This window comes from Gracilimonas sp. (assembly GCF_017641085.1).
Taxonomy (GTDB): Bacteria; Bacteroidota; Rhodothermia; order Balneolales; family Balneolaceae; genus Gracilimonas.
This window is the reverse complement of the sequence record NZ_JAEPPI010000003.1, coordinates 1-115,343: the sequence shown is the minus strand read 5'-3', so window position 1 is coordinate 115,343 and position 115,343 is coordinate 1. Positions and strand designations below refer to the sequence as shown.

Here is a 115,343-nt window from a genome sequence, read left to right as displayed (position 1 = left end):
TAAACTCCTCATCCAAAACACGAGCATCCTGAAGAGCCCTCTGGTTAATGGAGGTGATGGCATTTAACCCGAACGGCTGATCGTATTTTTGTATGCGTTCCAGATATATTTGAACCAGCCTTTCGGCAGTAAGGGTATTTTCTCTGAAAGCCTGATGAACATTCTTAATGGTTGCTTCATCAACGTTGAATTCTTTGGAGACTGATGATGAGCTTTTACCTTCCTGATTTTTATATAGAATGGGCTGACAGGAAGTTAAAACTGCAGTAACGAAAATTATAACCCAATGAATTGATGCTGTCTTCAAATTTATCCACGGCTTGAGTTGTGAAATAGAAATTACTCAAGAATTGAATTTCTACATTCACTTAATTGCTTCCGCTATATAATTTTACAATTCAAGAACCTGCTAAACCATACATATATCACCAAACTTTTACTCCATTTTTATAAGAGTCAACCAACTCACTTTTTAACCTTAAGTGAGAAATAACTCCTCTGCAGGAGCATAATTATTTGAAGAAAGTTCTCACTTACATGTAACGACTTCTGATTTTTACCGTGTAACATCCGTAATCAAGAAATCGGGTCTGGCCATGTTCAAAAATTATTTAAAAACTGCTTTTCGGAGTTTCAAACGTCATAAAAGTTCTTTTCTCATAAATGTCATCGGGTTATCCATTGGGATGGCCTGCAGTATCCTGATTCTGCTTTGGGTACTTAATGAGTTGAATTACGATCGCTTTCACATCGATGCAGATCGTATGTACCAAGTGATGGAGCATCAGTCGTATTCCGGCGATATCATGACAACCCATTCTACCCCGGGAATTTTAGCTCCTGCTTTAAAAGAGGAAGTGCCCGAGTTTGAATACGTCGCCACTTATACCTGGAATATAGAATACCTGTTTACCAAAGATGATAAGTCGCTCAAGGAAAATGGGTTATATGCCCGGCCTGACTTCTTCTATATTCTGGATGTCAACATATTGCATGGAAACCGGGACGAGCTCATCAACAGCCCCAAAAGTGTGGCTATTTCCAAAGAGCTGGCAGAGAAATATTTCAATACACAAAATCCGATAGGTGAATCTATTACCATTAACGGGACAGAGGTTCATACTATCACCGGCGTATTTGAAAAACTTCCCGAAAACTCCTCTTTCCAATTTGATTACGTGCTTCCCTTTGAGGATTGGCTGCAAAATAATGAATGGGCAACCCGGTGGGGAAACAACGGCCCAAGAACCATTGCCAAGCTATACCCGGGTGTTGATATTGCCGCTTTGAATTCAAAAATAAAGGACTTCATAAAACAAAAAGATGATGACGACTCGAATGTGGATCTCTTTGTTTTCCCCTTTGCCGATCTTTACCTGTACGGGCAATTTGAAGACGGTGTACAAACAGGTGGAAGAATCGATTACGTGAGGTTATTTACCATCGTTGCCATTTTCATATTGCTGATTGCCTGCATCAACTTCATGAACCTGAGTACAGCCAAAGCCACTAAAAGAGCCAAAGAAGTAGGAATTCGAAAATCAATCGGGGCCAGTCAGAGTTCTCTCATCGGGCAGTTTATTGGTGAATCCATGATCATCACTTTTTTCTCCCTGCTGGTTTCTGTCTTTCTTGTTGAATTGAGCTTACCGGTATTTAACGACCTGACGGACAAGGCCATCGATGTTTCCTATTCAGATCCGATGTTGCTGCTCATATTTCTTGGAACCGCATTGGTAACTGGGTTTGTGGCGGGTAGCTATCCGGCCTTTTATCTCTCCTCTTTCGAAGCTGTTAAAACCCTGAAAGGAAACCTGAAAATTTCAGGCAGCGAAGCTTTTGCCCGGAAAGGCCTGGTGGTATTCCAGTTCTCATTATCTGTAATCCTGATTATTTCTACCATTGTGGTGTACCAGCAAATTCAGTTTACCCAGACCAAAAACCTCGGGTATAAGAAGGAGAACCTCATCACCTTCCCTGTTGAGGGTGACGTCTATGATAATTGGGACACCTTTAAAGCCCAGGTAAAGGATATTCCGGGCGTCGTTAATGCATCCCGGTCCAGCTCTTCGTTTATGGGTAGAAATTCCAATACATCCGGTTTGGAATGGCCCGGTAAATTACCCGATACTCATATTTTATTCGAGAATGTAAGTGCAGATTACGGACTCATTGAAACCATGGGTTTTGAGCTTCTTGCCGGACGTTCTCATTCTGAAGAATTTGGTGCCGATACGGCCCGAATTGTGATTAATGAAACAGCAGCCAAGGTAATGGACATGGAAAATCCTGTCGGACAGGTAATTCAGCTCTGGGAAGAAGACACCGAGATCATCGGACTTGTTAAGGACTTTCATTTCCAGAACCTGCGGTATGAAGTCGAACCTCTTTTCTTCCGGCTTACCGACTTTGGCTGGGCAGCTTACGTAAGAGTTGAATCGGATAACATTCGCGAGACACTGGCGCAGATCGAAGACAAATACAAAGAATTCAACCCCACTTATCCTTTTGCTTATGAATTTATGGATGAGCAATATGCGGCCTTATACCGTGGAGAACAACGAATTGGCGACCTGGCCAAATATTTCTCCATCTTTGCCATTATCATCTCCTGCCTGGGACTTTTCGGCCTTTCAGCATTCACAGCCGAACAGCGTGCCAAAGAAATTGGGGTGCGAAAAGTGCTGGGAGCTTCAGTTCAAAACCTGGTGCTCCATCTCACCAAAGACTTCACCAAGCTGGTGCTGATTGCCATTGCCATTGCTATACCGGTTTCGTGGTGGATGATGGACAAATGGCTCTCCGATTTCGCCTACAACCCGGGCTTGAACTGGTGGATATTTGCCGCCTCCGGTTTCCTGGCAGTGATAATTGCCTGGCTGACGGTAAGCTGGCAATCCATAAAAGCAGCCCTGGTAAATCCGGTACAGAGCTTGAAGAGTGAGTAAGCTCTCAGCAGACAGCTATCAGCTTTCAGTTTAAATCCATAGAGAATAAACTGAAAGCTGAAGTCTGATAGCTGCCGGCTAACCTCACTGTCCATAATCGCACACCCGGTGTTTGAAAGTGAACAGGTATTACCCTCAAAAATGCCCTTAACGCTGTTTTAAAGATCTTTTCCCGGTTTGGTATGATAGTTGATTACCCAGTGTATAATTAGTTGTAGACGTGTTTAAGTGTTTAGGTGCGAACGTGCATAAACACTTAAATACGTTCACACATAGAAACTTTATACCATGCTGAAGAATTACTTTAAAATAGCCTTTCGGAATTTCTACAGAAATAAAGAAAATTCGATCATCAACATTTTCGGGCTGAGTGTGGCTCTTCTTTGCTGCATAGTAATTTTTTTGTTTGTCCGTGCTGAGCTGAGTGTAGATAATTTCCATACCAATGCGGATCAGATTTATCGGCTTACATTCCAGGAAATAAACCGTCCCGGTGCCCGGCATTTTGCTACTACTTCGCCTCCTATGGGTCCTGCTTTAGTTGAGAGTTTTCCGGAGATTGAACAAGCCGTGCGGTTGCGATTCCCTGACTCCAACATTCTCAGCTACAAAAACCGTCAGTTTTATGAATACAATGTAGCCTATGCCGACTCTACCTTGTTAAGCATATTCGATTTTTCTCTTTCTCAAGGCAATCCAGCCAAGGCACTAAAAGACATTAATTCCGTAGTGATTACCGCTCCAATGGCCCAAAAGTATTTTGGAGATGAAGACCCGATGGGCAAGACTTTGCTTTTGGACAATCAAATCTCGCTAACAGTTACAGGAGTATTTGAAGAAATTCCCTCTAATACCCACCTCAATTTCGATTTCATCATCTCCTTCGACACTTTTGAAGTCCCCCGTGGTTACCCTGTTACTCTTGACAGCTGGGGATGGGTTTCGTTCTACACCTACGTGAAATTATCGCAACAGGCTGACCCTGAGCAAGTAGCTGCCCATTTTGACGATTTTTTGGTCACCAACATGGGAGAAGATATCGGTGAGAACCGGATTTTACACCTGCAGCCCCTGGATGAAATCTACCTTGCCTCAAACCTCAGAAATGCTTCTGAAGATATGCGGGTTGGTAACCGGGCCTATATTTTCGGGCTGTCGGCCATCGCCCTCTTTCTACTGATAATCGCCTGTTTTAATTATATGAACCTTTCAACCGCTCAGGCTATCCGAAGAGGTAAAGAAGTGGGCGTACGCAAAACTTTAGGTGCTAAGCGCACGTCCCTGATGGGGCAATTTATTTTTGAATCGGTTCTGTTGACGCTATTAAGTATCTGCATAGCCCTTCTTTTTCTTGAACCGGTGTTACAAGCCGCCTCTTCGTTATTAGATATGGAATTGAGTCTGGAAGCTGGAAGCTACCTTTACCTGGTTCCGACCCTTTTAGCGCTTTCGGTAATTGTCGGAGTACTGGCAGGATTCTATCCCTCTTTCATGATTTCAAACTTCCGCCCCTCAAAAGCTTTAAAGGGCTCGATAGAAACCGGAAGTTCGGTGTTCTCCATCCGAAAGATATTGGTTGTAGGTCAGTTTGTAATCGCCATTGTACTAATTGCGGGAAGTTTAATCATCCGAAACCAAATTCAATTCATTCAATCAAAAGACCTGGGGTTTAATGAAGAGCAGGTTGTTGTTTTACATATGAATGGCGAGGAGCTGACCCGCAGATTTCCAACCATTAAAAATGAATTACAGCAAAACCGCCATGTTATAAATGCCAGTTTAGGAGCCGGCTTACTGGATGGAAGAAACGGAACTGTTCCTGTTTTCTCTCCAGGGGATGACCCTGAAGGTTATCCCATGAATATCTACGGTGTGCATTTCGATTATTTCGAAACGATGGATATCAAAATGGCCGAGGGACGTTCGTTCGACCCTTCTTTTGCCACCGACTCTGCTGACGGTATCGTCATCAACCAATCGGCTGCTAAAGCACTGGGTTGGGGAAATCCCATTGGCAAAGAACTCAGAGTTAGCGACATTATGGACGGATACGTGATTGGTGTTGCTGAAGATTTCCACTTTGCTTCCTTACACCGTCAAATACAGCCGCTGGTCATGTACATTCCACCAACCAACATGGAAAAAGTATTTGTCCGGTTACAACCCGGCAACCTTTCTCAAGCTGTTGCCTCCTTACAGGAAAGCTGGAAAAGCGTGGTCCCGGATTTCCCCTTTAGCTTCGTTTTCCTTGATGAGCATCTCAATCAATTATACCAGGCCGATCAGCGCTTTCTAAAGCTGCTAACTGTCTTTACCATTTTAACCATTATAGTCGCCTGCATGGGCTTATATGGGCTAATCACCTATATGATTCAGCGCCGTAGTAAAGAAATCGGAGTGCGAAAAATACTTGGAGCGAAGGCCTCACAAATTACTTGGTTGCTTTCTTCGGAATTCTCACTCCTGGTCGGGATCGCTTTCCTGATAAGCATTCCCATATGTTATTTCGCAATTCAAAACTGGCTGCAGGAATTTGCCTACCGTGTCCCTATCCCGTGGTGGGTGTTCCTGCTGGCCGGTTTCGTTTCTCTTGTAATCGCCATAAGCACTATTTCATATCAAACAATAAAAGCAGCACTTGCAAACCCTGTAAAAAGTTTAAGAAGTGAATGAAAATAGCTGTCAGCTATCAGACATCAGCTTACAGTTTATCAATCTCGATAAAACTTAAAGCTGATAGCTGACGGCTGACGGCTGAAAGCTCAAAATTAAATACCATGCTAAAAAACTACTTCAAAATCGCATTCCGGAACTTGTTCAAAAATAAAGTCTATTCCTCGGTCAATATCATTGGATTGGCTGTGGGCTTGGCGACCTGTATTGTGATCTTGCTGTACGTAACGCATGAGCTTTCTTACGATAAACATCATTCAAACTCAGATCGTATTTACCGGGTAACCTCCCACATCGATTTCGGTGGCAACTTTATCGAACTCGCCTCTACCTCTGCACCAATGGGACCTACCCTTAAGGAGCTTTATCCTGAAGTTGAGGCTATGACCCGTTTCCGTCCGCGTGGTTCTTACCTGATCAAAAAAGAAGGAAAAAACTATCGTGAAAGTGGCTTTGTGTTTGCCGATTCCTCCGTTTTTGATGTATTCACCATCCCCTTTCTCTATGGGAAACCGGATCATGCTTTGACACAGCCACAAACGGTTGCCATTAGTGAAGAAATGGCCCGGAAGTATTTTGGCCGCGCCGATGTGGTGGGCGAGACCCTTACCATACAGGATGATTTTGATATGGAAATTACCGGCGTGTACGAAACCATGCCGAATACCTCTCACTTTCATTTCAACTTTTTGATTTCGATGGCAACAATCGATGAAGCCAACAACAATGTGTGGCTGAGTAATAACTTCAGAACCTACCTGCTGCTTAGCGAAAATACCGCCCCAGAAGCTTTTGAACAGAACTTCGAGTACATCAAGAAAACATACATAGAGCCCCAGCTTCTTCAGTTTATGGGAATTACAATGAAAGAATTTGAAGAAGCCGGAAATCGTGCCGATTACAGATTACAGGCTTTGGAGGACATTCACCTTCATTCCAGCCTCACCGGAGAGTTTAAGGCAAACGGAAGCATTACTTATGTATATATTTTTTCCGGATTGGCCGTTTTTATCCTGCTGCTGGCCTGCATCAACTTCATGAACCTTTCTACTGCGCGATCAGCAAAACGAGCAAAAGAAGTCGGTGTTCGAAAAAGCCTGGGATCTGACCGTTCCACATTGGCCGGCCAATTTTTGATGGAATCCCTTCTGCTCAGTTTTCTGGCTTTAATTGTCGCCCTGTTTTTTGTTGAACTTACCCTGCCCTATTTCAGCGATATAGCCGGGAGAACCATAAGTTCGCAGTATTTCACCAACCTTCCCTTAAGCCTGGGCATGCTGGGTATTGTCATCATCACCGGCTTGCTTGCAGGGGCATATCCTGCGGCGATGCTGTCTTCATTTCAACCCGTAAAAGTACTTAAAGACACCCATCTGGAGCGCAAAGGCCATGGTTTGTTCAGAAAGGGATTGGTGGTATTTCAGTTTTCCATTTCCATCGTAATTATTGCCGGACTTCTTGTCATCAACGACCAGCTGCAATTTATTCAGAATAGAAACATTGGATTTGAGAAAGACCGGGTAGTAATCGTTGAAGACGCCTATGCTATCGGAAGCAGCAACGGAGTCGATTCTTTTAGAGACGATGTGTTGAAAAACTCATTCATTAAATCCGCCACCATCTCCAGTTTCTTTCCCGTTGATGGATATTCCTTGAATGACCTGGCTTATTGGCCGGAGGGAAAATCACCCACACAGAATAACACCGTGAGCATGCAAACATGGGAGGTGGATGAAAACTACATCCCAACGCTGAAAATGGAGATCGTGGAGGGAAGAAACTTTTCTGAGAATCGGGCAATGGACAAGCAAGCCGTAATCCTCAATGAAACAGCTGTTCAGCGATTAGACCTCCAAGACCCGGTTGGCAAGAGTATTTCAACCTTTGCAATGAACCACGAAGATGGATCAATCGATCAATCCAAAACGCTGTCTTATGAAATTGTGGGCGTAGTCAGGGACTTCAATTTTGAGTCGTTGCGCGAAAACGTGTCCCCATTGGGTTTGTTTAACCAGCGTTCATCGGGCAATGTGGCCTTCCGTTTTGCTGATGCAAATATCAGTGAAGTGCTGGCCGTTCTGGAAGCAGAATGGACCGCCCGAGCTCCTGAACAACCGTTCAATTATGCATTCCTGGATCAGCAGTTCGACCGGATGTACCGTGCTGAAAACAGGGTGCAAAACCTGATGAGTACCTTCTCAGTGCTGGCCATTTTAATAGCCTGCCTGGGGCTGTTCGGACTTTCTGCATTCAGTGCCGAGAAAAGAGCCAAAGAAATTGGAATCCGGAAAGTATTGGGGGCGGATATTGCATCTATCCTTCGCCTTATGTCCAAAGAATTTATGGCACTGATTTTAGTCAGTTTCATGATTTCCATACCTATTGCATACCTGGTTATGCAACAATGGCTGCAGCAGTTTACCTACCGAACTGATTTAGGAATGTCTGTTTTCCTTTTATCGGGATTAATCACGCTCGGCATTGCCATTGCAACCGTAAGCTGGCAATCTGTAAAAGCAGCCTTAACCAATCCCGTCAACAGTTTAAGAAATGAATAAATAATAGCTGTCAGCTATCAGGCTTCAGCTTACAGTTTACCGATCTCGTTAAAACTGTAGGCTGATAGCTGACGGCTGAAAGCTCAAAATTATATACTATGCTGAAAAATTACTTTAAAATCGCATTTCGGAACTTGTTCAAGAACAAGGTGTATTCATCCATCAATATATTTGGACTGGCTGTGGGTGTGGCGTGCTGCATTCTTATTGCCCTGTATGTTCAAAATGAGTGGAGCTATGATGAATTTCATTCTAAAGCAGACCGTACTTACCGGGCTTGGGTAAACGAGACCACACCTGAAGGCAGGGAATTACTGAATACAGCCACGCCTGTAATCCTGGGCCCAACCCTCAGAGATAACATTCCGGAAGTTGAGCACCTGACCTACATGTTCAGCTTCAGCAATCTGGTAAAAACCCCCGATGCTCAGGCTCCCTTTGATGAAAACATCTTGGTAGTGAATGAAGATTTCTTTCAAATTTTTGACTTTGAAATCCTGCAGGGCGATCCTGACAATTTATTTATGAATCCGTCTTCCATTGTGATTTCTGAGGCAACTGCCAACCGTTTTTTCGGCAACCAAGACCCACTTCAAAAAACCCTGTCCATAAGGCTGACCGATGAGTACAAACAGTTCACCATAACCGGTGTGGTTGAAAATCCCCCGGCCAATTCCAGTCTGGATTACCGAATCCTGATGCCTGACCAAAACCTGGAGACCCTGATTAGCGAACGTGGCCGAAACAGCTGGTTCAACATTTTTGGCAGCACCTATCTGACATTGCAGGAAGGCACAAACCCGGACGAACTGAATGAAAAGTTTGATTCCATGATGAAAGGCGTATTTGGGGAGGATTTCTTCACCAATCAGGATTATAAAGTAGGCCTCCAGCTTTTGATCGACATTCACCTTAACACCGAATTTCCTTCAGCCCAAGCCAGCGTCAGCGATCCGGTATATTCCTACATCCTTGCAGCCATCGCCTTTCTGATTCTGCTGATAGCCTGCGTTAATTTCATGACCCTTTCGATCAGTAAATCTACCTCAAGAGCTAAGGAAGTTGGAATCCGGAAAACCATCGGAGCCATCCGGCAACATCTGATGTATCAGTTTTGGGGTGAAGCCTTGATGATGACGCTGATTGCCTTTTTGATTGGGATCACCTTTGCTGAACTTCTTCTTCCCTTTTTCAATGATCTTTCCGGAACCGAGCTTACTATTTCTTATGGAGCAGGAACACTGGGAGTGTTACTGCTTACTGCTTTAGCTGTGAGTCTGGTAGCAGGCATTTACCCTGCTCTTGTCCTTTCCGGTTTTCGCCCGATTGAAGTGCTGAAAGGTCGTCTAAATCTGTCTGCTGAAAAGGGGGGATTCCAAAAAGTGATGGTCGTCTTTCAATTCTCACTTTCTATTGCCCTGATTATAGGAACCATTACTATCCATCAGCAGCTGAATTATGTTCAGAATAAAAACCTCGGTTACCAGAAAGACCAGGTTTTGGTGCTGGAATCCGGCATCAGCAATACCCCTCAAAGCTCACCGGCTGATATTTTTGAACAAAGCATTCGGAGAAAGCAAATACTTATCAATGAATTGAAAGCTTCCTCTGAAATTACTTCAATAACGACTTCTTCCTTCACTCCTGTGCAAACCGGGGGCTGGTTTCAGATGGGGTTCAGAGATAATCAGGATCAACCCAAAAACTTTCATGGCAATTTTGTGGATGCTGATTTCATCCCCACTCTCGGAATTAAAGTAACGGAAGGGCGTAATTTCTCTGAAGAAAATCCCTCTGATGCCCGTCAGGCTATGATCGTGAATGAAGCCCTCGTTGAATATTTCGGTTGGGAAAATCCCATCGGCCAACGCCTTCCCGGACCTGAATTCGATCAGCATGAGGTGATCGGCGTTGTGGAAAATTTCCATTATGAGTCGTTGCATACCCCGGTAGAGCCGCTTGCTATAGTAATGAACCCGGATATTCTGTTTAGCGGAATTTCCGACCTCGGTATTTCAAACTCTTTTGACCCGCGATACTCATTCAACTTATCCACGGGAAATTTATCTCAAACAGTAAGTCAGCTGAGAGAAGTATGGGCACAGGTAGCACCGGGCGTTCCGTTCGATTATACCTTCGTCGATCAATCACTGGATGATCAGTACCGGGAAGAACGACGGCTCAGTCGTATTGTAACCACCGGATCAGTACTGGCTATCATCATTGCCTGTCTTGGCCTGTTCGGGCTTGCTTCGCTGATGGTCATCCGGCGAACCAAAGAAATTGGAGTCCGAAAAGTGTTAGGAGCCTCTTCCGGTAATATCGTTTTCTTAGTGAACAAGGAATTTACCAAATTGGTAGCCATAGCTTTTGTGATTGCGACCCCGATTGCCTGGTATGCCATGAGTACCTGGCTGCAGGATTTCGCCTACCGAATCGAGTTAGGATTTGGCATTTTCCTGTTATCAGGATTACTTACCCTTGCCGTTGCGTGGTTTACGGTAAGTTATCAATCCGTTAAAGCAACCTTAATTAACCCAACCGACAGTTTAAGAAGTGAATAATAATAGCTGCCAGCTAACAGACTTCAGCTTTCAGTTTTACCGGTATCGAATAAAAACTGAAAGCTGATAGCTGACGGCTGATTGCTTAGTACTAAAAGATTATGATTAGAAATTACATCAAGATTGCATTTCGCCATTTGGCGAAGAATAAATCATACACCTTCATCAACACCGTGGGTTTGGGAGTAGGGCTTGCAGCCTGCATCATCATTGGCCTGTGGGTAAACTATGAGCTCAGCTATGACGATTACCACGCTGATTCCGAACGAATCTACCGCGTATTGAATGGGGATGTTGCCGCAACTCCACCTACTTTAGCCCCTGCTCTCAAAAATGACTACCCGGAAATTGCCCCAAATGTTGTGCGATTCTGGCCGATCAAGTCCCCTTCCGATATCACTTCTGAGGACAAACAGTTTGCGGAAAGAAATATCACCTTTACCGACCCTGACATCTTCGATGTATTTACACATCCGCTGATTCTGGGAAATAAGGAAACTGCCCTTTCTTCTCCAAATCGCATGGTAATCAGTAAGTCTATGGCTGAGAAGTATTTTGGCCCCGAGAATCCCCTTGGAAAGACCCTCACCATGTGGGGACGAGACTTAGAAGTAACAGGCGTATTTGAAAACGTGCCTTTAAACTCTCACCACCGCTACGAGTTTTTGGTTCCGATCGAACTGCTTGAAACTTTTATGGGCAGCATGATGGAAAACTGGACCTGGGCCGGATTCTATACCTACATCCTGCTTCCCGAAAACGTATCGCCTTCTCTGGTTGAAACTGCGATAGCATCTACATTCGACAAGTACACGGAAGATAACTTTCTCACTCCTCAACTTCAGCCTCTGAATGATATCTATTTTGAAAAGGCTGAAAAAGACATCGCTGCTACCGGAAATTTCAATTATGTGGTAATCCTGGTAACCATTGCTATCATTGTTTTGGTGCTTGCATGCATTAACTTTATGAATTTATCTACCGCCTATTCCACCATGCGGAAAAAGGAAGTGGGCATGCGAAAAACCCTGGGGGCACAACGTGGTCAGCTGATTGGCCAGTTCTTAGGAGAAGCGATTGTGCTCAGTTTAATGGGCTTGTCGCTGGCTCTAATTCTGGTTGAGATCAGCCTGCCATTTTTCAGCAACTTTACAGGAAGCCCACTGTCAATGCCATACCAGCAAAACTGGATCGCTATTACAGGCTTTGTAGGGCTGGCTCTTTTAGTTGGCACATTATCAGGCAGCTATCCTGCATTTTTTCTTTCAAATTTCCAACCCGTTAATGTATTAAAAAATACGGGCAGGACTTCTTCTTCAGGCGGAAACCTTCGCAAAGGTTTGGTGGTCTTTCAATTCGCAATTTCCATCTTTTTGATTGTAGCAGCTTTAACTGTCTATTCTCAAATGAATTTCATGCAGAAAAAGGACCTGGGTTTCAGCGATGAAAAAATCATCATTACCGGAGCCGAGAATTATCAAGCTATGAAAGCAGAACTGGAAAAGATGCCCGAAATAGAACAAGTTTCAGCAGCATATAACGTACCGGGACAGCGCCTGCCACTTTATCCTATCCGAACAACGGGAATGGCTTCCGACTCATTACCCACTATACGTACTCTTCGCGTTAACCCCGGCCTTATGGAAACTCTTGGAATGGAAATGGCCTTGGGCAGAAGTTTTGATGAAGAAGTTTCAACGGATGCTTCACGGGCTTTTGTAATCAATCAAGCTGCAGTAAATTATTTTGGCTGGGAAGACCCCATTGGCAAAGAATTATCCTGGTATGACTTTAGTAAAGATGGCTCCTCATTTGAAGTTGCTAAACAGGGAAGCGTAATTGGCGTGGTCAACGATTTTAATTACGCTTCCCTTCACAACCCTATTGAGCCGCTTGTCATACATGTCAGCAATCACATAAATATGGCTGTCATTAAACTGAGCGCAGGCAGTTCAGAACGAACACTATCTCAAATCAGAGAAACTTGGAATAGCGTAACACCTGGAAGTCATTTCTGGTACTATTTCCTGAGTGACGATTTAGATCGCCAGTACGGTGCCGAACAAAAGTTAGGGCAAGTATTTGGAGGGTTAACCCTGCTTGCGTTGTTTATTGCCTGTCTTGGATTATTTGGACTTACCACCTATTCTACCCGGCAAAGAACTAAAGAAATTGGCATTCGCAAAGTGATGGGAGCCGATATTAAACAAATCATTTTAATGTTGAATATGGAAGTTCTGAAAATGGTTGCACTTTCACTTGTTATAGCAATCCCTATTGCCTGGTTTGTTATGAGTCGATGGCTAGCTGACTTTGCCTATCGCATTGAAATTGGACCGCGGATTTTCTTTTTGGCCGGAATGTCTGCATTGGTGATTGCACTGTTAACGGTCAGTTGGCAGTCCATCAAAGCTTCGGTTACACCACCGGTAGAAAGTTTAAGAAGTGAATAAATAATTGCTGTCAGCTAACAGACTTCAGCTTTCAGTTTTATCGGTATCGAATAAAAACTGAAAGCTGATAGCTGACGGCTGATTGCTTAATACAAAAAAACATGATCCAACTAACAGATATAGACAAATACATCGACAAGCGGTTTCAACGGACGTTCATCCTGAAGGGGATTAACCTCAATATTGAGGAAGGGGAGTTTGTGACCATCATGGGGCCGAGTGGTGCCGGTAAATCAACCCTGCTGAATATTCTTGGGTTCCTGGATGATGCTTCAGAAGGCGAGTACACTTTTTTGGGTGAACCGGTTCATAACCTAAGCGACAAGAAAAAATCGGAGTATCATAAATCCCACATCGGCTTTGTGTTCCAGGCCTATCATCTGATTGATGAACTTACCGTTTATGAAAACATCGAGATGCCGCTGCTGTACCGTAAAGTGAAAAGCAAGCAGCGCAAAGCCATGGTTGCCGATATACTGGATCGCTTCAATATTGTAGCGAAGAAGGATTTGTTCCCGCCCCAGCTTTCGGGTGGTCAGCAGCAGGTGGTTGGGGTTGCCCGTGCTATTATCGGAAGCCCAAAACTGCTATTGGCCGATGAGCCTACCGGAAACCTTCACTCCGAACAGAGCGAACAAATCATGGACATGTTCAAAAAGCTGAACGATGATGGGGTTACCATCATACAGGTTACCCATTCCGAGAAAATGGCCGCTTACGGCAACCGTATCATTAATCTGAAGGACGGTGCCCTGGTCAAAGAAGACCCCTATAATCAGCCTGTAGAAAGTTAGTCGCTGATAATTCTTAACTCTGCAATCCGGGCATTTTCTTTGATATTACACCCGGCTTCTGAAACGGTGACGTTCAGGGAAAGGGCGTCGGAGCTGTCATCAGAAATCACATAAGAATCGGAGATCAGTCCGGCTTGCCGGGCATGGGGATGAGCTGAAATCAACGCGGCAGAACCGTCCTCAAAATCCACGCTCTCGTTAAAGATTATTCTATACGGACCCTGCTGCAGTTTCCACCATCCGTAGTCATCGTCCACCTTTTGCTTTTCAGGGTTCAACTTCTGGGTGGTGGCAGGCTTAAATTCACTACCTCCGAAATCCAGCGAGCCGGCCCCGTTAATGCGATGGACCTCAGCCACCGTCAGGTCCATGTGATGATCATGGCGCTGCGTATCTTCATGAATCAGGTTAGCCACTTTCTTCTTCAATTCATCAAAAGCTAAAAAAGACATAAACTGTACTCCCTTTTATTTCTGTTTAACTTAAGTTTATAACACATCATAACCCCGCCTTCATTCAATGCGAAATTTTCTAAGAAACCTGTTTCAGCGTGAAAAAGAACCGGATATTCCTGCTCCGGAGCCCAACTACACGGAGATTATCAACAAAATTAAGCAGACAGAAGAATCTCAGGACATTCAACCCGGAAGAAAAATTCACGCATTCGATTACGACCTGTTTGAACTTCGCCTTGACCGGGATATCACGAATCAATATCGGATCACCGTTTTCAGGGGAAGTGAACGGGTTTACAGCTTTACCGTATTTGTCACCAAGCAGGAACTGCAAAAACTGGATAAAGCCTATCGTGATGTCATCTCATTTTTAAAAGAAAACCCAAGTGTCGCACATTTACCTGACAACGACTTGCTGAAAGGATTCTACTTCGGGAACTCATAGCTGGCTACCGTCCATAATCGCACAGTAGTTGTCTGTTTCCGAACGGTTTTTAATCCAAAACACCTCTCTAAGCGAAGGAACGAACGGTTTTAAGGAAATGGCATCTTTTTTGTACCTCATATAGTATAATCGCCCATTATTCACTTTAACGAAGAAATCATGCATAATGTCCGTGTTCAATTTACCGTACCCAATGTAGAAAGCGTTGTTAATCTCGATGTTCATGTGAATGGAGAAAAACGGAACCTGAAGTTCCGTGTCGAAACATTTGACTGGCATTCTGAGAATGGAAGCTCCGAAGATTTGATTACCATTCTGAGGGACCGGATTATGCATTATGATTCCGAATGGGAACTCTACCACATCGGCTCCCCGTTTGATGATAAAATTCCCGTTACCTTCAAATTTAAAAGCGCTGAATGAGTTTATTTTCCGAACGAGTTTTATTCTTATCTATTCTCTGCTTCATCACAGGGTTCCAAAGCCTGCAGGCTCAGTCTTCAGCTCCAACCTCCATTGAAGCTGTTTTTGAGGAAGCAGAATCCATCCATTCACTCAGAAGCGTTCTCATTCAACAAGAGGGCGAACTGTTAGGTGCTGAATATTTCCGAAATGCCTCACCCGATTATCCCTACAACATCAAATCCGCTTCCAAAAGTATAATTTCCCTTTTAACCGGAATTGCTGTTGATAACGGTTTTATCTCTCTAAATGAAACGTTGGGAGATTATTTCCCGGACTATTTTGAAGCAAATCCCAACCAAAAGAAAGAGAATATCACGATCCGTAACCTGCTTTCCATGCAATCCGGATTAGAAACCACCAGTTTTTATAATTATGGGGCATGGGTAGTCAGTAATGACTGGGTGGAATTTCAACTTGATCAGGATTTTGTGAAAGAGCCCGGCGGACAGATGGTGTACAGTACAGGAACCTCACATCTGCTGTCGGTCATACTCACCAAAGCTACCGGTAAGAGCACCAAAGCATTTGCTGAAGAATACTTATTTGATCCGCTGAGTATTGATGTGGGAGGCTGGGATCGTGATCCTAAGGGTTATTACATGGGCGGTAACAACCTGGCGATGACTCCGGATGATTTACTTAAAATAGGACAGCTTATGCTGAATGGCGGCACTTATAACGGAGAGCGTATTGTTTCCAAAAAATGGGTGCACGACTCTTTTAAAACCTACACCCGCAGCAACTACAACCCTTATAATTATGGGTATATGTGGTGGAACCGCCCGGTTGGCGGCCATAAAGTATTTTTTGCCTGGGGATATGGCGGGCAATACATCTTTATGATTCCTGAGCTAAGCAGCGTTGTAGTTATCACAAACTCCCTGGATGGGGCTACCCAGCGCAGAACCTACAAAGAACCGATTTTCAATTTCCTGGAGAACAGTGTTATTCCCTACCTGGAGAAAAAGGCATCCTGAATCTCAGCTACTTTTCTAATTCAGCCACGAGCTGTTTATACTCATCCGAAGAGACCCACTCTCGGTATAGGTCTTCATCCTTCTCCTTTAAAGAAGCTGATGCCGTTTCCAGTATTGCCGTTTTAGGCATCTTCAATAACTTATAGCATACATATCCTCTTGTGCCCGACTCACAAACGCTTCCTACTTCTTCCACCCCTTCCAGTTTGACGTCAAATTGCGTTTGAGACCATTTCGTTGTGGAATTCTCTCCCTCTTCATTTACCTGAGAAAACTCTCCTATACTCCATTTAATCTTGTTTTGAATACCGGCCGCTTTCTGAGCAATTTCCATGGTAGCTTTTGAAGACGCCACTCTTTTCAGCATTTCATCCTGACCTTCCGGCCCGTTCATTTCACCAAAGCCATATAAATTAGCCCCATCCTTGTACTTTTCCCCACAGGCTGGATTCTGAGAGTTGTTATAATAATAAGCAGCATATTCAGAGACTGAACAGCTCAATTTTTTTCCTGAACTACAAGCAGTGAAGATTAAACTCAGGATGGTTAGTAAAAGAACTGATTGAACTCGCATATTGTACCCGTTATTTGTGAATAATTATTTGTAAGAAGTTATTTTTATATAACTAATGAATCAACTGCAAATTCAGGTTCATTCTCTTCCCCTATTAATACTATTTGAAGTTATTGTTAATTTATTTCTTCTTTTTTGTAACAATGCATTGCTAAATCACTCTAATTATGTGATACGTTGAGTCGGATATAAGCTTACTCCATTTCCGACTTTAATAATTACGGTACAATAGTTGGATGTTTTAGTCTGTTGGCAAAGTGAAAGGAATCGCTGATGTTTAAGAATTATCTCAAGATTTCTGTACGGAATCTTTTAAATAAGAAAGGTTATTCACTCATTAATATTTTGGGTTTGGCTATCGGCTTAGCCACCAGTTTATTAATCGTGCTTTATGTTTTGAATGAATGGAGCTATGATAAATTCCATTCAAACTCCGACCGGATTTACCGGGTGGTGCAAACCATGACTTCGGAAGACCGGGTTGAGGAACAAGCCACCACCCCATTTCGGTTAGGCCCTGTTTTGGATGCTGAATTTCCTGACCATATTGAGAAAACCGTTCGCTTTTTTGACATGCAGGAAGAAAACCACACCTTCCTGAACCGGGAAGATCAGGTCTCTTTCCGCGAAAGCAATTTCTATTTTGTGGATTCCACTTTTTTCGATGTTTTCTCGGCTGAACTTATTCAGGGAAATCCTTCCGAAGCACTTAAGAATCCCCTTTCTCTTGTTATAAGTGAAGACCTTGCCTCAAAATATTTTGGAGATGAAAACCCCATCGGTCAATCCCTTAGTTACAAAGGCATTCGGGATATGACCGTCACTGGTGTGATGAAATCATGGCCGGAACAATCTCATATGAAAATTGACTTGGTAGCTTCTTTTACCAGCTTAAATGAAATCTATGCCAGCAGCCCGGGCTACGACCGAAGCTGGCTGTGGAACCCTATTTGGACCTATATATTAGCAAAAGATGGCGCTGATACCGGTTTCCTTAACTCCCAGTTAGCCACGCTGAAAGACAAATACTACCGGGCTTACTCCGGGTGGCCAAAGGATGAATCTGTCGATATTGAACTTCAACCCATAACCGACATTCACCTTACCTCTAATCGTGACCAGGAAATGGAGGTGAACAGTTCAATTACCTATATCTACATTTTGCTCGTCGTAGCAGGTTTCATTCTGCTTTTTGCCTGCATCAATTTCATGAATTTATCTACTGCCCGGTCGATGGAACGCAGCCGCGAAGTCGGAATGAGAAAAGTATTGGGTGGACACAAACAGCAATTATTCTATCAGTTTATAGGAGAGTCGTTCCTGGTTACGCTCATCGCTATTATCCTTGGCATTATTATTATGATAATTGCCCTGCCATTCTTCAACGAGCTAACTGCTAAATCAATCACCTTCAATCCTTTTGATAATTTCTACACCATTCCCGGCCTGATACTTTTAACAGCTTTTGTTGGGTTGATAGCGGGGCTTTATCCTGCTCTGTACCTCTCCTCTTTTGAACCCGTGGATGTGCTCAAGGGAAATTCAACCCGTGGAAAGAAGACCACCATATTTCGAAAGACACTGGTCACATTTCAGTTTACTTTATCGGTAATCCTGATTATCGGTACTTCTATCGTTTACCTGCAGCTCGATTTTATTCAGGAAAAAGACCTTGGCTTCGATAAGAACTTTGTGGTTATGCTGCCCACCAAGCAAAACCTGATCGCCTGGGAATTTGAGAACTTTAAAGAACAGAGCCTGAATCATGCTCAAATTCAATCGGTTACCGGGCTGGGCAAAATTCCGGGATCTGAACACACCGAATATTACCGTTACGTACCCGCCGGTAACGGAGATAGCCAGGATGGACTGAACCTGGTGCTTCATGTTACGCATGATGTAACCGAGACTTTTGACCTGGAAATAATAGCCGGCCGTTCGTTCTCTCGTGACTTTTCCACCGATGCGGAAAAATCGGTTCTCATCAACCGGAAAATGCTTACCCAACTTGATGCCGAAACCCCCGAGCAAGCCCTTGGTGAAACCATTTACCATTATCCGCCAAGCGGAGACCGAGAGGCTTTTACCATTATCGGGGTGCTGGAGGATTTCAACTACACTTCCCTCAAAAAAGAAATTGAACCTTTGATACTGAGACTTGTGGAAGGTACCCGTCCCATTTTGGGATACATTGAACACACCGCGGTTGAAATTGCACCCGGTGATGTAACCGGAGCACTGGAACACCTCGAAAAAAGCTGGAAAGAAGTAAACCCTATCGATCCGTTTGAGTATCGTTTTCTTGATGAGCGGCTGGCTGAGATCTATGAAACTGAAACAACCATGAGCTCCCTTTCCACTTCATTTTCCATACTATGTATTTTGATTGCCTGTCTTGGTCTGCTTGGGCTCGCTTCGTATTCTGCTCAGCTTCGTAAACAGGAAATTGGAATTCGTAAAAGCCTGGGGGCCTCGGTTGCCGATATTGTGGGTTTACTTTCCAAAGACTTCCTTATTCTTGTAGGCATCGCGAATATCATTGCCTGGCCCGTCAGTTATTATTTAGGCTCAAAATGGCTGGAGAATTTCACCTACCGGTTCGACTTTTTAGCTTCGCTGCCCCTGCTGTTTTTAGGGTCCGGACTGCTCATTGTTATTATCGCATTAGGAACGGTCGGTTATCATTCCGTTAAAGCTGCCCTGATCAATCCGGTAAACGCCATTCGCAGCGAATAGGCTTTGTTTATTTCCATCGATTGCTTACAATAAATGGAACCTTAAGAATACGGTTAGCATTAGGTTTACATGGGCATAATCAAAAAAATATCACTGTTTCTTCTGGGGCTTGTTCTATCCTCTGCGAACGCTCCGTCTGTCTTAGCCCAAGCCGATTCCACGGCTCAGACATCCGTTACCGTAATCACTGTAAAAGGAGCGATCGGCCCTACAACTACCAACTACATCCGAAGAGGATTGGAGACTGCTCGCGAACGGGGTGATGAAGTACTGATTATCGAACTCGACACTCCCGGCGGACTCCTGAATTCCACACAGGATATCGTACAGGAAATGCTGGCTTCTGAAATGCCCATTGCCGTGTATGTAACTCCATCGGGTGGCAACGCAGGCAGTGCCGGCACCTTTATCACACTGGCAGCGCATGTTGCAGTTATGGCTCCTACAACCACTATTGGTGCCGCCTCGCCGGTTTCCATGGGAGGTCAACAGCAAGACACCGTGATGCAGAAAAAGATTTTTAACTACTCTGAAAGCTTCATCGAAAACATCGCTAAAGAGCGTGACCGGAATACGGAGTGGGCGAAGTCGGCCGTTCGGGACGGAGCTGCCATCACCGAAACCGAAGCGCTTGAGCTAAACGTAATTGACTTTATTTCTCAGGACTTGAACGAGCTTCTTGTGCAAATGGACGGCCTTGTGTTTGAAGGAGATACCCTGCAAACTGCAAAAGCCAGTATTAATAAGGAAGGCGAAACCTTTGCCGAACAATTTTTCAGCTTCATCATGCGGCCTGAAATTATGCTGATTTTAACGATGGTTGCCATTTATGGGATTGTGGGCGAGGTAACCAACCCGGGAGCCATTGTTCCGGGTGTTGCCGGAGTGATTGCCCTGATTTTACTACTTTACGGATCGGCAACCATGCCAATCAACGTGGCCGGCTTTGTGCTAATCGGGCTGGCGATTGTTTTATTTTTGATTGAAGCCTTTACCCCCACTTTCGGAATATTGATAACGGGCGGAGCGGTATCTTTTTTCCTCGGCGCCCTGATGCTTTTCCAGGAATTTCCCAAAAACATGCAGCTCGACTGGTACTGGCTGGTACCGGCAACCATTATGACCGCCATCTTTTTTGGCTGGATTGCCACTTCCGGCATAAAAGCCCAATTTACCGGAAACCGAACCGGGCTGGAGTCCCTCATCGGTAAAAAGGCAAAAGTTGTTGATGACGTCAATGAAGAAGGCGGCCGGATATTGATTTCCGGTGAATACTGGAACGCCGTAACCGAGGGAGAAGAAATTGAATCTAACGAATGGTGCGAGATCGTCCGTTTCGAAGGACTCACCGTAACCGTAAAACCATACACCCCAAATAAGGAGTTTGACCATGGAGTCAACTGAGATTTTTTCTGGCTATATCACATGGCTGATAACCATCGTCGTTTTTATTGTGTTATTGGCCCCGCAAATTTTCAAAATCCTGCGCGAATATGAACGGGCGGTCGTTTTCCGGCTCGGTAAATTCCAAAGTGTAAAGGGCCCTGGACTGATCGTACTCATCCCCTTCATCGATAAAGTTGAGCGGGTTGACCTACGTGTTTTAACCATTAACGTGGACCGGCAGGAAGTGATCACCAAGGACAACGTGACTGTAAATGTAGATGCCATCACTTTTTTCCGGGTGGTTGATGCCGAAGCAGCCGTTATACAGGTTGAGCGCTATATACATGCTACTTCCATGCTGGCTCAAACCACACTGCGAAGTATTATCGGGCAGGTTGAACTGGATGAATTGTTGGCGAACCGTGAGAAAATCAACAAACAAATTCAGCAGAATATTGACACCCAAACCGATCCATGGGGAATAAAAGTAGTTTCTGTTGAGGTTCGCGATGTGGTTCTCCCTGAAAACATGAAGCGGGCGATGGCACGACAGGCTGAAACCGAGCGTGACCGACGAGCGAAAGTCATTAATGCGGAAGGTGAATTCCAGGCTGCTGAACGACTGGTAGATGCCGCTAAGATGATCGAGACAGCACCCGCTGCCCTACAGCTCCGTTTCCTTCAAACCATGAATGAAATCAGTGAGGAGAATGCTACTTTTGCCTTCCTCCCGCTACCGATGGATTTCCTCGAGGCCTTCAAGTCTATGGCCGACCGGGGTAAGTCAGGGAACAACAAAAATGATGAATCATAACTGATTAATCGAACCTGATTCACTGACTATTACGCCAAACCACAAACTGGCTCTGATTTCTATTAACACCCTGGCTCTGATGCTCTGCGTCGGAGCCTTTTTATTTCTGCTTATCTCTTTTCACTACAAGCTTCACATTTCTTAGATTTGGGCACTTATCATAAATCAATAAAGTACGTTATGTTCGCCCAATTGAGATTCGGTTTCCTGCTGTTTGCAGCAATGCTATTTATTATTCCTGACCTTTCTGCCTTTCAGAATCAGCCACAGCCCAGAGACGAAGACCTGCTGGCTAACCCAAGGAGAGCTGTTCACACCTTCCTGCACTGGCAGCAAAGCGGTCATAAAAATCCGGATTTTGTTATAAAAACCATGAAGCTTTCAGATGCCGGGGAAGCACAAAAACTGCAACTGGCCAGCGAACTTTTAAAGGTACTGGATGCCCGTGGCCTGCTTATAGACTATGATCAAATTCCCGCAAACCCCAACTACACCGACAGCCTCTCAGGGCTTCAGCAGTATATTTTGTTCTCCTCATTACCCGAAGTGTACCTGATAAAATCAGACCAAAACCAGTGGGTGTTTTCAGAAGCCACCATCAATCGCATACCTGAATTATACGATGATACTTTTTCGGGATATGTAACCCTGATTACCGATAACCTTCCCAACTGGGCACACAACGAGTGGCTGGGCATCGAAATCTGGCAGTATATCGCGGTGTTTATCTGGCTGCTTACCGGTCTTATTCTGATGAAAGTCTTCGGCTTCATCCTCGACAATTACGTTAAACGACTGGCCCAAAAAACAAAGTTCACCTGGGATGACGACCTCATCAACAGTATTGAGAAGCCGGCTGCTTTTATTTTTCTGATGATCTTTTTCCTGCTCACCTATTCCAATCTGCAGTTTTCGGTGAACATCAGTTATTACCTCTCCGCTATCCTCGAAATCGTCGTATCGGTCGGCGTGGTTTGGCTGCTTTATAACCTGGCCGACGTATTTTCGCAATACCTGAGCGTACTCACCTCAAAAACCGAAACCCAGCTCGATGATCAACTGGTTCCGCTCATCCGAAAAACCCTGCGCTTTTTTGTGGTACTGATGGGCGTCATCGCCATCCTTCAAAATAATGGATATAACGTGGCCTCGCTCATTGCCGGCCTGGGAATTGGTGGTTTGGCCGTAGCGTTAGCCGCCCGGGAAACGCTGGCCAATTTCTTTGGGTCGGTCACCATCCTGCTCGACCGTCCCTTTAAAATGGGTGACTGGATTAAAGTTGGGGATGTTGAAGGAACCGTGGAGGAAGTCGGCTTTCGTTCAACCCGTGTTCGCACCTTTTACAACTCGCTGGTGAGCGTACCGAATTCAAATCTCGCCAATACCGACATCGACAATCTTGGCCTGCGCCAATACCGCCGGCTGAAAACCGCCCTGAACCTGACTTACTCCACCACACCCGAACAAATGGAGGCTTTTGTGGAAGGCATCAAAGCCATTGTTAAGGCCAACAAGCATTTCCGGCAGGACATGTACGAAGTTCATTTCAACTCCTTTGGGGCGCATTCACTGGACGTATTGGTGTATGTGTTTTTTGATGTCCCCGACTGGAGTACCGAACTGCAGCAGCGTCATAATTTCTTCCTCGAAGTTCTGAAGCTCGCTAAGGAATTAGGTGTGGAATTCGCCTTCCCAACACAAACACTGCACATGGACAGCTTCTATAAAGACGAGCCCAGAAAAGCAGGTGAAGACCGTTCCGAAGAAGAGCTGGCTTCAGCGGTGTATCAATTCGGTCCGGACGGAGAAAAGAAAAGTGCGGAAGGAACCCGGATTTTTAAAGATGGTGAGGAAATCGATTTTGGGGCCAACAAGTAATCTCTAAACCTTGGGTTTACCCGACAAGAGATAGTTCACTGCTTTCTTGAGTTTATCTTCGGAGATAGGCTTTCGCAGAAACTTGGAATTAGTAATATTTTCGGCTCTTTTTAAATGAGCTGGATCTGTATTCGCTGTAATAAAAACAATGGGTGCCGATGAAAATTTACGGATCTCAGCAGCAGCTTCAACTCCATCAATTTTTCCATCCAGCATGATATCCATAATCACTACATCCGGCGTATATTTTTTGACAAGCTCCACGGCTTTTTCACCGCTGGTGATTTCCCCCACGGTTTTAAAAACCATTTCTTTGAGATAATTCTCATACAGAAGCGAAAGAATGAGATTATCTTCTACAATAATAGCTTTCTTGGAAATTTCGCCGTTCATAGCCATCCGATTTGTTTCCAAAATGTACTATATCCTTCTCAAAAAGACTACTACCGGCAAAAACCGTTGTTTTTATACCTTCTTACCCGCAAGATTTACCGAATCGTATTTTCGTCACATAAAAAAAGCCGGCATTTTGAGCCGGCTTTCAAAAACTTAGTTTGTGAAAAAGATTGGTTACTCTTTCTCAGCTTTTTCTCTGTTTTCCTTCGAAAATGCTTCGAAAACCATCTTCAGGTCGGCCGCTACTTCATCTTTTGTACGGCCTTCAATTCGGTGACGGGGAATCATAGCTTTGATTTCTCCATCTACGAAATAGGCAAATGCCGGAGAAGATGGTGGGTACTCGGAAAAGTAATCGCGGGCATGAGCCGTGGCTTCTTTATCCTGACCGGCAAATACCGTTACCATATGATCCGGTTTTACTTCCGATTGCTCCAGGGCAATTCCAAGTCCAGGACGGGCATTACCTGCCGCACATCCACAAACAGAATTGATGGCTAATAGCATCGTGCCTTTATATTCATTCATTGCACGATCTACATCTTCAGTCGTCTTTAATTCCTCTACCCCAAATTGGGTGAGTTCTTCTCGCATCCAGGAAGTATCGGGGCCTACGCCAAATCCAAATTGCATAACATTACCTCTTTCTTTTTTTAATTAACTTAAATATACAAACTCTCTGTATTAATTTTGCAAGCCGGCGTATCGCAAATTCTGATGAATCGCATCAACATCAGCTATCTAAAAAAGAAACGACGGTGAGCTGAAGTCGCCCACCGTCGCTCATCAATAGTCGATTGCCGTATTTACTTAGCGGCTTTGTAATTTTCAGCAACCTGATCCCAGTTAATCACATTCCAGAAAGCGGAAACGTAATCGGGACGTCGGTTCTGATAATTCAAATAATATGCGTGCTCCCAAACATCCAGTCCGAGAATAGGAGTAAATCCTTTCATTAGCGGGCTGTCTTGGTTTGCTGTAGAATGCACGTGAAGATTGCCATTGCCGTCAACTGACAACCACGCCCATCCGGATCCGAAACGAGAACCGGCTGCATTTGAAAACTCTTCTTTAAATTTCTCAAAACTGCCATAAGTATCATTGATAGCATCCGCTAAATCACCTTCCGGTTCTCCGCCACCGTTTGGAGAAAGAATAGTCCAGAACAGTTTGTGGTTAGCATATCCGCCACCGTTATTGATTACAGCTTGTTTCTTATCGGCAGGTACTTCATCGATTCTGCGTAATACTTCTTCGATATCAAGATCCGCAAAGTCGTGACCTTCAAGGGCTGCATTTACTTTGTTCGTGTAACCCTGATGGTGTTTGGTGTGATGGATCTCCATAGTACGTGCATCCACATTGGGTTCAAGTGCATCGTAATCGTATGGGAGATCGGGTAGAGAATAAGCCATTTTTACCTCCAAATTAAATTCTGATTTAATGGACGCTTACAACTTGTGCGCCTTTAATTTATCGTTCCCAAACATAAGCAATACCCCGCTAAAATTCGTTCCTGCCTCCATCTAAACAATCTATCTTTTAGATATGTTAACACTATGAGTAAATGTAGCTCTGAAATCCTCTTAAAATTGAAGTATCTTTGGGGTTCACACACTCACTCAGTTTATTTATGAAGTACGATTACGACGTTATTGTTATTGGTAGCGGACCCGCCGGTTTTTCCTGCGCTATGCAGAGCTCTAAGTTCGACAAAAAAGTGTTGGTAATTGAAGCCAACGAAGATTCTTTTGGGGGAACCTGGATCAACTCCGGCACTATCCCGAGCAAAGCCCTCCGCGAAACAGCGCGCATCATCCAGCGCTTTCAAAATCAGTTTAAAGACCTGGCCAAAGAAAAAGCCTACCAGCACCACCAGATGGCCGACCTGCTGATGTACAAAAACCAGATTCTGGAAAGCAAGAATACGAAGGTTAAAACCGATTTTGATAAAAATGAAATTGATACTGTTCGTGGACACGGCAAGCTGAATAGCGAGCATGAAGTGGAAGTTGAAACCACCGATGGAACCAAAAAAACATATTCGGCCGAGTATATATTGGTTGCAACCGGCAGCAAACCTGTAAAACCAACAGGCTTTGACCTGGATCATGACAAGGTGTTTGACTATACCTCCATCCTTACGCTTTCTCATATTCCCCGCCGGCTGGTTGTTGTGGGGTCTGGAGTTCGGGCGCTCGAATATGCCACTACATTTTCTAACCTGGGAAGCCGGGTTTCGATCCTAAACGAAAAGGACAGTTTTCTCCCCTTTTTAGATAATGAGATCTCTGAACAGCTCCAGCAAATTTTAGAAACGCAGAAAATTGAAGTTTTCTCAAATGCTGAGAATATTGAAATCAACCCCAACGCCCTTCGAAACACTACCGAGGTTAAATACAACCTGCGAAATGATAATGAAGGCGGCCGTGACAGAGTAATCGAAACTGAACACGTGCTTTATCTTGGAGGTAAAGTTCCCAATACCGACAACCTCGGTCTTGGAGAAGTAGGCGTAGAACTTGATGAGGAAGGGTATGTAATTGTTAACAACGATAATCAATCTTCGGTGCCTAATATCTATGCCGGCGGCGATGTTAAAGGATTTCCCGCAATGGCCTCTTCTGCCTTTTCAGAAGGCCGGATTGCCTCTTGCCGTATGTTTGGCATTGAAGCGCTGGATGTGCCCCCCGAGATTCCACAAGCAATTTATTCGATTCCCGAAATTGCCAGCATTGGCCTCACCGAAAAAGAAGCAAAAGCAGAAGGACTGGATGTAACGGTTGGAAGAGCTTATTACAAAAATATTACCCAGGGAGATATCAGTAACCAGCAGGATGGATTGTTAAAACTGGTTTTTGAAACCGAGACCTTAAAACTGGTGGGAATTCACATTTTAGGGGAGCGTGCCAGCGACCTGATTCACCTCGGGCAAGCGGTTATGTCGTTAGGCGGAGATATCCGATACTTTATAAATCACGTTTTGAACTACCCGACTTACAGTGAAGCTTATCGAATTGCTGCTTTCAACGGAATCAACCGCGTGTACAAAGCGGGGGTGAAGTACAAGAAAATCCTCAAAAGCAAAGATTAGAACATCCAACATGGAACATCGAATGATGAACATTCAACTGAGTGTTTGATTTTCAGAACGCCGAACTTAAAAGTTTAAAGTTAGGTGTTCCTTATTGGATGTTCTACACGTAGTGTACCGCTTTGCGCATGCCTTCGGAATCGTGTTCAAATTCCTCGGGCAGTGTTTTGATGCCTTCTTCCTCCGAAATCTTGGCGCAGTAGGCGAGCACCATAGCATCCACAATATCGTCTTCTTCCACTTCATTGCGCCGGAAATCTTCCTTGATATCACGGAAAAAGTCCTCAGCTATAGGCTCCCGGTCTTCGATAAGCTTTAACCGATGCTTAATCCCCTTCTTCAGGTTCTTCTTCTGATAAATCATCCCGCCGTTTAACTTCTGAAACAGCAGCTCCGGGTGAGCTTCCAACACCTTATCCACCAACTCTTTATCTGCCCTAAGCAGCTCATCCACCATTTGAATTTTCGGAGTGATGTTCCAGGCCTGCAGGGTCAGCTTTTTATCGGTGTATTCATGGCTGATCATATTGGCTTCCACATACGAAGGAGCAGTTAATGCCGGACGTATAGGCGGACTGAATACACTGGATGCATATTCGCCCCCTAGTTTTTTCCGAAGCAGGGCATCGGCTTCCCGGGTATAATCTTCATCTTCAAGGCCAATCGGCATATCGATGAAAACCCGATCATAGGTTTCAAAAGCTTCTTTCAGTGCTTCCCGGTCACGAAGTACCTCGTATTTTTCTTCCCCTTCATCAAAAGTGATGAGGATCCAGCCTGCTTTACAGCCATCAATTCCAGCGGTTTTCACAATAGTTGGTCCTTAATATTTTTCTTAATGGAAATATGCAGTTCATCAAGCTGATCTTCGTCCACCACATCCGGTGAATTATCCATCATACTTTGCGCTTTCTGGTTTTTCGGGAAAGCGATTACATCACGGAGGCTCTTCGCGCCGGTCAGCAACATCACAATACGATCTACGCCAAAAGCAATTCCGCCGTGTGGTGGTGCACCGTATTTAAAGGCATCCAGCAGGAAACCGAATTTCTCCCGGGCTTCTTTGTCGCCAATTCCCAGCAGCTCAAACATTCTGCTCTGCATTTTTTGGTCATGAATCCTAATCGATCCGCCGCCAATTTCATTCCCATTCAATACCAGATCGTAGGCTCGGGCTCGTACTTTAGCCGGATCAGAATCCATCAGCTCCACATCTTCCGCTTTTGGAGAAGTGAACGGATGATGCATGGCGTGGTAGCGGCGAGTCTCTTCATCCCACTCCAGCAGTGGAAATTCCGTTACCCACAGGAAGTTGTACTTTGATTCATCAATCAGGTTAAACTCTTTGCCCATCATCAGGCGAAGCTGGCCCAGTTGTTTGAGCACATCCGGCTTCGGTCCGGCAAGAATTAACACAAGATCCCCTTGCCCGGCTCCTGCTTCTTCCACCATCTGCTCTACAATTTCATCCGTCAGGAATTTCGCTACGCTGCAAAGTGGACCGTCTTCCTGCATCTTGATGTAGATCAGCCCTCCGGCACCGGTTTCCTCTTTCACACGATCGGTGAGTCGGTCAATGGCTCCTCGGCCCATATCTCCTTGTCCGGGCACGGTAATACCAACCACGCCACCGCCGTTTTTTACGGTTCCGGAAAACACTTTGAACTCAGCATCTTTCACAATCTCAGAAAAATCGGCGAACTCCAGTCCAAACCGGGTGTCCGGCTTATCGCTGCCATAGGTGTTCATAGCCTCGTTATAGGTCATTCGCGGAAAAGGCGTCTCTATCTCTGCCCCAATAGTTTCTTTGAATACCTTTTTCATTAATTGCTCATGGTGGCTGTAGATATCCTCCTCATCCACAAAGCTCATCTCCACATCAATCTGGGTAAACTCAGGCTGACGATCGGCACGCAAGTCCTCATCCCGGAAACACTTCACAATCTGAAAATACCGGTCATAACCGGAAACCATCAGCAGCTGCTTATAGGTCTGCGGACTCTGAGGCAGGGCAAAAAACTTACCGGGATTTACTCGGCTGGGCACCAAATAGTCGCGGGCGCCTTCCGGGGTACTGCGCATCAAAACAGGGGTTTCCACTTCAGCAAAATCACACTCGTGATAAAAAGAACGCACCGACTGATAGAATTTAGAGCGCAGCATCAGCTTTTGCTGTACTTCCGGGCGGCGTAAATCCAGGTACCGGTACTTAAGGCGTGTATCTTCGTTGGTCTTGATGTCATCTTTGATCTCGAACGGGGTGGTCTCGGCCTCCGAATAGATCACCAGCTCAGAAGCTTCAATCTCAATTTCACCGGTTGGCAGTTTCGGGTTGATGTTCCCCTCACCCCGCGTAATAACTTTCCCTTTAATCCCAATCACATATTCGGATCGAAGCTGCTCCGCTTTTTCATGCAGCTGATCGTCATCTTCAGTAAAAACAACCTGGGTTACGCCATAGCGGTCTCTCAAATCAATAAAAATTACACCGCCTAAATCGCGGCGCGGGCCAACCCATCCGTTTAAAATTACTTCGTCGCCAATATTTTTTGCGGTAAGTTCTCCGCAGGTATGTGTTCTTTTAAGGGTCATTCGTTTCGATGAATCGTAAGTGAAAAACTTTTGGTTTATGAGGCGCTGAAAATACACATAATGTAAACGAATCGCTTACTCCAATGTCATATGAACTGATTTTTTTGATTAACACCTTTTCCTCCTTCTTTATGGCGGGACTCATCTGGACGGTTCAATTGGTTCACTACCCATCTTTTCATTTTGTGGGAACCGATAATTTCCCGGCCTTTCAACATCATCATGTACACAGCATCGACAAGATTGTGATCCCGGTTATGGTAGCTGAAATCACCTCCTCCTTTGGCCTTGCCTGGATCGATGGCTGGTTGTCACTGAACGCGGTCGGCTTCTATATCGTAGTCCTGATCTGGGCAGCTACCGGACTATTTTCCGTTCCGGCTCATTCAGAACTCGAAAAAAGCAAAGATGATAGCGCCATCAAAAAGCTGGTTTCCACCAATTGGATTCGAACGGTACTGTGGACAGTGAAATCCGGTATCAACAGCTGGATATTATGGAACTTGATTAAATGAAGGATAAATAGGCCAACAAAACCCGCCTAAAAATTTTAATTGGCGAACTTCCCTCATTTTTACCTACATTATCTGTCCTTTCTCCGCGTGGGTCGGAGAAAAAACCATTCTGCCTGGGGAGGTAAAATGTCTAAAATTGATACAATTGTTGCGGACGGCAACGAAATTTTCAGGTATGGACTGAGCTCCATTTTGCGAGATCACGGTGCATTTAATATTTGCAGCGAGATTGACAATGGCGCTCTTGTGCTTACTGCTTTCGAGAGCGTGAAGCCCCAATTATGTATCCTTTCTTTTTCCATGCCTGAGATGGAAGGCATTATCATCGCCCGGAAGATTATCTCAAAAAACCCGGATGCCAACATCCTGCTGCTTGCCGACGACACCGATCAAAAGACCCTCAACGAATTTTTGGATTCCGGTGCCTTTGGCCTGATTCATAAATCGGCCCATCACCTTGAACTGATAGATGCAGCAGAGAAAGTCTCGGAAGGCGAACGTTTTCTTGGTAAACAATTCTCCCGAATGATGACCGAGGAGTACATCCGCTTGGCCAAGAAAAAGAAACGTCCAGGCGATCCTATTAAATCCATTACCAATCGCGAACGGGAGATATTGGGACTTCTCACGGAAGGACTCACCAGCACCGAAATTGCATCCAAGCTTTACATCAGTCCCCGCACCGTTGAAAAGCACCGGACAAATTTACTGAAGAAATTAAAGCTGAAAAATACAGCCGCTTTGGTCCGCTTTGCGATGGAGAATGAACAAGCACTTTTATAGTACATTGAATAGTCAATAGTGAACACTCAACATTGAAATCAGAATTGATCACCTAACTTCAAGATTCAATGTTCTTTAATCAATGTTCAATGTTCGGCACGTACGTGTTTCTACGTAGAAAAATTACGTAAATCCCTCCATTGACGGGTTTCCTGCTTAAATGTATGTTTATAGTGCAAATGGGGTAATAGCCGTCTGTAGATGATATTAGCTGACGACCATTGATTTGGCGTCAGCTTTTTTTGTGTCTGAATTTTCCTGAAATGCTGTTATTCTCCTGCCAGTTGCTTCAATTTGGCAGATCGCAGTTCATTATACATATTCTGCTCCTCCACCATTTTTGATAGAGCAAACAGATCATAAAGTGCGCCAAAGCCCATCAACCCTCCGGTAAGCAGCCACCCGATACCGGTTCCGGTTCGCCCCAGGTAAAAACGGTGGAAGCCAAGGATGCCGAAAAACCCAACCAGCCAAAACAGGTACGCTTTCCGCTTTGATTTTTTGGGATAGGCAAGCACTTCGGTGTTTTCCAGCTTTTTGAGCTTTCTTTTCCCACCTACCTTAATGATAAAATCTTCGTAGCTGGAAAGCAGCCGTTTGGCAAGGCGTTTTATCCTGGGAGAAGCTTCTTTTTCGATTTCCATCTCCCCGTCGATGATATCGTACTCAAACACGAATTCATCAATCAGCTTATCGATTGAGATCTGATCTTTCAGGTAGGCTTCCACTTTACGGGATAGATTTCGAATGGAATCATGAACAGAAACAGCAAGGTTACTTGCCTTATATTCCTCTTCCTGCTTAAGCTCATACATCAGCTCGGCATACTTTGCCTCGGCTTTCCCCAACGCCTTTTCAGCCAGCAGCGCCATTTCGTATTGTTCAGATTTTTTCATCCCGGGAGTTATATAGTTAATAAGAAAGTCTAATATGAAGATTCACAATCTTATTAGAAAATAAAAAAGCCTGACTCGCTTACGAATCAGGCTTGATTTATTTTTTGTACCGTGGGACGGAATTGAACCGTCGACCTCACGATTATGAGTCGTGCGCTCTAACCATCTGAGCTACCACGGCATAAGTTTAAATCACTTTATTTCAGTGACTTACAGCAGATTTCAATTTTCGCAATTAGAACGTAAATCGTACTAATTCACCCCTTTTTGACCAAGTTTTGGTAACTACCTGGTAACTCCGAGGTAACGAATTGCACTGCTCATTATGTTAAAGAACGGTTTCGTTCTGCTGTTTTTAAAAACAGACTTAAATATAAGGTTTTACTTACTACTTCGTCAAAGTTCTTTTCCACTTTTCTTAGGTTTTGCCTATCATCCCCGACTTTTTTTCAACCCCAGTAAATTCAGGGTTTTTGGTAACTATCTGGTAACTATTCCCCCTTTTTTACCCAATAATTTCAATGAATGAGCAAAAAACAGTCTAAAAAACCTGAGCAGGCCGGACTACATGAGAAAAGACTCGCTGATCTTCTCAAATTTCTGAGCAATAACGAGACCACTATTAAATCGGAGGGCATCACCTACACTTCCAAACGAGGCGACGGCTATAACCACATAAAGGACGCTATACAACAAGTCACTGGTATGAGTGAGAAAGCTTACTATGCATACTTTGAGGGTATGGAGTTGGGGAACAAATTTTCAGAGATGCGAAAGGTGTATGATACCGTGGGCAAGGTTATACATACTATTCGACCTTATATGACTTACGACGGTTCAGTTGACTCCCAAAAAAACTGTCTATTACAATCAAGATACGACATGTACAATCCTGATAAGGATAATGATACACTACACTACCTAAACGAATTCTATGACCCTTTTTATAATTCTGTTCTGAAAAGCATATCAATGTTTGAAAACAACCCAATTAAGTTTCTTAGTTCTATACAGGAGAGTGAAACACCATTCTATTCATATATTCAACTTTTGATTGATGAGCTTAAGGATAATGTCTCTGATGAAACTTTGAAAAGTTACAATACTATCATTAAGAAATTTATTTTAAAGTACAATGCTTGTTTATCCTCTGAAATAAAGAATGGGTTTTTTAGTGATTATAAATGGTTGTCAATACCGACCAATCCGGAAATTGCCAAGGAATTTTTCTATTTAAAAGTTTCTTCAGAAGATCATCAAGCCACTGATTTATTTATCAATCCTTCAAGATATATAGATGTCCTGGCTAATAGATATGAATACATGTGGATGTTATACTTGCAAAAAATTGACTTCAAATTATGGCCGGAAATAGCTAAAGGACTTCTTCCGGTTATAGCCATTGAACAAGGTCTTATGTCTTTATATATCGAAATAATGATATTTCAATGTATTGAAAATACACGATTTCAGATAACATCAGCTAGCGATGACACAAGACCTAAACATGTACATACTGAATTTACACTTAATCAACTTTGTAAGTTATTAGCCGAATATCAATTCTTCGATATCGAACAAGATTTTATCTCAAATGAGTTTAATTTACTTCGCAGACCATTAAACATTCACCCAGTATATGATGTTGCCAAGTTAGGGGAAAGCGAACATATACTAAGTACTGCTCTTCTAAAATATATGTGGGAAATCTACTACAGGAAAATCACCTACGACCTATACATCAAAGAGAACCCTGCATATAATACACCTGTACCTAGAGTTCGTACAGAAAGCCTCATCAATCTTAATTCTAAGTAAAGTTCCAACTCCGCTAATGAAATAATCTCTCCAGCGGAAAATTCATTTCGATTTATCCAGAAGTTTGGTACAGCGATCAACGTGATTCTATTCACTTGGTCGCTCCAAACTTTAATTAAATATGAAATCAAATGAGACTAAACGATTACCTAACATCAGGCGAAGCAGCCGAATACCTTTCCCAACAACTCAAACAGGAAGTTAACTACTACGACCTGGATAACCTCCTTCGGGCAAAATCCATCCCCGTTCCGGAAAAGATCGGAGGACGAAGACTTTGGTCTCATCAAGATTTACAAAACGCGGCTAAAGCATTACGTATTCGTCGAGCTAAAAGACCTCAATTAACCCAGGAACGTTCACTCATCAACTTGGGAGAGTATTAAGATGAAAAATAATACCATGAGTGATGACGAGATTTGCAAAAAGATACTAAGCTCATATGTTTTTGTATGGCCTCTCCACGCCTCTATAGTTGATCAAAGGTATGTTTCTCTTGATGCAACTCTATTGGTAAAAAGAATCGAAGATGTTAAGAGTCTAAAGAACGAATCAGATGCTGAACTGCTCGTTCGACATATAGAAAGGTTCATAACCGATAGTCCACCTGAGTTAGCTCCTATTACTCGTCTTCGGGTAGCAAGCCAAATAAACACAGACATTACCATTTTAATTGGCGAAGAAGAAGCAAAAAGAATCTTTGATATAAGCGACTCAAATCTGGCTTTACTTAGGAAATTGCATGGCATTGCATACATCAAAACAAAGCGTGGATTTCAATATAGTTGGAGAGACCTTCAGGAAATCAGCCAGAAAATAAAAGCCTCGTCTGAACTCTAATCTCAAGGGAGTCTTCAACTATGGCTCCCATTTTTTTAAACATTTTCAAAAAACTATGGAAAAAGAATATCCAGTAACCACTGAATCCCATCACTCTACCGACTTAAAAGATGCCATTTACTACCTCCCGGCTCAATTTGATCAAACCATTCTTTGCAAAGCACTCAAGGCTGTATATGACGAAGAAGGAAAAGATCTGGCCAGGGAGTGGCTCTTTAAGACCAAAAATAATCTTCCAAAGAACTTCGATGAATTTTGGGAGGAATCAAATCTAACCCCCTACCAACTACAGTTTCCCGATAAATATTTAAACGATTCGATCTACAGCACTGCCAAAGAAACCGGGTGGATTCCGAAAGCGCTCCGAAAAGGCAAGCAAAGCAAGAAACCACCTTCAAAACGCAAGCTACAAGCCGTTGGTGAGAATTTACAGGCTTCGGAAAAACTGCATGAACAACTTACTCAGATCAAAGAGGACCAGTTAGTAGAGAAGGAAAAGTCATACATCTCTCCCTGTATCAGGAACATGGATGGAGCCTGCTATGTGCATCCATTCATGTATAAGAAAGATATTCCCGATGACCGTGAGGAGTATCTGAAATTACTAATCAAGATTGTGGACTGTGAAGTGATTGTACAGGAAGCTATCGAACATATGATCGATCAACCCGGACAAACTGAGGACGATAAAGAAGTGCGTTACCGACTCCGGCTTACCAATCGACTTGATAAAGACGTCATCACTATTGCCACCTTTGAGGAGCTTACAACCAAAACACGGTTCTCCAGTTTTCTCGTGTCCAAGGGTTTCGTGAAGTTTATTGGAAACAATGATGTGTTTGATCGTTTCCATGAGTTTCTGATCAATGATCAGGAGTACCCAACGGTGAAGATGATCACCAGCTGGGGCGAGTATAAACCCGGAGAATTTCTTTTCGAAAACGGACTCTTTGATGTTAACAAGCAACGGTTTTATCCAGCCAATGAAGAAAACAGAATTCAGAAAGGCAGGCAGTTATTGGTTTGTCCGACCGGAAGCGAATTGGTACAACCTCCTATCATTTCAATGCCAACGGATGACGTTGCCTCCGCTCGTTTTCTGGCTGAAAAATTCATGATGTGGGAATCTTTTAACGGAAAACTTAACGTGAGAGCTACATTGGGTTATGCTATTGCTTGTTTATTTAGTCGTGATATCAAAGAACAGGACGGAGCCTTTCCACTGATGTTCAAATTTGGGGAACGTGGTACCGGGAAAAGCTCCAGTATGGACTGGTTCATGTCATTGTTTGGCTACCGCAATGGAAACCGTCAGTCCGTGTCCAAGCAAAATACCATCAAGGGACTGATCCGAAACATGACGCTCCCTACCTCCTTTCCCTTCTTTCTGGATGATTACCGTAATCATGAGACCAACAGTCAGGTTCCGGATTTAACCAGTCCGATCTTGAACTGGTATCACCGCATTGGAACCTCGATGGCTAAGAAGAGCACGGATAATCAAACCATTGACACCCGGATGAAAGCTTGTGTAGTCATGACCGGAAACGATAAACCCACCGATCCGGCGGTGTTATCCCGACTCATTGTGCTCAATTATTCCAAATTTTTGAAACGAAATGAGTTGGATATGATACCTAATGTCGTGCGCTCAACCCCCAGATTCTCTGAATTCACCGCTTTGGTGCTCAAAGATTACGAAAATGTGCGCGGTTTCTTCATGGACTTCCTCAATGGCAACAAAAAAGCCCTCGCCGATCAGGGGTTCCAGGGACGAACTGTGAACAACTGGAGCTATGTGATGGCCGGTATTCAATGTGTACCCTACATTCTCCCCGACCTACAACATTGGTCGAATGAATTCGGAGCCCTTAAAACTGAAATTTATGAAGCCATTCATAAGGAAGAGGCACTACAAAAAGAATCCAATCCCCTGCATGAGTTTTTTGATACACTGGAGCATTACGCTACCCAAAAAGTAGATCCTAACTCTGAGTTCAACCGGCGATTCTTTGTACTTGATCACCGGCACTTTCGCTACAAACCTTTTGAGGCTTTCACTGATTCCAATGGGAAAGTGTATCAGGGAGAAGTTCTGTATCTGCATCCAAAACGAATTTGGTATTCGCTTCAGGATGCGAAGTCAGATGTTACCCGCCAAACAAATCTCAACACCTTAGAAGCCAAACTGCAAAACAGCAGCTACTTTTTGAATAACAGCGTGCAGGTCTTCCTAACCAAATCCATTGATGAGCCGAAAGAAAGTAATCTGCGCTGTTATGTGCTTCGTGTGGACCAGCTCAACGAGAAAGGAATGCTTCAGGAGCTCATCGCCAAGGCCAAGGAATACGAACAACAACGAGCCGGAAGATTAAGCGCTTAAAAGTTTAAACAAATTCATGCCTTTTTCTGCTAAACTGCTAAGATTGACCCAAAATCCATTCATACACTCATTAAATCCTCATTTCTTTACAAATAACTAACTGCTAAGGTCTGCTAACAGGTGCTAAGAGACGCTAAAATTTCTAGCACACTTTAGCAGTTCTTAGCATTTTCTTTAAATCTTTGCTAAAGCTTATATCCCTTCTTTTATATAAACGAGCCTATCTTTTAAAAAACTTAGCAGTGTTTAGCAGCTTAGCATAGGTTTTTCTTTCTTTTTTTTGAAGGAAATATCGCCTAGATGATGACCACCCAATCATTATTTACTGATTCCCTAAAATAAATCACCCTAATTAGGCCACATTTAGGCTAATAATTTTCGTTAATTACTGATTTTTTGGAGCGTTTCTACCTTAAATGACCACCAATGAGGATATAAGGTATAGCCAATTTCGTTAATTAACGATTACTGCTTTTACTTCGAAAGAATTGAGGAATAGTTGAAATAATTCGTGATTCGCGAATTGCAAATCGCTGTTTGTTGCAATTACAAAGCCCTTTTGGAGAATAGTTTAAAAGAATTGGGCTATTTTGTTTGTGAGTAGACTTATTTTGGAATAAATGAGCTGTCAGGAATGCTGTTTTATTCCGGTTTACTCATATAACTCCACAGAATTATTTGGGGGTATTACTTTGAACCCTTATTTCTCATTTAGCCCTTCTTCTTGGACATTAGTTCTATATCCTGAAGTTTTCTTCCAAAAATATCATCACTTGCCAGTTGAAGAATATCTTTATCCAGGCTAAGTGCTATCAAGACCTGATAATAATTTCCCATAGCAACACCGGGATCACCTTTCTCAATACGCCATAAAGTTGATTTAGCGATATTGGCCCGTTCCGATACTTGCTCCATAGCTGAGTTTACGACGGAGACGAGCCAGCTTAAACTGTTCACCAACCTGCTTTAGCGCACGCTCATATTTTGGTAGCAGAATAGGTCGTTTATTTTTCATAGTTATTCATATTTGAAACGATTATATGCAATTTAGTTTCAAATATTGAACATTACTAGTCACGAATAGTTTAAAGGAATTGAGCTATTTCGTAAATAGGTAGATTATTTTAGAATAAATGAGATATCAGGAATGCTGTTTTATTCCAGTTTACTCATATAACTCCTTAGAATTCCAGATCAGTAACCTACTCAACTTCAAAAGTAGTTGAAACCGTGTCGCTGTCTTCAGTTAACAGAAAAGCTTCTAAGGTATAAATCCCGGACTCAAGGTATTCATAGTCCCCACCATTGCTCAAATCAATTTTGAACGTTTTGCTCTCTCCTGGGGCTAATTCAAAGCTAGTTACTACAGTCAAACATGCATATGCATACTGACTGTTGAAAAGCACTTCATCACCTTTCTTCACTTTAAATCCATGTTGGCAGCTTGATGGGAATCCATACTCTACTTTTTTATTGGTCACATTCGTGAAGATGAAATCTGCTTCGATATGCTGCATAACTTCTATGTTGTCAGCAGTCACTTTAAGCTTCATGGCATCATTAGTTCCGCTTCCTGCACTAAGAAATGGCAACTCATCACAGGATGAAAAGAAAAACAAAATCGAAAATAGTAGCACTAATGATCGCATGACGTATTCCTCTAAGACTTTTGCCTGATATTATTTAAGAAAACTACATAAAAATTAAATAACAACCGCCCTTATTAAACCTTTCTGCGTTTTTCTTAAATAAATGGGAGTTAGTAACGAAAAAAGTAAGCTATTATTTAATTTTCGGGGTTTAGTGAGCCCTTTAATTTAATTATCGGGTTTTAAGAGGGCCATAGTTTACAAACTCAGAGATTCTAACATCTGCTTTTCATATAATCGACCATATATACGTTTTTCATAAAAATGGCTTTTTATATACGATTTTCAGAAATCATATGTGTTTTTCATTGGAATTCACTTCTTGATAATTAAAAACCTAATGATCCAAATATTTTAGATTTTGGAATAAAGCATGGCCCCTCTCGAAAATAGAAAAACCGTCTTTCAGCTAGATTAAAGCTTTTTCTTTAGCAAGGCCCCTAGCTTGGCCCCAACATGGCCCTTTGCACTACTACTCAGGTTCCCCAGTAGCTTCCCCACTTACTTCCACACCAGCTTGCCCGGTAGGTTGCTCGGTAACTTGTTCGTTTTCTCAGTTATTCTCCATTCAGGTACTGAAAAAAGCCACCATTTGTAGAAAACTATGCTCTCCCTAACCGTTATTAAAAAATTCACTCAGATATAAACGTTTTTGACAAAAAAGCCCCAATTCTAAACGTTTTTTATGATTTCTAACTGTTTTGAAGAAAATAAAGGTGGGTGTAATACAATATGTTCACTAATTACTAATGTTCACGATTCGTGAACAAGATAAAAAAGTGAACAACCTATAGGTTTGTCGAATGGATTAAACTATTCTTCCTCAATTTCCTCTTTTATAAGAGTAAACCAACCTTCAACTTTTTCTAAGGTCAAATCATCATTTACCATAGCTTCCGCCATATTTTTTTGGACCCGATCCTCAAGAGATAAAATGTTTAATACCCGATCTTTCAGTGTTTTATTTTCACTCAATATTTCACTGATTTCACGACCTATTACCCTAACTCCAATTTCAATCAGATCTGAATCTTCATCAAATAGATCATGATGCTCTTCCCAGATCATCTCCTTTTCAACTTCAAAATAATTTATAATGATTTGAGCAATGTCTTGGGGATCTTGGGTCCGCTTTTCAGGACGATCATCATATGCAATCAATTTTAATAATAGGATGGCTGGAAGCGTTGCCACCTTAAACTCCAGATTATCACCTTCGTCTTTAACTTGGATCGTTGCTTTCTTGAATATCTCTTCAAAGCCGTTCACAAAAATTGGTCTATCCCAGCTCTCATCAGGTATAACGGCCTCATCTATACTGATTTCACCAAATGGAATGATATCGATAGTAAAAGTAAATGGTGTCTGGAGACGAAAAGGAACATCTTTTATTTCATTGAACCCATGATTGTTAATGAGCTCTTCTAAAACCTCGTCATATTTCTCCTTTTCTGATATATAAACAGCAAAATCAACATCACGTGTAGCCCGAGACTCAATTTGTTCTTTAGCATACCAGGTATCCCTTGCGATAGCTCCAAGCAGATAGAAATCTACTTCACTTTGTATGAACACTTTTTCTACTACTTGTAGCAGCTCTTTTAGCTGATCTTGCCGCAGATCTTCAAGCTTTATCTGTAGGGGCTTCCGCATAAATTTCTTCAGCTATTTTGATATTTCTTGGGTCACCGGTAACCATTAAATCAGTATAAACAACAATGCGAGGAGCTATATTTGGAAGCCCATTCTCTACCGTCCAGTAAGGTTCCCTGATTTCAACTTTACCATTTTCATCGGGAACTAGCTTAAACTTTTTCATGAGCTCAGCCCGATTCTTTTGGGTATAGAGTGTGTACTCCATAGGTTTGAGGTCATTCGTTAAGAGATCAGCTGCCGGTTCACCTCCCCACATATCATGATCATCTAGTGGTAATTCCTTCCAGTTCTGCTCAACATCTTTATTCATGAATGTATATCGACCTTTTTGAATACGAGGTTTGAGTTCATCCGCAAAGGCTGTAATCCATTGATCTAAAAGCTTATCTCTGTTTTTTAGCTTAATTACGTCTTTATTTTTGGCATATATAAATTCATGGTCTTTCAGCCCATCCAAGACATGCTTAATGTTTCCCAGTGCGACATCCGCTGCCTCAGCTATTTCCCGATACGTTTTATTTAGCCAAGTTTCATCATGAAGAAAGAGGAAAACCACTTTTAATCCGGTTTTGGTAAAAGCCCGGTTTTTCTTTTGCTGAATGGGAGTTGTGGTATGACGATCAATCCATATAAGCGTTTCCGCTTCTTCTAAATGAATGTTTCCGGCCACATCTATCCAATCAATCCCCGCCTCATTCAAGAGCATCTTTATGTTAGGATATAGTCTTTCAGCCACCAACATTATGGGACCTATTTTATCCTGTAGCTCTTTCAATTGGGGAATATGGTGTTTACGAATCTCCTTTTTGATCTCCGCATTTCGGACAATGGCTTTCTTTCTATGTGGGTTGAATGTTACTTTGGCATCAACTCTGAAATTATTATCAGGGACGTAGGTCTCCCATTCCGTCTCATGACCGATCTCTGCTGGAAGATTCGCAAGTGCTTTTTCGAGGATAGCTTGATTCATTTGTTCACTTTTTTATCTTGTTCACGAATCGTGAACACTCATAATTAATGAACAAATTCAATGAATAGCAACTTAGAAGAACTCTAATATTCACCTAATTACTTATCCTAAATAAACGTTTTGCAAATACACTTATAAGTAATAGGTAACCGAATAATCCAAATATCAGTTAGAAATTGGAATAAAGCATGGCCCCTCTCGAAATTATAAAAACCGGCCTTCCAGCAACATTAAGGCTTATTTCTGTAGCATGGCCCCCAGCTTGGCCCCTGTTTCATTTCTGGATGAACCGGTAATACCGCAATTTCATACCCTACGTTTCAATATCAACACTTATGAGATTTTGAACAGGAGTATACAAATCAACACCAATATCTTGATTTGGTGCATCAATACTCACAATCAAGCTGTAACGAACTGATTCACCATATCTTTCCAGTTTTTTCCGTGTTTTCCACCATCCTCCGACAGGGAACACCGCAATTTTGTTCTTTGTGGCAAGTTCCGGCCCTGTAGTCATTAACCAATCCCTATGAATCGAACCTTTATCTCTTACATCAGGACCAAGTTTCCAATCTTCTGAACCATCAGATTCGTAATCATCATCTCTCGCTAATTTATTTACTCTTGCTGCAAACTCTTCATCAGTTTCGTTTGGCCTGCACATTTTGAATCGTAGCCCAACTGATTGATAAGAATAACTCTGGCTATATTCTTTTTTTCCTGGATTTGGCTCAATGAAGTAAGAAAGGGTGACATTAACACGAATCTCTTCATCGAATAAGCTATTCAAAGCTTCTACTGGCCAAGGTAATTCATATAAATGATATTGATTAATTTTTGGGTCATTTGATCCCTCTCTAATATAAGGCTGAATAGTCCTTTCCGATATTAATGTCAGGCGATCACTTGCACTATATCGTGCTCTTGCTAAATCTGGTACACCATAGCCATATGTTCGAATCAACTTTCTTTTTTCTGCAACGTTATTAAGACCATTCCCTCTTTTCATGACATCATTCCATTCAGCCGAATGGATAATTAAACCACGAATGGTTTCTGGCCAATAATCACGGTATTCAGAATATAGCTCCGCAGCAAACTTTGAAGCTAGAGCAGTTGCAGCACTTGTTGCATGATTGTCAGAAAATGGATGCCGCTGAAAATCAGCTCCAACCGAGAGCAATTTCAATGAATCTGGTTCTATCAATCCTTGTGGACCTATCCCTAGATTACCTCCTTCAAAGACCACATCTGGTTTGTTTGCCCATTTTTTATCTAATTGAACGCCGGTTGTACTAAATGGAGAAAGGCTACCTCTGGTTGCAAGCGGAAAACTGTCCGGGTATTTTTCAGGATTTATTTGACCCTTTTCTGTATAAGCTGCAATAGTTAAAGCATTAAATGCCTGGGAAGGGTCATTGACAAGAGTTTGCTCATTCTTAGCAGGATAGTCTCGATAGTTATCAAGCCATGCATTTCCTGCAGAAACTAAAAAAAGCGACTTCTCATTTGGTTCTTCCACATCGCCATAAACTATTTGATCAACTGCAGATGACCAAGATGAAGGCTCTCCCTCATGATCATGATCACTGGAAGAAACGGCCATACAATAAACTCGATTATTATCTGGATTTAGTACGACCGGTTGATTTGCCGCTTCAATAGTTATCGCTCCATATAACTTCTCATCGTTAGGATCATCCGGATTAATGATTTTAACAGATTCCAGTTTGTGGAAAAGCTGTATCTGCTCATCACCAGTTAAATGTTCCGTAAGGTCACCATATAGTACATTCCCAGCCATTTGAGTCCCATGTCCTCTTCGATAAGAGTCCGCATCATCCCAATCAGGTTTTATTTTATGCATATCGCGATCTGAAAGAAAAGGAGAGAGAAGTGGATGCCCGCGATTTACCCCGCTATCTAATACACATACAAAAACACTTTCTTCAATTGTATGATCTTCTATTCGATTCTGTAAATTCTCAAGCCAATCATCTGAGTCTTCCAGTTCTTCTCTTAAAAAAAACTCAGATGTTTCCTTTGGCTTTCTTAGCTCAGATAATTTATCACTATAAAGCAAAGAGCGAGAAAGTTGATCGGGGGTACCTTTCGCTAAGATTATGATATGCTCTGGAAAAAGAATTCTTCTATTACCTACATCAGCACCAACTTCTTGCAAAAGCTCCCTGACATGCTCGTCCTCTTTTTCATCCGAATTAATCTCATCCCTTCTTAGCCAAATTTCCCACCATTCATTTTCCCCTTCCTCTGAAAAAGCATCGGTCGGTTCGGTCCAAAAACATTCAAGTGTAGCAGCCCTGATAGATGCTATGTTTGCAAGAAGAGGTTGGTTCCTTGGGTTACCTTTTTTAGTATCTTTTTCGGGATCAAGAAATTGTTCAATTTTATCTAAAAATTTTGAAACGCCTTTTTTATTGATGTAGATACCAATCTTTTGGACTTCTTTGACTTCCCCCTCTATTAACCTTTTTTCAACCCTGCTGTAGCTCAGCTTGTAATAACCATGTCCATTGTCAAAACTGTCTGTTTTAAAGTGATAGCCGGGTTCTGATTCAAACTCAAGATAAATTATATCTTCATTGAATAGATCTTCATTTTCTTCTTTAGCTCGGTTCTCAAATTCATTTACAGCACTTGAAAACTGTCTTTTTACAGAAGCTCCATGTGATCTTCTTATTCTTTGAACAACCTCAAACTTGGAGCCACCACCCCTTGGGTTTTCAAAATTCCCCGATTTAAAAAAACGATCAAATTTTAGATGTGGATACTGTTCATCAGCCATGCATTAAGATTGGTTCAAGGTTTGCCGTCTCTCGATAAATTGTTCTATTAAATCGGTAGAAATTTTATCATTCCCAGAAATAATCATCTCTTTCAAAGCTTCATCACAAGCTCTCGTAATATCTGCAAAATTTAGCCCCACCGCTTTTTCAGCAAGTGCATGAAATTCTTTTTTGCTAACACCTTTATGTTGCTTCAAATTTCTTTGCAACAGGGTCGCAATCTCTTCCTTATCGGGCAACGGGTATTCTATAATATCATCAAACCTTCTAAATAATGCTTTATCCAATGATTCCTGCATGTTTGTAGCGGCAATAATCAAACTATTGGAACGATCCTTCTCAATAAACAGCAAAAAACTGTTGAGTACCCGTTTAATTTCTCCAACATCATTCCCATAAGAGCGATTAGAACCAATGCTGTCAAATTCATCAAAAAGATAAACCCCTCGCTTTGTGTTCATTACATTGAAGATCTGTTTTAGCTTCGCAATCGTCTCCCCCATGTAACGACTTATCAGGCCATCAAGACGTATAGAGAATAGGGGAATCGCTAACTCAGACGCAAGTGCTTCAGCTGTCATCGTTTTGCCACAACCTGGCGGACCAGTTAACAATAATTTCCGGCGGGGCATTAAATTGAATTGACGGAGCTCATTAAATTTCTGCTGCTCTTTAATGATTCTTTCAAGTGTCTCCCGAACGGGAGTAGAAAGCACCATATCACTTAATTTATAGGTATGAGGAACAAGTTCAACCAGGTACTGGATCTCTCTTAGCTCTTTGGAAACAGGATGCTGTAAAACATTGGTAACAGCAGAAGAGCTCCGTTCAGATTTTGCCTCTTCAACCAATTTTTTTAATTCATTGGCAACATTGGTATGTCCTTTTCTAGCTTCAGATGCTGCTATTTGCATAGCAATAGAGTAGAACTGAGCCTCATCATTCTCAGCAAAGCTCCTGATTAGGTGTTTTATTTTTTCTGCTGCGGCCATGTGTGTTTGATTGTTTCCAACAATATATTAAAAAGAGGTGACAGTTTACGGCATCCTCTTAGCAAATAGATGTGAACTAAGATCGTCATTACCTGAAGAGTATTTCAATCCACGTTTTTTATTTGCATTCCTGACTTTGCAAATTTATCCCACTTTAACTCAGATACTTCTTTTGCAGATCTAGCAACATCGTAAAAATTAGTTGGAGGCAGAGCCTCTATTTTGTATCCCAGAGCAGAGCACCGGAACGAAGGTAAAATTAACCAACCGAGATAAACCTCTCTCTTATGTTATAAGCCTTAGAACTCCCATTCTCTATTAGTAAGTCCAGAATAAATAAGAAAGATACTCTTAGATCTTGATCATTTTTGATCTGTGTTTGATACATTTTATTTGCTGCTTCAATAAGCTTTTCTAAATAGTAGAACCTATCTGATTCTTCGGTAAATGATTTCAAATCAGCTTTAGACTCAAAAATTTGCTTTATCCAATTAATACCATCAGGTAAAAGTTTAGCCGTTCCTATTCCGGAAAGTAATTTTAAGACAGAGTCAAAAGCATATACTCCAAATTCATTTGTAAGCTGCTTATAATAAAGTTTTTTACCTGCTAATGGCTCCCAATCTTGTTGATTAGAAGGCCACCATCTTGAAGAAAGAAATAGATGCTTTAAGATCCTCTCTTCCTTTTTCGTTCTTAGTTTTTTTTCAAGCTTTTCCCAAAACTTCCAAAATTGGCTACTATTTATTTCAGTTTGTGCATGTATAATGTCTTCAAGAGTGTTATCTAAGAATTCTTCTAACTTGCGTTCCCATTTCTGTCTTTCTTCGAATAAATAATCTAGAATTCTATCAAAAATTTGATGCCCATACTTTTCATCAGTTAGCAAAATTAAATTAGAAAGAGCTCTACGATAGTGGTTTTTTTCAGTGTAAATATTTCCGTGAGAAATTCCCTCCTCTTTTATTAAACATTCTGTTACTATCGCCTCAAAAACATAGATATAACAATCAATGTGTTTTTGCTTGTCTGTGGAATAAGGAATTAGTTGCGTGGCATGGATTAAATAATATAATGAATGCACTGTAATCTCATATTGCTGTAAATTAGCATCAATATTTTCTTCAACCACATCTTCGACTAAACCAGAGTACTCTTTTTTTAACTTTTCAATAGAGTAATTGCTCTGATTGCCAGTTCTTCGCCTAATAATTATCTCTCTATACTTTTGGGAGTATTCTAATAATCCATTTACACAGCTTTGAGCGAATGCAGAATCTATATCCCATAATTCATTTCTAAACGCTTCGATTACCTGTTCTCGTTCATGGTTTTGGAAATGAATCAATGCAAGAAAGATCAATTCTTTAGTTTCTTTTTTTTGTCCCTCCGTTAGATCAAGTTTTAAGATTTGCGGTACGAAAACATTTAAATGATTACTCAAGGCTCCAATTGGAGACATATAATCTCCATTTAAGTGTCTAAGTATTTTAAACTTTAAAACCTCAATAATCACTTCTAAAGACCACAAGAATTCGTCTTTTGAAATTTTATCTCTAAACAATTTCAATGCACAAATAGCGATGTTGAGCGGATCGCCGAACGGCCAAACTGACTGAGAATTTGAGGTCATAATTTCATTGTATGTCTCAAATTTCTCCTTCCACTCTTCGTAAGTAGGATCATTAATTTTACCTTCAAGAGCCATAAGTGCCCAATTAGTAATGGACATCATTTGGTTGCCAATTAATAACTCCTTCGTTTCTTCTTGGTTATCTATTGTTTCTTTTAGCTTTGGATCAATTTGCGCTGTTAATGCCACTTTATTTTCTTCAGGAAGTTCTATTGACTCATCCACCCGAAAATTCCGAAAATCCATGCGGCTTATTACCAATTGCCAATTAGGATCTCCTTCTGAACCTTCCATAAAATTATCGAGAATTTTATTTACTTCCTCTGAATACCCATATACCTGCAACATAGATACTAATTGTTCGAGATGTCTCTTTCGGTGTGGAAGCTCGTTGAATTGATGAACGTGTTTTTGAGCGAATGGCAATTCCCGATCCCAAGGAGCTAGCGGGGATTTATCTCCAATAAGCCTACGCCGATCCCAATCATAAAATTCTTTAACTCTAATAATAGGTAAAGCACTACGCCCTATTTTCTCAGGATTAGATATTGAGACAGACGCAAGTACTGCTGTCAATGCCACACTCTCAGAGTTTGTTAATAAATACTCGAATATTTTAGTTAATTCTTTATTAGGTATTTTACTTTGGGGGTCACACAAGCCTAGAAGCCACTCTTCTAAGGCCATCAATACGCTTGTAATTAAATAGGGTACTGATTCAACAAAACCCCGATACATGCCCCAAATCACTTCATTACCTAACTGTTTCGACTCAACTCCTTGAAGACTAGTAATAGTTACTTCTTTTATATTGCTCCTTTTTCCTCTCTCACTTTCGGCGTACGAATTTGTAGCATGATTTATGAGTTCCACAATAAAATTTAGAGCTTTCCAGGGGTGAAACCATAGTAAAAACCGTACTGGGGTTTTGTACATATTTGCGGGGAAATAGGAGAATTCATGAGCACTTGTAATTCCGAAATCCGTTTCAATATCAAAAGTACTACCCCATATTTCTTCCTCTGATTCTGTTATTAACCAATTTTTTTTAGCCATTCTAATAACCAAATCAGGTAATTCTTGGCAAACACTTCTACAATTTATACCTGATAGACATACCTTGGTTATTTCATCGTACAAACTTCTTAATTGGCGCTCTTCAAACCTTTTGGGTTGATATGAAAGCGATTCATTAATCAATTCTGCCAATGGTTGTTTTGAAACCTTTGTTATACGTACTAATAACTTGACCATGCCCTCGAGATGTTTATCAGACAAGCGAAAGTCAGTTTCTTCACTAACTGACTTTTTCAAACAGTTTATATAGTGCACTAAAATATCTCGTACCGCTTCTGCCTCTCTTGGGAGCGGCTCACTCCAACTTAATTTATTCGACCAGTCCTTAATAATTAGGTCAAGTATAACTTTTACATGGCCTGAAAGACTATCAATGTTATCTCTTATATATTCTATTATTACTGTCCACCCAAATCCATCAGGTTTAAGAAAAGCCGATGCTTCCCCATCAACTATATCTGCCTCTGCTACCATTCTTGAAAGCTCTTCATTTGGTACTTGACAAGCAGTTCTTAAAAGCTGCATTAGTTCTAATAAAAGTTGAAATGAATTCTCAGAAACAGTTTTATTGTAATCTCTTAAGAACCTCTCGCTATAGTTTGATCTTAGAATTGAGACTAACACCTCATCTTTCCAGAATGACCCTAATTCTTCATTATTAATCACTTCTTCTATCAATACAGAAAGCCTTTCTGGATTGATTTCCAAGCATTCAATTAACCAAAGCCGAAAAGCTCTTCTTATAGCTGGCTGCTTTCCTCCAAGCGTTTCAAAAAATTCAATCTTAGATCTTTTCCTTTGGAATACTCGTTCTATATGCCGTACTAAAGCTATATCCTCATAGATATCATGTGTAGCCCTATAAGATTCTTGTAACTGCTCTTCAGCTTCAATAATCTCATCCTTTTTCAAATCCTCCAGGATACTTTGGTCAACATCTTCAACATTTATAAACTGCTTCATACTAATAGCACGGTCAACAGCAATTTTCTCAAATATTGCGGCTCGCTCTTGGGATCTCTTAGATATTATTTCATCCCATATAATTCTTTTAAACTCAGGTTCTGTGAGGTTTCCTCCTTCCAGAAATTGCTCTGCATGAGATGCAGCCAAATTTAGATAAAAAGCACGGCTCAAAATCTTACTCAGCCTTGATTCATTAATCAAAGGCTCAATCTTGGGAAAAACAGTCGCCACATTTTTTAATTCCTCTTTACTGAAACGCTTTACTTCAATGCTTCTGTAGGCAGGCAAGTAATTGTGTAAGTCATATAATAATTGCTGATACGCATACGTACGACACGAAATAATTAGCTTTACACCCTTAAGCTTTTTAACTACACCAATGAATTCTTTCAGAGCATGATAATTTTCTACCTCTATTAATTTTTCAGCGCTATCAATTAGTATCACCAACTGCTGTTCTCTTCCTACCTCCTTTAGTACTGCTTCTAAGTTATTTTCCAGATAATCAAACACGATATCTAATGATGAAACAGCAAATTCTTCCGCTTTGAAAACAATAGGATTATATTTCTGATCTGCAGATAGGTCTTTTAAAATTGATTTTGCAAAAGCTGATTTACCAACTCCAGCTTTTCCGGTTATTACAACGGCATCAAACTTTTGAATTTTTCCTTTAAACTCTTTTTTAATCTCATCACGTTCCACATGATATTTATTAGCTAATAGTGATTTTATTGAATCCAGGTTTCTCTCACTTTTGGCAGTAATTTTTTCTAAGTCCTTCTGGATGGCCTTATTTTCGGGAAGCGAAGAAAAAATATCCGTATTTACTTTTTCCAGATGTTCAACATTCTTCAAAAAGGAAAGGTCAACCACACGAAATCGTTGAAATGTTCCAAGATACTTAGTGACGATGCCGGACAAATAAACATTTTCTCCATCATGGCAAAATACGCCACTCCCTGAAAATCCTTTCACATTATAAAGCGGATCACTTTCAAAAGTGGATAGAGGTGTGTTTACAGTTAGTATATTGTTTTCTGAATATTCTGCATTCAGCCCAATCTGTTCGATATTATTATATGCTTTGGGATAGCCTTTGAAAGAACACTTCCCATTAAAATAATGCGTGTTTATAAGTTGCAATCCCAAAGCTGGAATTTCTGGCTGTGCATATAATTTTATAAGAGCTATATCTAAATCATCAGGATAATAAATTTCACAAGTTTCATTCAGAGATAATGTTGAATGATCAAAAGTAGTTAATTGCACATCATTTATATCCAATGCTTCACTTAGAGATGCACCAAGCAAACAATGTTTAGCTGTCAATAAATAAGATTGATCAGAATGATCAACTTTAAATAATACTCCTGTGCCTTTACCGTTTGGTGTTTTAACTCTGCAGGTAGATGTACTAATTATTTCAATTGGTGATAGTGAGTCCATTTTTAGAATGATCCCCGTAGAAGCACGATATATTGTAGTCTTCTATTTCTTGTTTTGTAAAAATTGATCTTAAAACTTCGTTATCGTAATTAAAATAAAACTTAGGATTACTACTAATCGAACTGTGAACAATTCTTGCTAAACTTTCTTTATGTGGTAAATTATATCGATTCAATCCATTTGCGCTGATCAAAAAATTCTCACATTCTATTAGTGAAATCATCTCATCATTTATATTCCTCTTACTTCCATGATGAGGCATTGACATGTAGTCAACTTTGAGTTTATTACTCTCTGAGTACCCTTTCTCTTTAAGCCATTTTATTATAACTGACGGCACGCAATCAGATAACAAAAGCACTTTAATATCGCACAAACTCATTAGCAAACCAATACTTGAGGCATTATAGAGCTGATCACCTTCATTAAATTCATTTTCAATTAATCTTTCTACTGAAAATCCATGATCTGGTTCAGTCAAAGATATCATTGATTCTTCTGAACTAAATTTTTCAAACTCATCAATAACTCTATCAAGTTCTTTACTACCAGGAGAAACAACTGAAAGTTTTGCACCTGCTAAATCTAATGAGTCTAACTCATTTGTAATTTGAATATCCTCAAGAAATCCAAGCTCTAATAATAATTCACGTAGCTTTATTCCATCTTTTATACTAATCATGCCTGAAAAATCAAGATTAGGATCGCCAGAGGAAGAATTATACCATACTTTTTTTATCAACCCCTCTTCTCCATAATCTTGGATAAGTTTTATTATTCCTCCGATATGATCTTGATCAGTGTGAGTTACAACAAGTAGATCAATTAATTCCTCTCCCTCTTTAACTCGCTGCACTTCTTGCTTTAAAGTATTCTGATAAGTCCCTTGAAAACCACCATCTATTATTATGTTATGTCTATTTTGATCATTGCCGAGAAAGTTTATTGAAATACAATCTCCATTTAGAACTGGTAACATCTTTATGACAAGATCATTATTTATCATTACAGAATAATTTGATATCAGACATTCTATTTGTCAGTCTCAATACTTAATTCTTCTTCATCTTCTATATATTCCTTTTCATCCTCTGCCAACACTGCATTATTGATCTTATCAAAATCCCATCGATCATATATGAATTGCAAAAGCTTACTCTCTCTTTCTTCAATCTTTTCAGGGGTCCACTCATTATTTGAATGGTTTTTTGCCAATTCATTAGCAGAATAATTACTCATCTTATACTCAGCTATTTTTTTGTCAAATGGATAATTTTTGATTCTTGAGTTTTTACCCTTTGTTAAAAGCAGAAAGTTACCTAATGAATGTAATTTCCTTTTTCGCTCATCATTATTAAAATCACCAAATCTATCCGTCCAGTATTCATGGTCAGGTGTTTGTGGATATATATGTTCTACAGAATTTTCCTTTGTGATTTCATTATAGTCTAATTTTGGAGCCTCATTACCTCTTAAAATTTCTTCATATTCATATAAGGCATAAAGAAGTCCCTTCCACGAATAGTATCCACTTTTCTTTTCTGACCTAAAAAGCTCTTCAATTTCGCTTTCAAACTTTTGCCAATTTCCATACTCACTGATGTTTGACTTTAATTTTTTAATAGAATCAGATTTCGCTTCGTCAATTGTCTTAACGTTACCATTATTATAAGCCTCAAATAGCTGATTTGCTGCTCCTGCAAATGTCGAAAGCCCTACATCAGATCGACGTCTATTCATTTCATAAACTCGAAACGAAAACAGTTCACATAATTTCAAGAGTCTAATATAAAACTCTGGCTCTTCCCTGGAAATATCGGCACCGACAAGTAGTAGTGGATTAATCGTTGCTGTATTTAATCTCTTTAAGCGGACAAGCTGGGTTTTAATTTTTTTTCTTTGATTTCCATCGAGTATAAAATCAAATGCATCCGGCGACTCTGGATGATTTATATATTTCCAATACAATGAATAGGTAGCTAGACTTTTTGCGTACTCATCTATTTTACCAATGTAATTATCCTGACTGACGAGTTGATCTACAGTAAATTCTTCTTTTAAAATCTGATTCTTTATTGAAATCTCCGTTTCATACCCTCTGTACATTCTCCAATGATACCTTAAAAATTCATCCTCGCTTAATACTTTATTTGGAAGTGTTAGATTTTTTAAGAGGTTTCCCCACTCTCTGTTAAAATTGTCAATTAATGACTTAAAATTTGTTGCATCTCTTTTCCCTGTATTCTTTTTGCTGTTTTCCCGCTCAGATGATTTTCCTAATAGATACAGCAATCTATTTTTGACCAGCTCCAAGGTAGACAATGATAATCCACGGTTATTTATCGTTTCAAATACTATACTGACTTGTGTTAGATTTTCAACTGTGAATTCATTGAAGTAAAGATCCCTGCGGAGTTTTTTTAGAAATTTCACATAATAATCTTTCTCAAAATTATCGAAATATGTAGATATTGCCTCTTTAGCTTTTAGAAAATTTACTGAATACAAGTTTTTCTCATCTGTAGTACTATTTTCCAGATTGAGTATTCTGGATCTGAAAAATTGATTGTTAATCTCATCCACTTCGTACCGAAATATATACTGTCCTCTTATCTTCAAATACTGCTCGATTAACCTTTCAACATCCTCTCCTTCAATTCGATTAATCAATTCACTGATGATCATAATTAAAGTCGTAAAACGCTGTTGACCATCAACTACATGAAATTGATCCCATTCCGTGTAGTCATCAATATCAATACGTTCTTCTTGTTTATGTAATGCTACAGTGCCCATGTAATGTGGCACCCCAAGATTTATCGCATTTTCTACATCTTTTAATAGGTCTTTTACATTTGAAGGCGTCCAGGAATATCCTCTCTGATAATTTGGAACAATATAGATTCTATCTTTGAATAAAGTAGATAGGTTCGCTTTGCTATTCGTGTTCATTCTACGATCTAATCTTTATAAAAATGATAATTTATTCATCCCCAATATAGGCTTCAGCATATCCCGTTTTTTTAGGGAAGCTGTTGATGCATGTAAAAACTTCACTCTTTAGAGCGAACTACCGTTAGTGCTACAACTCGTTTACTCCTTACTCTCCGAATCACCTAAAGGCAATAAAGGCAATCCCAACTCCTCTAAAAAAGAATTATGCTTCTTTGTAGTCTCAGTAATATCCTTTTCCAAATCCACCAGTTTTTTATTCACCTCATGCAAATCTACGCGAGGCTCCGCCTCTGCTGTACTCACATATCTCGAAATGTTTAGATTGAAACCGTTCTTTTCGATTTCATCCAATGAAACTTTGCGAGAATAACGGTCAGCTTCATTTCTGTCTTTGTAAGTATCGACAATATTAGAGATGTGTTCTTCTCCAAGTGAGTTTTGCCTCTTCCCAGAATCATAGTGCTCACTCGCATTTATGAAAAGTACATCGTCTTCCTTCTTACACTTTTTCAACACAAGAATACAAACAGGGATACCAGTCGAATAGAACAGATTAGAAGGCAATCCTATCACAGTATCGATATTGTTGTCTTTGAGTAATTTGGTGCGAATTCGTTCTTCTGCACCACCTCGAAATAGAACACCATGTGGAAGAATAATTGCCATGGTTCCTTCCTGACTTAGAAAATGAAAACCATGCAATAAGAATGCAAAATCGGCAGCTGATTTGGGTGCTAAACCATAACTCTTGAATCGAAAATCTTCAGCCATGGCATCATTTGGCTCCCATCGTAAACTAAAGGGTGGATTAGCAACAACGGCGTCAAACTCCGTTTTTTTGGAAGGATTCATTTCATTCAAAACGTCCCACTGGTTTTTTAAAGTGTCACCATGGAAAATCTCAAACTCGGTATCTTTCATCCCGTGAAGGAGCATGTTCATCCTGGCCAGGTTGTATGTGGTTACGTTATTTTCTTGCCCGTAAATTTTACCAATGGTTCCACCATTTTCTATAACGCGCTTCCTAACGTTCAGTAATAAGGAACCGGAACCGCAAGCGAAATCAAGTACATTATCCAGTTTGTTCTTCTTGCCCGTTGAGGGATCTTGACTGTCTAAGGTGACGATCTCAGAGAGAATGGTAGAGATTTGTTGAGGGGTATAAAATTCACCCGCCTTTTTACCTGAACCGGCAGCAAACTGGCCAATTAAATATTCATAGGCATCACCAAGCGTATCTGTATCGGTTGAGAAATCAGCAATCCCTTCTGCGATCTTCTGGATGATAGTACAGAGCTTTTTATTTCGTTCTTTTGGTGTCTTACCCAGTTTGTCAGAGCTCAGATTGATTTCTGAAAACAAGCCTTGAAACGTATTCTCAAACGAATCGTTTTCAATGTAACGGAACCCTTTTTCAAGAGTAACCAATAGGTCGCCGTCCTGAGTCCGGGCCATTTCAGAAATGTTACTCCAGAGGTGTTCAGGTTTGATAACGTAATGTACTTTTCTACGCATTTGTTTTTCAAACTCAGGTACGAACTCTTCATTCTCAGCATACCAAACTTGTAGTGGAGAATTTGCATTGAGCTTTTCCATTACATCTGGAGGCGTATCATCAGGATAATCTGATCCTAGCTCTTTCTTAGCCGATGCTTCATAGTTCGTTGAGAGATACTTTAAAAACAAAAAGGAAAGCATGTAATCACGAAAGGAATCAGCATTCATAGCCCCTCGCAATTGATTAGCTATGTTCCAAAGTGTTTTACCTAACTCTTGTTGTTGTTTCTTAGTCATTATTCTTCAGTTTGAATTTCGTCATTGAATATTTCAGGAAGATCAAATTCATATTTTTCTAAAAATCCATCTAATATTCTTTTAAATAGGTCCTTATTGTCAACTCCCATCTCTCTCGGATCAAATACAGAATATTTACCATGACTAAATAACTGTAAAGCTCTTTCAAAAAGAACTTCATCTTCTAAACCATGGATACACTTATCAATTTTATCATATCCAAAAAAGCTTGCTGTTTTTTCTAATACACTTCTCATTGCATTAAAGTGATAAGTATATATTAAATCTGATTCTGCTACTTTTTTTAGTTCACTAATTACTGCAATATGATGAAAAAAAGGAGTATCACCTGTATTCTTTAACTCATAATTATTTAACCCATTTGAATGTAAGAAGTAGCATTTATTCTTAATTTTCCGGCAAAGCTCATTAAACATGACATTGAAAAAGAGACTATGATGAGTTGAGACTACGGTCTTAATGTTGTTATCGTCCCTTTTAATTAACCTTGCCAAGTCACAAGCTACAGCTATTGCATTATTTTCATCCAACGATGAAATTGGATCATCTATATATATGTATTTAACCCAGCTGTATGCCCCGTCTTCATTTTCTACATGGTCAACTGCTAACTCGCATATTGCTATAAAAAAGCACCAAATGAATAGATTTTCCTCTCCTCTTGATATTTTTATATCACTAATGGTTTCTTGTTCTCCGTCAACTACGATATCTCTTGAGAAAGTTACTTTATACTCATCGTAATCAATGAAGAAATTTAGGTCTACATAGTTTTGAAAAATGGGTCCAATACGGTTTTCCATTTCCAATTCCTGGAGACCCTCAAAAAAGACCGAATCCTTATTCAGTTTTAAAGCTCTATTTACATTCCCCTCAAGATCATTATCCCAAACAAACAGGTCTTCTGTAAAAGCATTAAAGTATAAGGTATCACGAGTTTCTTCATCTGCCTTACCCAGCTCTTTAAACTCCATGGATAACCTTGTCTTCCCAGTCCCATTATGTGCAAAGAGTAGTATAAACTCTTTCTCACTTCTACGATCTCCAGTTAAATATTTCCTAAAATGATCCGCAACTTCTTCTAAGCTATTAAAATTTGTACGATCGCTCATTTTCTTTAATTACTTATTTTAGGAAATAGCCCTTGCATCAAGCCCTTTTTATGCAACTCTAACTCTTCTAATTTATCTTTTTCAGCATGGATTAATTCATCACATTCCGAGAGACAAGAGGCAATTTTCTTTTGTTCATCTAGCGATGGCCTAGGGAGCACCGTGTTATATACAATTTTACTACTAATGTTTTTCACAATACCGCCAGCAGCATATTTTTCGTACTGATATTGCATATAATCCGAATTGAGAAGCTGAAGAAGGAATTGTTTATCAAATGATTCTTCATATTCCCGAAGGACAAACCAACCATCGTATATGCATCCATCAATATCTATTTCATAAGTTTTACCATAACTCATGGAGTTGGCCAAAATCAATTCGCCCTTACTAACTCTCCTGGATTTTTCTGCACCTTTTTGCGTTATTTTTTCCTCTACGGAGCTGATTTTAAAATCATCATCAGCACCGGTGTCACCAATTTTAATCCAATTTACTCCATCATCACTTTTTGTTCGATATTCTCTTATTGGGCGTGGTGAACTTCCCCTATCTAATTTTATATATTTCGAAAATTTACCCATTTCCCAGTCCCCCTCTTTCTCAAACTCTGGAAAACGATACTTAGGTTTCTTTCTTTTGTCATGAGGAAAGAAGTTTTGTAACAAGCTCTTTTTGTGGTCTTTGAGAGAATCTAACTTATTTTTATGGGCGGTTATCAATTCATCTAAAGAAGAAAGACAGTCAACGATTTTTTGTTGTTCTTCTTTTTTTTCAGGGTAATAGACATTTATTTCAGAAATTCTTCCCTTAGAAATCCCTAAAACTTTTGCTCCTTGAGCCTGTCTCTTTATCTGTTTTCGTATAGCTGCAGATTTAAATAAATAACCACCAAAACCGATAATGAAATTTGGTTTTATTTGTCTAGCCTGTAGAGTATGAAGACCAGATAGTAGTTTTTCATTATTTAAATTTACTATTTCAATGCTTTTGCCAATGTCATCTAAATCTTCTGAGGCATCAGCCATTATTATGTCACCTTCAGAGCAATAATTTTCTTGATCTATTCCTTCGATAGAAACATCTGGATTAATGAAGGGAACTTTTTCCTTAGTTATATCAAAAAGTGTTGAAAATTGAGTATGTATATCACCATAATGAATATTTTTTACTGAGCCCGTTTCTAGGTTTAGCTTATTTCTGGAAAATGAGTTTGTAATCTTTAATGAATATAATTTATTAAATGGTGCCAGCTTCCAATTTCCATCCTTATCAAACTCCGGAAACCGTAACTCAGGTGTCAATTTATTCTCTTTACTCATAAGCAGCTAGCCCCGAAATTTCACGCCCTTCAGCCAGTTTTTTTAATTGTGGAACTAAGTCTTCCATCAATGCCAGTTCTTTGGTTCTGCGTTCTTTCCAGCTAAGTTCTAAAGGTTCCAGTAAATCGGTGAGGTTTTCCCCGTCAAATATCATTCGGCTCATAATCTGTTCTACAAAGCTTTTTAAGTCAGCCGTTTGTAAACCGTGTTTATTCGCAATAGCTGCCAATTCTTTTTCATGCTTTTCTATTTTAAAGGTTTCATAGCCTTCTCGAAGTGTTTGTACATCCTTTCCACTGTCCCAATCCAGACTGTTAATGTAATCCGTCAGGTCTTCCTCTTCCTCCATCAGGTTGGAATTGGACTTCAAAAGACTTATGACCTGGGCCTTGGACATTTTTTGCTTGGAAGGTTTCTTCTGCGTGCTGTCAGCTACCAGGTTCATGATGTAATCATAATCAATTACCGCAGAAGCGAAGAGTACGAACTCAAAATCCAGCTGCTGAATATCTTCAGGCGCATCTTCGCCTTCTTTTTGTTGTATATCTCGCAGATGCTTAGCTGTTTCTAAATAAGAACTCCTGAATTCTTGTAAAGTCTCTTCAGGAAGAATTTTTTCGATAGAAGCCTGTTGTTCTTCATCCAAATCCGTGTACTGATCAAGCTGGGTTTTAAGACGTTGTACTTCCTTAAAGTTTTTTATGAAAGCAACCTTCGCTGCATCACCTCTCAGGTTGTACACTTCCCCCGGCTCGTTCACCAAATCATGTTCTTGCATGAATACGCCCAGTTTCTCCACAGCTTCTTGGTATTTATCAATTACAACAGGAGCAGGATCAACCATCCAGACTTCTTTGGCTTTTCCAGCATCTTCACCAGAAAAGAGGGTAATAGCCTCATTTACTGATTCCTGCTGAGAGCGGAAATCTAAAATATTCCCATAGGGTTTACTATCATTTAATACCCGATTGGTCCGCGAAAACGCCTGGATCAATCCATGATAGTTTAAGTTCTTATCTACATATAGGGTGTTGAGGTATTTGGAATCAAATCCGGTAAGCAACATATCTACCACAATGGTTATATCAATCTTGTTTTTATGCGGATAATCCTTGTTGCTAAATTTCTGGTCTTTAATCCGGCTTTGCACATCCTGATAGTACAAGTCAAATTCATTGATGCTGTGATTGGTGCCGTACTGAGTATTGTAGTCAGCAATAATTTCCATTAAAGCTTCTTTCTTTTCCTCAGGATTATGCTTGTTATCTTCTTTTTCCTGAGCCAAATCTTCCTGCAATTGCTGTATATCGGCCGCATTTCTCTGGCTTCTCTTGTCTCCTTCCTTAGCAATTAATTGTGCCGGAGGAGAAAATACACAGGCAATATTGAGCGGAACATAGTCTTCATTTTCAGTTTTCTTTTCTTCTTGAAGTTCACTGAATATACGGTAGTATTCAATCGCATTATTAATGGATGAGGTGGCAAAAATGGCATTAAATTTACGCTGATTGGTCGCTTTATTGTGCTTGTCGATAATCGCTTCTGCTACAGCATGTTGAGCAATTCCAGTTCCTGGTTTCGGATTTTGATCCCCCTTCCCTTTAAAGTAATCTATATGAAATCGTAGTACGTTTTTATCATCTATAGCATGAGTAATTGTGTAAGCATGAAGCTGTTTTTCAAAGACGGTTTCTGTGGTCTTGTACTTTTCATATTGCCCTTCCCGGATTTTATAATTTGCATTATCATCAAATATGGGAGTCCCGGTAAAACCAAAAAGTTGGGCATTTGGAAAAAACTCTTTTATAGCCTGATGGTTAACTCCAAATTGTGAGCGGTGACACTCATCAAAGATGAATACCATGCGTTTATCGCTTAGAGGCTCCAGTCGTTCTTTATAATTTCTTTTGTAGCCACCATCCAAGGCCAATCCTAATTTCTGAATAGTAGTTACAATAACCTTATCTGCATAGTCCGTGGAGAGTAAACGCCTAACCAACATTTCGGTATTGGTATTTTCTTCTACACTACCCTCCTGAAATTTATTGAATTCCTCTCGGGTTTGTCGATCAAGATCTTTTCGGTCAACCACAAAAAGACACTTTTCGATATTTGGATTGCTCTTTAGCAGTGTAGAAGCCTTAAAAGAAGTAAGCGTTTTACCACTTCCTGTAGTATGCCATATATACCCATTACCCCGATTTTGATCTATACAATCTACAATAGCTTTTACTGCATAGATCTGATATGGCCGCATGACCAGCATTTTCTGCTCGCTTTCCACCAGCACCATATATTTACTGATCATTTCACCCAATGTACACTTGGAGAGAAATTTCTTGGTGAACGGTTCAAGGTGAGTAATTTTTTTATTGCTCTCATCTGCCAGTTGGTAAATGGGCAAAAACTGCTCATCAGCATTGAATTGAAAGTGCTGATTTTTATTGTTGGCAAAATAAATCGTATTGCTTCTGTTGCTCACTATGAACAACTGCATGAAACACATCAAAGTATTTCCGTACCCATTGCCGGGCTCATTCTTATAATCCACGATCTGCTGCATGGCTTTCCGTGGTGAGATGTCTAATCTCTTCAGTTCAATCTGTACAACTGGTAGACCATTAATCAAAAGTACTAAATCATACCTCTGATTGCTGTTCTCTGTATTGATACGCAGTTGTCTAATAACCTCAAATTCATTCTTACACCACTCATTAATGTTCACTAAAGTGTAATGAAGGGGTGTACCATCTTCTCGTTGGAAGTATTGTCTTTCACGAAGCTTTTTAGAAGCTTCAAAAACATCCGGCTCAATAATATCTTCTCTAAGCCGTAGAAATTCACTCTCTGATAAGTGTACCCGATTAAGCGATTCAAACTTCTTTTTGAAGTTTGCTTCCAACGAATCCCTATCCGTAATATCAGATCTATAGGTATATTTCAGCTCCTGCAGCTGCTCAATTAATTGTTCTTCAATCTGACTTTCTTTGGTCATTAAATCTTATTAAGGGCTTGTTGGTATTGTAAGGACTCTTTCCTGCTTTAGCTACAAAGTTTTATAACTAAATTAAGAGGTTAGCAGAACATAAAGGAATAGAAAGAGAAGTTCCTCAAAAATATAGTTCAAAACATATCTCTTTTAGGAAGCTTATGCTCAATAACTAGTTTTTTTCTTTGATGAGCTCCCTTAATATGGTCAACTGGGTCTAATTTAGAAAAAGCAGTAAATCTTAGGGTATCTTCTTTGTAAAATTGACTCCTTCTATTCCTTATCATGTTTGCCATTAATAAAGACATAAAATTAATTCTTTCTATATCCTGCTCAGGGTTATATGAGACAGTAATTTCAGAGAATCCACTTCCATCCTTTTCAAAATCCAAGTAGGTAAAAGAATTTGAAAAATCATTATCTCCTATAGCTTCAGTAATACGTTCGTCTTTCAAATAATCATTATCTAACAGCGGAAGGATTCTTAACCCATGTTTATAGGCATTGTAAGATTGTCGATCGACAAAATCTTTGGCTGCTTGCTGAATTAATCTTTTAGCTTTTGTTAATGTATTCTGTAGATCTTTTTTTGACATTTTGTGATCTATCCCAGCATAAAAGGCCCATTCCAAAAAGCTTCTTTTGTCTCCATTTTCTAGCTCTACCTTTTGGGAATCAATATTAAGTTCTCCAGTAGCAATCTTTTCTATTTTCTTTAAATTTTTATGCCATTTCGAGTTGTTTAAATAAAGCCAAATATGCTTGTCGTCCTTCTTTTGGAGAGCAAATAATAGTTCGAATAAAGCCTCTACTTGCTGAAAGTAAGTAAAGTGTAGTTCATAGTTGAGCATCCTTTGATACCGCTTCTGATCAGAGCCATATCCAGATATTCCAATATCGTCACTGGCGGAGCCTTTTGAGTCAATTTTACTTTTCAACATATTGGCCTTATTCAGCCAAAAATCATATGGGTAAAGTTTGTAGAATATCTCTGGTTCTTTTTCAATCATAGAATTGATTTGATTTAATCTTTCAAAAACTCCCAATGCTGATAAATCATCACCATGGCCAGCGTATCCAACTCACAATAACGCAGTAAAGCCTCAAACACCCTATCCCGCTCCTCTTCCGGCAAATCATCAAACTGCATGCGTGCCCAGGCCATCATGGCGGTGCCACCTTCGGTGATTCGTTCCCCGGATTCCAGTTCTATTTCCACATCTTCGGATTCATCCGGAATGCCATAGCCCACCGGATCAAGCAGCTTATAGGGATTGATCACCTTTCCGTTTTCATTGGTTTGGTAGAGCACTTTGTCTTTCATGCTTAATCCTGAATAAGGATTGGAATAAATTTGCTTGAGGGTTTCACTTTCGTTTAAAACAGCGGGTAATACATCTTTGATGCTGTTGGAACCGCCCATGTACACCGAGTAGTAATACTTCACAACCAGCCACTGCTGATCAATGAGTTCTCGTGGTGCTCCTTTGGTGACCAGCGTATCAATCCAGGCAATCAGTTCTTCCCGATCCGGTTCTTCAGATTCCAATAGGCGTCTTTTCACATCATTCAAGGTCGTCTTTTCATAATGATGATACATAAACACGCTGCCTTCATCCTGTTCCAGGACTTTCTTGAGTTCCCGTACAAAATCAAAGCCCGGATACACGCCCTTTCTTTTGTCCACCCATTCAGCCGCATGTTCTACTCTTCCATCATCGTAAACGTTATGCATAGAAAACTGAAAGGGTATCTTTTTATAGGGATAACACCCTTTGTGAAACGGAATAGCCGGAGCAATACCCTCAAAGTCGATGAAGTGCAGAGGATAGGTCCAGCTTTCCATTTCCTGGAATAGTCCGGGCAGGATCACTTCACTAGCATCATGCCGGCCGGTCATTTTCATAACCTGAGCCAGTTTTCGCTCATCTCTGCTATCCCAAATCGGCTGTTGGTACAAAGAGTCTTCATCTACGTCCAAATACTCTGGAGTGATCTCCTCCATGAGATAGATCTCATCATCTATATACTTTTTTGAATCGGCGTACCACACATCAAAGGCATGTGGTTTGGCAAGTTCTTTTTCGCTCCAATTCAACGCTTCTTTCCAGCACTCATTAAACCCGGCTTTTTTACCGTTCAGCTTTTCGGGGTTCACCCGATGCTCACAATTCCGGCATTTGGCTCCTATGGTCACCGGGTATTTTTCATCTTTACGAATCAGCTCACACAATCCCTCAATCCACTGATCAAAGTCTTTGGCTTCCAGTTTGCTTTCCGGCTCTCGAGCTTCCCCGTTAAAGATGAGGGCTACTTCATTCGAGACATCAATGGTGGTCATAATCGGATCGCCCAACTCAATATCAGATCGGTTTTCAGTCAACTTGACTTCACTCCGCCCTTCTTCATTCTCCACGATCTTAAAGTACTGATGCAAGCCGTCCACACTGGTTGGAACCCCTTTATCAATCAACATGAGATAAGGACGAACATTGAATTCAGGATAAGCCTTTTGCATCACCCAGGTCTGGAAGGCTACATCGTAGAGATACTTATGCCACTTTGGGTATAACTCTCCATTTTGCTTGTAGAAGCTTTCGCCCGATTCCCAAGACTTTGATTTTACCTCAATGAGTTTGATCTCGTTGCCCTCTTTAACAAGGATATCAACCAAGGAATATGTCAATCCATGTTGGATAGCTGCTTCATAAATTACAACCTCATCTTGTTGAAGCAATTCTTTAGTCTGCTCAATGGAAACAGATTTATCTCTGGAATAAGGAATCTCAACGCCACCGGGATAGTACAGCTTGGCTAATTCCCCAACTTGGATACCGCCTTCAGCTAAAGCTTGTAGGAAATCATTGTCGTCTTGTGAAGTGGCATACTCGTCTTCGTGGTTTTTGTAGTAGAGCTTTGTTGGGCATTCCAGACAATGTGTGAACTTGGATTTAGTTAAGTAATTGTTGGCCATGAGCACTCCGAAAAACAGATTTATAACAATGCCCTTTTAACATACACAATGGCTATGACAGATTCTGTCACCTTAATTCCACAAAACTCATTGTATTCCAGCAATTTTCAAGCAATTCCACAGAATTCCGGTAAATTCCAATTAATTGAGTTTGACTACTCTAAAGCTATTGATCTGTGCTTCGCTATAACTATTAGTTTGTGCAAAGTTGTTTAAAATTAGAGGCATGGACTGTTTTAATTTTAAAAAAGCACAAACTATATTTCGGCAGTAAACTAAGTTTAGTGCCGAAAATTTGTGCCTGATATGACCATGTAGATGACTAGGTATTAATAGCGGATTTAATTGTTTCTGTATCCAAATTTTGGCGAATACTCCAGCGACTGTACATTTTTCCTTTTTTGGGAAGCTCAGTATCTAATACGGTGAAAGAGGCTGTTTTAAGCTTCTGCAATTTCGGGATAATGTCCGTCTCAATTTCAAGCATTTCCAGTATAAACCCCAAGCGTTTAATCACAACCTGAGAATCAAATTTGATGATATATTCTAACAGCTTATCATAAGAGATATCGTCTTTTCTCTTATAAAGCCCACGAGCTACTTCCACTATTCCCCCGGCATAATCCGGTTTATACAGACAATCGACCAGCGTCTTTTCCAGATCAGAGCACCAAACTTTATCATATGAGTTTATCCATTTCTTTTTATACCCAAAGAAATGCTTTTCATTATGGTAGATAAATTGAAACGTCACATCTTTGATCTTTTGGATGCTTGGCTTCACCTGCTTTGATACCACTACCTGTTCTTTTAGGGAAGGCTGTGTGATCAGATTATGAATTTCCATAGCCGAATAATATCCGATGTAGTATTCACCATCGGATACTAAATATTCCGGTAACACGTGCCATTCAGGCATATAATTACCAGGATCTTCTTCATATGGTATTACACAATACACTCCTTGTTTTAACCTCATTAAGAGCCCTCTTGCTGCCATATCAGAAAGCAACTTAAGCACCGTATTTTCCGAGGAGTCCGGAAAAGCTTCTTTTGCATCAGCTACTTCAAAACAACGTTTCTTCTGCTTTGCCAGATATGTCAGCAGTACACTAGATTCTGTTGATATGTTTTTATGGATCATTTCCATAGGAAAGACAGTGAATTATGTTTTATATCCAATATATGAGTTCTAAGCTCATTATTAAGATACAAAACATAACAACTAAGTTAATCCACAAAACTCAATTTACTCCAAACATTTACTTCTAATTAAGGAAAGATTTATTCTATTCATCAAACTCTTCACTAATCATAGAGATTACATGGATTGCTCCAATCGGATCAAAATTTCCGATAGCTAATAACAATCCAAAATGGTCTTGTAGGTGAATTTCGTAGTACTGATGCTGATAAGCTCTGTTGTTCCCCTCTGTCAACATATTGAAAAAATATGGGAATAGATGATCTGACTGATAAACTTTTTGGGTTTTTGGCATGGTAAGACTAACCGGAGGTTTTGCTGAATCCTGAAACCAGTCATCATCATATATAAATTCATAAGATTTTTTGTGGTATTGAATTAATGCACCAACCCTTTCTCCGTTTCTAGTAATTCTTGCTGTTCTCATATTTAGATCGTTGAGTAAAAATCACAATAAAGTGTGAGTTTCGTTGTCTTTAAAAACTAGAAATGAATATTCACAAACTAAATCACATTATGTTGTGATTTCTGACAGAAAACAACAAATGGTCATTGCAGCAATTTTAAGGTTATTTTTTTGGCAACATCTACCATTAAACTCAAATGAGATCGGTCGTTAGAATCGAAATTTATAGACGTACTTTTTTTCTAAAATATATGACCGTTTGAAACCACGATCGCTATAACGTACTAAAAATACGCTTTTTATCTTGGGGGGTAACTTGGGGGGTATCATGGGGGGCATCATGGGGGGTGCGTAGAAAAAAAGCTTACTTCTAGCCATTTTTTGACTCGACGGAAATAGCTTTTTAGACTAATTCACTTGAGACCCAAGTCTTGTAGTTTTCGCCCTAACTTATCATCGGCTGCAAGTTTAAGAAAGTCTTTATGAAGATTAAGTACCCTGAGTACATTGAAATAAGCCCCAAGAGCTACTGAAGGCTTCCCGCGCTCGATATTATACAACGTAGTGCGATTAATATTTGCCCGCTCGGCTACTTGGATAGTGGTAAGCTTTCTCCTTTTTCTAGCCAACTTAATATTCTTGCCTAATTGGTCCAGAATTGTTTGATGCTGAGGAAATATGTGTTGCTTTTTTGACTTCATAATGTTGAATATATTCATCAATTTTGTGCTATTTGTGGATAATATACAACATTATCTGTTTTCAAAGCGATCTGTTCAAATCTACATAGCAGTATCATGGACTATTAAAAAAAGGGGCTTAACCCAAGTCGCCCCTTTTCAGTTTGTTGATTAATAGTTCACTACCCAATCATATTCGCCACGTCCCGATAATTGAGGGCATCGGTGTGATCGTAGAAGCTGGCGGTAACCTGTACACTGGAATGCGCCATAAGTTTACTTACCGAATAAATATCAGCTCCATTTTCGAGAAGGTGCGTGGCAAATGAATGACGAAGGCTGTGGAATTTAATCTTGTTGGGGATTCCAATCTCTTCTTTCGCCCGGTTAAACATGGTCTGTATTCCGCTAACGGTGTAACAGCCACTGCTTTTTTCTTTTTGCACCACATAGGTGTCTTTGAAGGAAATGCCATCATACCAATGGGGATTTTCCTTCTTGCTCTTTTTGGCCAGCGCATGCCAGACCTGCACAATATTGAACGCCTGATTATTCAGAGGCATAGTGAAGGCCTTTTTGCCTTTCATAATCTCAGCTGGGAAATGAATGTAGCGCTCTTCAAAGTTGACCATCCTCCATGTCATTTTGGAAATCATCCCAATTCGAGCTCCGGTGTTGTACCCAAACCGAATCACCAGCCCGATCATCGTACCCTGCGTATGTTTTAGCAGTCTTTGGATTTGATCTTTAGAGAGCTCTTCCCGACGGTCATCCACTTCAAACATGTAGCCTTGCCCACGAAACGGATGCTTTTGGATGTACTCGTTATTCTGCCCCCAGTTGAATCCGGCTTTGATACTCCGAAGTTCAATATTGATGGTGGTCTTTTTAACCCCGTCTACATTGAGGCGATGAAGTTTATAATCTTGAATATCGGAGCGCTGGTAGCTATTTACGTTTTTATTTCCGCAGATGCTCATGAACCGGTTCATGGCATTCACGTAAATAGGCACGGAGTTCTCGGCCATGTTATTCTGCACGTGCACAAAATATTTGTCTTTCAGGAAGTTGCTGAACTTTTCATTGATTCGGCGTCGTTCCTTTTTTTGGGCTTTGTCCTCGAGCATACGCTCTATGCCCAATCGCTCGGCTTTTTTCATGGCCGCATCTCTGACTTTCTTGGTAGCCCGAAGCGGATAGCTTATCCCGGTTGAAAGCGTCCGCCTTCTTCCGTTCGTTTCTCTGTATTGAACATAAAGTTGATATTTCTTGCCTCGTTTAAACGGATAAATTGCATAATCCATAGCACCTGTATTTTTTGGTTAAATGAACAAGTGCAAGCTCGGGGATCGGGAGTTTTTTTATTCCGCTGAAGAGAAAATTTCACCGGAGGAACCGATGAAAAAAGTACGAAAAGTCATGCCGTCTAGCTGCGTTTTTTTCAACTGGCGGCAGAAAAAGAGGGGCTTAAACACCTGTAAATGGCGATTTTACAGATTATGAGTCGTGCGCTCTAACCATCTGAGCTACCACGGCATCTTTGAATCGCCACGAAATCTCAAAAAACACTAAAATTTACTTTTGTGCTTTAGAGCTTTAGTGGCCCTTTTCAAGAAGGGCATCAAATATACGGCATTCTGAAACAAAGGGTAAAACATTTTTTTGTGGATGTGCTTCATTAATAACAATCTGAAATCGTCAGTCCCTGATAATCTTAGTACAAGGTTAATACTATTTAATCGGCCTTAGAAAAAGGTGCGTCAAGAAGATGATGTAATGAAGCGTTAAGAAAGAAATCATACCGCTGAGAAATCAAGAAGCAAACAGAGCACGGGAAGGAGCATTGATTTCTTTTAGCGAAATGAAGTCAGCTTTAGCCCCTTTTTCGCAGCGGGGAGTTTTTGGTTCTTTTGTCGGCACAAAAGAACAAGCAAATTTGTAAAGGCTCTAACACTTATTCCACTTGAAGATGGAGCTTTCCGGAGTGCACTAAGAAGCAGGAGCTTCATAACGAGAAATAAGATGAATATTTAAGTTATAAAGGCTGATTAAGCACAAAAAGTTTTCGTCTTCATTGCCTTATTCTCTACGCTACATTTCTTAACTTCACCCTTCAAGTAAAAAATCACATTAAACAGGTTCATGGCACAAAAAATAACTTCACAGGAAAAAGATTATTCACAATGGTATCTGGATGTAGTCCGGGAAGCTAAACTGGCCGAGCACTCTCCCGTGCGCGGAAGCATGGTGATTCGCCCGAATGGTATGGCGCTCTGGGAAAACATGCGCGAAGCCCTGGACCAGATGTTTAAAGATACCGGCCATGAAAATGCCTACTTCCCCCTGTTTATCCCAAAGTCATTTTTATCTAAAGAAGCGCAGCACGTTGAGGGCTTTGCCAAGGAATGTGCAGTAGTTACTCACAGCCGACTCAAAAGCGTGGATGGCGGAGTGGAAGTGGATCCCGAATCGAAGCTGGAAGAAGAACTGATTGTACGTCCTACTTCAGAGACCATTATCTGGGACACCTACCGCGGGTGGATACAGTCGTATCGAGACCTTCCCATCCTTGTAAATCAATGGGCGAATGTAGTCCGCTGGGAAATGCGTACCCGTTTGTTCTTGCGAACCATGGAATTTCTCTGGCAGGAAGGTCATACGGCTCACGCCACCAAAGAAGAGGCTGAAGCAGAAACGCGCCAGATGCTGGACGTATATGCTACTTTTGCTGAAGAATTCATGGCGATGCCGGTCATTAAAGGGGTAAAAACAGCCAGCGAACGATTTGCAGGTGCTGTTGAGACCTATTGTATTGAAGCCCTGATGCAGGACGGAAAAGCTCTGCAGGCCGGAACATCCCATTTCCTGGGACAGAATTTCGCAAAAGCATTTGATGTAAAATTTCAGGACAAAGATGGCGAGCATAAACTGGTTTGGGCAACCAGCTGGGGCGTTTCCACCCGGTTAATAGGCGGTTTGATTATGACTCACTCCGATGATCAGGGACTGGTGCTTCCTCCTAAACTGGCCCCTACCCAGGTTGTAATAGTGCCTATTTACCGAAGCGATGAGCAACGTGAAGCTGTACTCGAATACGCCGATAGTATCCATGATGAGTTGAAAGAGTTGGGAGTCCGCATAAAAGTGGATGACCGCGACAATCAAAATCCGGGCTATAAGTTTGCTGAACATGAAGCTGCCGGCATCCCATTAAGAATAGCCGTTGGCCCCCGTGATCTGGAAAACAATAATGTAGAACTGGCGCGCCGGGATACCAAAGAGAAAAACATTGAATCCCGGGAAGGACTCAGCAAGCGCATCCAAAAGCTGCTGGCTGACATTCAGGATGAATTGTTCACCAAAGCTAAAGAACGACGGGAAGAAATGACTTCACACGTTGATTCTTATGACGAGTTCCGCAAGGTGATTAAAGACAAAGGCGGCTTTGTTTGGGCTCATTGGGATGGAACGGCGGAGACCGAAGAAAAAATTAAAGAAGATACCAAGGCAACCATTCGCCTGATTCCGCTTGAGGATGGGGAAGAAGGAAAATGTATGGTAACCGGGAAGCCTTCTAAGCAGAAGGTGTTGTTCGCTCGGTCGTACTAATTTTTTAACGCGAAGGTCGCTGAGATATCGCAAAGAACGCTAAGAATTTTACTCTGCGATCTTTGCAAGCACTCTGCGCCTCTGCGTTTAATTTAATTTTAGCTAACGGAAATGGATTTAGTTCCTCATTCATATTATTTATGCTCGGCTGAGCAATCCCGGTTTATGGATGAGAAGACCATCTCGGAGTTTGGCATTGATGGTTTTACCCTGATGGAAATTGCCGGAACACGGGCAGCTGATTTTATTCAGTCCCGGCTCCCTTCAGGCTCACATGGGGTTTTCTTTTGCGGAAAAGGGAATAATGCCGGAGATGCGCTGGTCATGGCCCGGCTCCTCTCCCAACAGGGATTTAAAATTACGATTTGTTTTTTATCCGGAACCGGTGACCTGAGCCCTGATACCCTGGAAAACCTTGGGCTGCTCCAAAAGCTTGATGAAGACATCGAGCTGCTGGATTGGGAAGATTTCAATCCGGGCGCATACGACTTTATCGTTGATGGCATGTTAGGAACGGGACTGAACTCAGACGTCCGCGCACCCTACTCCGATGCCATATCATGGATTAATAAACAGGGAGTCCCGGTGTTTGCTTTGGATGTCCCCACCGGGTTGCATGCTGATTCGGGGCGCATTCTTGGAACTGCGGTTCAGGCCGATTTCACGCTGAGTTTCGGTGCCTTAAAAACCGGTTTTTATCTGAACCAGGGCTTTGATACGTCCGGAGAAGTTATTCTGTGTGAACTTTCCTTCCCCAACAAGTTTAAAAAACCTACTGCCGCATTAATTGACAGAAGCTGGGTCGAAGCAGCTTCCCCATCCCCAAAAAGACAGAAGCACAAATATGATGGCGGCGTACTTTATATCATAGCCGGATCAGAGGGATTGACCGGAGCCGGAATTCTTGCTGCAAAAAGTGCCTGGTCGGCAGGACTCGGAGCTGTGGTCCTGATCACCCCAAAAGGATTACTCGAAATTTATGAGAAGCAGCTGGTACAGATCATCAAGAAACCGGTAGGAGGTCGTGATGATGTGTACTTCAAGGAAGAACATGTTGAACAAGTGCTGGACATCATCGCCGAAAAGCACGGAAAAGTTTTAATTGGTCCGGGACTGGGAAGGCAGCAGGAAACCATCCGGTTTACCCAGAGCATACTCCTGAATTTTGAAGGTGATGTACTCATAGATGCCGATGCTTTGTTTGCTCTTTCCAAAATGGAAAATCGAAAACGGCCTGAGGGTTCAAATTGGGTTTTAACACCTCACCCCGGAGAGTTGAAAACGCTGTTTAATCAGCAGCTAGAAGATGATTTTGACCGGCTCAACCTCACCAAACAGAAAGCAAGAGAAGAAAAAATCACCTTATTGAGTAAAGGAATGCCATCCATTGTTGGAACAGAAACCGGAGATGCGTATTTAACAGGATACGAAACCCGTATCTTTGCCCGGGCCGGATTCGGAGACGTGCTGGCCGGAAAAGTAGGGGCTTATTGGCTGAAATATTCATCATCTGAGCTGGCTTGTTTTTACGGATTATTGGACGGCTTCCAGAAAGCACAACAATATTTTGTGGAGAACTCCGGTTCTTTAGCACCTATTGATATTATCTAACGAATGACAAAACCGACCAAAATCCTGACCCGATCGGTCAAACTTTATCTTACGCTCTTGATTATTTCTACCGGTGCCATCTTATACGGAACGCTTTTTCCGGTAAGCTACGATGTACCCCGGTCACTTTTAGGTATGGATAAATTGGTTCACCTCATCATGTTTGGTGCCTGGACCTTCTTTTTTGGCCTGGTTCGCTTTCTGAAAGATAAATTCAAGCTTATCCCTGTTTTTATCGTGGGCACCCTATTCGGGTTGATTGTAGAAGTACTTCAATATCTGTTGCCCACGGGAAGAAGCCCTGAGTTCATGGATTTTATTGCCGACCTGTCCGGAACCGGCCTTGCCATTTTGGTTCTCTACATTCTTGCCAAAAAAGTGCCGGAATTTAACACTGACCCCGCATCATAATGTGATTACAAGTGCCCGTACGGATTAGTTAATTGGTGTAACTTTTAAACTAATCCATATAGGTATGCGCTCTTCAAAATCCACTTTCGATCTTCGTAAAAACTACACCCTGCTATGCGAATTGGGATTAATTGCAGCACTTCTGATTTTCATTGGGGCCTTTAAATTTCATTTACCGGTTTCAGTAACCGACGGCTCTGACTTCATTATCAAGGATGAGCCTCCCATCGTTCTTTCTCCAATCACTAAACAGGAAAAACCGCCTGCTGAACCTCCTCTTGCTCGCATTCCCGCTGCAGTACCCAATGACGAACCAATTGAAATACCCGACATCGAATTCCCTGAGTTCGGCGATACCGGATCGGCACTATCCTTACCTCCGGAAGAACCCAAAGATGAGAAACCCGAGATTCTTGATCAGGTACAGTTTATGCCCAAAATTAAAGGTGGAATCAAAGCCCTGTACAGCGACATCACCTACCCTGAACTCGCAAAAAGAAATGGAATTGAGGGAACCGTTGAAGTCCGCTTTGTTGTGAATGAGAAAGGTGGAGTAGAAGACCCTGAAATTATCCGGGGCATCGGTGCCGGTTGTGATGAAGAGGTTCTGGAAGCCATCAAGCTGCAAAGCTATACGCCGGGGATTCAAAATGGTAAGCTGGTAAAAGTACGTATGAAACAGCTGGTTCACTTCAGGCTGAAATAGTAGCTAATGGGGTAATAACGAGTGCTTTTTTCGTCAATTTTACTATTTTAAAAGGTGTACTGATTTTATAATAGCATTTTAGACTGGTGCTTATGCTTCGAAAAGTTCCATCAGCTGATTTAAAGTTGAGTTACCCTCTGGTGATTGAGGGCGGGATCATTATTGCGCTTGTGCTAATGATTGTAGCAACCAAAATTCAGCTTCCGGAACAAGGGGCAAATCAAATCTCCTATGTGAAAAGTGAAGAAACGGCACTCATTCTCCCCCCATCCGTTTCAGAAACCCGAGCGATTAAGAGGCAACCACCGGTTCCGACCGTTCCTGTTAACATCCCAAATGATGAGCCTATAGATCCCCCGCACATTGAAATCATCGAGTTCAATACTACAGACAGACTTATGGTTCCTCCCTTGCCGGGACAAATTTTTGTAGATGTAAATCATGATCTTCTTAAAGATATTGAGCAACTCCCGGTGATGATTGGTGGTGAGGATGCGTTCAGACAAAGCATTGAATATCCGGTGATGGCTCGTCGCATGAGAATTCAGGGCATTGTGGAAGTGGAATTTGATGTTGATGAACATGGCCGCGTTCACAACCCGGTTATCGTTCGGGGAATTGGCGGCGGTTGTGATAAAGCTGTATTAAAGGCCATTAAAATTCAACGGTACAAACCCGGAAAGAAAGCAGGAAGAATAGCCTCATTCCGAATTAAAGAGACCGTTCAGTTTATACTGCTGGATGTTTGACAAAAACCTGCACACTAAAAAATTGTTTAAAGAGTTAAATTACTGTTCTGCCACTTGCAGAGTATGTATAAAATCACGTTCTTTTCAACTTATCGTTACAACAGATAAACATTGTATTTGAATTATGAGAAATGAAAGAAAATCACCTAAAGCAGATCTGAAAAGGTCTTACACTGTCTATCTGGAGGCAGGTTTGATTATTGCTCTGCTTTTTATGATCACAGCCGTTAAGGTTACGATCGAAACTGAGCCCCCGAAAGCAATTGCTCTTGATGAGCAGGAAGTTGTTGAGATGGAGGAAGTAATCCAGACCAAACAAATTGAAACCCCTCCACCACCACCTCGTCCACCGGTCCCGGTCGAAGTTCCCAATGATGAAATTATTGAGGACGAAATGATTGACCTTGATGCCGAACTTGATATGGACGCCCCAATGGATTTACCTCCACCTCCTCCTGAAGAAGAGGAAGAAGAGGATTTCTTCGTGGTTGTAGAGCAGATGCCGGAACTGAAAGGCGGTATGGCTAAACTTCAGGGTAGTGTGAAATATCCCGAAATGGCACGTCGCGCAGGTATTGAAGGCCGCGTTACCGTTCAGTTTATTGTAAACGAGCAGGGTAAAGTTGAAAACGCCCAGGTTGTTCGTGGAATTGGCGGTGGTTGTGATGAAGAAGCCCTGAAAGCCGTTCAAAAAGCGAGCTTTACTCCGGGTATGCAGCGAGGACGACCTGTACGTGTACAGTATGCCTTGTCTATCAACTTCCGATTGGAAAACTAATTCAAATACATTTGTTGAGTTATTTTAAGGTGTGGCTTTTCGGTCACACCTTTTTTTATGCATTTTACTTTTTTTGCCTCCTCCTTATTACGACCCCGGCATTGTCACGATCCTGATTTGCAATCCAATAAAATCTTTATTAGTTAGTTAAGAAAACGATATAAGTCGTTGTTTTGTTGATACTAATGAGTTTACCGGACCCCTAAGTGCCGAATTATTTAATTACAGGGAGGAACCATGAGAAACGAGAGAAAGTCACCAAAGGTTAATCTTAGGAAATCTTACACCATCATCCTGGAAGTGGGAACCATATTTGCCCTGCTTTTCATGATTGCCGTGGTAAAAGTTAACATTGAAGCTGAGCCACCTAAAGAAATTGCACTGGATGAGCAGGAAGTCGTAGAGATGGAGGAAGTCATTCAAACCAAGCAAGTGGAAACTCCGCCTCCACCACCCCGGCCACCGGTTCCTGTTGAAGTCCCCAACGATGAAATTATCGAGGATGAGATGATTGATATGGACGCCGAGCTGGATATGGATGCGCCCATGGATCTTCCACCACCCCCGCCTGAAGAAGAGGAAGAAGAAGATTTCTTTGTGGTAGTGGAACAAATGCCGGAACTGAAAGGCGGCATGGCTAAACTTCAGGGAAGTGTTAAGTATCCTGATATGGCCAGAAAAGCCGGAATTGAAGGGCGCGTTACTGTTCAGTTTATTGTGAATGAACAGGGTAATGTTGAAAATGCACAGGTTGTACGCGGAATTGGCGGTGGTTGTGATGAAGAGGCTCTGAAAGCTATCAGGAAAGCTGAATTTACTCCCGGCATGCAACGGGGACGCCCGGTACGGGTACAATATGCCCTTTCTATCAATTTCCGTCTGTCAAATTAATCCTCTAATATTTTAATCATAGAAACTAAGGTGTAGCCAATGGGTTGCACCTTTTTTATTGACTGAATTTTTCCAGGATTTCCCTGAGGTTATCGAAACCGGCTCTATCGATCGCTTTCCGGAATGGCACCCATTCTACTTTTTCAATTCCCTCTTTTTTCTGAGGGGTAAATTCCTCTTGCCGGGTTAAAATCATGGAATACCACCAGGTGGTTTTACCCATCACCTTTCCTTTTTCAGGGTACTCATGATAGGTAGTGCCGACTTCGCTCACCAAAGCAGGCAAACTAATGCCCACTTCTTCGGATACTTCACGGACCGCACACATTTCCAGCGATTCCCCTTTTTCCAGTTTTCCTTTTGGGAGATCCCAGTACCCGTTTCTGTAAATCATCAATACTTCGGGTACTGTTGAACCATCGGAATGCCTGAAAACAATACCGCCGGCTGCTTTTACCGGCTTTGCTTCCGGGTTACTCATCTTCTTTTTCGGGAGCTTCTCCGGATGGGGCGTTGTTCTCTTTTTTCTTTTCTTCTGCATAATTCAGGCGCAGATTAGTGAGGGCCTGATCCAGGTAATTTGCAGATTCCTTAGAAAGATTCCCTTCCGTGAATTTCTTCAGCATGCCCAGGGTATCAATAGCATACTTGGCGGATGATAAATCTTTCTCTGTTTGGCCTGTCTCAGGGTGTTGAATCTTACCAAGCCCCATCATTGCAATTTGCTGATGTTGCTGAACCAGCATCATAAACAGTAGTTGTTCCTGCTGTTCTTCATTCAGTTTATTACCGTTCTCGCTCATATTCCTTTTCTTTTATTATTCGTTGATTGCTTCCCTAAATTAAAGGGCTTTCCGGTTAAATAAAGTTCAATTTTCTGTACATTAAGCGCTCCTAAGGATAACCAAAATCAAAAACTTTTTTATGGCCGTTATTAAGCCTTTTAAGGCATGTAGACCACACCCGGAGTTCGCAGAAGAAGTAGCCTGTGTTCCTTATGATGTAATCAATACCAGCGAAGCAAAACAGCTTGCCAAAGGAAAACCGAATAGTTTCTTAAATGTCATTCGGCCTGAAATTGACCTTCCGGCCAAAACCTCGGTTTATGATGCCAAGGTATATGAGAAAGGCCGGGAAAACCTTCATTCCCTGCTACAATCTGATGCTTTTATTCAGGAAGATAAGCACGCCCTCTATATTTACCGGCTGATTATGAACGGCCGTTCTCAAACCGGAATATTTGGGTGTGTGAGCGTTGACGATTACAACAATGACGTAATCCTGAAGCATGAACTTACCCGGCCTGACAAAGAAGACGACCGCACCAAACACATTCTTACACAACAAGCCCATGCTGAGCCCGTCATGCTCACATTCCGTGATACCGGCTCTGTCACCCATTTTATGGATAATCATATGGATCGGAATGATCCTGTTTATGACCTGACAACTGAAGACGGCATTCAACATACCATTTGGAAAGTTGAGGCTTCAGATACCTTGGTTTCAGAGTTTCAGAAGATTGCCAGGTTATATGTGGCAGACGGACATCACCGCTGCGCAAGTGCTGCGAGAGCAGCCAAAGAGCAGGCTTCGCAAAATCCTGCTCATGACGGAAGTGAAGAATACAATTTCTTCCCCGCTGTGCTTTTTCCTATGGATCAAATGGAAATACTGGCCTATAACCGCATTGTGTTTTCCATTCCTGATAACTTCCTGAAACAGCTGGAGGAGAAATTCACGGTTCAGAAAAAAGCTAAACCGGTTCCTGCTAAAAAAGGAATGGTTTCTTTCTATGTAAATGACAACTGGTATGGCATTACCCTTAAGCCTTCGGAGAACACCGACCCTGCTTCCAACCTTGACATCTCATTACTGCAGAACCAGGTTCTTACACCTATTCTTAATGTTAAAGATCAGCGAACCGATCCCAACATAGATTTCGTTGGCGGCATCAGAGGCACCGATGAGCTGGAAAATTTAGTTGATAACGGAGAAGCTTCGCTTGGCATCAGCCTGTACCCAACCAGCATTGAAGAACTGCTGGATGTTTCTGATGCGGGACAGCTCATGCCACCAAAGTCAACCTGGTTTGAGCCTAAACTGCGTTCAGGTTTATTGGTTCATACTTTTTAGATCTAACAAATTCACTTAATACGCAAAGCCGATATGAAACGCGTTCACAATTTTAGTGCAGGTCCCGCAGCCCTCCCTTTGGAGGTTTTGGAGATTGTACAGGATGAGCTTCTTGATTACCACGGAACCGGGACTTCAATCATGGAGAAAAGTCATCGGGGAAAAGAGTACACCAAAGTGGATGCCGAAGCCAAAGAACGGCTAACCCGGATATTAGGGCTCGGGGATGATTTTCATATTATGTTTTTGCAGGGAGGAGCTACCGCCCAGTTTATGCAAGTACCCTTCAACTTTTTGGAAGAAGGGCAGACAGCCGATTATATCAACACCGGCGTTTGGTCGCAGAAAGCCATTAAAGAAGCCCGGCTCTTTGGCAATGTACACATTCCGTTCAGCAGTGAAGACGAGGATTTTACCCGTGTTCCTGCCAATGAGGAATTGAGGCTTTCAGAGAGTCCAAGGTATGTTCACTATACATCCAACAATACCATTTACGGAACTCAGTTCAGGACCGAGCCGGATTCGAATGGAGCTCCGTTGGTATGTGATGCTTCATCCGACTTTATTTCCCGCCCTATTGACGTAGCTCGCTATGGACTTATTTATGCAGGGGCTCAAAAAAATCTGGGGCCTTCGGGGGTAACGGTGGTTATCGTCAGGAAAGACTTCCTGCAGACCAACACCAAGCAAAACATTCCTACTTTCCTGAATTATCATTCTCACAGCAAACGCATTTTCAATACGCCGCCGAGCTTTGCCGTTTATATGGTAAACCTGGTTTTGCAGTGGGTGGAAGACAAAGGAGGCATTCCCTACTTCCAAAAACTCAATAATCAAAAAGCAGAACTGCTGTACAACACTATTGATCAGGACGATTTTTACACCGGAACAGCTGATGTTGATTCCCGTTCTAAAATGAATGTAACCTTTCGGCTGCCAACCGAAGAACTGGAGCAGCGGTTTATTTCTGAAGCGGAAGAACTTGGCTTGGTGGCTTTAAAAGGACATCGAAGTGTGGGTGGCATTCGTGCCAGTATTTACAATGCCTGTGCTATGGAGTCGGTAAAAGCACTGACTGATTTCATGAAAGAGTTCCGCTCAAAAAGGGGATAGAAATCAGAGCAGGCCAAACACACTGAGGAAGTGATCAACGGTATTCGGGACAAAGATTATCAGGTATAGAAATCCCCAGACTGCACCGGCTATATGGGCTTCATGATTTACCCTTCCTTCCCGTTTACTTGCAAAAACACTGTAAACCAGGAATAGAGCTCCAAAAATAATGGCCGGAATCCCGAATGGAATAAACATGATGTATATCGGGTCGAGCGGAAAAAGCAGGATGAACCCAAATAACACACTTTCTACGGCCCCGGACGCCCCAACCGTGGCAAATTCGGGATTATCTTTATGCTGAAACAACGAGGGCAAACTGGAAATAACCAGTGCAGATAGGTACAAAGCAATAAAATGCTCTCTACCTATAGATCGCTCCAAAACCAGTCCGAAGAAGAACAGGACGAACATATTCAGGAACAGGTGTCCCAGCCCGGCATGAATAAAACCAGAGCTGATTAACTCGTACCAGGTATTTTCCCGGATAACCCGATACGGCATCATCATTCCTTTTTCAAAAACCTGGGGAAGTGCGTAAAGGGCAACTAATGAAACGACCACATTGGCTGCGATCAGAATAAGGGTAACCGACATCTATTTTTTCTTTTCAAGGTAAGAGGAAAACAATACTGTTGCAGAAGATTTGAAAAGAATCGTAATATTCAACCTCTCGCCATGCCGAAATTGCTCAGCTGGCAGAGTCCCGATTAAGCAAAAATTGAGTTTAAAGGCCGGTGTAGCTCAGGGGTAGAGCAATTCTCTCGTAAAGAATAGGTCGCTGGTTCAAATCCAGTCACCGGCTCAATTAAAAAACCCTTCACACATTTCTGCATGAAGGGTTTTTATTTGAAGAAGAAGGAACTTTATTTGTCCTTCCGAAGCTCTTCGATTTCTTTTTTAAGCCGCTCGATTTCAGCCTGCTGCTCCTGCATGCCTTTAATCAATACCGGAATCAACTCGGTGTAGTTCATGGTTTTAAATTCCATGGTCTTTTTGATTTCGGTTTCCGAAGTGGCATCCGGGCCGTGCCCTCCACTTTGCATTTCGCTGTAAGTGTGCAGGTTATTCTTAACCAGCGAAGGAAGTACTTCTTCCACTTCCTGGGCAATGAGTCCATAGTGTAAACCGGTGGAAAGCTTCATTCCTTTATACTCGCCATTTCCACGGAAATTGTACGTGGTTGGATTCAGCTGCATAATCGTACTCAATCCGTTTTGAAGCGGCTTAATGTTTTCTTTAAGGTTGCGGTCTGAGGTTTCAGTAATAGAACCTGAGACGGTCAAATTCCCACTTATATTCACATCTCCGTTCAACTCTGCAGCTGTTGGAGCTGTTACGTTCAACCCAACATTTGAATTACTGCCTCCCGATACTTCAAGAAACATTCCGGTATTATTGGTAGCCGAACCATTTATATATCCCCTGATACCGTAATTATTGTCTGTGGCACCATTGCTGACATCCAGTTCAACTCCAATGTTATTGGCAGAAGCATTTCCGGAACCATCGTCAAACATCAGTGCCTGAAATCCCATATTGTCTGACTGTGAACTGTGAACAATAGCCTGTACACCTATATTTCTTCCCGTTGCCGTAGTTACTGCCTCTGCTGAAACCGCTCTGTTTTCTCTGGCACCTTCTGAACCATACGTGTATCCGCGAATACCAATGTTTCCATTCAGGTTTTGACGGGCAAACCCTACAAGGCCAATATTGAATCCTCCAACATTGAACTCACCTCCGGCAAATTCATCTCCTAATGCTACGATTTCACCATCCCCGTTACCTAAACCAAGTCCAAAACCGCCAATATTCTCGCGACCGTTTGACCGGGCCTGACCATACAGACCATAACGTCTGCCACCGGAACCTTCTCCTTCATCGTGCAATGCTGAACCTAAAACACCAATATGAGTTCCGGTTCCTTCCCCAATTGCACTTCCCGATAGCCCATATTGTGTTTCTGTGCTTCCTGATTGAGAAATTGTATTTGCATCAATAGCCTGATTGATACCGCTCAGCTCCGAGTTTACCACAAACGCCGGTGTAAACTTGTCGCCATTATCCCCGAATTGATTAATCACATAGGAGGTATCGCCGGCGCTGAGGTCCAGAGTAAATTCCGACTCCATTGATTCCCCACCGTTCACAACATTCTCTGCCAGTAACGCATAAGGAACCGAAAGCAAACGGGTGGTTCCCAACTCCTCGTATTCAGTTCCTCCGGCCGGGTCTATTTCCAGCTTTACGTAAAAGTTATCTGCCGACCAGTCTATGGAGCTGAAATCACCATCCGATGCCCCTTCCCCAATCACAATCTGGAAGGAACCGACCGCACTAGTAGTGGGTGTCTGAGTTTCGGTATAAACAGCGGTACCGGTTTCACTGCCTTGCAAAACACTTACCCGAACTCCGAGTTCTGAGTTTGCGATCAGGTCTCCGTCAGCATTGCGGGCTACTGCCTGAAAATTAAAGCCTTGTGGCACCTGAGCCATTACTTCTGCTGTAAACAGTACAGCAAGTATCGCGAAAATTAGTTTGTAGAATAGTTTATTCATTTTGTAGTCCTTTTAGATTATTTGATCAAAAGCATTTTTTGGGTAGCAATCACGTTTCCATCTGCCATAAAGCGATAGAAATACATGCCACTGGCAAAACTTGAGGCATTGAAGCGCAGGGTGTAACTGCCCGCCGGTTTTCTGCCTTCAGCAAGCACCGCCACTTTTGCCCCGATAGAATTAAAAACTTCAACCCTGATATCTGCCGATTTCGGCAAGTCGAATGAAATGTTTGTGGATGGGTTGAATGGATTGGGATAGTTCTGCATTAACCGAAATGAATCCGGCAGGTCGGTAACCGGCATCTCGTTGGAGGTGAAAACCAAGTCGCTGCCATTGCTGAACCCTCCGCTTATACTTACAGATGCACTGCTGAAATTACCCGCTAACGCCTCCCCTGCCGTAAAGGTTAACGTCATAGAAGAACTTTCAAGCGTACCACCCATAAATGAAATCACACTTTGAGCTTGTGTAGCCGTGCTGATCAACAGCCCGATTACTACAAGCAGAGTTTTGTATAACCGCATAGTTCTGATATTTAATTTGAGTTGCTGTTTCCCCTTTTAGGGCATCTAACAACGTATTCGCGATTATTGTACTCTTTTTTACCTGATAATGAACTACCCGATCAGGTAGTTTTTTTGGCCTTTCTTAAGCAATAGAGTTTGATTTAGAATGAGTTAAAAGAAAGCCCATTGAAAAATGACTTTATCAAACCATTCGACTATATTCTTACATACTTTAGGATATACAGCTTTAGAAGGGTAACATATGACTGGCGGCACATACCAAGCAGGTATGTTAATCGTCTCACTTGGATTTTGGGATAGTTTGTGTGCTATTTCATTAGGTGGGATGGGATTAGACTATCTGCTTGAATCTATTACACTCGGGGTTTTCCTTATAGCGGGAAGCTTAGAATGGCTTAACCGTGACACTCTTTTCATCTTATTTGCCGCTTCCCTGATTGGTCTTCTTATCCTTAGCTCTATGCTTTTTTCTTACAGAAAGCAGCGTAAAAGACAACAGGAAATTAACAAATCCCTTAGCGAGGGGGCACGCAACCTTTCTTATCTCAACGACGACATCCATCGTTTTATCGGTGTAGTATCACACGATTTACGCAGCCCCCTGAATTCCATTACAGCCATCTCGGAGCTCTTGGCTATGGATGCCGATCAGCTTCCCCCCAAAGAAATAGAAGAATATGCCGGAAACATTCATGATTTAACCATGCGCATCAATAACCTGGTTAGCAACATGATGGATGCCAATAAAATTGAACTTGGGGAAGTGAAGATAAAGCCCGAACCGATTTCTCCTGAAAAAACGGTGACCGATGTCTTCAATGCACTTAAGATTTTGGGAGATAAAAAATCCATAAAAACCATCCTACAAATTGAGGACAACCTCCCTCTGGTCGTAGCCGATCAGGAAGCTCTGACCCGCGTGTTAGAAAACCTGGTTAATAATGCCTATAAATTTTCCCGCCCCGACTCTTCAGTCACTATTAAAGTGGAACACCTGTCTGCTGAGGAAAAGGTAAAAATAAGTATTGCCGATGAAGGACCGGGATTTACGGAAGAGGATAAAAAGAGCATGTATAACAAATTCTCAAAGTTATCTGCCACGCCCACCGGTGGAGAAAAAACTACGGGGCTTGGTCTCTATATTGTTCAAAAACTGGTTCACCGAATGGGGGGACGCATCGAATTGGAAAGCGAAGCGGGAAACGGCTCTGTATTTTCGGTTTATCTTAAATCAGCCTGATAGCATTTCACCCCAAAGCGGGATATATTTTGGGAGTCCAATTTAAATCATCTACATGCACTCGTTAAAAGTCCTTGCTCTATTTGTACTCACGGGAGTTCTGATTTCGGCTTGCGGTGTTACCAAAAGAGGAGCTGATTTCACGGCCCCTATTTCCTCAGATAACGCCCGCCCGATTGAAACCGGTGTTTCCAGCTGGTATGGCCCTAATTTTCATGGCAAGCTTACCGCCAACGGCGAGGTTTATGATATGGATGGAGTAACAGCTGCTCATCGCACCCTTCCTTTTGGAACCATTTTATTGGTCGAAAATCTGGACAATGGTAAAACGGTACAGGTTCGTATAAACGACCGGGGGCCTTATGCAAAAAACAGGATTATTGATTTATCGAAAGGCGCTGCAGAGCAAATTGATATGATTGGACCCGGAACTGCCAGAGTACGTCTCTACCTTATAAAAGGAGATCTTGAGAATTCGCGAATTACGGATTTAAAAGTTCCCACATATACCGTACAGCTGGGTTCTTATAAGGAAAGGTCCCAAGCCGAGAAAACATCTTCTGAAATTAAAGGCAGTCGCATTGAAGACATCAAAGTAAACCGGGAAACTTATTACCGCGTGTACTTTGGAACCTACACCGATCCCGAAGAAGCCAAAAAAGAGATGGAACGCCTCAACCGGATGGGCTACGCCGGTTTTGTAAAGCAGATTGAAAATAATTGAATTTCCGGGATTGATTATTCCTGGTTTTCCGTTTTCCGCACAGAACCTAAAATAATTTTGTCAATGAAAAAGAAGATCATTGTAATAGGAAGCGGATTCGGCGGCTTAGGCGCAGCTTCCAGATTACTGTCTGCCGGCCATGATGTTACCATCCTCGAAAAAAGAGATAAATTGGGTGGCCGTGCGTACGTGTACGAAAAGAACGGCTTTAAATTTGATGGCGGCCCCACCGTAATCACGGCTCCATTTATGTTTGATGATATTTTTGAAGCCGCCGGCAAAAAGCGGGAAGATTATGTGGAGTTCGTACCCTGCGATCCGTTTTACCGAATTTTTGATGCGGAGGGAAAGCACTTTGACTACAACAATGACCATGAGTTTACGCTGGAAGAAATCAGAAAACGAAATCCTGATGATGTAGAAGGCTATGAGAAATTCATTAAAACTACGAAGGCTATTTTCGACAAAGGCTTCGTGGAGCTCGCCGACAAGCCTTTCCTGAAGTTTACCGATATGCTGAAGGTGGCCCCCGACCTGATCAAGCTTCAGTCTTATAAAACGGTTTACAAGTACGTTCAGCAATTTATCGATGATGAATTTCTGCGCCGGTGCTTTTCATTTCACCCGCTGCTGGTAGGTGGCAACCCTTTTGATACAACTTCTATCTATGCCATGATCCACTACCTGGAGCGTGAGTGGGGCGTTCATTATGCTATGGGCGGAACCGGCGCTATCGTCAATGCCCTCGAAAAACTGATTCTTGAGCAAGGCGGCACCATCCATACCGAAGCTGAAGTGGATGAGATCCTGATCGCTAATGGAAAGGCCAAAGGGGTAAGACTTAAGAACGGAGAAGAGTTACAGGCTGATGAAATCGTTTCTAATGCTGATGTGGCCTTTACCTATAAGAACCTGATTAATCCCAAGCACCGTAAGAAATATACCGACCGCAAGATTGAGCGAACAAAATACAGCATGTCTCTTTTTGTGATATACTTTGGAACAAAAAAACGATACCTGGATTCCGGCCTGGCTCACCACAACATTATTTTGGGAGAACGCTATAAGGGTTTACTTAAGGACATCTTCCATAAAAAACATTTGGCCGAGGATTTCTCCCTTTACCTGCATATGCCAACCATTACTGATCCTTCGATGGCTCCGGAAGGTTGTGAAGGATTTTATGTACTTTCGCCGGTTCCCCATCTAGACAGCGGCACCGACTGGAACGAAATGGCTCCCAAATACCGGGATGCCATTATGGACTTCCTCGAAGAAAACTACTTACCGGACCTTCAGGAGAACATTATCGCCGAACATTATATCGATCCGTTGCACTTCCAGGATGTGCTGAACAGCTATAAAGGATCTGCTTTTTCCGTAGAGCCCATTCTGACACAGTCGGCCTGGTTTCGTCCGCATAATAAATCGGAAGACGTGGATAATCTCTACTTTGTTGGAGCGGGAACCCATCCCGGAGCCGGCTTACCGGGCGTGCTTTCTTCATCCATCATTGCTCAGGATTTGATCGGAAAGGCTTAGCACACAGAAAACCCAATTCATCCGTAGCAACTATTTCAGCGCCCGAAGTCCTGAAAGCGTTGCGAGGTCTGGCACCTTTTATTCTATAGGCTGGACTCTTCTGCTTTTTTCATCAAATCTTAATGTAAGGTCGGTAACGTAATGCACTTTCAAACCAGAAAAGGAGTCAAGATGAAAACTGCCTTCGCTATTTTCATGACCATCCACGGCCTTATCCATCTTCTTGGTTTTTTAAAAGCATTTCAGCTTGCCGATATCAAAGACTTTAAGCGCCCTATTTCCAGGCAGGCAGGTATATTTTGGATGATTAGCTTTATTCTCGTCATTTCGGCTGTGAACCTGTATTTAGCCGGAAACTCATACTATATCGGATTTGGATTCACCGCTATTCTCATTTCCCAGGTCCTAATTATCGGCGCATGGGAAGACGCCAAATACGGTACCATTCCCAACATCATCTTCGCGATTTTGTTATTGCTGTCCTTTCAGTAGGAATCCTATACTGGAAATACTCCCCTTCCCTTGTATATTCCATCCACAAAATTGGATTAACTTACTGTACCTATGAAACAACTTCTGCTTTCTCTTGTAACGATCTCATTATTAATAGTGGCCTGCGAGCCACAGTCCGGCTATCATCAGCTTGACCTGGAAGAAATAACCATTTCTGAATTACAAGCCGGTTATGACAACGGTGACTTCACTATTCAGGATGTAACCAACGCCTACCTGAAGCGCATTGAAGCAATCGATCAATTCGGGCCTCAGCTCAATTCGATGATATACATCAACCCAAAAGCTATGGATGTAGCCCGGCAGCTGGATCAAGAACTGCAAGCGGGCACCAAAAGAGGCCCTTTGCACGGAATTCCCGTTGTATTGAAAGACAACATTGACACCTACAATATGCCAACCACAGCCGGGGCAAATATCATGGAAGGATCTGTTCCGGATCAGGATGCCTTCATCACTCAAAAACTACGGGATGCCGGAGCCATCATTATTGGCAAAGCCAACCTGAGTGAATGGGCAAATTTTCACAGCAGCTTTTCATCCAGTGGATGGAGTGCTTTGGGCGGTCAAACTCATAATCCTTATGATTTAACGCGAAATCCTTGTGGGTCAAGCGCCGGTTCAGGAGCCGCAGCTTCGGCTAACCTGGCCGTCTTTGCTATCGGTACAGAGACGAACGGCTCTATCACTTGTCCTTCTTCCGCAAACGGGTTGGTGGGTATCAAACCAACGGTTGGATTATTGAGCCGTTCAGGAATCATCCCCATTTCTCACACCCAGGATACACCCGGCCCTATGGCCCGAACCGTTGAGGATGCTGCCATCGCTCTCGGAACTATGGTTGGCGTGGATGAAGCAGACTCTAAAACCACCTCCAGTGAAGGAAACTATCACACCGATTATACCCAATTTTTGAATATTGATGGCTTGGAAGGTAAACGCATTGGCTTGTGGACCGGCTCGCTGGGCGGGCATCATCGCGTGGATACCCTGATGCATGAAACCGTCCGGTTATTGGAAAGCCGTGGAGCCACTGTAATCGAGATTGATCGTATTTCTGCAGAAAATGTTGGCGGTGATTCATTCCAGGTATTGCTTTATGAATTTAAAGACGGACTGAATAAATACTTTGCTTCGCTGGGTGATGACGCTCCGGTTAGAACGATGGCTGAGCTGGTCGATTCCACCCTTGCCGATTCCGCTGAAATGCATTACTTCGATCATGACTTGCTGATTACTGCCAGTGAAAAAGGAGATCTCAATTCCGAGGAGTACACCAGTGCTTTGTCCCGGATGATGAAATTCACCCGAGAAGAAGGCATCGACAAAGTGATGGATGAGAATAACCTGGATGCAATCATCGGACCTACCGGCGGACCTGCCTGGAAAACCGACCTTACCAATGGGGATAATTTTGCAGTTTCATCCAGTTCACCGGCTGCTCGCGCCGGGTATCCAAACATTACCGTACCCATGGGATATATTGACGGCCTTCCGGTTGGAATTTCTTTCTTCGGCCGAGCCTGGAGTGAACCATTACTTCTGGAAATTGCCTATGGATTTGAACAGGCCACTAAGGTTAGAAAAGCACCGGAACTGTAAATTAAATCATATGATCAAAAGGTTTAACTATATTATTCAACCAAGTGGTTAAACCATGCGATTACCGGTTAAGAATCTCTAAAGCCTGATATGCACTCTTAAAATAGTTCAAGCGTCCGCTTGGACTATCTTTGTTTTCCAACAGTATTTTACAGCATCGGAATTGAAGGGCATAAAAAAAGCGGAGGAAACCCCCTCCGCTTTTTCTCTATAAAATCTAACTAAGCTTCTTCAGCTATCGAATCTATACTGAATTATTCTTCCAAGCTTTTTTGAAGCTTATCCCAATCAGCCAGGAAACGATCCAGGCCAATGTCAGTCAAAGGATGCTTAAGCAGACTCTTAATTACGCTAAGAGGCATGGTGGCAACATCGGCACCTTCTTTGGCGCACTCAAGCAGGTGCATGGGGTGGCGAATACTCGCAGCCAGCACTTCTGTTTCGTATCCGTAATTATTATAAATGGTCACGATGTCACGAATCAACTGCATTCCATCGGTAGAGATATCATCCAGGCGGCCCAAAAATGGAGAGATATACGTGGCACCGGCTTTCGCAGCTATCAGTGCCTGGGTAGGAGAAAAGCATAACGTACAGTTCGTTTTGATGCCTTCTTCAGAAAAGGTTTTGATGGCTTTAATCCCGTCTTTAATCAAAGGAACTTTAACCACAACGTTATCGGCAATCTTGGCAATATTCCGCCCTTCTTCCACGATTTCATTGTACTCGGTTGAAACAACTTCAGCTGAGACATCGCCGGCTACCATTTCACAAATTTTAGCGATGTGCCCTTCAAAATCCCGAACACCAATTTTTGCGCAAAGGCTTGGGTTGGTGGTCACCCCGTCAAGCACTCCGAGGTCATTGGCCTCCTTAATTTCATCGAGATCAGCAGTGTCTATAAAAAATTTCATAAATGAGCGAAAGTTTGATTGTTATTTATCATCTAAGATAAGAATTCATTTCCTCTCAATCTTGTTACATCCTGTAACTATTAATTTCCTTTTTTTACAAAACAAGACATTGTAAACCCGAACTTTATAATGAACTTGTTTTGTTGACTCTAAGATTCTAAAAGAAAAGACAAAAATTTCAATCCGGAGAACGTGAAAATATCCTATTTACAAATTGCTGCTCTTAGCATCCTTTTAATTAGCTGTGGCAATGACAATTCCAATGAAAGCGGACAATCCAATTTTTCGAGGTTTGGTGGAAACGGGGCACGACAAGCTACCAGTGTGGAAACCAATATAGTTGAAGTTGGTCAAATAGCCGATCAGGTTCGCTCTTTCGGGAACGTAAAAGCCCAAAATGTAATATCGGTTTTGCCTCAGGTCAGCAACCGTATTACTGAAATTTATGTGGATCTCGGGGATACCGTTCGCCAGGGAGAAGCACTCGCCAAAATATATGATGCTACTTTTAGGGACCAGTTGAGCCAGGCCGAATCTCAGTTAGAACAAAGCCGAATAGCCCTTCGCCGCGACAGTTCCGAATACCAACGACAGCAAAGCCTGATGGAACGGGATTTAACCAGTGAATCGGAATTAGATATTGCCCAGGCTGCTTACCAGAGCTCCAGAGCCCAGTTTGAATCGGCTCGTTCATCCCTCACGCAAGCCCAGGAAGATTTTAATAATACCATTGTCCGCTCTCCGGTTGATGGGGTAATTACAAACCGCGCTTTAGAGGTTGGAGATTTAGCAACTACCGGAACGGAGTTATTTCAGATTGCCAGCACCAATGGATATGAATCCCGGATATACTTGCCCGTTCAGGATTGGCGCGCAGTAAAAGTTGGCCAGGAGGTAAATCTTCGGGTCTCCAATGAACGTGGCATAAGCGCTGAAGGCGTAGTTTCGCGAAAAAGTCCGCAACTGGATGCTACCACCGGACTTGGAGAAGTGGTCATCACGCTAACCACTGTAGGAAATGCCGTTTACCCCGGTGTATTGGCTGAGAATGTCATCAACATCACCACCAAAGACCGTGCGCTTATTGTTCCGCGAAGTGCCCTGGTTGAACAGGTTGAAACAGTCATTAACCCGGAATCTAATACCATTGAGCTGGAGCGTTCTTATTCGGTATTTGTATCGCGTGGAGATTCAGTAGCCGAGCGACGAGAACTTGAATTAGGTATCGAACAAGGCGATCGAATTGAAGTGCTGAGTGGATTGCTGCCTAACGACAGAATTATCGTAACCGGACAAAGCGGCCTGGATGATGGCGCCCGAATTAATGTAGCTACCGGCGATCAGTTTCAAGCCCCCCAGGAACGTCAAATTGGAGGGAATGCAAACGAGAGTGGACGACAAGCCCCTTTGGCAAATATGAATATGACGGATGAAGAACGCGCTGCTGCCCGCGAGAAAATGCAGAATATGTCGCGCGAGGAACGCATGGCTTACCTGCGTGAGCTAAGGCAACAACAAGCTGATTCAACTTCAAACGGACAATAAGCATGGGATCTCTTTCCAAATTGGCGGTTGATCGTCCGATTACGTTTTTAATGTCCACCCTCATCTTGCTGGGATTCGGATTTTATGGATTGCAAAACCTGAGATTAAATCTGTACCCCGATGTTTCCTTCCCTACCATCACCGTATATACCGGTTATGAAGGCGTAGCTCCGGAAGACATCGAAACCTTGGTAACACGACCTATCGAAGAATCGGTTGGCAGTATCAGCGGTATTCGTAAAGTCCGGTCTCTCTCCAGCCAGGGTGCATCTGTTGTGAAACTCAACTTTGAATGGGGAACCGATCTCTATCAGGCCGAAAATGATGTCCGGAAAGAACTCGGGTTTGTGGAACGTTCAATACCTGATGATGCCGAGACCCCGCTCGTGTTCTCCTACGATCCCAACCAAGAACCGATTGTGGTTCTCACGTTAACTTCCAATGCACGCAGCCAGCGTGATCTGCGTACGTTCTCGAAACAGGTGCTTGAGCAGCGCCTTGAACGTATTAATGGTATTGCCTCGGTCGAGACTTCCGGGGGCTTAGAGCGTCAAATTAATGTGCAGATCGATAATGAGAAAATGCGGCTGTACAACCTCAGTATATCCGACATTGCCTCCAAGCTTCAGCAAGAAAATATACAGGTTCCTGCCGGTCAGCTTACCGAAGGGAACACCATTTACTCTTTGCGAACCATTGGAGAGTTCAAAAATGTAGATCAGATTCGAAATACCATTATCACTGTTCGTGACGGGCAGCCACTGCTACTGAAAGATGTAGCTAATGTAGAAGATGGAATCGCACAACCTATAGGCAACGTGCACATCAATGGAGAAAACGGAGTGATTCTGAATGTGTATCGTCAGAGTGATGCCAATGTAGTTTCATCGGCTAATGCTGTTGTAGGCGGGCTCGATGATATCAAAGAAAGCCTTCCAAACGACATCGAAATTTCGGTACTCACCAACAAAGCTGATTTCATTGAGCAGTCTATCAGTAACTTACTGCTAACCGGAATTCAGGCTGTAGTTTTGGTTGTATTAATTCTTCTGGCTTTTCTGCGAAGCGGACGCTCGGCATTGATTATAGCCATCTCTATTCCTGTTTCAATCATCACCACCTTTACGGTGATGGATATTGCCGACCTGAGCCTGAATATCATTTCCTTATCGGGGCTGACCCTGGCCGTTGGGATGGTCGTAGATGATGCCGTGGTTGTTTTGGAGAATATATTCCGTTTCAGGGAGCAGGGAGCCGACCGTAATGAAGCCTCGGTAAAGGGAGCTAAAGAAGTAGCCGTACCCGTTGTTATTTCAACCTTAACCACCTTAGTGGTATTCCTTCCCATCCTGTTTGTACCGGGAATTGCCGGCTTCTTATTCCGTGACCTTGCCTTAACCATTTCATTCTCCCTGGCTATCTCATCGTTAGTAGCGCTGACATTAATCCCGTTAATGACTTCTCAGTTCTTTAAAGAAAAAGCGCAATCATTTGAAGCCAAAAACAAAATTGCCAGGTTCTTCAGCGATATACTGAACCGAGTGGAGTCAACCTATCACCGGCAGCTGGATAAAGTCCTTGACCGAAGCGGATTAGTTGTAAGCGGAGCTGTTGTATTATTCCTGGTCAGTCTCCCCCTTTTTTATGTAATCGGGGGTGAATTTTTTCCCCGCGTTGATGAAAATGCCTTCACCCTTGAAGTACAGCGGGAACCCGGCGTAAACCTTTTTGAACTCGAACGCTCTATAACCCAGGTTGAAAGTATCATTCAACAGGAAGTACCCGAAGCCCGGTTGGTTGTATCCGACTACGGAGATAAAGAAGGAATTGAAGGAGCCGATGATCCCGGTGGCTTTACCGGTACGGTTCGGGTGGAACTGGTGCCGCAAAACGAGCGTGATCGTTCACAGTTTGAAATCACCTCATCGTTATTGGAGAAGCTGCAAATTGTACCCGGTGTCGAAATCCAGGAGATCATTATTGACCCACTTAGCCCCGATGGCGAAAACGGGCTAATCGTTCAAATTTTTGGATATGATCCGGTCACAAAAGAAGAGCTGGCCAACGGCGTCAAAGAGAAGCTCTTGCAGGTGGATGGCATCAATAGCGTATTCAGTACATCCGACCAGGGACGCCCGGAATTACGGCTTATCATGGACCGGGAGCGTATTTCCAGGGTTGGCATGAATACCAATCAGGTTGCCACCGCTGTAAGCAATGCCGTTAAAGGAAATGTCGCAACTGCCTTTGTAGATCAGGGTGTCGAATTTGAAGTAGTTGTAGAGCTGGACCCCATGGATAAATCCCAATCCGTTGACCTCTCCAACATACAGATTCAAACACCGGACGGAACGTGGATGCCTCTCAAAAACCTGGCCCGCATAGAGCGTTATTCCGGGCCTACCAATGTTCTGCGAATAGATCAGGAACGGGTAACGGAAGTGACCGCCGAATTGTCCGGCATTGATCTGAAAGCAGCAACCGCAGAAGCCCGCACCCTCCTCGACCAGGTTGACTGGCCTGATGAATACCGCTACGAAATTGCCGGAACAGCTGAAGAGCAAGCCGAATCATTTAATTTCTTGATGATTGCCTTCATGATTGCCGGAATCCTGACCTACATGGTCATGGCTTCTCAGTTTGAAAGCCTGGTGGAACCTTTCATCATTATTTTAACCATTCCGCTTGCCCTCACCGGCGTTTTACTCATGCTGTGGATTACCGGAACCAGCATAAGCGTTACCTCAATGGTCGGTTTAATCCTCCTTACGGGAATTGTGGTGAACAACGGAATTGTAATGATTGATTACATCAAAATTTTGCAGGCACGCGGCATGGAGCGCCACAAAGCCATCGCCGAAGGGGCAACACGCAGGCTTCGCCCGATTCTAATGACGGCATTCACCACTATCCTGTCGATGGTGCCGCTTGCTCTTGAGTTGGGATCCGGTTCAGAAACCTGGAGCCCGATGGCCCGAACTGTTATCGGTGGCTTATCCATGAGTACCCTTTTAATGCTTTTCGTAGTTCCCTGCTTTTACAACATCATCAACAGCTTGGTTGAGCGTTTAGGATTTGATGCCATTCATAAAATTGATCCCCTTGCCAACAAACCACAGGAGGCACTCGCATGAAAAAATTCAGCGTAGCCGGAGGTATTTTACAGCGCCCGATTACCGTCATCATGATGACCCTCATTGTGATTGGCTTCGGCGTGTTTTCCCTCACTAACCTCAAAGTGACCCTCTACCCCTCATTCAATATTCCGGTACTTGCCGTTTCCTCAGGATATCAGAATGTAGCTCCTGAAGATATTAACCGTATTATTGTTGACCCGATTGAAGGAGCCCTTTCGGGAATTGAAGGAATTGAAACCCTTGAGGCACGTGTAAGTCGCGGAAATGCATTTGTGATTTTACGACTTCGGGAAGGCACCGACATCCGTAAAACAGAGCTCAAAGTCAGAAAAGCGATTGACGAAATCCGGGGTGAACTTCCACAGCAGGCACAGGAACCGGTAATCTTCCAGTTTGATCCGGAAAACAGGCCCATCATGCGGCTCAGTATCGATGCCGAAAACCGTGGGCTCGACGAACTTCGAAATATCGGGCTCGAACTGGTTGAGACCCGGCTTGAGCGGATTGAAGGACTGGCTTCGGCAGAAACCCAGGGCGGACTCGAACGGCGCATCTACATCGATGTAACCCCCATGAAACTGGCGCAGCACAACCTGGTTCCTTCTGATATTGAAAGTGCTCTCCGAAATAACAATGTGCAGCTGCCCATTGGTAATGTTGTAGCAGACCGAATCAATTATAGCGTACGGGCACAATCCACCTATCAGGATGTAGAGCAGATTGCTAATACCATCGTAACTATAGCCGAAAACGGTGTCCCCATTCGGGTAAAAGACGTGGCTGATGTCAGCGATGGCTTCACCGAAGTAACAAGCCTGGTAAGAGTTAACGGCCGAAACAGCGTATCTGTGGATGTGCAAAAAAACTCAGATGCCAATACCCTCGATGTAGTAAACGCGGTGAAAGAAGTAGTGCCGGAAATCAATAAAATTTTACCTCCCGGCGTCGTACTTCAGGTTCTTTCTGATGAAGGACAAACCATTGAAGATTCCGTAAATAATTTATCACAGTCGGCTCTCGGGGCTTTGGTTGTAGTTATTTTAGTAATCCTGATTTTTATGGGAGGATGGAGAATTTCTCTGGTAGTGGCCTGTTCCATTCCTGTGTCTATCGCTGCCAGCTTTGCCGCCATGTACGCGGCCGATCTTACACTGAACATCCTCACCATCTCAGCCCTGGCCCTTGCAATCGGACTATTGGTGGATAATTCAATCGTTGTAACCGAAAGTATTGCACGTAAACTCGAGGATGGGCTTCCCCGGTTCAAAGCAGCACTGGAAGGTACCAACGAAGTAATTGGTGCATTGCTTGGATCAACCCTGACCACGCTTGGTGTTTTCATACCCATTATTTTGATTTCTGGAACTCAGGGTGCTTTCTTCCGGGAATTTGCCTACACCATCTGTTTTGCCATCGGCTTTTCTTTCCTGTCTTCCATCATCCTGGTGCCTGTAATTTCCTTACTGGCCCTCGATGCCAAACAATTCAACACCAAGAATCTGGCATTCCGTGGCATCTCAAAACTGGAAAGAGGATATACAAAAGCACTTGGCTGGTTATTTCACCATAAATGGATTCCACTGTTAGCCATGGTTGCTATCATGGCAGGCACCTTCATGTTATACACCAATATCCCGAAAGAAGGTTTTCCGGAGTCTGATTCCGGACAGATTGATATCGATATCAGTTTACCGGAAGGAAGTAAGCTTACCAAAACGGCAAACATCATGGAGAACTTCAGCGACCGTATCGGTGAAATGCCTGAAGTTGAAACCATGATAACTTCCATCGGCAGAAGTCGCTGGAGAGAACAAACTAACAGAGGAGAAATAAGTGTAACTCTGGTCCCTGAAACCCAAAGAGAACAAACCACCAACGACTTTGCTGTATTTTTGAGGGAGGAGTTGACCTCTCCCGGAGTGGACGTTCGGGTTCGTGTTGAAGGCGGTGGATTACGATTCGGGCGCGGCTGGGATTCAGGGGGAGGCTCTATCCGGTTAAGCCTGATTGGCCCTGAAATCGATCAGCTTGTTGCCATCTCAAACAAAATAGATGCACGGTTGTTACAAGATCCAACCGTCATTTCAGTTGATAACGGAAGAACTGATCCTACCCCGGAGCTGCATTTTATCGCCGACCGGGAACGCCTGGGTTTACTGGGAACAAATCTTGGAACCATTGCCGGAGCGCTTAGAACACAGACGCTGGGCAATCAAGCCGGGTATTACATTGCAGAAGGACGTGAAATCCCCATTGAAGTACGTACACAAAAACAGGCGTTAACCAGTCGCGAAGACTTGTTTGACCTCGAAGTATTCCAGGTGGGCGATCAACGGATACCAGTTGCAGCCGTTGGTGAGTTTGTACCGACTCGCGGCGTGGATTCCTTCTCACGACGAGACCGCGAAACAGTGCTGGATGTAAACATTCAGGTTCAGGGAAATGCAATTGAGTATGAACCGATTATCCGCGAATTCCTGGAAACGGAAGTGGTTCTGCCCGAAGGATATCGCTATGAATTTACCGGCGGCACCCGTGAAACTCAGGAAGGTCAGTCTGAGTTTGCCTTTGCTTTACTGGCAGCGCTCGTACTCATGTTTATGATCATGGCTTCCCTGTTCGAAAACTTCCGGGACCCATTCGTTATTTGGCTCTGCATTCCCCTTGCCATGTTTGGAGCGCTCGCCTATCTGTTTTTGATTGGTGATCCCCTTAGTACCACATCGCAAATAGGTATATTTATGCTGGTGGGCATCATCGTCAATAACGGGATTGTACTCGTCGATTATATGCACCTTTACACCAAAGGCATGGAATATGACATGCTGAACCGTAAGTCGGTTCGCTGGCAGAATCTCTTCATTCCTGTTTTCTTCTGGAAAGAAAAACCGACGAATAAAGATTCTGTTCTGTTAAAAAATATTTTAGAGGCCTGTCGAAGACGCATGCGACCCATTCTGCTTACGGCTATTACCACTATCTGCTCCATGATTCCGCTTTCACTGGAAGTTGGCTCCGGAGCACAAACCTGGTCACCATTAGCCAAAGCTGTAATCGGTGGCTTGCTGTTTGGCTCAGCCCTTACACTATTTATCACCCCAATTATCTCTGTTTCATTGAGCATGACGATAGAGTGGTTTAAGGCGTTATTCAGAGGTAACAAAACCGCAGTGGAAGCGTAATTAATTACCCGATCAGCGGTGAGGTATCTTAATGCGGGCTTGGCATTTATGAATGTCAGGAGCGACTTTATTTTTGGATAAAAATCGCGCTGAGACTTGGAATTTGGAACTTGTTTGCGCTATACTTGTTTAGATTAAAAAAAGGAGAAAGAATTATGAGTAGATCATCAGATTATATATCAGGAATTATTTCAGGAGCTCTCGTTGGTGCTGCTATTGCACTGCTTTATGCTCCGGATACAGGTAAAAACACCAGAGACCGGCTTTCATACAGGTTAAGCAACTACTATGATGAGCTGAATGACTTAATCGAACAGCTTCGGGAAGAAAAAGAAATTTTAGTTTCTGAAGCCAAAGAGAAAGGTGATAAAGTAGTCCTTGATGCCAAAGAAAAAGCAGAAGGACTGATTAAGGAAGCCGAAGATTTATTGGAGTCTATCGAAACGGCTAAGAAAAAAGGCTGATTCGAATAGCTTACATTTTAAGAACTTGAAGTCCTCCCCAAGAAATTGTGCAGGGCTTTTTTATAATTCAAAGCTGGGAAGCTATATCATAAATAGCTCCGTCCTTCAGGGCGGAGATAACAACAGAACACGAACAAGCTTCGCCCCAATCTCGATTATGTAATATCCGGTATTCGAAGCTTTGGCTAATTAGCCTTTAAAAAATGAAGCCCCCAACCCGGCGAAAACCACTCCTGCCTTTTAACCCTATGATACTTGGGTTTTAAGACTTATTTCTTTTACCCCGCCCTGAAGGGCGGAGCTATTTATACCCGATCATACATGATTTAAAAAAACATTCAAATTCGTTTGCCCGAATTTTCTGACAGCTACAGCAAGACTACAAGTTCCAATATCCCCCCTATAATCTGGCTTGCTTTTTTGCCTATCTATGGCTAATTCCCAAACAACACTAACAGGGGGATCAGCAATGGAAACACGTAAACAGTTCTTGAAAAAAATTGGCAGTGGAGCAGCTGTACTGACTGCCGGGGCTTTTTTCAACCCGATGAAGACCGAGAAGCTTAAAGAAAAGCTTGACACCTACTCTGGAACCGCTGTAGAAATTGCCCGGAATGAAGATTTCTGGGGCCAGGTACAACAAGCCTTTACCGTAGATCGAAGCCTGATCAACCTGAACAACGGAGGTGTTAGCCCTTCCCCGGCTTTTGTACAAGAAGCTATGAAAAAGCACCTGGATTTCTCCAACCAGGCCCCGGTATATAATATGTGGAGAATACTGGAACCCAGAAGAGAAGGTGTTCGCCAGCGACTGGCCCGCAACTTTGGTGTTGATACTGAAGAAATTGCAATCACCAGAAATGCCTCAGAAAGCCTCCAAATTTGTCAGCTTGGGTTTGACCTGCAACCGGGCGATGAAGTACTCACAACCGATCAGGACTACCCCAGAATGATCACCACGTTCAAACAACGGGAGCGACGGGAAGGCATCAAGCTAAATCAAATCAGTATTCCGGTTCCGGCCGAAGATGATGCTGAAATAGTTCGCCGATTTGAGGAAGCAATCACCCCAAATACCAAGTTGATTTTGATGTGCCATATCATCAACCTGACAGGGCAAATTCTTCCTGTTAAAAAAGTGGTGCACATGGCACGTAAAAAGGGAATCCCGGTTATCGTGGATGGAGCCCACGCTTATGCACATTTCGAATTCGACCATGCCAATATGGATTGTGATTATTACACTACCAGTCTTCATAAATGGCTTTTTGCTCCTCATGGCACGGGTATGCTTTACGTTCGTAAAGATAAGATCAAAGACTTATGGCCTCTGATGGCGGCAGCTGAATCTCAGGACGAAGACATCCGAAAATTCGAAGAAATCGGTACCCACCCCGCGGCAAACTTTTTAGCCATCGGGGAAGCCCTGACTTTCCATGAGGGAATAGGTGCATCTCGTAAAGAGGCCCGCCTCAAATACCTGAATGACCTTTGGATTGATGAGCTTGTGGATGGCGATAAAGTTGTTTTACATACCAGCCGGAATCCAAAATACGCCTGCGGAATTGCTACAGTTGAAATTAAAGGAATGGAGCCTAACGAACTAAACAGTACCTTATGGAGTGATTACCGAATCATCACCACCCCTATTAATCACGAGCAGTTTAGAGGCATCCGCGTAACACCGAATGTATATACGACCAAGGAAGAGATTGATCGTTTTGTAAGTGCTATGAAAGATCAAATTAAAAAGGTTTAGCAGCACAGTTGGCCAACGACCTGATCATTTTCAGAAGCTGAAATACACTCAGCATCTCAAACTCTAAAATGCCCGAATATATGACGATAAAAAAGTTCACCTATATACCATTTCTTTTCTGCCTTCTCATTGCAGGGGTATTTACCTCCTGCAATGAGATTGAATCAGAGACAGGCACGGAGATGCAAAATAAAATCATAAACACCGAAAATGCACCGGCTTCTGTCGGCGTGTATTCCCAGGCCATTCAGGTTGGCAATACAATTTATTTATCAGGACAGATAGGCCTGATACCCGAAAGTCGCGAGCTTGCCGGAGATGACCTTGAATCTCAAACCCACCAAACGCTGAAGAATATCCGGGCGGTATTAAAGGTCGCCGGTTATGAAATGTCGGATGTGGTGAAGGCGCAGGTGTTTCTGGATGATATGAATGATTATTCCGCATTCAATAAAGTCTATGTTCAGTACTTTCCGGAGAACCCACCGGCACGGGCGGTTGTTGAAGTCAGCCGAATTCCTCTGGATGCTAAAGTAGAAATCATGGTTACTGCTGTAAAAAATTAGTTTATGTCCGATTTACAAGATGTCATCAACCTGAGACGCACCCTTCATCGCTACCCTGAGTTATCGAACCTGGAGTTTGAGACTTCCAAACGCATCTCAGCCTTCATCAATGCACTAAATCCCGATGAGGAAATATCGATTTCAAAAACCGGGAAAGCCTTTGTGTTTGAAGGAGAGGAACCGGGCGAAACTCTGATCTTCCGATGTGAACTGGATGCCCTCCCAATCCAGGAAAAGTCGAACCTGGCCTATCGTTCTTCTATACCCGGAGTAGCCCACCTTTGCGGGCACGATGGCCACATGGCTATTATTGCACGACTGGGGCAGTTAATATCTCAGAACAGACCCAAAAAGGGAAAAGCCGTTCTGCTCTTTCAACCTGCTGAGGAAAATTACCTGGGAGCTAAAGATGTGGTTGAGTCCAAGGAGTTTCATGCGCTATCACCGGACTACATCTTTGCTCTCCACAATATTCCCGGAGTCAAAAAGGATACTGTTTTACTGAAGACCGGAAGTTTCACAGCCGCTTCCTGTGGTTTCACGGTAAAGCTGGACGGAAGGACATCACACGCAGCTGAACCTCAGAACGGACTGAATCCATACTACACGGCCACTGACATTATTGACCAAATTTTGGAGCTGGCAAATGATAACCGCTCGGCTTTTTCCGATCATACCATTGCCACCCTTATCTACATACGATTAGGGGAAGTTGCCTTTGGTGTTTCACCGGGCAGTCTGGAAATGGGCATAACTCTGAGAGCCTACCAAAACGAAGATCTTGATCTTCTTTGTAATAAATCGGAAGCAATTGTAGCGGACCTAGCTGAGGAAAACGGGCTGGATTTCGAATGGAGTTATTCTGAGATCTATCCTGCTACGCTTAATGATGCCGATTGTGTAGGCATGATTTCTGACTCTGCAAAAGCCAATGAGCTGACGCTTCAACAGATGGATCATCCCAATAACTGGTCAGAGGATTTTGCCTATTTCACAGCTACCAATAAAGGCGCTCAGTTTGGATTCGGAGCCGGTGAAAGCCTGCCCCCTTTGCATAATCCCGGATACGATTTTCCCGATGATATTATAGAACCTGCTGCCCTCACTTTCTTTTCCATTTATAAAGAGAAACTGCTCTGAATGCGAGCAGGCTGTGATTTGTTATAGGAATGAAGTAAGAAGTCGAATCTAAACTCAAAGATTATGACGGCTACAGCAACACTTCAACGAACAGACGCAGAAACATTACATCGCAAAATGACCGGTGAATTTGCACCGATCATTATTAACGCATTATCACGCGATGCCTATCTCGCAAAACATATTCCGGGTTCCATCAATATACCCACGGAAAATGCAGAACTGGCTAAAGAAGTAATCCCATTCATGGACGCTGAAATTATTGTGTATTGCGCGAATTCAGACTGTGACGCTTCGCCAAATCTTGCACAGAAGCTGGAAGAAATGGGATATACCAACGTCAGTGACTTTGAAGAAGGCCTTGCAGGCTGGAGACAAGCCGGGTATGAATTGACCGGAACAGAAGTCTGAATTTTAAATTCATAAACTATTTTCAATAACCGTCTCTTTTGAGGCGGTTTTTTTATTCGTAAAAAGAAATTACAACCTCGCCCTTTTACCCGTTTATAGAATATATTCTCCGATTAATTTTAACTGACAGAATCGGAGAAAGGATTCATGAAAAGAATCGCACTTATTGTATGTATAATGATGTCGCTGCCATTCGGGCCGGTCCATGCTCAAACGACCGACGAAATGGTAGATGCCATCGTAAAAGAGGCCACTGAAAATTCGCAGCTGGAATACCTGGCACATCAGCTCACGGATGTGATCGGCCCTCGACTGGTTGGAACACCTCAAATGCAGCAAGCTCATGAATGGGCCGTTGAGCAATTTGAAGAATGGGGAATCTCAGCAGAAAATCAGCAGTTTGGGCAGTGGCAGGGATGGGAACGAGGCATCACCCATGTTGACCTGGTTTCACCCCGGGTGGTTTCGCTGGAAGGAATGCAGCTGGCTTGGAGTCCGGCCACCAAGAAAGGCGGAGTTGAAGGTAAATTAGATATCATCCCTGATGTAGAAAACAAAGCCGCATTTGAAGAATGGCTTAAAACCATCAAAGGAAAATTCATCCTGGTTTCTATGATGCAGCCCACCGGCCGTCCTGATTATAATTGGGAAGAATACGCGACTGAAGAATCTTTCGAAAAAATGAAACAAGAGCGTGATGCCATGCAAGATGCCTGGCGCGAACGCTTCACAAAAATTGGCTACAACTCCCGCGAAGTGCTCTCCGTTCTGGAAGAAGCAGGAGCAGCAGGTATTATCCAATCCCGATGGTCAAGTGGATTTGGTGTGAATAAAATCTTCAGTGCGGGCACCGAAGAAGTGCCTGTAATAGACCTTGCCCTTGAAGATTATGGCATGCTTTATCGAATGGTTGAGTATGGAGATAACCCCGTGATTAAGGTAAATGCCCAATCCAGGAAATTAGGTAAAGTCCCGACTTTCAATACCATTGCTACCATTCCCGGCTCAGAAAAACCGGACGAGTACATTATCCTTTCAGCTCACTACGATTCCTGGGATGGCGGAACCGGAGCCACCGATAACGCCACCGGCTCCATTACCATGATGGAAGCTGCGCGAATTCTGAAAGAAGTGTATCCAAACCCAAAACGTACGATTATTGTCGGACTGTGGGGAAGTGAAGAGCAGGGCCTTAACGGATCAGCGGCTTTTGTGGAAGACAATCCTGAGATCGTTGACAATATGCAGGCCTTGTTTAATCAGGATAATGGAACCGGACGTGTGGTCCGCATATCCGGGCAGGGGTTCCTGCATGCTTATGAGTTTTTAGGACGATGGCTGGAAGCTGTACCCCGCGATATCACCCGACATATTGAAACCACTTTTCCAGGAACTCCCGGTGGTGGCGGTTCCGACTACGCTTCTTTTGTTTCAGCTGGAGCTCCCGGTTTTTCTCTTAGCTCGTTAAGCTGGAGCTACTGGAACTATACCTGGCATACCAATCGCGATACTTATGATAAAATCGTTTTCGATGATGTACGGAATAATGCCATCCTGACGGCAGTTCTAACGTATATGGCCAGCGAAGATCCCGAGACTTTCCCTCGCGATAAAGCTGTGTTACCGATCAGCCGAAGAACCGGTGAGCAAATGACCTGGCCCATACCGCGTACGGCAAACCGGGACGGCGGAAACTAATTTGTGTTGACCTGAACCAGTGACCGAATTCAATTTTGGTCATTGGTCACTGGTCATTGGTCAAAAGCACTTCAACAGCATACATATTCTTTTGTCCATATCTGGATGGCCGCTCCCCGATTTTTCTTACAGATTCGAATCCTGCCTCCCCAAATAATTGCTCCAGTTGTTTAAGGTTTATGGGATATGGAATCCATGGATTGGACTGAACAGTATCATACTCAACGATGATCAGCCGACCATCACCTGAAAGATGTGTCTTTAACTTTTGAATAAAGGGCTTTTTATTTTTCACATAATGAAGTGAATTGGCCATCAGAATTCCGTCAAAATTGCTATCCGGAAGAGGCTGTTCGTTGAAATCAATTTGCAGAAACTTAAAATGTACTCCGCCCATCTGAGATTTGATGGGAGCCTGATTGACCTTATCCACCATTAGAATTTCACTCTCTCTTGGCATAAGCTCGGCTAAGGCATGGCTGAAGAGCCCGCTCCCACAACCAAGGTCAGCCCATTTCACCGGCTCATTTTTGTTAAACCCGGCTTCTTCAATTAGCCTTTTTGCTTCGGATTGTATCATTTAGTTAGACATTAAACTTTTTCTTTTGAAGTTTATCCGTTTTAAAATAGATTATTGAGACCCTTAAACCCAAACAGGAGTACTGATGAAGAATAAAGATTTAGCAAAGTTACTGTTACGTATTGGTGTTGGTGTGATTTTCATTATTGCAGGATGGAGTAAGCTTTCCGGAATAGAAGGAGTACAAGGATTTTTCGGAAATATCGGCATCCCTCTTCCCGGAGTAATGGCCTGGGTGGTAGCCCTGGTCGAATTTGTTGGCGGCATTATGGTATTGGTTGGTTACAAAGTTGAGATTCCGGGCATATTACTGGCCTTCACAATGCTGGTGGCCATACTCACCGTTAAGATGGGCGGCGATAATGGTTTCAGCGGAATGCGACTGGAACTTATGTTGCTGCTTACCAGCCTTGCTTTATCTATGATGGGAACCGGTAAATATTCTCTGGATGATATGCTTGGCACCTCCGGCGGAGACAATTCCGATGCAGCCCCTATTTAATTTCACAGTAACTATGATCGTTCTTAAAAGCCATCCTTCTTCAGGTTGGCTTTTCAATTTTCCGGATTCATTTTCTGTCTTCCCTTTTCATGTAGAATGAATCGTATTCTCCGGACACCTGTGGCAATGTGCCAAATATCTCAAAACCCAGTTTTTTATAAAATTCAGGAGCCTGAAATTCAAACGTGGACAAGTAATACTTATAGCGCCCGCGCCTGTTGGCTTCCTGTATGATAGCCTCCATGAGCTCTGAGCCAAGCTCCATTCCCCTGAAGTCTTCACTGACCCACAGATGCTTTATAAAAACCCATTCCCATTCGGTATTTCCATGTACCGCCCCTACTACCTCTTCGGAGTCATTTTTTGCTATAAAACCGAAATACTCACTTTCAAAAGGGCCGGTAAAAGACCGATTGTATTTTCTTAACTGATCGACAGCAAACTCTAATTCTTCACCGGGATCGTTTACAAATGGGGTCAATTTCGCGGGTTTCATATGTACTCACTTCAGCCGTTCCAGCTTTCCTTTTCTTTTTACGATGTTTTTGTAATCCCATTGGATGTCTCTTGCTTTCTCAATCCACTGCTTTATTTCTTTTTTATTGAACTGATCCACCGAAGTATATCGTTTTTCAGCAGCTTTAAAGGATCCTGATTTGCTCAACCCTTCTTCATCAAACGACTGCCCACTCCAAAAGAAAAGCCGTACACAATCTTTCAGTTTGCTATATGCTGCTACCGGATTTCCATCCAAAAACCAAACCGGGTGAGCATGCCAGATTTTGTTCTCAGCCTCAGGTAAATAGGTATTAATTAGCACGGCCAATGCATCACAAATTTCCTTGTCGGCAGGTGACTGATCTTCATTGTACGCTTTCGTGGCTTTGTTCATTATGATAGGTTTAATAATGAGCTAATCAGAAATAGCAAAATTAAGTCGTAATAAACAAACTCTACCCTTCACCAAGTGGCTAAGTGTATATTGTGATAGATAGGTTGTCACCCTGAACTTGATTCAGGGTCTGAAAGGAGTGACTGCTTATAACAGCCTAATGACTTCGCTATTTGCTCGCCCTCCTCAGATGCTGAATCAAGTTCAGCATGACGACTTGGGTACAATTGGTGACTTCATAATAAAACCGATGACGGGGAAAGTTAAAACATAAATAGCTCCGTCCTTCAGGACGGGGTTAAAAAGAACATGAATAAGCTTCGCCCCAATGTCGATTACGTAACATCGATATCCGAAGCTTTGGCTAAATAGCCTTTAAAAAATGAATTGCCCAACCCGGCGAAAACTATCCGAGCCTTTTCATCCAATAATACTTGGGTTTTTATACTGGTTTATTTGTCCCCGCCCTGAAGGACGGAGCTATTTATACCCAATAATTACGTCGTCAAAGAAAACACATGCAAGCTCTTATTAGTGAATTACCCGACATCTACAAACCTGAACAAAATTCGTGCATATAAAAAAGCCCCGCACATAAACAATGTGCGGGGCTTTAATTTTATTTATGCTACTTCGGTTAACGAAGTGTTGCTGAAGTGATTAATCTTCGGCTTCGGCGGTTTCGCTTTCACCGTTTTCACTTCCGCCAAGTTCTTCAAATACCTTGGCGATTTCTTCGTCTCCTTCTTCCATGTCTTTCTTAGACCCAACAACAATGTCGTTGTAGTCGCGAAGACCGGTACCGGCAGGCACTTTATGTCCAACCACCACATTCTCTTTGAGTCCGCGGAGGAAGTCTTTCTTGGCTTCAATAGAAGCCTGAGTAAGTACCTTGGTTGTTTCCTGGAAGGAAGCAGCCGACAACCAGCTATCGGTTGAAAGTGCAGCTCGAGTAATACCCAACAGAATTGGCTTAGAAATAGCCGGTTCTGCTTCACGGGTTTCGAGTTCTTCTACACCTTCTTTAATCAGCTCGTTGTTTACATCTCTTACTTCACGACGATCGAGGATAGCTCCTTTCTTCAGATCAGAACCGCCCGGATTGGTTACTACAAACTTACCTATCAGCTCGTCGTTTTTGATGTTCACTTCAAAACGATCCACTTTATCCCCTTCAAGGAACATGGTATCGCCCGGATCGGTGATTTCCACCTTCTGCATCATGGTGCGTACAATAACCTCAATGTGCTTGTCATTGATTTTCACACCCTGTAGTCGGTAAACCTCCTGAATTTCGTTCACGAGATACGACTGTACTGCATAAGGTCCGAGAATATTCAGAATATCCTGAGCCGGAATAGTACCGTCTGAGAGAGGCTGTCCTGCTTTCACAAAGTCATTGGATTGAACCAAGATGTGCTTGCTCAGCGAGATCAGATATTTCTTCTCATCCGTTCCGTCTTTGGATTTCACAAATACCTCTTGTGAACCACGCTTACGTCCACCCATTTCAACAATACCGTCAATTTCAGAAACAACGGCAGGTTCGCTTGGGGAACGTGCTTCAAACAATTCAGTTACACGCGGCAGACCGGCGGTAATATCCTTAGACTTGGATGTAGCGCGCGGAATCTTAGCGATAACCTGACCGGCTTCAACCTTGGCACCGTCATCAATAACGATGTGGGTATCAACAGGCAGTGTATTTTCGCGGATTCGGTCTTTGGTTCCTTTGATCACAAGGGTTGGTACCAGCGAGCGATCTTTGGAATCGGTAATAACTTTTTCGCGGTGACCGGTTTGAGCATCGGTATCTTCAGACGAAGTCACTCCGTCGATGATATCTTTGTACTCAACGGTACCGTCAATTTCGGAGAAGATAAGGGCATTATATGGATCCCACTTACAGAGCACGGCTCCTTTAGGTACCACATCGCCTTCCTCAACCAACATCTCTGAACCGTAAGGCACATTGTAGTTGATGAGAACTTTACCTTCGTCGTTCACGATCTTGATTTCGCCGGCACGTGAAAGAACCACATTGTGCTCTTCTTCACCGTCGTTGTAAACCACAACGCGAACGTTTTCAAATTCTACTTTACCTTCGAATTTCGTCTTGTGCTGAGATTCAGCCTCCAGACGAGATGCCGTACCACCAACGTGGAAGGTTCGAAGGGTCAGCTGCGTACCCGGCTCACCAATAGACTGAGCGGCGATAACCCCTACGGCTTCCCCTTTCTCAACTACGGTTCCCCGTGCGAGGTCACGGCCATAACATTTGGCACATACACCACGTCCGGTTTCACAGGTAAGTACTGAACGAATTTCTACTTCTTCGATAGAAGTCTCGGCAATCTTGGAAGCTACAGACTCATCAATCATCTGGTTTGCTTCGCAGATCAATTCATCAGAAATCGGATCATAGATTTCGTGGAGTGAAACACGCCCGATAATACGATCTTCGAGACTCTCGATAATATCTTCGTTGTCTTTCAGAGCCGCCATCTTAATACCACGGAGGGTACCACAGTCATTCTCGTTGATGATCACATCCTGAGAAACATCAACCAGACGACGAGTCAAATAACCCGCATCGGCAGTTTTAAGAGCGGTATCGGCAAGACCTTTACGCGCACCGTGAGTAGAGATAAAGTACTCAAGTACCGTCAGTCCCTCTTTGAAAGAAGAAAGAATCGGGTTCTCAATTACCTCATTGCCCTGCTGCATGGAACTCTTCTGAGGTTTCGCCATCAGACCACGCATACCACCTAACTGACGAATCTGCTCTTTAGAACCACGAGCTCCGGAATCCGCCATCATATATACCGGGTTGAATCCATTTCTGTCGCTCGCAAGAGCTGAGAACAGGGTTTCAGACACACGGTTAGTGGTTGAGGTCCATTTATCAATAACCTGGTTGTAACGCTCGTTATCGGTAATGAAACCCATCTCGTAACGTCCCTGGATATCAGTCACTTCATCCTTCGCCTTGGTAATCAACTCACCTTTGGCATCAGGAATAATGATATCGTCAAGGCTGAAAGAAAGACCACCAATGGTCGCTTCTTCATAACCGAGTTTCTTCATGTCATCGAGGAATCTGGACGTCTTCGCCGTTCCTACAATTGCATGAATATCACCAATCAGATTTCTCAGTTCTTTCTTACCGAGTGTCTTGTTGATGAATGGGATTTCTTTCGGCGTAATCTGGTTGAAGAGTACACGTCCGGTAGAAGTTTTAATCACTTCATGGACAACTTCTCCATCCTCATTTACCGTCGGAATTCGAACGTTGATTTTGGCGTGAGTATCAATCTTACCCTGGTCGAAGGCAACCAATACTTCTGCCGGAGAGGCAAATGTCTTGCCTTCACCTTTCATGCCATCATTTGGCTTGGTGAGGTAATACAGACCCAAAATCATATCCTGAGAAGGAACCGCAATAGGTCCACCGTTCGCAGGAGATAAAATGTTGTGTGAACCTAACATCAGTACAGATGCTTCAAGTACCGCATCGTGGCTCAATGGAAGGTGAACGGCCATCTGGTCACCGTCAAAGTCAGCATTAAAAGCTGTACATGCGAGTGGGTGAAGTCGGATAGCTTTTTCTTCAATAAGTACCGGCTGGAATGCCTGAATACCTAACCTGTGCAAGGTTGGTGCACGGTTAAGCAATACGGGGTGTCCGTCAATTACATTTTCAAGAACTTCCCATACAACGGCATCGCGTCGGTCAACTACTTTCTTGGCGCTCTTAACCGTTTTCACATATCCACGCTCAATAAGTCGTCGGATAATGAATGGTTTGTAGAGCTCAACCGCCATCTCTTTTGGCAGACCGCATTCGTGCATTTTCAGCTCGGGTCCTACCACAATCACAGAACGGCCGGAATAGTCAACACGCTTACCAAGAAGGTTTTGACGGAAACGGCCACTCTTACCTTTCAGCATATCTGAAAGTGACTTAAGCGGTCGGTTGTTGTTTCGTACTGCGTTTGATTTTCTTGAGTTGTCGTAGAGTGAATCAACGGCTTCCTGCAGCATACGCTTCTCGTTTCGGAGAATCACATCAGGAGCTTTAATATCAATCAATCTCTTCAGACGATTGTTTCGGATGATCACCCGACGATAAAGATCGTTCAAGTCGGACGTTGCAAAACGGCCACCTTCAAGAGGTACCAGCGGTCGCAGTTCCGGTGGAATTACCGGTATTACGCTCTGTACCATCCACTCGGGACGGTTTTCAGTGTGCTGGTTGGCGGCACGGAATGACTCAATTACCTGAAGACGCTTCAGCTTTTTCTTCTTACGCATCTGTGAAGTCTCATGCTTCACTTCATAGCGCAGATTATAAGCCAGGTCGTCCAGATCCAGATCACCGAGGAGTGCTTCAAGAGCATCGGCTCCTTCCTTCACGATGAATTTGTCATCATCGTCGTCATCCAGTTCCTGGTTATCTTCAGGCAGCTGTTCTAAAATATCCCATTTCTCTTCTTCAGAGATCATATCGCCCTGGGCATAACCGAGGTCACGCGCCACACCGGGATTGATTACTACGAAAGTCTCGTAATAAACGATCTTATCCAGGTTCTTGGAACTCATTCCAAGCAGGTAAGCGATTTTGTTAGGAAGAGATTTGAAGTACCAAATGTGTACTACAGGAACGGTTAGGGTAATATGCCCCATTCGCTCGCGACGTACAGCTTTTCGGGTAACTTCCACACCGCAACGGTCGCAGATAATTCCCTTGTAGCGGATACGCTTGTATTTACCACAATGGCATTCATAATCTTTAACCGGGCCGAAGATCTTTTCACAGAAAAGACCGTCCATTTCCGGCTTAAAGGTTCGGTAGTTTATTGTCTCAGGAGTCAAGACTTCGCCGTGGGAACGAGATAGAATCGTTTCCGCGGAAGCAAGGGATACCCCAATGCTGTCGAAATCTTTCGTGACTGTTAATGTCTTAGTTACTGGCAAGGATGTTCCTCCAAATTATTAACAGTGAAATTATTCAATATGCATTTCAAGGCCGAGACCCATAAGCTCTCGTAACAATACCTTGAATGATTCGGGCACATCACCATCGGGCAGGTTCTCACCTTTCACGATAGCTTCATACACTTTAGAGCGCCCTTTTACGTCATCACTTTTCACAGTGAGCATTTCTTTCAAGATGCTGGATGCACCATATGCGTACAGTGCCCAAACCTCCATCTCACCAAGTCGCTGGCCACCAAACTGAGCTTTACCGCCCAATGGCTGCTGCGTAATGAGTGAATATGGCCCGATAGAACGAGAGTGCATCTTGTCCTGAATCAGGTGGTTCAGTTTCAACATGTAGATATAACCTACAGTTGTTTTCTGTGCGAATGGCTCGCCTGTTCGTCCGTCGTAAAGATTTACGCGGCCGTCTTCAGGCAGTCCGGCTTCTTTTAATTTCTCTCTAACTTCATCCATGGAAGCACCGTCGAAGATAGGCGACGCAAACGTCACACCCATTTTCTTAGCAGCCCATCCAAGAATGGTTTCGTAAATCTGACCAAGGTTCATACGGGAAGGCACACCCAGTGGGTTTAAACAGATATCAACCGGGGTTCCGTCTTCCATAAACGGCATGTCTTCCTGGGGTACGATTTTAGCAACCACACCTTTATTACCGTGACGACCGGCCATCTTGTCACCCACGTGCAGCTTACGTTTCTTAGCAACATAAACTTTTGCTTTCTGGATGATTCCCGGCGGAAGTTCGTCTCCTACCTGGATTGCAAATTTACGACGCTTAGCTTCGGTGTCAATTTCACGACGAAGCTCGCGGTAGTTGGCAAACAATCTTCGAACCATCTTCACGAGCTCACCATCTGTGGCCCAGTCGATGTTTTCGTTAATGTTTACCGGATCTAATTCTTCAAATACAGATTTCTTGTATTTCTCGCCTTTCGGGATCAGCTCTACATTACTGTAGTTATATACACCCGGAGAGGTTTTGTCGCGAAGCAGAGAATACATCTTGTCTGCCCACTGCTGATTCAATTCAGCAACTTTTTGGGAGTGACGTTCTTCTTCCTGCTCAACACGTTTCTTCTCTTCTTTACGAGATACCAACTCATCGCGCTTACGGCTGAAAAGCTTGGTGTCGATTACGGTTCCCTGAACACCAGGAGGTACTTTCAGAGATGCATCTTTCACATCACCGGCTTTATCACCAAAGATCGCACGCAGCAGTTTTTCTTCCGGAGTAGGATCGGTTTCTCCTTTAGGAGTAATCTTACCTACCAGGATATCGCCGTGTTCAATCTTGGCACCTACGCGAATAATTCCCCGTTCGTCGAGGTTGCGGGTGGCTTCCTCACTTACGTTAGGAATTTCACGAGTCAGTTCTTCTTCCCCACGTTTGGTATCACGAACCTGTTGTTCGAATTCCGTTACGTGGATGGAAGTATAAATATCGTCCTGAACGATGCGCTCACTTACTACAATGGCATCCTCAAAGTTGTAACCACGCCATGGCATAAAGGCCACCAGCAGGTTACGGCCAAGAGCCAGCTCACCTTTGTCGGTTGAGCAACCATCAGCGAGAGCCTGACCGGCTTTCACTTTGTCGCCAATCTTCACAACCGGACGCTGGTTTATAGTAGTATCCTGGTTAGTACGAATGAACTTGTCAAGCTTGTAGGTTTTCACCCCGCCGTCGAAGTAGCAATGTTGCTCGTCTTCAGAACGGTTGTACTTAACTCGAATTTCAGTCGCACTTACATATACTACTTCACCATCAGCATCAGCGGTGATGATAGCACGTGAGTCACGAGCTGCTCTCTGCTCCAGTCCGGTTCCCACCACAGGGGCCTCGGGACGAAGAAGCGGAACAGCCTGACGCTGCATGTTCGAACCCATGAGGGCACGGTTAGCATCATCGTGTTCAATAAATGGAATCAGCGCTGCCGCCAGAGAAGTAATCTGGTTAGTGGCAACGTCCATGTATTCAATTTCGTCTGGTTTTACACGCAGGTAGTTACCTTCGCGTGTTCGGGAGAAAATAGCTTCACTCTCGAAAGTACCTTTATCGTCAATCTCAGCATTCGCCTGGGCGATTACCGTTTCGTCTTCCTGCTCAGCAGCGAGATATTCAACGTCTTTGGAAACTTTACCTTCCTTCACTTTACGGTAAGGCGTTTCAATGAATCCAAAGTCGTTTACTTTCGCGTGCACACACAGTGAGGAAATCAAACCAATGTTTGGCCCCTCAGGTGTTTCAATAGGGCATAGACGTCCGTAATGCGTGTAGTGAACGTCACGAACCTCAAAACCGGCTCGCTCACGGGTAAGACCACCGGGACCCAGTGCAGACATACGACGCTTGTGCGTCAGCTCGGCAAGCGGGTTGGTTTGATCCATAAACTGTGAAAGCTGGTTGGTACCAAAGAAAGTGTTAATCACACTTGAAATGGTACGTGCATTCACAAGATCCTGTGGGGTGAGTTGCTCAGCATCACGAGAATTCATACGCTCACGGATGGTACGTGCCATTCGGGCAAGACCAATCGCAAACTGCTGACCCAACTGCTCACCAACGGTTCGTACACGTCGGTTACTTAAGTGATCAATATCATCAACCTGAGACTTCATGTTCTTCAGGCGGATAACCTCTTTAACAATAGCTACAATATCCTCTTTAGTCAGATACTGTACAGTGTTATCCTGATCTAACTTCAGTCGTTTATTCAATCGATAACGACCCACTTCACCCAGATCATATTTCTTGTCGCTGAAGAACAGTCTTTCCAGAATAGAACGCGCAGTTTCAGGATCGGGCATTTCACCGGATCGAATCTGCTGGTAAATTTCTCCAAGAGCTGTTGTCTCATCGTAAGTAGGATCCTTACGAAGTGTATTCATCATAACAGAACGCTCAGACTCTTCAGCTGAGATTTTCTGGACGAGCACTTTCTCTACTTCAGCATCTTTTAATGAGCCATAGTCATCTTCGGTAAGTTCATGATCCCGCTCAAAGATAATCTGGCGATTAAGAGCTTCGGTAACTTCACCGGTCTCATCGTCAACCACTTCTTCCATGCTTTCTACAACAACGTTCTCAGCAAGTCGCTTACCTACCAGGTTTTTGTTGTAGTGATCTTTCTTACCGAATTTAATTTCTTCTGAAAGTTCAAACAGGCTCAACAATTCGATATCGGAAGAATATCCAAGCGCACGTAATAAGGTAGTGGCCGGAACTTTTTTCTTACGATCGATATAAGCCCAAAGAACGTCACGAATATCGGTAGTGAATTCAATCCAGGATCCTTTGAAAGGAATAACTCGGGCCGAATACAGTTGTGTTCCGTTCGGGTGCACATTCTGACCAAAGAATACACCGGGTGAACGGTGGAGCTGACTTACAATAACGCGCTCAGCACCGTTAATGATGAATGTTCCGCGATTCGACATCCAGGGCAGGTCTCCTAAAAATACTTCCTGCTCAATAGTTTCGCTGGCTTCGTCGCTATCATCAACCGATGATAATCGCAATTTTGCTTTTAACGGAACGGAATATGTCAGCCCACGATCCTGGCATTCAGCAATCGTGTAACGTGGCACATCTACGTTATAGTAAAGGAATTCAAGAATATGAGTCTCGCGACTGTCTTGAATGGGAAAATTTTCATTAAAAATTCGTTGTAGTCCTTGATTTTCTCGCTCATTGGGAGCAATATCAAGTTGTACAAATTTTTCGAATGACTCTAACTGAATGTCCAGAAAATCCGGATAATCCAGTACGTGCTTGGTTTTACCAAACGATAAGCGTTCCGTGTTCGGAATAGTTTGCATCTTCTTGCTCAAAAGGAACCTCTCCTCTTAGATTGAAGGTAAATGATACGGGCAAACCCCAGGGCTAATGGGGTCAATTTATATAGACGCCAATAGCCAATACCGTTTTCACGGCATTGGCTACCAACGAATGTGTAAGTATGAGTTACTTAAGCTCTACTTCGGCACCAGCTTCTTCAAGCTTGCCTTTGATTTGCTCAGCTTCATCTTTAGAAACTGCTTCTTTTACAGTGCCGGGAGCTCCGTCAACCAATTCTTTGGCTTCTTTGAGTCCAAGACCGGTGATTCCGCGTACTTCTTTAATTACCGCGATTTTCTTAGCACCAGCGCTTTTCAGAACTACGTCAAACTCAGTTTGCTCTTCTCCGCCACCGGCTTCTCCGCCAGCAGCAGGTCCAGCTACTGCAACAGCAGCTTGAGCAGGTTTGATATCGTATTCTTCTTCAAGAACTTTAGCAAGTTCGTTTGCTTCTTTAATTGTTAGGTTGACAAGCTGTTCAGCTAAATCTTTAACGTCAGCCATTTGTTATCTCCAGTTGTTTTGATATAAAAAATTCTAGTTGTAATAAATAAGGGTTACTCTTCGCCTTTTTCAGCGATGGTTTTAACGGCACCAACAAGGTTAGATCCTTGTGATTCAAGCGCACCAACTACATTTGATAGTGGGGCCATCAACAGACCAAGGATATCGCCAACAATCTCGTTCTTCGACTTCATTGCGGCAAGAACGTCCAGCTTATCCGCACCGTAAAAATCTCCGTCTACGATAGCTGCTTTAAATTCTGGCTTATTATTATCCTTGATAAAATCTTTCAATACCTTGGCAGGTGCAGATAATTCTTCTTCAACGAATGCAAAAGCATTCTGCTCAACCAATGCGGGGATTATTTCATCGTATCCACCAACTTCTTCCATTGCGAGCTTTACAAGTTTGTTCTTGTAAACTTTGAATCGAATATCTCCCTTACGAAATGCACCTCGCAATTCGTTGACTTCAGGTACCGACATTCCCGAGTAGTTCGCAATGTATAAAGCACTCGAACTTTTCAGTTTTTCGGTAAGTTCATCAAGAATTACACGCTTTTCTGCAGTAGGCATAATTTAAATTCCTCCTATTATAGGGATGTAACTGCGGTTCTGCTTATCGGGATGCTTGGTCCCATTGTGCTGCTCATGAAAACACTTTTCACATACAGCCCTTTTGCGGAAGCCGGCCTCAAGCTCATAACCGTACGTAAGAACGACTCAGCGTTCTCCTTCAGGTCACTTGCATCGAAACTAACTTTTCCAATTGATGTGTGAAGGATTCCGGCTTTATCAACACGGAAATCAATCTGGCCGGCTTTAACTTGCTTTACAGCATCGGCCACATCCATTGTTACGGTTCCACTCTTAGGGTTAGGCATCAGTCCGCGGGGCCCTAAAAAGCGCCCAAGCTTACCGAGTTTACCCATTACGTCGGGTGTAGCGATAATAACGTCAATATCAGCCCACCCCTCTTCTATTTTCGTGATGTAATCATCAAGACCAACATGGTCGGCACCAGCTTCTCTGGCTTCATCTTGCTTGGCCTCGTTAACGAGAGCCAAAACCTTAACTTCTTTACCGGTACCATGAGGCAAGCTCACTGTACCACGCACCATTTGGTCGGCGTGGCGGGGATCAACTCCCAACCGAACGTCAACGTCAACGGATGCATCAAAGTTAGCGGTAGATGTTTTTTTAACCAGATCGCACGCTTCTTCCAAAGTATACTCTACCTCGGGGTTCACGAGTGCCACGGCCTGTTGATATTTCTTTCCTCTTTTTGCCATGATCACAATTTCCTTACTTTTCGCGATTTACTCTAAGACCCATACTGCGAGCCGTTCCTGCAACCATTTCCGCGCCAGCTTCGATGTCAAACGCATTTAAGTCTTCCATCTTTTCTTCTGCGATTTCTTTGCATTGGCTCCAGGTTACTGTACCTACTTTATTTCGGTTAGGTTCACCTGATCCGGACTTGATTTTCGCTGCTTTCTTAAGAAGTACAGGTGCTGGTGGAGTCTTTGTTTTGAATGTAAAAGACTTATCAGCATAAACTGTAATCTCAACAGGAACAACAGTTCCGGCCTTGTCCTGAGTCTTAGCGTTAAAGGCTTTACAAAACTCCATTATATTGATTCCCGCCTGACCGAGTGCCGGTCCAACAGGTGGCGCAGGGTTTGCCTGCCCCCCAACAATCTGGAGCTTCAGGATTTTCTCAACTTTTTTAGCCATGGATTCTCAGGATCCTATAATTAATAACTTCAGTTTAATTTGCGTAATAGCTAGTGTGCATCAACTAGGTTCTTTATGTAGCGGATTCAACTTGGCTGACATCCACTTCAACAGGAGTTTTACGGCCAAAAATACTAACCATAACTCGCAGCTTCAGTTTTTCAGGATTCACTTCCTGAACGGTTCCGTCAAAATCTTTAAACGGACCGGATATCACTTTAACCAGGTCTCCCTCGCTGTACGGAATTTCAATATTCCGCGGTTCGTCGCCACCGTCTTTCACTCGTCCAATGATGCGTTTGACTTCGTGATCTTTCAGTGGAGTTGGCACCGTCTCATTTTTACCTACCTTCAAAAAACCAAGGCAGGAGGGTGCACTTTGTATCAAATTGTTTACTTCTTCATCATAATGAGTATTCAAAAGAATATATCCGGGGAAAAAGTTTTTCTCGCGGGTACGCTTCTTTCCGGAACGAATCTCGACAACCGTTTCAGTGGGAATCAAGATCTCCTTGATTTTATCCTCTAAACCCTGATCTTCAATTTCGCGCTCGAGAAACTCTTTAACCTTTTTTTCATGACTGGAAAAGCAGCGAACTACGTACCAATCATGCGTTAATTCTTTACTCATTATTGATTATAAATAGCTTCTAATATGGTGCTGTACATTTGGTCAACACCAAAGATGAATACCGATATTATGATTGAAAAAACCACCACGATAATGGTATTATCGATTAGCTCTTTCTGGGTTGGCCAGGAAACCTTCTTGAATTCCTTTACAACACCGTCAAAAAAATCATTAATCTTGCTCATATCATTTATTTTGTCTGCACGGGTGGAGAGACTCGAACTCCCGACACCTGGTTTTGGAGACCAGTGCTCTGCCAACTGAGCTACACCCGTATAAAGCGCACAAGAGCAGGCGGCAAACCGACTGCTCTATGCACTGGCCTTATTTAAGGGACTGCCTTAATCCAATATTTTAGTTACAACTCCGGCGCCCACGGTACGTCCGCCTTCGCGAATCGCAAACCGCAGCCCTTCTTCCATCGCTAC

Annotated in this window: 89 protein-coding genes, 3 tRNA genes and 1 pseudogene (1 of these 93 running past the window's edge); 45 read left to right on the top strand and 48 right to left on the bottom strand. The window is 42.7% G+C overall.

Annotation, left to right across the window (positions count from 1 at the left end):
- A protein-coding gene (locus JJ941_RS11500) for an amidase family protein (RefSeq protein WP_290965267.1) crosses the window boundary here: on the bottom strand, positions 1–307 show its 5' end (the start). Its footprint begins 1,265 nt before the window's first position; the window shows 307 of its 1,572 coding nt (coding positions 1–307); it begins with the start codon at positions 305–307; its stop codon lies beyond the left edge, outside the window.
- Between the two features lie 289 nt (positions 308–596).
- Between JJ941_RS11500 and JJ941_RS11495 the strand changes: the two genes are divergently transcribed.
- From JJ941_RS11495 to JJ941_RS11470, 6 genes are all read left to right on the top strand, one after another.
- Complete coding sequence (locus JJ941_RS11495) at positions 597–2,948, top strand: ABC transporter permease (protein ID WP_290965265.1); 2,352 nt, start codon at positions 597–599, stop codon at positions 2,946–2,948.
- Positions 2,949–3,236: 288 nt separating this feature from the next.
- A complete protein-coding gene (locus JJ941_RS11490; RefSeq protein WP_290965262.1) occupies positions 3,237–5,621 on the top strand; it encodes an ABC transporter permease in 2,385 nt (794 codons plus the stop codon).
- A 104-nt stretch (positions 5,622–5,725) separates the two neighbouring features.
- Positions 5,726–8,179 (top strand): ABC transporter permease, encoded by a 2,454-nt coding sequence (locus JJ941_RS11485; RefSeq protein WP_290965259.1) that lies wholly within the window; start codon positions 5,726–5,728, stop codon positions 8,177–8,179.
- 98 nt (positions 8,180–8,277) lie between these two features.
- On the top strand, positions 8,278–10,743 hold the full coding sequence (locus JJ941_RS11480; RefSeq protein ID WP_290965257.1) for an ABC transporter permease: 2,466 nt from the start codon (positions 8,278–8,280) through the stop codon (positions 10,741–10,743).
- Between the two features lie 101 nt (positions 10,744–10,844).
- The gene (locus JJ941_RS11475) at positions 10,845–13,196 is read left to right on the top strand and encodes an ABC transporter permease (protein WP_290965254.1); all 2,352 of its coding nucleotides are present in this window, start codon (positions 10,845–10,847) and stop codon (positions 13,194–13,196) included.
- A gap of 101 nt (positions 13,197–13,297) precedes the next feature.
- Positions 13,298–13,990, top strand: a complete 693-nt coding sequence (locus tag JJ941_RS11470) for an ABC transporter ATP-binding protein (protein ID WP_290965251.1) — start codon at positions 13,298–13,300, stop codon at positions 13,988–13,990.
- Here the strand turns inward: JJ941_RS11470 and JJ941_RS11465 are convergent.
- Positions 13,987–14,442: a hypothetical protein gene (locus tag JJ941_RS11465; RefSeq protein ID WP_290965249.1), complete on the bottom strand. Its 456-nt coding sequence runs from the start codon at positions 14,440–14,442 to the stop codon at positions 13,987–13,989. The genes JJ941_RS11470 and JJ941_RS11465 overlap by 4 nt on opposite strands.
- Before the next feature lie 67 nt (positions 14,443–14,509).
- On the opposite strand from JJ941_RS11465, the gene JJ941_RS11460 reads away from it, so the two are divergent.
- From JJ941_RS11460 to JJ941_RS11450, 3 genes are all read left to right on the top strand, one after another.
- Entirely contained in the window at positions 14,510–14,890 is a 381-nt protein-coding gene (locus JJ941_RS11460; protein WP_290965247.1) for a hypothetical protein, read from the top strand.
- 159 nt (positions 14,891–15,049) lie between these two features.
- Positions 15,050–15,313 carry a hypothetical protein gene (locus tag JJ941_RS11455; protein WP_290965244.1) on the top strand — a complete coding sequence of 88 codons (264 nt, stop codon included), beginning with the start codon at positions 15,050–15,052 and terminating at the stop codon, positions 15,311–15,313.
- Complete coding sequence (locus JJ941_RS11450; RefSeq protein ID WP_290965242.1) at positions 15,310–16,332, top strand: serine hydrolase; 1,023 nt, start codon at positions 15,310–15,312, stop codon at positions 16,330–16,332. The genes JJ941_RS11455 and JJ941_RS11450 overlap by 4 nt, the downstream gene beginning before the upstream one ends.
- A 7-nt stretch (positions 16,333–16,339) precedes the next feature.
- Here the strand turns inward: JJ941_RS11450 and JJ941_RS11445 are convergent, their stop codons facing one another.
- Complete coding sequence (locus tag JJ941_RS11445) at positions 16,340–16,834, bottom strand: hypothetical protein (protein WP_290965239.1); 495 nt, start codon at positions 16,832–16,834, stop codon at positions 16,340–16,342.
- A gap of 345 nt (positions 16,835–17,179) precedes the next feature.
- On the opposite strand from JJ941_RS11445, the gene JJ941_RS11440 reads away from it, so the two are divergent.
- From JJ941_RS11440 to JJ941_RS11425, 4 genes are all read left to right on the top strand, one after another.
- On the top strand, positions 17,180–19,642 hold the full coding sequence (locus JJ941_RS11440) for an FtsX-like permease family protein (RefSeq protein WP_290965238.1): 2,463 nt from the start codon (positions 17,180–17,182) through the stop codon (positions 19,640–19,642).
- Between the two features lie 69 nt (positions 19,643–19,711).
- Entirely contained in the window at positions 19,712–21,046 is a 1,335-nt protein-coding gene (locus JJ941_RS11435) for a nodulation protein NfeD (protein WP_290965236.1), read from the top strand.
- On the top strand, positions 21,033–21,842 hold the full coding sequence (locus JJ941_RS11430) for a slipin family protein (protein WP_255134632.1): 810 nt from the start codon (positions 21,033–21,035) through the stop codon (positions 21,840–21,842). Before JJ941_RS11435 ends, JJ941_RS11430 begins: the two co-directional genes overlap by 14 nt.
- Before the next feature lie 222 nt (positions 21,843–22,064).
- A complete protein-coding gene (locus tag JJ941_RS11425; RefSeq protein ID WP_290965232.1) occupies positions 22,065–23,720 on the top strand; it encodes a mechanosensitive ion channel family protein in 1,656 nt (551 codons plus the stop codon).
- Positions 23,721–23,723: 3 nt separating this feature from the next.
- Here JJ941_RS11425 and JJ941_RS11420 read toward each other — a convergent pair whose 3' ends face one another.
- From JJ941_RS11420 to JJ941_RS11410, 3 genes are all read right to left on the bottom strand, one after another.
- Positions 23,724–24,134: a response regulator gene (locus JJ941_RS11420; RefSeq protein ID WP_290965229.1), complete on the bottom strand. Its 411-nt coding sequence runs from the start codon at positions 24,132–24,134 to the stop codon at positions 23,724–23,726.
- 156 nt (positions 24,135–24,290) lie between these two features.
- Positions 24,291–24,749: a BrxA/BrxB family bacilliredoxin gene (locus JJ941_RS11415; RefSeq protein ID WP_255134628.1), complete on the bottom strand. Its 459-nt coding sequence runs from the start codon at positions 24,747–24,749 to the stop codon at positions 24,291–24,293.
- A 173-nt stretch (positions 24,750–24,922) separates the two neighbouring features.
- A complete protein-coding gene (locus tag JJ941_RS11410) occupies positions 24,923–25,531 on the bottom strand; it encodes a superoxide dismutase (protein ID WP_290965227.1) in 609 nt (202 codons plus the stop codon).
- Positions 25,532–25,749: 218 nt separating this feature from the next.
- Here JJ941_RS11410 and sthA point away from each other — a divergent pair, with 218 nt between their 5' ends.
- The gene (sthA, locus tag JJ941_RS11405; protein ID WP_290965225.1) at positions 25,750–27,210 is read left to right on the top strand and encodes a Si-specific NAD(P)(+) transhydrogenase; all 1,461 of its coding nucleotides are present in this window, start codon (positions 25,750–25,752) and stop codon (positions 27,208–27,210) included.
- Between the two features lie 103 nt (positions 27,211–27,313).
- Here the strand turns inward: sthA and JJ941_RS11400 are convergent, their stop codons facing one another.
- Together JJ941_RS11400 and aspS are read right to left on the bottom strand one after the other, a co-directional pair.
- Positions 27,314–28,021 carry a DUF429 domain-containing protein gene (locus JJ941_RS11400; protein WP_290965224.1) on the bottom strand — a complete coding sequence of 236 codons (708 nt, stop codon included), beginning with the start codon at positions 28,019–28,021 and terminating at the stop codon, positions 27,314–27,316.
- A complete protein-coding gene (aspS, locus tag JJ941_RS11395) occupies positions 28,018–29,802 on the bottom strand; it encodes an aspartate--tRNA ligase (protein ID WP_290965222.1) in 1,785 nt (594 codons plus the stop codon). Before aspS ends, JJ941_RS11400 begins: the two co-directional genes overlap by 4 nt.
- 83 nt (positions 29,803–29,885) lie before the next feature.
- Between aspS and JJ941_RS11390 the strand changes: the two genes are divergently transcribed.
- Positions 29,886–30,317, top strand: coding sequence for a hypothetical protein (locus tag JJ941_RS11390; protein ID WP_290965220.1), 432 nt, complete (start codon positions 29,886–29,888; stop codon positions 30,315–30,317).
- 126 nt (positions 30,318–30,443) lie between these two features.
- Complete coding sequence (locus JJ941_RS11385; RefSeq protein WP_290965217.1) at positions 30,444–31,100, top strand: response regulator transcription factor; 657 nt, start codon at positions 30,444–30,446, stop codon at positions 31,098–31,100.
- A 269-nt stretch (positions 31,101–31,369) separates the two neighbouring features.
- On the opposite strand, the gene JJ941_RS11380 is transcribed toward JJ941_RS11385, so the two are convergent.
- Complete coding sequence (locus tag JJ941_RS11380) at positions 31,370–31,996, bottom strand: TM2 domain-containing protein (RefSeq protein ID WP_290965215.1); 627 nt, start codon at positions 31,994–31,996, stop codon at positions 31,370–31,372.
- A 107-nt stretch (positions 31,997–32,103) separates the two neighbouring features.
- Positions 32,104–32,177: transfer RNA gene (locus JJ941_RS11375), tRNA-Met, on the bottom strand.
- Between the two features lie 344 nt (positions 32,178–32,521).
- Between JJ941_RS11375 and JJ941_RS11370 the strand changes: the two genes are divergently transcribed.
- From JJ941_RS11370 to JJ941_RS11355, 4 genes are all read left to right on the top strand, one after another.
- Positions 32,522–33,814, top strand: coding sequence for a hypothetical protein (locus tag JJ941_RS11370; protein ID WP_290965213.1), 1,293 nt, complete (start codon positions 32,522–32,524; stop codon positions 33,812–33,814).
- A gap of 131 nt (positions 33,815–33,945) precedes the next feature.
- Positions 33,946–34,200 (top strand): hypothetical protein, encoded by a 255-nt coding sequence (locus JJ941_RS11365; RefSeq protein WP_290965211.1) that lies wholly within the window; start codon positions 33,946–33,948, stop codon positions 34,198–34,200.
- A gap of 16 nt (positions 34,201–34,216) precedes the next feature.
- A complete protein-coding gene (locus JJ941_RS11360) occupies positions 34,217–34,654 on the top strand; it encodes a hypothetical protein (protein ID WP_290965209.1) in 438 nt (145 codons plus the stop codon).
- 55 nt (positions 34,655–34,709) lie between these two features.
- Positions 34,710–37,037 (top strand): hypothetical protein, encoded by a 2,328-nt coding sequence (locus JJ941_RS11355; protein WP_290965206.1) that lies wholly within the window; start codon positions 34,710–34,712, stop codon positions 37,035–37,037.
- A 711-nt stretch (positions 37,038–37,748) separates the two neighbouring features.
- Here the strand turns inward: JJ941_RS11355 and JJ941_RS11350 are convergent.
- From JJ941_RS11350 to JJ941_RS11260, 19 genes and pseudogenes are all read right to left on the bottom strand, one after another.
- Positions 37,749–38,052, bottom strand: a pseudogene (locus JJ941_RS11350) (helix-turn-helix domain-containing protein).
- A 187-nt stretch (positions 38,053–38,239) separates the two neighbouring features.
- The gene (locus JJ941_RS11340; RefSeq protein ID WP_290965201.1) at positions 38,240–38,686 is read right to left on the bottom strand and encodes a BsuPI-related putative proteinase inhibitor; all 447 of its coding nucleotides are present in this window, start codon (positions 38,684–38,686) and stop codon (positions 38,240–38,242) included.
- An 813-nt stretch (positions 38,687–39,499) separates the two neighbouring features.
- Positions 39,500–40,339 carry a nucleotidyl transferase AbiEii/AbiGii toxin family protein gene (locus JJ941_RS11335; protein ID WP_290965198.1) on the bottom strand — a complete coding sequence of 280 codons (840 nt, stop codon included), beginning with the start codon at positions 40,337–40,339 and terminating at the stop codon, positions 39,500–39,502.
- The gene (locus tag JJ941_RS11330) at positions 40,311–41,312 is read right to left on the bottom strand and encodes a type IV toxin-antitoxin system AbiEi family antitoxin (protein WP_290965196.1); all 1,002 of its coding nucleotides are present in this window, start codon (positions 41,310–41,312) and stop codon (positions 40,311–40,313) included. The genes JJ941_RS11335 and JJ941_RS11330 overlap by 29 nt, the downstream gene beginning before the upstream one ends.
- A 313-nt stretch (positions 41,313–41,625) precedes the next feature.
- Positions 41,626–44,121 (bottom strand): S8 family peptidase, encoded by a 2,496-nt coding sequence (locus JJ941_RS11325; protein WP_290965194.1) that lies wholly within the window; start codon positions 44,119–44,121, stop codon positions 41,626–41,628.
- Between the two features lie 3 nt (positions 44,122–44,124).
- Entirely contained in the window at positions 44,125–45,114 is a 990-nt protein-coding gene (locus JJ941_RS11320) for an AAA family ATPase (RefSeq protein WP_290965193.1), read from the bottom strand.
- A gap of 259 nt (positions 45,115–45,373) precedes the next feature.
- A complete protein-coding gene (locus JJ941_RS11315; protein WP_290965191.1) occupies positions 45,374–50,239 on the bottom strand; it encodes an NACHT domain-containing protein in 4,866 nt (1,621 codons plus the stop codon).
- Positions 50,217–51,218, bottom strand: a complete 1,002-nt coding sequence (locus tag JJ941_RS11310) for an MBL fold metallo-hydrolase (RefSeq protein ID WP_290965189.1) — start codon at positions 51,216–51,218, stop codon at positions 50,217–50,219. Before JJ941_RS11310 ends, JJ941_RS11315 begins: the two co-directional genes overlap by 23 nt.
- Before the next feature lie 53 nt (positions 51,219–51,271).
- Entirely contained in the window at positions 51,272–53,191 is a 1,920-nt protein-coding gene (locus JJ941_RS11305) for a DUF262 domain-containing HNH endonuclease family protein (RefSeq protein WP_290965186.1), read from the bottom strand.
- 141 nt (positions 53,192–53,332) lie between these two features.
- Positions 53,333–54,988: a type I restriction-modification system subunit M gene (locus JJ941_RS11300; protein ID WP_290965184.1), complete on the bottom strand. Its 1,656-nt coding sequence runs from the start codon at positions 54,986–54,988 to the stop codon at positions 53,333–53,335.
- Positions 54,988–56,121: an AAA family ATPase gene (locus tag JJ941_RS11295; protein ID WP_290965181.1), complete on the bottom strand. Its 1,134-nt coding sequence runs from the start codon at positions 56,119–56,121 to the stop codon at positions 54,988–54,990. Before JJ941_RS11295 ends, JJ941_RS11300 begins: the two co-directional genes overlap by 1 nt.
- A 5-nt stretch (positions 56,122–56,126) precedes the next feature.
- Positions 56,127–57,443, bottom strand: a complete 1,317-nt coding sequence (locus tag JJ941_RS11290) for a restriction endonuclease subunit S (protein ID WP_290965179.1) — start codon at positions 57,441–57,443, stop codon at positions 56,127–56,129.
- Positions 57,436–60,438 carry a type I restriction endonuclease subunit R gene (locus tag JJ941_RS11285; RefSeq protein ID WP_290965178.1) on the bottom strand — a complete coding sequence of 1,001 codons (3,003 nt, stop codon included), beginning with the start codon at positions 60,436–60,438 and terminating at the stop codon, positions 57,436–57,438. The genes JJ941_RS11290 and JJ941_RS11285 overlap by 8 nt, the downstream gene beginning before the upstream one ends.
- Positions 60,439–60,566: 128 nt before the next feature.
- Positions 60,567–61,442 (bottom strand): hypothetical protein, encoded by an 876-nt coding sequence (locus tag JJ941_RS11280; RefSeq protein ID WP_290965177.1) that lies wholly within the window; start codon positions 61,440–61,442, stop codon positions 60,567–60,569.
- A 14-nt stretch (positions 61,443–61,456) separates the two neighbouring features.
- Positions 61,457–63,406: a DUF2779 domain-containing protein gene (locus tag JJ941_RS11275; protein WP_290965176.1), complete on the bottom strand. Its 1,950-nt coding sequence runs from the start codon at positions 63,404–63,406 to the stop codon at positions 61,457–61,459.
- Positions 63,407–63,728: 322 nt separating this feature from the next.
- Complete coding sequence (locus tag JJ941_RS11270; RefSeq protein WP_290965174.1) at positions 63,729–64,385, bottom strand: type IV toxin-antitoxin system AbiEi family antitoxin; 657 nt, start codon at positions 64,383–64,385, stop codon at positions 63,729–63,731.
- A 310-nt stretch (positions 64,386–64,695) separates the two neighbouring features.
- Positions 64,696–65,037, bottom strand: coding sequence for a HipA N-terminal domain-containing protein (locus JJ941_RS11265; RefSeq protein WP_290965172.1), 342 nt, complete (start codon positions 65,035–65,037; stop codon positions 64,696–64,698).
- A gap of 392 nt (positions 65,038–65,429) precedes the next feature.
- Positions 65,430–65,717 carry a helix-turn-helix transcriptional regulator gene (locus JJ941_RS15315; protein ID WP_366069251.1) on the bottom strand — a complete coding sequence of 96 codons (288 nt, stop codon included), beginning with the start codon at positions 65,715–65,717 and terminating at the stop codon, positions 65,430–65,432.
- Positions 65,718–65,878: 161 nt separating this feature from the next.
- Positions 65,879–67,000, bottom strand: a complete 1,122-nt coding sequence (locus JJ941_RS11260; RefSeq protein ID WP_290965169.1) for a tyrosine-type recombinase/integrase — start codon at positions 66,998–67,000, stop codon at positions 65,879–65,881.
- An 838-nt stretch (positions 67,001–67,838) separates the two neighbouring features.
- Here JJ941_RS11260 and proS point away from each other — a divergent pair.
- The 7 genes from proS (at position 67,839) to JJ941_RS11225 (ending at position 74,451) form a co-directional block, all read left to right on the top strand.
- Positions 67,839–69,305 (top strand): proline--tRNA ligase, encoded by a 1,467-nt coding sequence (proS, locus tag JJ941_RS11255; protein ID WP_290965167.1) that lies wholly within the window; start codon positions 67,839–67,841, stop codon positions 69,303–69,305.
- 111 nt (positions 69,306–69,416) lie between these two features.
- Positions 69,417–70,916: an NAD(P)H-hydrate epimerase gene (locus JJ941_RS11250; RefSeq protein WP_290965165.1), complete on the top strand. Its 1,500-nt coding sequence runs from the start codon at positions 69,417–69,419 to the stop codon at positions 70,914–70,916.
- 3 nt (positions 70,917–70,919) lie between these two features.
- Complete coding sequence (locus tag JJ941_RS11245) at positions 70,920–71,327, top strand: VanZ family protein (protein WP_290965162.1); 408 nt, start codon at positions 70,920–70,922, stop codon at positions 71,325–71,327.
- 64 nt (positions 71,328–71,391) lie between these two features.
- On the top strand, positions 71,392–72,033 hold the full coding sequence (locus JJ941_RS11240; protein WP_290965159.1) for an energy transducer TonB: 642 nt from the start codon (positions 71,392–71,394) through the stop codon (positions 72,031–72,033).
- A 92-nt stretch (positions 72,034–72,125) separates the two neighbouring features.
- Positions 72,126–72,782, top strand: a complete 657-nt coding sequence (locus tag JJ941_RS11235) for an energy transducer TonB (RefSeq protein WP_290965157.1) — start codon at positions 72,126–72,128, stop codon at positions 72,780–72,782.
- Positions 72,783–72,906: 124 nt separating this feature from the next.
- On the top strand, positions 72,907–73,560 hold the full coding sequence (locus tag JJ941_RS11230; protein WP_255134615.1) for an energy transducer TonB: 654 nt from the start codon (positions 72,907–72,909) through the stop codon (positions 73,558–73,560).
- Positions 73,561–73,797: 237 nt separating this feature from the next.
- Complete coding sequence (locus JJ941_RS11225; protein ID WP_290965154.1) at positions 73,798–74,451, top strand: energy transducer TonB; 654 nt, start codon at positions 73,798–73,800, stop codon at positions 74,449–74,451.
- A 55-nt stretch (positions 74,452–74,506) separates the two neighbouring features.
- Here the strand turns inward: JJ941_RS11225 and JJ941_RS11220 are convergent, their stop codons facing one another.
- Together JJ941_RS11220 and JJ941_RS11215 are read right to left on the bottom strand one after the other, a co-directional pair.
- Entirely contained in the window at positions 74,507–74,932 is a 426-nt protein-coding gene (locus JJ941_RS11220; protein ID WP_290965151.1) for an NUDIX hydrolase, read from the bottom strand.
- Positions 74,925–75,254, bottom strand: a complete 330-nt coding sequence (locus JJ941_RS11215) for a DUF1844 domain-containing protein (RefSeq protein ID WP_255134612.1) — start codon at positions 75,252–75,254, stop codon at positions 74,925–74,927. The genes JJ941_RS11220 and JJ941_RS11215 overlap by 8 nt, the downstream gene beginning before the upstream one ends.
- A gap of 121 nt (positions 75,255–75,375) precedes the next feature.
- Here JJ941_RS11215 and JJ941_RS11210 point away from each other — a divergent pair, with 121 nt between their 5' ends.
- Positions 75,376–76,587, top strand: a complete 1,212-nt coding sequence (locus JJ941_RS11210) for a DUF1015 family protein (protein ID WP_290965148.1) — start codon at positions 75,376–75,378, stop codon at positions 76,585–76,587.
- Positions 76,588–76,620: 33 nt separating this feature from the next.
- Positions 76,621–77,700, top strand: a complete 1,080-nt coding sequence (gene serC, locus JJ941_RS11205; protein WP_290965146.1) for a 3-phosphoserine/phosphohydroxythreonine transaminase — start codon at positions 76,621–76,623, stop codon at positions 77,698–77,700.
- Positions 77,701–77,703: 3 nt separating this feature from the next.
- Here the strand turns inward: serC and JJ941_RS11200 are convergent, their stop codons facing one another.
- Positions 77,704–78,297: a rhomboid family intramembrane serine protease gene (locus tag JJ941_RS11200; protein ID WP_290965143.1), complete on the bottom strand. Its 594-nt coding sequence runs from the start codon at positions 78,295–78,297 to the stop codon at positions 77,704–77,706.
- A 136-nt stretch (positions 78,298–78,433) separates the two neighbouring features.
- Here JJ941_RS11200 and JJ941_RS11195 point away from each other — a divergent pair.
- A tRNA-Thr gene (locus tag JJ941_RS11195) sits at positions 78,434–78,505 on the top strand.
- A 61-nt stretch (positions 78,506–78,566) separates the two neighbouring features.
- On the opposite strand, the gene JJ941_RS11190 is transcribed toward JJ941_RS11195, so the two are convergent.
- On the bottom strand, positions 78,567–80,261 hold the full coding sequence (locus tag JJ941_RS11190) for a tail fiber domain-containing protein (RefSeq protein WP_290965142.1): 1,695 nt from the start codon (positions 80,259–80,261) through the stop codon (positions 78,567–78,569).
- A gap of 17 nt (positions 80,262–80,278) precedes the next feature.
- The gene (locus JJ941_RS11185; RefSeq protein ID WP_290965140.1) at positions 80,279–80,788 is read right to left on the bottom strand and encodes a T9SS type A sorting domain-containing protein; all 510 of its coding nucleotides are present in this window, start codon (positions 80,786–80,788) and stop codon (positions 80,279–80,281) included.
- Between the two features lie 244 nt (positions 80,789–81,032).
- Between JJ941_RS11185 and JJ941_RS11180 the strand changes: the two genes are divergently transcribed.
- The 5 genes from JJ941_RS11180 (at position 81,033) to JJ941_RS11160 (ending at position 86,412) form a co-directional block, all read left to right on the top strand.
- Positions 81,033–82,031 (top strand): HAMP domain-containing sensor histidine kinase, encoded by a 999-nt coding sequence (locus JJ941_RS11180; RefSeq protein WP_290965139.1) that lies wholly within the window; start codon positions 81,033–81,035, stop codon positions 82,029–82,031.
- A 55-nt stretch (positions 82,032–82,086) separates the two neighbouring features.
- Entirely contained in the window at positions 82,087–82,755 is a 669-nt protein-coding gene (locus JJ941_RS11175) for a septal ring lytic transglycosylase RlpA family protein (protein ID WP_290965137.1), read from the top strand.
- Positions 82,756–82,818: 63 nt separating this feature from the next.
- Positions 82,819–84,297, top strand: a complete 1,479-nt coding sequence (locus JJ941_RS11170; protein WP_290965136.1) for a phytoene desaturase — start codon at positions 82,819–82,821, stop codon at positions 84,295–84,297.
- A 171-nt stretch (positions 84,298–84,468) separates the two neighbouring features.
- Positions 84,469–84,789 (top strand): hypothetical protein, encoded by a 321-nt coding sequence (locus tag JJ941_RS11165; RefSeq protein ID WP_290965134.1) that lies wholly within the window; start codon positions 84,469–84,471, stop codon positions 84,787–84,789.
- A 72-nt stretch (positions 84,790–84,861) separates the two neighbouring features.
- Positions 84,862–86,412, top strand: a complete 1,551-nt coding sequence (locus JJ941_RS11160) for an amidase (RefSeq protein WP_290965132.1) — start codon at positions 84,862–84,864, stop codon at positions 86,410–86,412.
- 254 nt (positions 86,413–86,666) lie between these two features.
- On the opposite strand, the gene fsa is transcribed toward JJ941_RS11160, so the two are convergent.
- On the bottom strand, positions 86,667–87,326 hold the full coding sequence (gene fsa / locus JJ941_RS11155; RefSeq protein WP_290965129.1) for a fructose-6-phosphate aldolase: 660 nt from the start codon (positions 87,324–87,326) through the stop codon (positions 86,667–86,669).
- Positions 87,327–87,518: 192 nt separating this feature from the next.
- On the opposite strand from fsa, the gene JJ941_RS11150 reads away from it, so the two are divergent.
- The 9 genes from JJ941_RS11150 (at position 87,519) to JJ941_RS11110 (ending at position 101,228) form a co-directional block, all read left to right on the top strand.
- On the top strand, positions 87,519–88,871 hold the full coding sequence (locus JJ941_RS11150; protein ID WP_290965127.1) for an efflux RND transporter periplasmic adaptor subunit: 1,353 nt from the start codon (positions 87,519–87,521) through the stop codon (positions 88,869–88,871).
- A 2-nt stretch (positions 88,872–88,873) separates the two neighbouring features.
- Positions 88,874–92,005, top strand: a complete 3,132-nt coding sequence (locus JJ941_RS11145) for an efflux RND transporter permease subunit (protein ID WP_290965124.1) — start codon at positions 88,874–88,876, stop codon at positions 92,003–92,005.
- Complete coding sequence (locus JJ941_RS11140; protein WP_290965123.1) at positions 92,002–95,190, top strand: efflux RND transporter permease subunit; 3,189 nt, start codon at positions 92,002–92,004, stop codon at positions 95,188–95,190. Before JJ941_RS11145 ends, JJ941_RS11140 begins: the two co-directional genes overlap by 4 nt.
- A 155-nt stretch (positions 95,191–95,345) precedes the next feature.
- Positions 95,346–95,654 (top strand): YtxH domain-containing protein, encoded by a 309-nt coding sequence (locus JJ941_RS11135; protein WP_255134597.1) that lies wholly within the window; start codon positions 95,346–95,348, stop codon positions 95,652–95,654.
- A gap of 469 nt (positions 95,655–96,123) precedes the next feature.
- The gene (locus tag JJ941_RS11130; RefSeq protein WP_290965121.1) at positions 96,124–97,413 is read left to right on the top strand and encodes an aminotransferase class V-fold PLP-dependent enzyme; all 1,290 of its coding nucleotides are present in this window, start codon (positions 96,124–96,126) and stop codon (positions 97,411–97,413) included.
- A 182-nt stretch (positions 97,414–97,595) separates the two neighbouring features.
- Positions 97,596–97,979, top strand: coding sequence for a Rid family detoxifying hydrolase (locus JJ941_RS11125; protein WP_290965119.1), 384 nt, complete (start codon positions 97,596–97,598; stop codon positions 97,977–97,979).
- A 3-nt stretch (positions 97,980–97,982) separates the two neighbouring features.
- On the top strand, positions 97,983–99,119 hold the full coding sequence (locus tag JJ941_RS11120; RefSeq protein ID WP_290965117.1) for an amidohydrolase: 1,137 nt from the start codon (positions 97,983–97,985) through the stop codon (positions 99,117–99,119).
- A 63-nt stretch (positions 99,120–99,182) separates the two neighbouring features.
- Positions 99,183–99,530 carry a rhodanese-like domain-containing protein gene (locus JJ941_RS11115; RefSeq protein WP_255134593.1) on the top strand — a complete coding sequence of 116 codons (348 nt, stop codon included), beginning with the start codon at positions 99,183–99,185 and terminating at the stop codon, positions 99,528–99,530.
- A gap of 147 nt (positions 99,531–99,677) precedes the next feature.
- Complete coding sequence (locus JJ941_RS11110; protein WP_290965112.1) at positions 99,678–101,228, top strand: M20/M25/M40 family metallo-hydrolase; 1,551 nt, start codon at positions 99,678–99,680, stop codon at positions 101,226–101,228.
- A gap of 46 nt (positions 101,229–101,274) precedes the next feature.
- Here the strand turns inward: JJ941_RS11110 and JJ941_RS11105 are convergent, their stop codons facing one another.
- Positions 101,275–101,808 (bottom strand): class I SAM-dependent methyltransferase, encoded by a 534-nt coding sequence (locus tag JJ941_RS11105; protein ID WP_290965110.1) that lies wholly within the window; start codon positions 101,806–101,808, stop codon positions 101,275–101,277.
- An 85-nt stretch (positions 101,809–101,893) separates the two neighbouring features.
- On the opposite strand from JJ941_RS11105, the gene JJ941_RS11100 reads away from it, so the two are divergent.
- Complete coding sequence (locus JJ941_RS11100; protein ID WP_290965108.1) at positions 101,894–102,310, top strand: DoxX family protein; 417 nt, start codon at positions 101,894–101,896, stop codon at positions 102,308–102,310.
- Between the two features lie 67 nt (positions 102,311–102,377).
- Here the strand turns inward: JJ941_RS11100 and JJ941_RS11095 are convergent, their stop codons facing one another.
- The 12 genes from JJ941_RS11095 to JJ941_RS11040 all read right to left on the bottom strand — a co-directional run.
- Positions 102,378–102,806, bottom strand: a complete 429-nt coding sequence (locus JJ941_RS11095) for a GNAT family N-acetyltransferase (protein ID WP_290965106.1) — start codon at positions 102,804–102,806, stop codon at positions 102,378–102,380.
- Between the two features lie 6 nt (positions 102,807–102,812).
- On the bottom strand, positions 102,813–103,202 hold the full coding sequence (locus tag JJ941_RS11090; protein WP_290965103.1) for a DUF1801 domain-containing protein: 390 nt from the start codon (positions 103,200–103,202) through the stop codon (positions 102,813–102,815).
- A 660-nt stretch (positions 103,203–103,862) separates the two neighbouring features.
- On the bottom strand, positions 103,863–108,179 hold the full coding sequence (rpoC, locus tag JJ941_RS11085; protein ID WP_255134587.1) for a DNA-directed RNA polymerase subunit beta': 4,317 nt from the start codon (positions 108,177–108,179) through the stop codon (positions 103,863–103,865).
- Between the two features lie 30 nt (positions 108,180–108,209).
- Positions 108,210–112,025, bottom strand: coding sequence for a DNA-directed RNA polymerase subunit beta (gene rpoB / locus JJ941_RS11080; protein WP_366069376.1), 3,816 nt, complete (start codon positions 112,023–112,025; stop codon positions 108,210–108,212).
- A 145-nt stretch (positions 112,026–112,170) separates the two neighbouring features.
- Positions 112,171–112,548 (bottom strand): 50S ribosomal protein L7/L12, encoded by a 378-nt coding sequence (gene rplL / locus JJ941_RS11075; protein ID WP_290965097.1) that lies wholly within the window; start codon positions 112,546–112,548, stop codon positions 112,171–112,173.
- A gap of 53 nt (positions 112,549–112,601) precedes the next feature.
- The gene (gene rplJ, locus JJ941_RS11070; protein ID WP_255134584.1) at positions 112,602–113,123 is read right to left on the bottom strand and encodes a 50S ribosomal protein L10; all 522 of its coding nucleotides are present in this window, start codon (positions 113,121–113,123) and stop codon (positions 112,602–112,604) included.
- Between the two features lie 17 nt (positions 113,124–113,140).
- The gene (gene rplA / locus JJ941_RS11065; protein ID WP_290965094.1) at positions 113,141–113,839 is read right to left on the bottom strand and encodes a 50S ribosomal protein L1; all 699 of its coding nucleotides are present in this window, start codon (positions 113,837–113,839) and stop codon (positions 113,141–113,143) included.
- A 13-nt stretch (positions 113,840–113,852) separates the two neighbouring features.
- A complete protein-coding gene (rplK, locus tag JJ941_RS11060; protein ID WP_255134582.1) occupies positions 113,853–114,284 on the bottom strand; it encodes a 50S ribosomal protein L11 in 432 nt (143 codons plus the stop codon).
- A gap of 73 nt (positions 114,285–114,357) precedes the next feature.
- Positions 114,358–114,915: a transcription termination/antitermination protein NusG gene (gene nusG / locus JJ941_RS11055; RefSeq protein WP_255134581.1), complete on the bottom strand. Its 558-nt coding sequence runs from the start codon at positions 114,913–114,915 to the stop codon at positions 114,358–114,360.
- A complete protein-coding gene (gene secE, locus JJ941_RS11050) occupies positions 114,915–115,100 on the bottom strand; it encodes a preprotein translocase subunit SecE (protein ID WP_255134580.1) in 186 nt (61 codons plus the stop codon). The genes nusG and secE overlap by 1 nt, the downstream gene beginning before the upstream one ends.
- Before the next feature lie 17 nt (positions 115,101–115,117).
- Positions 115,118–115,190 (bottom strand) — tRNA-Trp (locus JJ941_RS11045).
- 66 nt (positions 115,191–115,256) lie between these two features.
- Positions 115,257–115,343 (bottom strand): hypothetical protein (locus tag JJ941_RS11040; protein ID WP_290966998.1); only part of this gene is annotated, 87 nt, incomplete at its 5' end.

Coding starts and splice junctions, on each gene's coding strand:
- JJ941_RS11495 (WP_290965265.1), top strand. CDS start 597: ATGTTCAAAAATTATTTAAAAACTGCTTTTCGGAGTTTCAAACGTCAT.
- JJ941_RS11490 (WP_290965262.1), top strand. CDS start 3,237: ATGCTGAAGAATTACTTTAAAATAGCCTTTCGGAATTTCTACAGAAAT.
- JJ941_RS11485 (WP_290965259.1), top strand. CDS start 5,726: ATGCTAAAAAACTACTTCAAAATCGCATTCCGGAACTTGTTCAAAAAT.
- JJ941_RS11480 (WP_290965257.1), top strand. CDS start 8,278: ATGCTGAAAAATTACTTTAAAATCGCATTTCGGAACTTGTTCAAGAAC.
- JJ941_RS11475 (WP_290965254.1), top strand. CDS start 10,845: ATGATTAGAAATTACATCAAGATTGCATTTCGCCATTTGGCGAAGAAT.
- JJ941_RS11470 (WP_290965251.1), top strand. CDS start 13,298: ATGATCCAACTAACAGATATAGACAAATACATCGACAAGCGGTTTCAA.
- JJ941_RS11465 (WP_290965249.1), bottom strand. CDS start 14,442: ATGTCTTTTTTAGCTTTTGATGAATTGAAGAAGAAAGTGGCTAACCTG.
- JJ941_RS11460 (WP_290965247.1), top strand. CDS start 14,510: ATGCGAAATTTTCTAAGAAACCTGTTTCAGCGTGAAAAAGAACCGGAT.
- JJ941_RS11455 (WP_290965244.1), top strand. CDS start 15,050: ATGCATAATGTCCGTGTTCAATTTACCGTACCCAATGTAGAAAGCGTT.
- JJ941_RS11450 (WP_290965242.1), top strand. CDS start 15,310: ATGAGTTTATTTTCCGAACGAGTTTTATTCTTATCTATTCTCTGCTTC.
- JJ941_RS11440 (WP_290965238.1), top strand. CDS start 17,180: ATGTTTAAGAATTATCTCAAGATTTCTGTACGGAATCTTTTAAATAAG.
- JJ941_RS11435 (WP_290965236.1), top strand. CDS start 19,712: ATGGGCATAATCAAAAAAATATCACTGTTTCTTCTGGGGCTTGTTCTA.
- JJ941_RS11430 (WP_255134632.1), top strand. CDS start 21,033: ATGGAGTCAACTGAGATTTTTTCTGGCTATATCACATGGCTGATAACC.
- JJ941_RS11425 (WP_290965232.1), top strand. CDS start 22,065: ATGCTATTTATTATTCCTGACCTTTCTGCCTTTCAGAATCAGCCACAG.
- JJ941_RS11415 (WP_255134628.1), bottom strand. CDS start 24,749: ATGCAATTTGGATTTGGCGTAGGCCCCGATACTTCCTGGATGCGAGAA.
- JJ941_RS11410 (WP_290965227.1), bottom strand. CDS start 25,531: ATGGCTTATTCTCTACCCGATCTCCCATACGATTACGATGCACTTGAA.
- sthA (WP_290965225.1), top strand. CDS start 25,750: ATGAAGTACGATTACGACGTTATTGTTATTGGTAGCGGACCCGCCGGT.
- aspS (WP_290965222.1), bottom strand. CDS start 29,802: ATGACCCTTAAAAGAACACATACCTGCGGAGAACTTACCGCAAAAAAT.
- JJ941_RS11390 (WP_290965220.1), top strand. CDS start 29,886: ATGTCATATGAACTGATTTTTTTGATTAACACCTTTTCCTCCTTCTTT.
- JJ941_RS11385 (WP_290965217.1), top strand. CDS start 30,444: ATGTCTAAAATTGATACAATTGTTGCGGACGGCAACGAAATTTTCAGG.
- JJ941_RS11380 (WP_290965215.1), bottom strand. CDS start 31,996: ATGAAAAAATCTGAACAATACGAAATGGCGCTGCTGGCTGAAAAGGCG.
- JJ941_RS11370 (WP_290965213.1), top strand. CDS start 32,522: ATGAGCAAAAAACAGTCTAAAAAACCTGAGCAGGCCGGACTACATGAG.
- JJ941_RS11365 (WP_290965211.1), top strand. CDS start 33,946: ATGAGACTAAACGATTACCTAACATCAGGCGAAGCAGCCGAATACCTT.
- JJ941_RS11360 (WP_290965209.1), top strand. CDS start 34,217: ATGAGTGATGACGAGATTTGCAAAAAGATACTAAGCTCATATGTTTTT.
- JJ941_RS11355 (WP_290965206.1), top strand. CDS start 34,710: ATGGAAAAAGAATATCCAGTAACCACTGAATCCCATCACTCTACCGAC.
- JJ941_RS11340 (WP_290965201.1), bottom strand. CDS start 38,686: ATGCGATCATTAGTGCTACTATTTTCGATTTTGTTTTTCTTTTCATCC.
- JJ941_RS11335 (WP_290965198.1), bottom strand. CDS start 40,339: ATGCGGAAGCCCCTACAGATAAAGCTTGAAGATCTGCGGCAAGATCAG.
- JJ941_RS11330 (WP_290965196.1), bottom strand. CDS start 41,312: ATGAATCAAGCTATCCTCGAAAAAGCACTTGCGAATCTTCCAGCAGAG.
- JJ941_RS11325 (WP_290965194.1), bottom strand. CDS start 44,121: ATGGCTGATGAACAGTATCCACATCTAAAATTTGATCGTTTTTTTAAA.
- JJ941_RS11320 (WP_290965193.1), bottom strand. CDS start 45,114: ATGGCCGCAGCAGAAAAAATAAAACACCTAATCAGGAGCTTTGCTGAG.
- JJ941_RS11315 (WP_290965191.1), bottom strand. CDS start 50,239: ATGGACTCACTATCACCAATTGAAATAATTAGTACATCTACCTGCAGA.
- JJ941_RS11310 (WP_290965189.1), bottom strand. CDS start 51,218: ATGTTACCAGTTCTAAATGGAGATTGTATTTCAATAAACTTTCTCGGC.
- JJ941_RS11305 (WP_290965186.1), bottom strand. CDS start 53,191: ATGAACACGAATAGCAAAGCGAACCTATCTACTTTATTCAAAGATAGA.
- JJ941_RS11300 (WP_290965184.1), bottom strand. CDS start 54,988: ATGACTAAGAAACAACAACAAGAGTTAGGTAAAACACTTTGGAACATA.
- JJ941_RS11295 (WP_290965181.1), bottom strand. CDS start 56,121: ATGAGCGATCGTACAAATTTTAATAGCTTAGAAGAAGTTGCGGATCAT.
- JJ941_RS11290 (WP_290965179.1), bottom strand. CDS start 57,443: ATGAGTAAAGAGAATAAATTGACACCTGAGTTACGGTTTCCGGAGTTT.
- JJ941_RS11285 (WP_290965178.1), bottom strand. CDS start 60,438: ATGACCAAAGAAAGTCAGATTGAAGAACAATTAATTGAGCAGCTGCAG.
- JJ941_RS11280 (WP_290965177.1), bottom strand. CDS start 61,442: ATGATTGAAAAAGAACCAGAGATATTCTACAAACTTTACCCATATGAT.
- JJ941_RS11275 (WP_290965176.1), bottom strand. CDS start 63,406: ATGGCCAACAATTACTTAACTAAATCCAAGTTCACACATTGTCTGGAA.
- JJ941_RS11270 (WP_290965174.1), bottom strand. CDS start 64,385: ATGAGGTTAAAACAAGGAGTGTATTGTGTAATACCATATGAAGAAGAT.
- JJ941_RS11265 (WP_290965172.1), bottom strand. CDS start 65,037: ATGAGAACAGCAAGAATTACTAGAAACGGAGAAAGGGTTGGTGCATTA.
- JJ941_RS15315 (WP_366069251.1), bottom strand. CDS start 65,717: ATGAAGTCAAAAAAGCAACACATATTTCCTCAGCATCAAACAATTCTG.
- JJ941_RS11260 (WP_290965169.1), bottom strand. CDS start 67,000: ATGGATTATGCAATTTATCCGTTTAAACGAGGCAAGAAATATCAACTT.
- proS (WP_290965167.1), top strand. CDS start 67,839: ATGGCACAAAAAATAACTTCACAGGAAAAAGATTATTCACAATGGTAT.
- JJ941_RS11250 (WP_290965165.1), top strand. CDS start 69,417: ATGGATTTAGTTCCTCATTCATATTATTTATGCTCGGCTGAGCAATCC.
- JJ941_RS11245 (WP_290965162.1), top strand. CDS start 70,920: ATGACAAAACCGACCAAAATCCTGACCCGATCGGTCAAACTTTATCTT.
- JJ941_RS11240 (WP_290965159.1), top strand. CDS start 71,392: ATGCGCTCTTCAAAATCCACTTTCGATCTTCGTAAAAACTACACCCTG.
- JJ941_RS11235 (WP_290965157.1), top strand. CDS start 72,126: ATGCTTCGAAAAGTTCCATCAGCTGATTTAAAGTTGAGTTACCCTCTG.
- JJ941_RS11230 (WP_255134615.1), top strand. CDS start 72,907: ATGAGAAATGAAAGAAAATCACCTAAAGCAGATCTGAAAAGGTCTTAC.
- JJ941_RS11225 (WP_290965154.1), top strand. CDS start 73,798: ATGAGAAACGAGAGAAAGTCACCAAAGGTTAATCTTAGGAAATCTTAC.
- JJ941_RS11220 (WP_290965151.1), bottom strand. CDS start 74,932: ATGAGTAACCCGGAAGCAAAGCCGGTAAAAGCAGCCGGCGGTATTGTT.
- JJ941_RS11215 (WP_255134612.1), bottom strand. CDS start 75,254: ATGAGCGAGAACGGTAATAAACTGAATGAAGAACAGCAGGAACAACTA.
- JJ941_RS11210 (WP_290965148.1), top strand. CDS start 75,376: ATGGCCGTTATTAAGCCTTTTAAGGCATGTAGACCACACCCGGAGTTC.
- serC (WP_290965146.1), top strand. CDS start 76,621: ATGAAACGCGTTCACAATTTTAGTGCAGGTCCCGCAGCCCTCCCTTTG.
- JJ941_RS11200 (WP_290965143.1), bottom strand. CDS start 78,297: ATGTCGGTTACCCTTATTCTGATCGCAGCCAATGTGGTCGTTTCATTA.
- JJ941_RS11190 (WP_290965142.1), bottom strand. CDS start 80,261: ATGAATAAACTATTCTACAAACTAATTTTCGCGATACTTGCTGTACTG.
- JJ941_RS11185 (WP_290965140.1), bottom strand. CDS start 80,788: ATGCGGTTATACAAAACTCTGCTTGTAGTAATCGGGCTGTTGATCAGC.
- JJ941_RS11180 (WP_290965139.1), top strand. CDS start 81,033: ATGACTGGCGGCACATACCAAGCAGGTATGTTAATCGTCTCACTTGGA.
- JJ941_RS11175 (WP_290965137.1), top strand. CDS start 82,087: ATGCACTCGTTAAAAGTCCTTGCTCTATTTGTACTCACGGGAGTTCTG.
- JJ941_RS11170 (WP_290965136.1), top strand. CDS start 82,819: ATGAAAAAGAAGATCATTGTAATAGGAAGCGGATTCGGCGGCTTAGGC.
- JJ941_RS11165 (WP_290965134.1), top strand. CDS start 84,469: ATGAAAACTGCCTTCGCTATTTTCATGACCATCCACGGCCTTATCCAT.
- JJ941_RS11160 (WP_290965132.1), top strand. CDS start 84,862: ATGAAACAACTTCTGCTTTCTCTTGTAACGATCTCATTATTAATAGTG.
- fsa (WP_290965129.1), bottom strand. CDS start 87,326: ATGAAATTTTTTATAGACACTGCTGATCTCGATGAAATTAAGGAGGCC.
- JJ941_RS11145 (WP_290965124.1), top strand. CDS start 88,874: ATGGGATCTCTTTCCAAATTGGCGGTTGATCGTCCGATTACGTTTTTA.
- JJ941_RS11140 (WP_290965123.1), top strand. CDS start 92,002: ATGAAAAAATTCAGCGTAGCCGGAGGTATTTTACAGCGCCCGATTACC.
- JJ941_RS11135 (WP_255134597.1), top strand. CDS start 95,346: ATGAGTAGATCATCAGATTATATATCAGGAATTATTTCAGGAGCTCTC.
- JJ941_RS11130 (WP_290965121.1), top strand. CDS start 96,124: ATGGAAACACGTAAACAGTTCTTGAAAAAAATTGGCAGTGGAGCAGCT.
- JJ941_RS11125 (WP_290965119.1), top strand. CDS start 97,596: ATGCAAAATAAAATCATAAACACCGAAAATGCACCGGCTTCTGTCGGC.
- JJ941_RS11120 (WP_290965117.1), top strand. CDS start 97,983: ATGTCCGATTTACAAGATGTCATCAACCTGAGACGCACCCTTCATCGC.
- JJ941_RS11115 (WP_255134593.1), top strand. CDS start 99,183: ATGACGGCTACAGCAACACTTCAACGAACAGACGCAGAAACATTACAT.
- JJ941_RS11110 (WP_290965112.1), top strand. CDS start 99,678: ATGAAAAGAATCGCACTTATTGTATGTATAATGATGTCGCTGCCATTC.
- JJ941_RS11105 (WP_290965110.1), bottom strand. CDS start 101,808: ATGATACAATCCGAAGCAAAAAGGCTAATTGAAGAAGCCGGGTTTAAC.
- JJ941_RS11100 (WP_290965108.1), top strand. CDS start 101,894: ATGAAGAATAAAGATTTAGCAAAGTTACTGTTACGTATTGGTGTTGGT.
- JJ941_RS11095 (WP_290965106.1), bottom strand. CDS start 102,806: ATGAAACCCGCGAAATTGACCCCATTTGTAAACGATCCCGGTGAAGAA.
- JJ941_RS11090 (WP_290965103.1), bottom strand. CDS start 103,202: ATGAACAAAGCCACGAAAGCGTACAATGAAGATCAGTCACCTGCCGAC.
- rpoB (WP_366069376.1), bottom strand. CDS start 112,025: ATGCAAACTATTCCGAACACGGAACGCTTATCGTTTGGTAAAACCAAG.
- rplL (WP_290965097.1), bottom strand. CDS start 112,548: ATGGCTGACGTTAAAGATTTAGCTGAACAGCTTGTCAACCTAACAATT.
- rplJ (WP_255134584.1), bottom strand. CDS start 113,123: ATGCCTACTGCAGAAAAGCGTGTAATTCTTGATGAACTTACCGAAAAA.
- rplA (WP_290965094.1), bottom strand. CDS start 113,839: ATGGCAAAAAGAGGAAAGAAATATCAACAGGCCGTGGCACTCGTGAAC.
- rplK (WP_255134582.1), bottom strand. CDS start 114,284: ATGGCTAAAAAAGTTGAGAAAATCCTGAAGCTCCAGATTGTTGGGGGG.
- nusG (WP_255134581.1), bottom strand. CDS start 114,915: ATGAGTAAAGAATTAACGCATGATTGGTACGTAGTTCGCTGCTTTTCC.
- secE (WP_255134580.1), bottom strand. CDS start 115,100: ATGAGCAAGATTAATGATTTTTTTGACGGTGTTGTAAAGGAATTCAAG.